Origin of the sequence: Burkholderia sp. WP42, assembly GCF_000745665.1 — a bacterium.
GTDB lineage: Bacteria > Pseudomonadota > Gammaproteobacteria > Burkholderiales > Burkholderiaceae > Burkholderia > Burkholderia vietnamiensis.
Genome location: NZ_JQJT01000015.1, coordinates 57,672 through 168,805, shown reverse-complemented (window position 1 = coordinate 168,805; position 111,134 = coordinate 57,672). Strand labels below are relative to the sequence as shown.

The following is a 111,134-nucleotide window of genomic DNA, read 5'->3' as shown; positions in this document are numbered from 1 at the left end:
TCCGCACATCGGCCTCGCCACCGTCACGTACCTGTTCGAAGGCTCGCTGATGCATCACGACAGCCTCGGCTTCCGGCAAAAGATCGTGCCCGGCGACGTGAACTGGATGACGGCCGGGCGCGGCATCGTCCACTCGGAGCGCTCGCCCGACGAAGACCGACCGCACGAACAGCCGGTGCACGGCATCCAGACCTGGGTTGCGCTGCCGATCGAGCACGAGGACGTCGAGCCCGCGTTCGTGCATCACGCGGCCGACACGCTGCCGTCGTTCACGCGCGACGGCGCGCGCGTGCGCGTGATCGCCGGCACCGCGTTCGGGCTCGCGTCGCCGGTCGCCGTGTTCTCGCCGACGCTTTACGCCTATGCGGAATTCGCGGCCGGCGGAGCGCTCGCGCTCGACGCCGAGCATGAGGAACGCGGCGTGTATCTGGTCGACGGCGAGCTGACGATCGACGGCACGCCGCTCGCCGCGGCGACGATGGCCGTGCTCGAACCCGGCGCGACGGTCGCGCTCGCGAGCGCGTCGGGCGCGCGCGTGATGCTGCTCGGCGGCGCGCATCTGCCCGGCGAGCGATTCATCGAATGGAACTTCGTGTCGAGCGCGCGCGCGAAGATCGACGCCGCACGCGCCGCGTGGGCCGCGCAGACGTTCGGCAAGGTGCCGGGCGAGGAACACGAATGGACGCGCCAGCCCGAGCGCAACGCACACTGAGCGGCGGCATGCGGCAAGGCCGGCATGCACGCCGGCCTCGGTGCACTCATCGCACTCAGCGCGTCAATCCCATCAGCTTCGCGAGCGTCGGCCAGCGTTCGAGCGACTCGATGAACGCGCGTCGCGCCTGCTCGTCCACGTAGCGCGCGGGGTCGAGCGCGGGCAGATGCCGCGCGAGCCCCAGCACGTCGTTCGGTTGCGACAGGCGGTCGTCGTCGCCTTCGCCGATGTTGATCACTGTTCGTCGATCCATACGCCATCCGGAGTCTTGACCGCGTAGCCGCCGGCAGTCTGCAGCGTCACCGTCCCTTCGTTCTCGCCCACCATCCGCGTGCGCGGCAGGTCGGCCGCATATTGCGCGAGCGTCACGCCCGGCTTGAACGGGCTGTTCGACACGAGGTTCGACAGCAGCTGCGCGAGCGCGAGGAAGCTGGTGGGCTGATCGATCACGGTCGTGGTGCCGTGATTGCCCGCGAAGCCGACGAGCCGCACGCCGACCGGCCCGTGAATGATGCGCGGCGTCGGAATCTCGCGCAGGCCGGCGACCTGGTTGTGGTCGCCGCGCAGCGCGGCGCCATGCTCGGGCACGAACACGATCACCGCGCGCCGCCCGGACTGCGCGATCAGGTCGGCCAAGTGGTCGAAGTCGTTCATCAGCTTGGTCGCGCGCTGCGGGTACGAATCGATGCTGGTCAGCGCGCTGCCGACCACGCGGTTGCCGTCGTGCAGGCTGATCGTGTTGTAGTACAGCGCGACCGGCCCCGGCACCGACGCGCGCTGCGCGTACCAGTTCGCGAGCGTGCTGTAGTCGTCCTTGATCGCCGAGCCGTCGAACGCGTGCATCGCGACCGGCGCGGCCGCGTTCGACACCATCGGCGCATCGGGCACGCCGATGTTGTCGTGGACGATCTGCAGGAAGTTGTCGAAATGGCCGTCGTGGTTGAGCAGCGTCTGCACCGTGTAGCCGGCCGACGCGAGCTGCGAGAACAGATGGCACTGCTGCGGCGCGCTCTTGTACAGGTCCGCATGCGCTTCCTGGCCGCAGCTCGCGCGCAGCACGCGGATCGCCGCCGGCCCGCTGTAGCTCGCCGCCGTGCTGAAGTTCGAGAACAGGTAGTCGAAGTGGCTCAGCATCGGATGATTGCGCACCTTCGCGGCGTCGAGATCGTCCCACGACAGCGAGCACACGTGCAGCACGATCACGTCGAACTGCGTGGCCGGATCGTTGGCGGGATGGCCGAACGCGACCTGGCGCTGCGACTCCTGCGCGCGGAACGCCGCGAGCGCCGCGTTGTAATCCTCCGGCTGGTCGGCGCGCGCGACGGCCGCATTCGCCTGCTGCGGCAGCGGCGCGATGCCGCGCGCGACGAGCCCGCTGCCGGCCTCCCACAGCGGCAGCACGATCAGCGCCGCGAGCACGAAGGTGGCGACGCGCACCCAGCGGTTCACGATGAAATAGACGATCAGCACGCCGGCCACGGTCAACGCCAGCAACGGCGGCAGCAGGCGCGGCAGCAGCTCCATCCAGTAATCGGCGCGGAACGTGCTCATTTCGCGCGCGGCTTCGGCGAGCCGCGCGAGCGGCGGCGCATGCATCTCGTGCGCGAGCAGCGGCACCGCGATCGCGATCGCGACGAGTTGCCGGACGATCCGCGACACGCGCCGCCGGACCCGCGCGCTCGCGGCGAGCGCCAGCGCGAACGCGAGGTTGGCCAGCCACAGCGGCTGCAGATGGCCGGTCGCGAACAGCACGAACTTCAGGATGAAATACAGATTCCAGAACGTCATCTAAACCACTCCGTGTGAGCGCCGCGTCAGTCGCGCGCCCGGTCGAGTTTCGGCGCGAGCAGCGCCTGCATGCTGCGCACCGCACCCTTGTACATCCGCACATAGCCGTCGAGGCCGATGCGCAGCACGGCTTTCAGGCCGCGCAGCGGCGTGTCGGCCTGCGTCGACGTATGCCAGTCAAGCCACGCGTCGGCGCGGCCGAACGTGCACTGCACGAGCTGACGCTCCTGCTCGAGCGTCAGCGCGTCGAAGCTCACGCCGACGTGCGTCGGCGTCACGCGGCTCACGCGCACCGGGAACGGGAACGGGCGATCGCCGCGCGTCACGCAGACGGTCAGCATGTCGCCCACCGCGAGCGACAGCCCGGGCACCGCCTCGAGGCCGAGACCGCCGGTCGAGTAGTCGCTCGTGAAGCAGGCGGCGGTCGTGCCGTCGGCGAGCAGCAGCGTGGCCGGCACGCGCATCGCGATGCGGTGCGTGACGCGCACCTGCTTCGTCTCGCGCGCGACGGCCAGCGCGGCGCCGAGCATCGCGAGGTTGTATACGGTCCAGCCGAGGGTGATGAGGATCGTCGTGGCCTCGTCGCCCTGGTCGGCCACGAGCCGCCACAGCCCGGCCGCGATCGCCAGCACGTTGAGCGCGAACAGCACGAGATACGGCTTCGAGGTCGACCAGTCGACGTAGCCTTCGTCGATCTTGCCGCCCTTGTCGGTCACGTTGAACTTGCCGTGCTTCGGGCTGAAGAACGCGACGGTGGTCGGCAGCGCGATGTACCACGCGAGCACCGACTCGTAGACTTCGGCCCAGAACGAATGGCGGAAGCGCCCCTGCATCCGCGAGTTCGCGACGTTCGCCAGCACGAGGTACGGGACCACGTAGCTCGCGAGCGCGACCGACGACGCGTTGATGAAGTACAGATGGAAGAACAGGTACGCGAGCGGGATCGTCAGGAACACCAGCCGCGGAATCCCGTAGAAGAAGTGCAGCATCGCGTTGCCGTAGCAGATGCGCTGGATCAGGCCGAGCCCGCGCCCGACGAACGGGTTGTCGATGCGGAAGATCTGCGCCATCCCGCGCGCCCAGCGCGTGCGCTGCTTCACGTGGCCCGCCAGGCTCTCGGTCGCGAGGCCCGCGGCCTGCACGGTCGGCAGGTACGCGGACGTGTAGCCGCGCCGATGCAGCTTGAGCGCGGTGTGCGCGTCCTCGGTAACGGTCTCGACCGCGACGCCGCCGACCTCCTCCAGCGCGCTGCGCTTGAGCACCGCGCACGAGCCGCAGAAGAACGTCGCGTTCCACAGGTCGTTGCCCGACTGCACGAGCCCGTAGAACAGATTGCCTTCGTTCGGCACCTCGCGGAACGTGCCGAGGTTGCGCTCGAACGGATCGGGCGAGAAGAAGTGATGCGGCGTCTGCACCAGCGCGCATTTCGGGTCGCGCAGGAACACGCCCATCGTGGTCTGCAGGAACGAGCGCGTCGGTACGTGATCGCAATCGAAGATCGCGATGTATTCGCCGTGCGTTCTCGGCAGCGCGCGGTTGATGTTGCCCGCCTTTGCATGCAGGTTGTCGTCGCGCGTGAGGTAGCCGATGCCGGCCTCGCGCGCGAACGCCGCGAACTCCGGGCGCCGGCCGTCGTCGAGCAAGTACACGCGCAACTTCGCCGTCGGCCAGTCGATGCTCTGCGCCGCGAACACGGTCGGCTTCACGACCGACAGCGGCTCGTTGTAGGTCGGGATGTAGATGTCGACGCTCGGCCAGGTGTCGGGATCGGCCGGCAGCGGCACGATCGGCCGGTCGAGCGGCCACGCGGTCTGGATGAAGCCGAGCAGCAGGATCATCCACGTATAGGCTTCGGCGCCGTACAGCAGGTAGCCGGCGACGGCCTCGACGGGGCTGCGGAAATCGAGTGTCTGCGTCGTGCGCCACCACACGTAGCGCAGCGTGGCGAGCAGCGCGAGCGACGCCAGCGCGAGCGTCGGCAGGTGTCCCGGCAGACGGCGCAGCGCGAGCGCGAGCACCGCGACGATCGCGAAGAAGGCGAACTGCGCGCCGGGCATCAGCGGCGACATCCCGGCGGCCGCCCACATCAGCGCCCCGGCGATCAGCAGCAGCGGCGCCATCCAGCGATGCCGGCCGACGCCGTTGGCGCGCGCGTCGAGCCAGCCGCCCCAGCGCGTCCACGGCAGCCGTTCGAACAACGCGTCGATGCGCGCGGCGACCGCACGCAGCGCGACGTAGACCGGCACGACGGTCGCATCGAACCATGCGAGCGGATCGCGCGCGGGCCCCTCGTCGGCTGCACGCGGCGCGCGCACGACGGCGCGCCACAGCCATTCGCGCAGGCTCAGCGGCTGCAGCACGCCCCAGTCGCGCGCGAGCCGCAGGAACGCGGCGCGCGCCCAGCGGCGCACCGGGTCGGGCCGGCCGGGCGGCGGCGCATGGAAGAACAGCCGCACGAGCCAGTCGAGCAGCGTGCGCTGGGCCGGCAGGCCGAGGCCATGCGCGCACCAGTCGGCCGCGCGCCGCGTCGCGGCGCGCCAGCGCGAGGCGAGCGCGGCCTTCATCGCGACGCTCCGGCGCGGCCGGCCGCCGAGGTCGTGGCGGTCGCGGCGGTCGCGAGCCACGCGTCGACCCAGTTCGCGACGCCGTTCAGGTCGTGCGACGCCTGCGAATGCGGCGCGTCGTCGAAGATCCAGCTGCCGCGCGCGTATGGGGTGGTGCTTGTTTTGACACAACGAACAGAAGGCTAAAAAAAACCGAAAAGCCACACTGGATAAGGTTCTCGGCGATTTTCTGGCACGAGCAATCGCGCGAAAGATTTGCACAAAGTGAGCGCGAAATGCGCACATTTCGCGCAGTTTTTGGCCTCAGAATCGGCGCAATCCGAACAGTAAACGGCACGCCAGGCAAGGCTCTGGCTCGATCACGCCATTTTCAAGAAGGGTCGCGAACATGTGCTTGCGGCACATTTCCACAACCCTTTGATTTTCCGCGAGAATCTCAATCCTTTCACCTTCGAAAGTTGAGCGTGGCACTTTTGCGTACTTTCAACTTTCCTAAACCTGGCGGCCAAACCAGACCACTTGGCCAATGATCGCAAAGTCGTCGGGCAGCCGCGTCGTGTCGACTTCAAATGTCTTATAGGCAGGGTTAGCGCTACTGACCTCGATAATGCCGCCAGGCAGGCGCTGGAGCGTCTTCACGATGATCTCGCCGTCAATTCTCAGGACGTACAGTCCTGCAGAGCCACTCGTTTGACTGCGGTCGATCAGAATCACATCCCGGTCGTTCAACACCCCCAACTGAGAGTCGCCCCGGACGGAAAGAACCGACAAATCGGCCGGGTTCGCCCGTAGATAGTGCTCGATCCAGTAGCGGCGGAACGCCATTGTGTGCGTCGGAGCCTCGTTCGTTACAGCCTGCCCGTGGCCCGCCGCAGCCTTCACGCTGTAGCGCGGAATGAACACGAACTCCGAGAGATCAACTGGGTTCCCCAACGTGTCCCGCACACCGGAGTGGCTCCCTTTGTTGGTCACCGAATGCCCATCTTGGTCACATGCTCCTGCGATCCAATCAACGCTTCTGTTCGCGGCGCGGGCAAGGTTCATCGCAACGTCGAGCGGCGGCATGCTTTCGCCACGGATATACCGGCGCAGCATCCCAGCCGAGACGCCGGCAGCCTTTGCAGCCTCCTCCCGACCGCCAATAGCGCGGCAGACCTCATCGATCCGCCTTCCGATTTCTAGGTTGAGTGGCGGAAAGCCGTCCTCAATCCGCCCAGATTGTTCCGTTTCGTCCATAAAGTGTTGATTCATAAGATTGTTTAGGGGCGAGCGGCGTCTGCGCCGTGCAAAAAGAACCGGAAACCAACCGGAAATTAACTGGCACCGTCAATTTCCGGTTGCATGAGCGACACAATCCGACTACCATGCGTTCACATACTCACTACATGAGGTGAACAAATGCACACACCTGTGCTGCAAAAAAAATCCGCCAAAGACTGGGATAAGGCGGATATCAAGTGCGCCCTTGAAAAAAAGGGCTGGAACATTCTTCGGCTAGCAAAGGCAAGCGGCTACACGAACGCGAGCGCTCTGCGCAAAGCCTTCGACAGTTCATATCCGAAAGCCGAGCGCATCATTGCGCACGCAATCGGAGTCGAGCCCGAAACTATCTGGCCGAGCCGTTACGAGAAACGGAATTTTACGCCCGTTTTGTCACCGTCATCACCTGTTTGTGTGCCGCGCCGCGACCTTTCCGTCGCCGTGGCGATGGATTGAATCGTAGGGGACTGAGGTCTACCGCGCTACTGAAGCGATTCTCGAAGCGAGTGACGAAGTGATGAGAAAACACCACCGCAAATCCGCGCCGGCAACGAGCCTGCGCAATGCGTTCGATCGGAATACCGCTGCGGCGGACGCCAACCGGCGTCCGGCTAAGGTGATGGCCGACTTGATGGGCGTTGAGTTGAAGACTTATTACCGGTGGCTTTCGGATATGTCGATGCCAGTGAACCGCGTCCTGCAGTTTGAGGAATTCTGCGGTGCGCATCAAATCAGCGAGTTCCTGTCCGTCGCGGATGGCAGCCGAATTGTCATCGACGTCCCAACGGGTCGTCGGCCGACAATCGCTGACCTGTCAGCCCTTCAAAGTGCCTTCGCAGACGCAGCCGCCGTCCTCTGCCGTTACTACACCACGGGAGAAGAACAAGCTCATGCGATTGGCGCATTGACGCACGCGATGATCCAGGCAGCCTTTCACCGAGCGAACGTTGCAAAGGATCAAGCCCCCGAATTGCCTTTTGATGATGTGGAGGCTGAATGATGCACCGGGAGGCAACTGCGAAAAGCGGTGAGGTCATCATCAAGTCCCACTATCCTGCCCCGGAGTTGGCAGCCCTGAAGCTACCTGGAGTGCCGGCTACCGAGCGCGGTGTCCGCTATAGCGCGACGCGTGAAAACTGGGCTGCGCGCCGCAGACTCAAGGGCAAAGGGATTGAATATGCGTTCGACAGCCTTCCCGCTGAAGCGCAGGCGGAAATTCGCCGGCGCGCAACCACAGCGCTGATTGCTGCTCCGGCGCCGGTGAAAGCCGCTGCGATCGTGCGCCGCGAACAGCAGCTCGACCTCGTCGAAACCGATGCTCAACGTCTGCGCGCAGACGCACGCAAGGGCATCCTGACGACGATCGAGCGCCTGATGGATCAGTGTCACGTGTCCCGCGAAGCTGCGATGACGACTCTGCTCACCCAGGCGAAGGCCGGCACGCTGGACGATCACCTCATCATGATGCTCCGTGCGGCCCGAGACGAACGTGGCCGTAAGGGCGACGGCTTTCCCAGCATCCGCACATTGAAGCGCTATCTCGGGCTGTCGAAATCAGGCTCGCTCGCGCCGAAGAAGGCTCGCGCCGAATTCTCGGTGCCGGCGTGGGCGAAGCCGTTCCTCTCGTTCTACCAGGTGCCGCAGAAGCCGTCCGTTGAGCATGCATACAGCCAGTTCGTCGACGCCTACCGCGCCCGCGATCTCGAATGGAGCTTCCCCTCCATTCACCAGGTGCGCCGATTCCTCGGCAAGGTCGGGAACGTGTCGCGCGAGATCGGCCGCATGGGGCCTCGCGAACTGAAGAATATCCGGCCGTTCGTCCGCCGCACATTCGACCAGCTGCAGCCGAACGACGTTTGGAGCGCGGACGGTCATACGTTCGACGCCGAGGTCCAACATCCGCTGCACGGCCGTCCGTTCCGGCCGGAGATCACCGTGATCGTCGATATCGCGACGCGTCGGGTAGTGGGTTTCTCGATTGGCCTCGCCGAATCGAGCCTGGCCGTGCTCGAAGCAATCTCCAACGGGGTCATGCACAACGGCGTCCTGGCGATTTTCTACGTCGACCACGGCTCGGGTTACGACAACGCAATGATCAAGGCCGAAGGAACCGGCATGCAGGGACTGCTCGGCTTCGAGGTTTCGCACTCACTGCCGTACAACTCGCAGGCGCGGGGTGTCGTTGAGCGACTGCACCAATCGCTGTGGATTCGAGCGGCCAAGGAACTGCCGAGCTTCATCGGCGAGGCGATGGACCGCGAAGCCAAGCACGCTCATTTCAAGATCACGCGTGCCGCGATCAAGAAAGGCGGCGCACTGCCCCTGATGGGATGGGACCTGTTCATGCAGTTCTGCCAGGAGCAAATGGAGAAGTACAACGCACGTCCGCATAGCTCATTGCCGAAGATCGTCGATCCGGTCGACGGCAAGCGTCGCCACATGACGCCGAACGAAATGCTCTCGACGTTCGAGGCGAAGGCATGGGAGCCAGTCAGGCTGACCGATGCCGAAGCGCAGAACGTGTTCCGTCCACGGATCGAGCGCACGGTGCGTCGCGGCGAAGTTCAGCTTTTCAACAACCGCTACTTCAGCGGGCTGCTCGAAGAGTTCCACGACGAGGTCGTGCACGTTGCGTACGACATTCACGATGCGAAGCACGTGTGGGTGCATCACCCGGACGGCCGCTTTATCTGCAAGGCGGAATTTGGCGGCAACGAACGGCACTACTTCCCGATGTCCTTCGTCGAGCAGGCTCGGGAGAAGCGTGCAGACGCACGCCTCAAGCGCAACGACGCTCATCGTGAGGAGATCGAGGCGGAACGACGCGGCTACCGCGCCCTGCCAATGGAAACGCCGGAAGTGCTGGAGATCCCCGGTATCGGCCGGATCTCGCGGGAAGCGCTGCATGCCCGTGCGATCGACGTGCCTGTCATCGAGCCGGCACCGGTCACCGTCGAGGCAGCGTCGCAGCCGTCAGCAACCGTCATCGATATGCCCGAAACGGCGGCGCAGCGATTTGCCCGCTGGCAGGCATTGGATCGACACATTTCTAACGGAGGGGCGATCGATCGCGCTGAAGACCTGAAGTGGTACGGCACGTACCAGCGTAGCAAAGAATTCGCGGCGCAAAAGCGCCGCGAGGAAGAAGCCGGCGAGTTGCAGCTCGCCAACCAACTGTAAGACCACCGTGGGCGAAGAATGACACAAAACGATATGAACAGTAAATCCGTCGGTTCCATCGCGCAGATCGCGAACCTCGGCATGTGCGACATCGCGATCGAACGCGCTGTCTCGCGCAGCGCCAACCTGCCGGGCCTCGTCTGCTTTTATGGCCCTTCCGGTTGGGGCAAGAGCATGGCGGCGAACTTCGTTGCCAACACGCGTCGCGCGCGCTACGTGCAGGCGAAGTCGGTCTGGACGAAGAAGCATTTCCTAAAGGCGGTACTGTTCGAAATGGGAATCAAGCCGGCCGCGACCATTCCCGAGATGGCTGATCAGGTCGCCGAGGAACTGGCCGCGAGCGGCCGGCCGCTGGTGATCGACGAGATGGACCACCTAGTCGACCGCAACGCCGTCGAACTGGTCCGTGATCTGTACGAGTCCAGCCAGGCCCCGATCCTGATGATCGGTGAGGAAGGTCTGCCGAACAAACTGAAGCGTTGGGAACGAATGCACGGTCGCGTGCTTGCCTGGGTGCCGGCGCAGCCCGTCACGCTCGAAGACGCGCACAAGCTGCGTCCGCTTTATTGCCCGAGTGTCGACGTTGCCGAAGACTTGCTCGCGAAGCTGGTGGACCTGTCACACGGCTCGGTACGCCGCGTGTGCGTGAATCTGGAACGCATTCAGGAAGAAGCGATGGTCCAGGGGCTGGACGCGATCGACCTCGCGAAGTGGGGCAAGCGCGAGCTGTACACCGGCGAAGCGCCGAAACGTCGAGTGTGAGGTGATCGTCATGCACAACTACGAAACCACCACGCCTCAGATGGCACGAGCGGCTGAGCACATCCACCTGTTGACCATGATCGCGTCGGGCGTCGCCGTGGTGATCATGATCGTGGGATGCGTCATCGCGCATGATCGGATCGAACTGCTCGCCTGGACCGGCGTCGCTGCCTGGTCTTTGCTGCTCGTCGCCGTTTGCGCGTTTCTCGCCGGCGCAAACGCAGGGAGCGACCATGCCTAGGAAGCCCGCACACCTCGAACTGACTGGCGGCAAAGGGCCGCGCCAGCGCGTATGGGAAGCCATCCGCCGCCAGGCGAACGACTTCACCCCGCACTCGATCGTGCGCGCTGCGGACATCGACAAGGCGACCGTCCATACGTACCTGCAGGCGCTCGAACGCGGTGGCGTCATCGAGCAGCTCGGCGAGCGCCAGGCGATCAACGATCGGAAGCACTATCGGCTCGTGCGCGATACCGGCGTGGAAGCGCCGCGCCTCGACCGCCAGGGCCGCCCCGTCGTGCAGTCGCGCGGCAACGAGAACATGTGGCGCACGATGCGCATCATGGGCGACTTCACGTCGCGCGAGCTGGCGCTGCGTGCGTCGACACCCGATGTCGCGATCACTGACTCAACGGCGCAGTCGTACGTCAAATGTCTCGCGCATGCCGGCTATCTGACGATCGTCGACCCCGGTCACGCATTTATTCGTGGCAAGGGGGCAAAACAGGCGCGCTATCGTCTGCTCGCATCGAAGTACACCGGGCCGCGCCCGCCGATGATCCAGCGCACGAAATCGGTATATGACCCGAACCTCGGGAAGATCGTGTGGCACGAGGAGCCCGACCATGACGCTTGCTGACCGCTGGCTTGTTTTGTTGCGCGAGGCGGTGTTCGTATCGTCGCAGGCCGACGTTGCGCGCAAGCTCGACCTGTCCCGCACGACCATTTCCCTGGTGCTGTCCGGGAAGTATCCGGGCAAGACCGACCGTGTGGCCGCACGCGTTCTGCGCGTCTTCGGCCAAGTGAAATGCACGCATACCGCCGAGCTGGTGACGCCGACGGTATGCCTGGATTTTGCCGCGCGCCGGCCGCCGGTGAATAACCCCCTTGCCTTGTCGCACTGGCGCACGTGCCAGACCTGTACGCATCGCCCCGTTAAAGGAGAGTCCAAATGACGCCGAGTTTTAACGCCACCAGTCCGACCGTGCCGCCGATCAACCAGCTCATGCAACTGACGGCACTGCGCATCGCAGCGGCGATCGAGACGCTGACCGAGCGAGGCTTTGTGGTCATCGGCATCGAGTTCTCGAACCACTCGAAGCCGACGATCCAGGTGCAGAACTGCGAGAGCTGCGCCGAGCTGGTGACGAAGGGCGAAGCGACCTACTACCGCACTGGTGGCTCTGGCGCGACGCGGTACCGCACGGGCCAATTCAAGATTGGCGACGTGCGCGTGCTTTGGACCGAGCGGGGAAACTGATCGGCTAATTGGAAGTGACAAAAGCATCGCGAAATAACCATCTAGATTAGGACTACGGTATGAACAACGAAATTGCTGGCGTGCTTGTCGCGAACCCGGATGCCTTCGAAACCGTCCCCGAACTGCGCCGCGAGCTGGGGCACGCAAACGAGCGGCTGCGCCGGTACGCAGCCGATGCGCAGAGGCGAGACATTGCGGGTAACGAGCTGGCTGGTCTGGTCAATCGAGTGCTGATGCAGCACCTGCGGGGCGATCATCGCGGCGTTGCTGCGATCCTCGACGCGCAGCTCGACGCCAGCCCGCGTCTGCGCGAAATGCTCGAAGAGACGAACGAATCGAATGAGATCCGGCAGACCGGGCAATGGGCGGAAGCTGCTCGTGCCGGGAAACAGGCAGAACCGCTGCCGCCATACAACTGCGAAGGCGACGATCCGTGGTCGAAGAAAACCGTAGCGGAGCTTCGTCAGGCACTCGATACAGCCAATCGGGCCGGCGTGAACGCAGTGTCCGAATTGAAAGCGCTCAATCGCGTGCTGGCTGACGTGACCGCAGAAGTTTCGAAGATCGTCGTTGCGCACCTCAAAGGCGATCGTGATGCTGTATCCCAGGCACTGACCACGTTTTGCAAAAACCGTGTCGTCGTGATGGGTGACGAAAAGCGGAAGGTGCACTGATGCCGCTGCCGCAACTCTGCTGCCCGAACTGCCGCGCGGTGATGAGCCTGGACGTGCTGCTCGCGGACGATGCACCGCGCGAGGCACTCAACGCGATCATCGAAGCCCATCCCGCCGGAGAGTCGTTCGTCAAACCCATGCTGCGCTACATCGGACTCTTCGCGCCGACGAAAAGCCAGATGAGCCACTCCCGCGTCGCTAACCTGATCAATGAGCTGGCACCGATGATTCGCGCCGCGCAAATCGAGCGCAACGGGCGCACGTGGGTTTGTCCGATCGATTACTGGCGACAGGGATTCGAACACATGCTCGCGCAGCGCGATCAGGGGCGCCTCAAGCTGCCGCTCAAGACCCATGGCTACCTGCTCGAAGTACTCGCGGGCTTTTCGGACAAGGCCGAATCGCGCGCCGAGACACATCTGGAACATCAACGCCAGGGACACGCCGGACTGGGTACGCCCGAGGCCCGAACGTCACCGGCCGCTGCCGTGCCCGCTGTTGTTGTGGCAGCCGAATCCGGCAGTCGGCAGATCACACCGACGATCAAAGAGAGCCTGAGCACGCTGCGACGGCTGACGAAAGAAATGAACCAATTTTCCAAGGAAGGAAAAATCCATGACTGAACAGCATATCCCGGCAGGCTACGTGAAGGACGCTCGTGGCCGACTCGTTCCTGAATCACTCGTCGCACCGATCGACCAATTGCGCGATCAAACGATCACGGCGCTGGTTGACGAAGCGAAACGCCTGCAGTCCGCGATGGTCGACTTCAAGGCGCGCGCTTTCGGCGACATCGCGGCTTTCATCGAAACTAGCCACGAAGAGTACGGCGTCAAGGTGGGTGGCGCTAAGGGCAACATTTCCCTCATCACGTTTAACGGGCAGTACAAGATCGTTCGCAAAATCGCAGACCACATCCAGTTCGACGAACGACTGCAGGCTGCGAAGGAGCTGATCGACGAATGCCTGCGTGAGTGGACGGAAGGCAGTAACGACAAGGTAAAGGTGCTGATCAACGAGGCGTTCCAGGTCGACAAGGAAGGCAACGTGAACACCGGGCGAATTCTCGCGCTGCGTCGCCTGGCCATCGACGATGCCAAGTGGACGAAGGCAATGCGCGCGATCGTCGACAGCATCCGAGTCACTGGCAGCAAGCCGTACATCCGTCTGTACGAACGCATCGAGGACACCGAGGAGTATCGCGCCATCAGCCTCGACCTCGCGGCAATCTAAGGAGGCCACGTGTCGAAACTGTCGAAAGACGAAATTCAGCGGATCGATACTGAGCTGTCGTTTCCGTTCGGCTGCGTTGTGCTTCGCTGTGATGGCAATACCATCACGATCCAGGTGCAGAGGACGAAGCCGCGCCGGTACGACCTCATGGTCTATGTGAACGGCTGGTTCAAGGGAGAGTATCTGAAGGAAGCTGCGCCGGAACATCGGTTCTACCGGCCGGTGAAGATCAGCGCATACAAACCGACTGAGCGAGCGAAGATCGAGAAGAACTTCGGAAAGCGGAAGGCACGGAAGTACTTTCCGAACCTGGACCATACCTCCACGTTCTACATGCCGTCATGGAACACGACCAGCACGATGCTTCGTCACTTCGCGCGAGTGTGTCAATCGGTCACCCTCGTATCAGTGGGCGTGGCGGTCAATACGTCTGTCGACCTCACCGCACAGGAGGCCGCTAATGTCTGATGTGATCACCATAGTAGCCGGCATCGTGTTTCTGGTATGCCTCTGCCGTCGCGAGCTGCGGCGCTGGTGGAGGTCGTGATGCTGATCGCAAAGACCACCGTCGCGAAGATCCATATCGCGAAGCAACAGCTCGCAATGACCGACGATGAATATCGCACGGTGCTGCGCAGCATCGCCGGCGTGAGTTCGTCGAAAGACCTGACGCCTGAGGGGGCGCATAAGCTGTTGAAGCACTTCGAGCGCTGCGGCTTCAAACCGAAGCGGGATGCTGGACGCCGCCCCAGCGTTGCGCGGTCGCGCACTGCTCAGATCCGCAAGATCGAGGCACTGCTCGCCAATGCGGGCCGCTCTTGGGATTATCTTGGCGGCATGGTGAAGCGAATCTGCAAGGTCGATGCGATCGAGTTTTGCGACGATGCAATGCTGTCCAAGCTGATCGCCGCGTTGCAGTATGACGCCAACCGTCGAACGAGGCGCGCATGAATCTCGGCGACGTCGAGCATCTGCTGCCGCGCACGGCTCGTACGTTGATCGCGGTCATCGGCTTGCCCGCGACGAACGCCCTTATTCGTGCGATGCCAGGTGTAGTGTTTCCGGTGCCAAAGCGCAAGACCCGATCGGGCGAAGCCCGGTTTGAAGAACTGGCCGAGGTTATCGGCACTGAAGCCGCCGAGCAGCTCTGCAAGCATTTCGGTGGCGAGTCGCTGGATATTCCAACCTGCCGCGATGCAGTGCGCGAAATGTTCCATCGTCAGTTGCGCAGCGACTTCGACCAGATCACGCGGGAACACAGCGCGGTGTTCGCAGTGTCCCGCCTGGCAGCTACGCACCGCATGTCCAGTCGACAAATCTGGCGCATCCTCAAATCGGCCGACAAGATCGTCGCGAAGGTCGATCAGCTCGCGCTGTTCTAACACGCTACACTATCTCTCCCACCGAGCCCCGCCATCGTGCGGGGCTTCTCTTTGGTACTGACACATGACGTCATGTCGTATGTCAGTGCCATTCATAAACTCGCTCTCATCCATTCAGGGCGAGTGCGAATCGTGACCGATCCGACTTCCCCTCAACTCAGACAGGAAGTCAGATGGCACGAATCTCCATTGAAGAAGCCGGCGGCAAGAACGTTGTCGCGCTGCTCGACGCGATCGCCGGCAGCGAGATCGACGCGTGGACGCTCGCCCACAGCGACGACGGCTACAACGTACTCGTCGGCTCGCACGGGCCGCTCATGCGCAACGGTCAGTCGGTCCCGCCGAACTTGCGCACATTTCCGAGCTACGCGACCCATCCGGACATTCTCAATTCCGCGTTGAACTCGACGGCGGCCGGCCGCTATCAGCTTCTGTTCCGGTGGTTTCAGCCCTACGCGAAGCTGCTGAACCTTTCCGACTTCAGCCCGATCTCGCAGGACCGCATCGCCATCCAGCAACTCAAGGAACGTGGCTCGATCCGGCTGATCCAGAACGGCAACCTCGGCGCTGCCCTCGCGCAGGCGAGCAATATTTGGGCGTCGCTGCCCGGCTCGCCGTACGGTCAGCACACGAACACGGTCGCTTACCTCACTTCGCTGTACAAGGCGGCCGGAGGGGTCATTAATGTCGCTGCGTGATCTCATCGCTGGTGTCGACGGGAAGCTGTCGCATACGAAGCTTTGGCCGAATGTTGCGTCGGCCGTTGCAACCGCCGTGTTCGCATTCAAGGGCTACAAGGGCACGCTCGTCGTCGAGGAATGGTACGCGTATCTCGCCTGCGTCGGCGGATATTCGGCCGTGATCACCGGCATCAGCGCATTCGCTCGAAAGCCCGCATCGGGAGGCTCCAATGATCAGTGAATACGCGAAGGCGCTGACCGTCATCGGTATCGCTGTAGCGATTGCCTTCGCTGGTGCAGCTGGCTACGAGCACGGATATCACGTTGCAACGACGCGCGGTGATCTCGCGCTGTCGGAGCAGCGCGAAACGCAGCAGAAAGCTGCGGCCGACGCCGCCCGCATTGCCGACGATCGCTACGCCACCGAGGTCGATCGCGGCAACCAGGCCGCTCAGGCGCTCATCGTCGCCCAGCAACAGATCGACCATCTCACCTCTACCGCCAAAGGAAAGATCGATGTCGTCACGCAGACATACCGCCCGACGCTCGCTGCGAATCCCGAGCCTTTGCCTCGCTGTGTGTTCACTCGCGGCTTTGTCCGCGTGTGGAACGGCGTCGCAGTCGACGCCAGTGCTGATCCCCTGCCGAATAGCGCCGTTACCGGCGGAGCTGGCGCAGAGACCGGAGCCGATGACGCCCTTGATTCCGGGGTATCACAAGCGGACATCCTCGACTGGCTCACCGACTACGCGGCCCGTAACCGGCGTATCGACACCCAACTGAACAAGGTGCTCGACATCGAAGCCGAGCGCCAGAAACCGCAGCAGAACACGCAATAGGCATGGACGATTTTGATCGGGCCTCGATGATCGAGGAACAGACACGCGAGCTGGCGATTGCCGCCGCCCGCGCGAATGCGCCGCACGGAGAATCGGCGTTCGTTTGCCAGAACGAAGAATGCGGCGTGCCGATTCCTGAAGCGCGGCGGGTCGCGGCACCAGGTTGCCGCTACTGCATCGAGTGTCAAAGCCGCCGCGAAGCCGCAGCTCTGAAACGGAGGGGACATGCAATTCACGCTTGACGCCTCCGCTGTCGTAATGGCCGTGCTCGGTGCGTTGTGGTCCGTATGCCTCGCAGCGGTCGGCGTATGGGTGAAACGCGTGCAGAGCGACGCTGAGAGCGATCGTCGGCAGATCGGCCTGCTGCAGAAGAATCTGGCGGACTTCCGCGAGATGGTGGCCCGCGAATGCGCGAGTCGCGACGAAGTAAGAAGCGAGCGTCAGGAGGTGCGGGAACTACTCGCACGGATCGACGCGAAGATCGACAGCCTTTCCAAAACCGTACCTCGTTAAATCACCATGGACCAACTCCAAACGAATACCGCAGCAACCGATACCCCGCTGAACGCTGACTCGACCAATACGGCCGCCTCCGTGTTTGCATCCACTGCCGCCGTCGGCGCATCGGGCAATTCGACGCCCGGCGACGCAGCGACCGATTCGCCGATCAATTCGGCCGCAGCAATCGACGCGACCATCGTGAACGGCATGTCCTCGGCCGACACAGCATCGGTAATGGCGGCGGCGACGGCCCCGTCGCAGCCGCTCGACGAACCGGCACCGACTGCCGGCGGCGCACGCCTCGACTCGACCAGCACCGAGCAGCTGCAACTGCTGCGCAAGATCGACGGCGACATCGGCGCACTGACGGCGACGATTGAAGGCATCGAACAGCGAGCGGTACGCAACGGCGCGATCGCGGGCGGCGTGGCCGGTGGTGTCGCGGGCGGTATCGTCGCGACGGGCATCGCATTCATCCGACACAAGCTCGGCTTCTGACCGGTACATGGCCTATCCGAAGGAAATGCGCGACAAGGTGCGTCGGGCCTACGTGTTCGACCGCCTGTCACTTGAAATCGCCAGCTCGCGGTACGGCGTCGCGTATTCGACCGCACGCCGCTGGAAGGATGACGCGCTCGCAGCCGGCGATGATTGGGACAAGGCCCAGGGTGCGCAGTTGATGGCGGGCGGCGGCGTCGAAAGCGCCGCCCGCCAGATGCTCGCCGGCTTGGTCACGCAGTACCAGGCAACGCTGACCGAGATTGAGCAAGGCGAGCTTCCTGCGCCGAAGAAGGTCGAGATGCTGGCCAGCCTGGCCGATGCGTACAACAAGACGATCAACGCCAGCAAGCGGGTGTTGCCCGAGACGAACGAGCTGGCGGTCGCGATGGGCGTGGTCCAGCGTCTTGCTGCGTTCATCAAGGAACGTCACCCCACCCATATCGCGGCGTTCGCCGAGGTGCTCGGCCCGTTCGGCGATGAGCTGGCCGTCGCATACGGTTAATGGGAGAACCGGTCTTTGTGGCAATCGTAGCTCAGTCAGGTAGAGCACCCTGTTGAGGGGGAGGCTGGAATTCCAGACGGTGGGCGCCCGCCGGCCCCGGTTCAAATCCGGGCGATTGCCACAAAGACGGTCAACGACATGACGCAGAAATTCACCGAAAAGCAGTTTCGCGACGAGCTGGCCGAACTGGCGGCACAGCTGCGCCGCGACATCGACGCACACGCGACCGGTCTCGATCCGTCGCCCGAGGCACGGCGCGAGCGTCGCCGTCGCGTGCTCGTCGACGGCGACTATCAGTTCTTCGCGTACACCTATTTCCCGCACCACATTCGCGGCACACCGTCGCTGTTCCAGGGGCATTTCTGCGGTCGGTTCCCGAAGCTGCTGCGCCAGGCCGGCGGTACGCGCGAATGGTGGGTAGCGCCGCGCGGCGAAGCGAAGTCGTCGCTCACAACCAAAATCGGCCCCGTGTACATCATCGTGCAGGGGCTGCTGCAACGCGACGACGTGCGCCGCGAGATCGGTTGGACCGCCGAGCCGCCGCCGTTCCTCGACTACCTGATCCTGCTCGGCGCGGAAACGTCGCTGCCGACCAAGCTGCTGGAGGTGGTTAAAACCGAGCTAACCGCTAACGCGTCGCTCGCACTCGACTTTCCCGAGGTATGCGGTAAAGGGCCGATGTGGAAGGTCGGCGAGTTCATCTCGAAGACCGGCGTCAAGGTGGAACCGTTCGGTGCTGAGCAGGCAATTCGTGGCACGTTCCACGGCGCGAGCCGGCCGAAGGTGTTGTTCGGCGACGATCTGATCACCGATGCGGAAGCGAAAAGCCCGACCGAGCGCCAGAACCGTTGGACCTGGCTGGAAAAGGCGATCGACTACCTCGGCCCGCCGGATGGCAGCGTCAAGTATGTAGGCGTCGGTACCGTGCTCGACAAGGATGATCCGATCTCGCGCGCGAAGCGCAGCATCGGGCACGTCGTGCACCACTTCCGCGCGATCGAGACGATGCCTGCGCGCATGGACCTGTGGGAACAATGTCAGGAGCTGATGCTCAACGTCGACAAGGACGCGATCGCCGCCGCGTCGGCTCGCGGCGAGGTCGTGCCGGACGACGAGCTGCCGTCGTTCCGCTTCTACGTCGAGCGCCAGGCCGAGATGGACGAAGGCGCGGAGACGTCATGGCCGTCTGTGCGCTCGCTGTTCTGGTTGATGCGTCAGCGGGCGAAGTCTCCGCGCGCATTCTCGACCGAGATGCAGGGTGACCCGCGCACCGAGGAAGACAAGGTGTTCGGTTACATCACCTATTGGGCGCAGCGTTCCCAATATTGGCGCATCTTCGGCGCATGCGATCCGTCGATGGGCCGAGGCGAAACGTCCGATCCGTCTGCGCTCCTGGTGGGCGGATGGGACACCGTAGCGAAGAAGCTGCACGTGATGCACGCGGTGATCAAGCGGCGCGTGCCATCGAAGTTGGAGGCCGACCTGATCACGATGCAGCGCGAGTTCCAGTGTCTGTCTATCGCATTCGAGAACAACAACGCCTACGAGCATTCGCGGCAGACGTTCATCCAGGCCGGCCTCGACGTCGGTGTTGCGCTGCCGCTCGTCGGCGTCACGGCCACGGTGCCGCAGGAAGTGCGCATCGACTCGCTGGAACCGTTCATCACCGATCGGCTGGCTCCCAGCCTCCTGATGCACCCGTCGCTCGTTCAGCTACTCGGCGAGCTGGACAGCTGGCCCGAGCCGCAGAGCGGCCACCACTACGACGGCTTGTGCGCGTTGCACCTGCTGTGGGCGATCGCGGTGTCGCGTGGCGGCATGAAATTCGAGTACACCCCGGTGTCAAAACTGCCGCAAAACGGCGACGCCGGAATTAGCGGCCAGCGCTTCGGCAACGGCGCCTGGTAGGTAAGGAACAGACATGGCACAAATCGTCGACGTCAACGGCAACCCGATGGAACGGCGCGCGCTGTCGGAACAGCAGACCGCCCAGCTCGCGTGGCTTCAATATAGTTACGAGGAACATCCGGCGCGCGGTCTCAACCCGCATCGGCTCGCGCGCATCCTGGAGGATGCCGAGCGCGGCCACCTGATCGCGCAGTCGGATCTGTTCACCGACATGGAAGAAAAAGACCCGCACATCTTCGCGGAGATGAGCAAGCGCAAACGTGTGTTGCTCACGCTGGACTGGGACGTCGTCCCGCCTCGCAACGCGAGCGCGGCCGAGAAGAAGCTCGCGGAACAGGTGCGCGAGTGGATCGTCGATCTGCCCAACTTCGAGGACGTGCAGCTCGATTGCCTCGACGCGATCGGTCACGGTTTCTCCGCACTCGAAATGGACTGGCAGCGCCTGGGAAAGCTCTGGATGCCGAAGTCGCTGGAGCACCGGCCGCAGCGCTGGTTCATGAATCCGTGGGAGAACCGCAACGAGATCCGGCTGCGTGGCATCGACGTCGACGGCACGCCGCTGTGGCCGTTCGGTTGGCTCGTGCACCGCCACAAGGCGAAATCAGGCTACATCGCGCGCGGCGGCTTGCATCGCGTGTTGTCGTGGCCGTACCTGTTTAAAAACTATGGCGTGCGGGATCTGGCTGAGTTCCTGCATATCTACGGTCTGCCGCTGCGCCTGGGCAAATATCCGGCCGGCTCGACCGACGACGAGAAGCGCGCGCTGCTGCAGGCGGTGGCAAGCATTGGGCACAACGCGGCCGGCATCATCCCGGAACAGATGAAGATCGAGTTCGAGGAAGCCGCCAAGGGCACCGATGCCGTTCACCTGTCGCTCATCAACTATATGGAGCGCAGTCAGTCGAAGGCAATCCTCGGCGGCACGTTGACCAGCCAGGCGGACGGCAAGTCGTCGACGCACGCACTCGGCAATGTCCATAACGAGGTCCGGCACGATCTGATGGTGTCGGACGCGCGTCAGCTCGCCGCGACGATCACGAGCGGTCTGATCTGGCCGATGCTGGCGCTGAACGTCGCCAATGTCGACCCGCGCCGCATGCCCCGCTTCGTGTTCGAAACCCGTGAGCCGGCTGACATGGAAATGCTGTCGAAGGCACTTCCGCCACTGGTCGGCATGGGAATGCCGATCCCGGTCGACTGGGCACGCGAGAAGCTGTCGATTCCGGCCGCGAAGGATGGCGACACGCTGCTGTCGATTCCGAATCCGATCATGGCGCTGCCACCCGAGTTCCGTCCGCCGGCCGAGAAGATCCCGGCTGCGCCTGGTGCGCCGATCGCCGGCACGCGCATGACCTATAAGGCGGTGCTCACGAACGACCGCGGCGAAGTGGTCTACCCGGATCAGCATGCGCTCGACGAGACTGTTCTGCCGGCTGACGCGATCGCAGCCGGCGTCGACAAGCTGCTCGCACCAGTCATCACGGCCATCCGTGCCGGCGAGACGCCGGACGACGCGATCGATGCGCTGCTGTCCGCGCAGCCCGGCATGAGCGACGACCAGGTCGCCGAGCTGCTCGCGCGGGCGCTGTTCGTCGCGGACATCTGGGGGCGCGTGAATGGCGGGGGTTGATCTCTCCTACGCGATCGGTCTGGAGCCGGCCGAGGCGGTACGGTACTTCGAGTCGAAGGGGTATCAGCTCGGATTCCGGTGGCAGGACGTCGCGGCAGAAGCGCACGCACGTGCGTTTACCGTCGCGGGCGTGATGAAGGTCGACGTGCTGCAGGACATCCGCGCGGCGCTGACGGACGCCCTCAAGAAAGGCACGACCTTCGAGCAGTTCAAGAATGATCTGATCCCGACGCTGCAGAAGAAGGGCTGGTTCGGGCGTGGCGACGTGGTCGACGGTGACACGGGCGAGATTCAGGGGCGGCGGCTCACACCGCGCCGGCTCGATACGATCTTCCGCACGAACATGCAGTCGTCGTACATGGCCGGGCGTTTCGCGACGCAAATGGCACAGGTCGACACGCGGCCCTGGTGGGAATACGTCGCGATTCTCGACAACCGGACCCGGCCCTCGCATGCGGCGCTGCACGGCTCGGTGTTCCGTTACGACGATCCGTTCTGGTCGGTGTTCTATCCGCCGTGCGGATACCGGTGCCGCTGTCGTGTGCGTACCCGGCCGTTCGGCTATCGCGACGCCGAGAATCCACCGACCAGCGCGGGCCGCCTCGAAACGGTCGAGCAGCCGGTCGGCCGCGATGGGAAAACGCAACCGGCGACGGCGTACCGAAGCCCGATCACGGGCAAGCTGGTGCTGCCCGATCCGGGATTCGGGTTCAATCCGGGACGCGAGTGGCTGCGGCCGTTCACCCCGCCCCCGCTGGACAATCTGCCGCGCACGTTCCCATCGGGCGTCGAACTGCCGGATCTGCCGGTGCCGACGCGCGTGCCGGCATCCAGTCTGTTACCGGCCGGACGCGAGCCGCAGCAGTACGCCAAGGCTTTCCTACAGGAGTTCGATCTCCAGCTCGGCCAGGCGAAGGTGTTTGAAGATGCGACCCGCACCCCCGTCGCGATCTCGGACGATCTGTTCAAGGCGAGCGACGGCACCTGGAAGGCGGACAAGGATGGTCGCGGCGCGTACATGGGGCTGCTCGCCCGTGCGATCCAGTCGCCCGACGAGATCTGGCTGCGGTGGGAGGAAAGCCGCGATCAGCCTGGGAAATGGCTGCTGAAACGCCGTTACATCAAGTCGTGGGAAATCGACGGCCAGGACGGCGCGCAGTACGGCCTGAGCGTGTTCGAGTTCGGCCAGGACGGCTGGTCTGGCTCGACGGCCATGATGGCGAACACTGATCGCAGCGAAGCGGCGCGACGCCGCTATATAGAAAGGCAGCGCGAAGGATTCCTCGCATACCGCAAATAACGAGGCCCGCGACGCCGACTCGTCGCGGGCCACCGTGCAGTTCCTTTGGTCGCGTCAGTCGGAAGCTTGTGCGACTGCAATCGGTATAAACGGAGTATAGCCGATGATCGAAATCGAGATCGACGACCGCCTGTTCGGCGCGACCCTGAACCGCGTGGTCCGCGCAATGGCTGACGCCACGCCCGTCATGAGCGAAATTTCCGGGATCATGGCCGACGCGGTCGACGAGAACTTCGCGCAGGAAGGCCGCCCGAAGTGGCTCGGCCTCGCGCCGTCGACATTGGCCGGCCGCGTTGGCCGCGAGCTGAAGCCGGGGCGCGGTAAGTTCAAGTCGGGGGCCTGGAGCATCCAGCTTGGCCAGCGCGCGGCCAGGTCAATGCGCATCCTGCACCAGACCGGAGCGCTCGTGAACAGCATCACGCAGTCGTTCGACGGAACGAGCGCCCAGGTTGGCACGAACCTCATCTATGCAGCGATCCAGAACTTCGGCGGCCAGACGAAGCCGCACACGATCGTCCCGAAGAATGCGAAGGCATTGCACTTCGGCGGCATCTTCGCGAAAAAGGTCAACCATCCCGGCTCCAAGATCCCGGCGCGGCCGTTCATGACGATGGCGGACGCGGACGGCGTGCAAATCGAATCGGTCGTGGCAAACTATCTGCGCCGGGTTGCCGGCTAATCCGAACAACAAACGAAACAAAGAACAAGATCATGAACTTTTTTGAATCATTCAATGCTTTTGTGAACTACGGCTTCTGGACGCTGGCTGTGTTTGTATGTGCGTACGTTGTAGTGCGGCTGCTCGCGACGGACGTGCTGGATCTTCCTGGTTGGGTCGTCCCGGTCGCGCTAATCGCGATCTTGGCGCTCTGGCTGCTGATTCCCCACGGATGGAACCTGTTGAGCTACGCGTTCAGTGGAAACTGGGACTACGGCGACGACCTGCGTGCACCCTCGGTCCGCCCCGACGACGCATGGTTCATCCTGAAAGTGAAGTTCTGGGCCGCGATCAGCGGGACGGTGGTCGGCTATTTCGGACTCGGCAAGCTGCGTCACGAGTGGTGACGCAAATCATTCTGGCGATCCTGGTCCGGATCGAGAAACACCGCTACCCACGTCGCCAGATTGCAGCTCTGTTTAAAGCCGCCTACAAGCCGCTCACGGGACCGGATGGCTACGCAGGTACCACCCGGCCAGCGCCATGCCCGCCAGCGTGTTTAGAGTACACGTTAGTTTCGATCGTCGGATAGGGAGTCACGGCACATCGGCCCCAATCCCGCCGGAATCGGCATCTTCGACGGTTTCTGCCCTAGCTATATAGTTGCACCGCAGTCCACCGCAACGAGTGGCTGACCTCCTGACATCCCTCCACTGATCGCCAATGCTGCCGCCCGGAAGAATGGCGGCATGGCTACTCACCGCACATCCCCGACCGGCACCGCACTCGCGGCGCTGACCGTCGAAATCACCGACCGTACTGGCAAGGCGATTCAGTTGCTGCCCGCCGGCCGCTTCTCGGCACGCGACGGCCGCCCGGCGACGATCGCCGAGTGCAAGGAATGGGTGTGCGGCCCGCAGGAAGCGGCGACCCTCACCGCGCTGGCCGCCCAGCAAGCTAACCCGATGGTCATCGACTACGAGCACCAGACGCTCAACAGTCAGGCCAACGGCCAGCCAGCGCCTGCGGCTGGTTGGTTCAAGAACCTCGAATGGCGCGATGGCCAGGGCCTGTTCGCGACCGACGTCGACTGGACGCCGGCCGCCGCGAAGGCGATCGCCGATCGCGAATACCGCTACATCTCTCCCGTTTTCGAGTTCGACCCGCAGACCGGAGCTGCCACGCGCCTGCACATGGCGGCGCTCACGAACAACCCCGGCCTCGACGGCATGCAGGCCGTCGCACTGTCGTCCCTTGCTTCCCGACTTTCCCACAACCATCAGGAGCTGCAGATGAACAAGCTGCTGCTGGCGATGCTCACGGCCCTCGGGCTGACCGAGCAGACGCCGGAACCCGAGGCACTCGCCGCGCTGAACGCGCATTTGGCGAAGGCCAAGAGCGACGCCGACCAGGTCGTCGCACTGACCGCCGAGAAGGCGAACAAGGATGCGCAGATCGTCGCGCTCACGGCATCCGCCGGCAACCCGGACCCGGCGAAGTTCGTTCCGGTGTCGGTTGTGACCGGCATGCAGGCGCAGCTCGCCGCACTCACGACGCAGGTCGCCGGCCGCGAGGTCAACGAGATCGTCGACGCAGCGCTCACGGCCGGCCAGTTGCTGCCGGCGCAGGAAGCCTGGGCGCGCGAATTGGGCAAGAGCAATCTCGCCGCGCTGAAGACGTTCGTGTCGACCGCGCCGAAGATCGCCGCGCTCACCGGTACGCAAACGGGCGGCCGGGAACCGGGGGCGAACACGGGTGCTGCCACTGCGGCGGCAGGTCTGTCGCAAACCGAACTGGCTCTGTGCCGCCAGATGGGCGTTGACCCGGCTGCCGTTGCTAAGACCAAGGAGGCCGCGTAATGCCCGCCGCTACCGCTGATCGTAATACCGAAATGCGCGAAGGCCGGATCGTGTCCGTGCCGGTCGCTGGCGGTTCGCTGATCCACGCCGGCGTGCTCGTCGCCGTGAACGCGAACGGTCTGGCCATCGAAGGCAAGACCGAGGCCGACCTGACCTACATCGGCCGCGCCGAGCAGTTCGTCGACAACACGGCCGGCGCTGACGGTGCGGTGTCCGTCCAGGTGCGCCGGGGCGTCACGTTCAAGTGGGCGAACGCGGCCGACGACGCAGTGACGCAGGCGAGCTATGGCAAGCCCTGCTTCATCGAAGACAACCAAACCGTCGCCAAGACCAACGGCAACGGCACCCGCTCGCAGGCCGGCATCGTTCTCGGTGTCGACGCCAGTGGCGTGTGGGTTCTTTAACGGGAGAGCAGCTCGATGCTGATCAACGCAGAAACCCTTCAGGCCATTTTCTGGACGCTGAAGACGACCTACAACAACGCGTTCGACGCGGCACCGTCCGTGTGGGAACGGGTCGCGATGAAGGTGCCGTCCAGCAGCCGCGAGAACATCTACGCGTGGCTGGACCGCTTCCCGCGCATGCGCAAATGGATCGGCGAGAAGGACGTCAAGGCACTCGCAGCACACGGCTATACGGTCGTCAACGACGACTGGGAAGCGACGGTCGAGGTCGATCGCAACGACATCGAGGACGACAACCTCGGCATCTACGCACCGCAGGCGCAGAGCGCGGGCTTTTCGGCCAAGCAACTGCCCGACGAGATCGTGGTCGACCTCCTGAACAACGGGTTCACCAACGCGTGCTACGACGGCCAGGCGTTCTTCAGCCAGGCGCACATCGTGCGTGGCCAGGCAGTCGCGAACCTGAGCCATCTTCCGCTGACGATCGCCGGTCAGGCGGCCGCAATGAAGACCTACGGCGTCATGCGTACTGCGATGCGCAAGATCACCGACGAGGACGGTCGCCCGCTCAACGTGGTGCCCGATGTGTTGATGGTGCCGCCTGCACTCGAAGACATCGCGAATGCACTGATGAAGAACGAGCGCCTGAACGACGGCATGCCGAACCCGTATCGGGGCACCGCCGAGGTCGTGTGCGACGCGCGCCTGACGTCGGATACCGCTTGGTATCTGCTGGATACGACGAAGCCGGTCCGTCCGCTCGTCTACCAGGAGCGGAAAGCCCCGGTGTTCGTGCAGCAGACCGATCCGGAAGCGGACGACGTGTTCATGCGCAAGAAATTCAAGTTCGGTGCTGAAGCGCGCGCGGCCGGTGGCTACGGTTTCTGGCAGCTCGCGGCAGGCTCGGACGGTACGGCTGCCGTCCCGCAGTAACCAGATACCTCCCCCTGAAACTGCCGCGCGATGGTCGTCAAGCGCGGAGGAAGACATCCCGTCACCCTCGACCTGGTGAAAGCCATCGGGTGACGCATCGAATCGCATTGGAGAAATGCTATGTCGGCATCGACACACATCAAGGTACTGCGCGTTTCGGCGAGCGCAGAAGGTTATCGCCGCGAGGGGTTGAAGTTCGGCCACGCCGACGTCGACGTCCCGGAATCCATTCTGACCAGCAACCAGATCCACCGTCTGAAGCGTGATCCGATGCTCAAGTGCCGCGAGGTACTCGTGAGCACCGAAGCAGGTGTGTCCGACGAAGAGGTCGCCGTGCTGCGCGATAAGGCGTTCGTTGCCGATAGCTTCATGGCCATGGTCCCGTCCGGGTTCACGTGGCAGGAATGCCCGAGCGAGTACGTCACGCTCTTGCTCGATCACATCCATGAGCTGGAATTGGCGAAGGCGACCGCGCCGGCGGCGACCAGCGCGACGTCGACCACGAAGCCGCACGGGCGGAAGTAAGCGATGGCCTACGCGACCAGCGATGACATGGTGCGCCGCTTCGGCGAGACCGAAATGATCGAGATCTCCGATCGCGATCAGATCGGTGCCGTCGACGTGGCGGTGGCCGGCAACGCACTCGACGACGCGAGCGCTGAGATCGACACCTATCTCGCCGGTCGCTACACGTTGCCGTTTATGGGCACGCCGCGCTTCATCGCCGGCCTGTGCTGCGACATCGCGCGTTACCGGCTGTGTGTCGGTGGCACGCGCATGACCGACGAGATCCGCGATCGCTATCGCGACGCCGTGCGTTTCCTGGAGCTGGCCGCCGCCGGCAAGGTCACGCTCGGCGAGTTGCCGAGCGGCGCGCCGGTCCAGCCGAGCACGACGATCGCATTTCAGTCCGGCTCGCGAATCTGGGGTGATGACGACCGGGGGGCGTTCTGATGGGCAGCCCCATGCCAGTGCCGATCATCACCGCCGTCGAGCTGGCGATCGTGGATCGACTAACACGCGGTCTCGGGAAGATGGTGACGTCGGTAGCCACCTATGGTGGCGAATTCGATGACGAGAACCTCGCCGACGTCGTGCGCCGCTTTCCGGCCGCCTGGGTCACGTTCGGCGGTATCCGCCGCTCGTCACCGGTCGATACCAGCCGCCAGAAGTGGAAGCGTGAAGCGACCTTCGTCGTGATGGTAGGTGCGCGCAGCGCCCGTAGTGAAGCAGCATCGCGCCACGGTGGCCCGTCTCTCAATGAGGTGGGCACCAACATGCTGATCTACGGCGTGACGCGCCTGCTGATTCAGCAGGATCTGTCGCTGCCGATCCGCGAGTTTGCGCCTGGCTCAGTTCGCACGCTGTTTAACACACGTTTGCAGCGTGACGCGTTCGCTGTTTTCGCACTGGAGTTCCACACGGAGTGGATCGACCAGGCACTGCCGGTTCGCACCTTCCCGCAGCCGGTCGATCCAGCCGACGTGAAGGCGAACGACCCGACATCCGGTCTCGATTCGGCGTTTGCATCCTACGGCGGCCAGCTCGATCCCGCGTCGCCGTACTGGGAGACGACGGCCCTCAACTACTTCCTCGACCCGACCAAGGAAGCCACCAACGCGCCGGACGCGCAGGACATCGTGACGATGCAGCCGGCTGGCGACACAGGAGCAACGCAATGAAAGTGAAAGCGGCACCCGGCGTGCGCGTCCCGATGGACGGTGCGCCTCGCAAGTACATCGAGGACGACAAGGCAATCGACGTCGACGAGACGCCGTACTACCTGCTGCGCGTGAAAGACGGCGATCTGATCCGTACCGACCTTCAGGTCGACGACGGTAAGCCCGCCACGCAGGCGCCGCGCCAGGCCAACGTCCTGCCTGCGCCGGCCGCCGGCGTGGTGTCGGAATAACTGAACGAGGCATTCGATGGCAAGCCCGAACGTTACCTTCAACAGTATCCCGTCGAGCACCCGCAAGCCGGGCAAGTATTTCGAATTCAACACGTCCGGCGCAGTCAGTGCGCTGCCGGGCAACCTGCAAAAGGTGCTGATCATCGGCCAGCGCCTGGCGACGGGCACCACGGCCGCGCTCGTTGCGCTCGGTGTGACATCCGACGAACAGGCCGCCGTCGCGTTCGGCCGTGGATCGATCGCGCACCTGATGGCAAAGGCCGCGATCACGGCGAACGCGTACCTGCAACTGACCGTCATCGCGGTCGATGATGCGGCAGCGGGCGTCGCGGCAACCGGTTCTGTACTGATCGCCGGCCCTGCCACCAGCACCGGTAATGTGACGATCAAGATCGGCAACGATTCGGCCGTCATCGCGGTCGCGAACGGCGACACGGCATCGGCGGTCGCCGCGAACCTCGTTGCGCAGATCGGCCAACAGCCGAATCTGCCGGTCACAGCCGCGATCGATGCGACCAATGCAGCGAACATCAAGATCACGGCGAAGCACAAGGGGCTGTCCGGGAACGGGATCGTGCTGTCGTTCGTCAGCCAGACCAGCGGCGTGACGGGCACGGTGACGGCGATGGCGGGCGGGTTGTCCGATCCGGACATCCAGCCCGCGCTGACCTCGGTTTTTGCCGCCGGTCACGACATCATTGCCGCCCCGTTCTCGACGCAGGCGTCGCTCACGACGCTGCGCACACACCTGGACGCGGTATCCGGTCCGCTCGAGCAGCGCGGCACGATCGCGGCGGCAGGCTGGCCCGGCACGCTGGCGACTGCCACGACACTCGCGGGTCAGCTCAATGCCGGGCGAATCTCGTTCGGCTGGTACAACGGCTCCATCACGCCGGCGTACCAGATCGCAGCAGCGTACGCGGCCGTGATCGCGTCCGAGGAAGATCCCGCGCGTCCGCTCAATACGCTGGCGCTGACCGGACTGGACGTTACCGACATCACGCTGCGTGCCGGCCGCCAGGATCAGGAAGCGGCGCTGCACAACGGCGTGACGCCGTTCGAGGTCGGGCCGGGCGACACGGTGCAGATCGTGCGCGCGATCACGACCTATACGGTCGATCCGCAGGGTATCGAAGATCCCGCGCTGCTCGATCTGACGACGATCCGCATCCTGGACTACATGCGCAAGGCGTGGCGTCAGCGCATCGCGCTTCGCTTCCCGCGCGACAAGCTGACGGAAAAGACGCCAGCGAAGGTGCGCTCGGAGCTGCTCGACGTGGCCTACAAGGCCGAGGAGCTGGAGATCATCGAGAACGTCGACCAGTGGAAGAACAACATGATCGTCGAGAAGGATCTGCAGAGCGCCGGCCAGCTCAACTCGAAGATTCCGTGCGAAGCGGTCCAGGGTCTGCATGTGTTCGCGGCAGTGATCGACCTGATCATTTAACACCACAGGAGGCCAGCAATGGCATTGGAAGAATACGTCGGCGCGATCGTGCTGACGGTCGACGGACAGGACGTCGAGGTGATCGACTTCAACTACCAGGGCAAGACTGGCCGCAAGCTCGTCAAGACGATGAACCGCACCGGTCGCGCGAAGGGATTCTCGAAGGGCATCGCGGAATACGACCTGAGCCTGACGGTCGTGATCCCCGAGACCGGCGACCTGGACTGGGAAGCGATCCAGGGATCGAAGCTCACGACCGAGCCGCTCACGCCAGGCGGCCCGCGCGTGAGCTACCTCGACTGCTTCACGACCGAGGCGAGCGAAAAGTACACGGTGGACAACGAAGCCCGCCGTGACCTCAAGATGGTTTCACTGCGCAGGGTAACGGAATGATCACGCAAACTGGACAACTGACCTACGGCATCGAACACGACGGCGTCGTACATTTCGACTTCGAGATCCGCGTGCCGACGGTCGCGGACAACATCGCGGCACTCGAAGAGGTCGGCGCGGATTCCAATCTGCGCGTGAGCACGGCGATGTATGCCCGCTGTCTCACGAAGCTCGGCACGATTCCGCAGGACGAGCTGACCTACGCGTTTCTGTCGACCGGCATGGTCGACGATGACTTCGACGTGTTGTCGAGCGCGATGACGGCGGTTAAAAAAAAGCTGAAGGAATCGAGGTCGCCCTCGCCGACTACCGGCTCGCCGTCGTCTTCCTCGGCCAGTACGGATTCGACGAGCGCCGCGTCGCCAGCCTGACGCTCGTCGAGCTGGAAGCAACCTTCGCGGCCATCGGCCGCTTTCTCGAAAAACGCACCGAGGCCCTCAACGGGGGTTCCGGTGCGTCCACCCACTCCGGCCAATCCGGCCGCGTCCGGTCCGCCCGGCGCAACAAAAAGCGCAAATAAGCGATGTCACAAAACCTCCTTGTCTCGATGCTGGTGCGGTTACGCGACGAGCTGTCGCGCCCGGCCCAGCGCATGCTGCAGGGCGTGACGCGCGACGCGCAGACGGCGACGCAGTCCGTCCGTGGCGTGGCAGATGCCAGCGCGCGCAGCGCACAGCAGCGTGCAGACCAAGTCAGCCAGGCCGAACATGCAGTCCAGAGCGAAATCGCCCGCACCGGCAACGTGCAGCAGCGCGCAGTTCAAGCGGCGGCGCAGTCGCAGCAGATCGTGCAGCGCGAAGTCGGCCGGACGGCGGCCGCCTACGGACAGGAGGCGCGTGCAGCCCAAGCCGCAGCCGATACCGCGACGCGCGCGACCGACGCAGCACTCGCGAAGCGCTTGCGTGAATACCAGCGATTCAATCGGGCGTGGGAAGCGCTCGGTATCCGATCGGAAGCGGAAATCCAGCGTGAGATCGATCGCACCGAAGCCGCGTACGCGCGCCTCGCCCGCTCGGGCATGATGTCGGCCGACGAGCAGGCTCGTGCGTTCGAACAGACCCGCACGCGCGTAGCCGAGCTGAACGCGGAGATGGGGAAACTGGAACAGCGCGGCTCGAAGCTGCGGTTTGTGCAGGCCGGCACCGGAGCCGTCGTCCGTGGTGGTGAGGCGCTGTTGGGCGGCATCGCGGCCGCACATGCGGTCGCGGAGCCGGTACGCAAGACGATGAGCTTCGATCAGAACGTCGCGCTTGCGGTCAATACCGCATTCAATGAAGAGGATGACGCCGGCCGCACGCGCGGCGAGAAGACGATACGTGATGCCGTCAAGGCATCCGTTCAGGCTGGCGGGGGCGATGCAAACGAAGTGCTGGCCGCGATGACGCAGTTGCTCGGTCAGAACGCGGTGTCGCACGAAACCGCCTTCAAGCTGATGCCAGTGCTGCAGCGTTACGCAACTGGCGAGGGTGCGGACACGACCGAGCTGGGCGACATCGCCATGCGCGGTATCCAGACCTTCAACCTGAAGGAAGACCAGATCCCGCAGGCGCTGGACGCCGCGATCATGGGCGGCCACATGGGCGGCTTCCACTTGCGTCAGATGGCGCATTGGCTGCCGCAGCAGATGGCATCGGCGAAGAACGCCGGTATGAGCGGCATGAAGGGGTTGACCGAGCTGATCGCCCTGAACGAAGTATCGATGACGACGGCCGGCACGGCGGATGCGGCCGGCAACAATGCACTCGACCTGCTGAACAAGCTCAACAGCGCGGACACTGCGCATGCGGTCAAGCGCGAGCTGGGCGGCACGCTTGCGGTGAAGCTCGCGAAGAAGCGCATGCAGGGCAAGAGCGCGCTCGTCGCGTTCGGCGACATCATTGAAGAAGTGATGGCGAAGGACAAGAATTATCAGATCGTCAAAAAGAAGCTCGCGTCGGCAAAGAATGACGGTGAGAAGAAAGAACTGTACGAGAGCATGGAGCAGATCCTGGGCGGTTCGGCGATCAGCAAGATCGTGCGAAACCGGCAGGAGATGCTCGCGCTGATGGGCTACCTCGGCAATCGCGAGAAGTTCACCGAGATCGCAACGAAGACGATGCACGCCCACGAGGAAGGCATCGGCGACAAAGACATCCGGGAAATGCAGCGTCAGGACGGATGGAAGGCCGAGCGCGCGAAGTCGCTCGGCGAAATGGGCGAGATGGATGCCATGCGGGGCCTGGACAAGATCGTCGGCAACGTGTCCGACAAGATCAGCGAGTATGCGACGAAGTATCCGGGCCTGATCTCCGCGATCATGGGCACGAAGGTCGCCTTCGAGGGGTTGACCAGCGTGTTGATGGCCGTGGGCATGATGCGCATGTTGACCGGTCACGGTGGTAGCCGTGCGGCTGCGCGCGAAGCCGGCCACCTGGTCGAGCGTGCCGCGACCCATTCGCCGGCAGCGTCGGCCGCCGCGCAGGCGGCTGGTCGCATGGCGGCACGCACGGTCAACGCCATTCCTGGCGTTCGCGCGATTCGCGCAGCAGCTGGTAGCCGTTTCATGGCGCTCGCGGGCGCGGCCGGCGAAGGCGCCGGTCGGCTCGGTCGATTCCTGAAGCCGGCCGGCTCGTCGGCGCTGTCGCTGCTGTTCGGCGGAATGGAAGCGTACGGAATCAGCCAGGACGCCGGCTTGTCAGCGCAGCAGAAGAAAAGCGAGTACACGCGCGTTGCGGGCGGCACGGCAGGCGGCATTGGCGGTTGGATGGCTGGGGCTGCTGCAGGCGCGGCGGTCGGGTCGGTCGTGCCGGTCATCGGCACGGCGGTCGGTGGTGTGGTCGGTGGTATCGCCGGCGGCTTCGGGGGCGACATGCTCGGCGAGAAGCTCGGCAAGTGGATCGGCGACGCACTCTTCAAGGCCGAGTCGGGAAAGCAACCGCAACCCATCAATATCAAGACGCAGCTGACGCTTGATGGTCACGTGTTGGCGGAAGCCGTCAATCAGGTCAACACTGCTGCTGCACGGAGGTCCTGAGATGAGCTGGGCCGATCTGCTGCATGATGCCTCGTTCCGGGGCGTCACCTTCGAATGCGAGCGCACGCATGATTCCGCCAAGCGGGCGCTCGCCGAGCACGAGTATCCGTATCTCGACGGTGCGAACGTCGAGGATCTCGGCCGCCGTGCGCGGCGCACGTCGCTCACGGCCGTATTCTGGGGCGACGATTACGAGACGCGCCTGCAGGCGTTTCTCCAGGCACTGGACACGCCCGGATCGGGCGAGCTGATCCATCCGGTGTTCGGCAGCATGCCGAACATGCAGCTCGACGATTACGAGCTGTCCCACGATGCCGACAACCCGGACCACTGCCGCATCGAATTGCGTTTTGTCGAATCGACGTCGGGCAATCCGTTTTTCGCGCAGCAATTGCCCGACCAGAAAGCCGAGGCTGTCTCGGCGCTGGCCGACGCCGCGCGCGCCAACGGCATCGCCGCGTTCGGCATGGCGCTCGACGCGTTAAAGTCGGTACGCGGAATACTGTCCCGTTTAAACAATCTGCGGGACGTGATGACCGGCACGCTCGGCGCAATCCGCTCGCAGGTTCAAGGCATCATCGGTACGACGCTCGACATCATTGAGTATCCGCAGGCGTTTGCATCCGACATCGTCAGCTATCTGTCCGGCATGGCGGATCTGCGCTCGTTCGACGTCGGTGTCATTACGTCCGACTGGAAAGGCCTGACGGGACAGCTCGCGAACACGGTGCAGTTGCCTGCCTCGATCAGTGCTGGCACGGCGACGGTCGCCAGCAGCGCCGGCATGGTGCCGACGGGCGTAACGTACACGACCAACGGATCGAGCAGCGTGTCGGCCGGCACGTCGGGAAGCCCGTCCACATCAGGCGGTACATCCGGCTCGGGCGGCTCGTCAACGTCGAGCGGGGCTGCATCGAGCAGCGGCACCAGCGCAACTGTAATGCCGGCCGCCGTCGTTGCAATCAACGCCAATCCGACCGACATCGCGACCGTGCGGGCGATCATCCAGCTCGCCGCTGCTGCTCAGCTCGCCGACGCTGCCTCGTCGATCCTTGCCGACGAGGCAGCCAGCCCAACGCTTTCGCCGGCCGAGATCGAGCGGATCGTCGACGACACGCGCACGTCGATCCAGGCTGCGATTGATCTACACCGACAGGTCTATACGCTGGACACGTCGCGGCCGATCGTCGAGGGCCTGAAGGACATGGCGCTCGCCGTGCAGACGGCGGCAATCGCCGTGATGGACGCGCGGCCACCGCTCATCACGCGCACCATCACGGCCGCGGGCAATCTGCATCTGGTCGCATTCCGCTGGTACGGCGACTACACGCGCGCCTCGGAACTGTTGCTGCTCAATCCGCAGATCATCAACCCGAATTTCCTGCAGCCCGGAGACGTGCTCAATGCCTACAGCCAGTAACACGGCGGCAAGTGCCGACCAGGACAAGGTCAGTCTGCTGATCGGCGGCCGCGCGCACCGTGAATGGACCTCGTACGAGATCGATTCCCACCTGATCACGCCTGGCGATGCTTGGCGCGTTGAGCTGTCGCCGCCTGACGGATCGAAGATCGAGGGTACGCTACCCGATGCAGTTACAGAGGGTGCGCCGATCGAGGTGCGGATTGGACGCGACACCGTGCTTGTCGGCCGCATCGACACGATCGACGAAGATACGGCCAAGGATCGCAACACGCTGACCCTCTCGGGGCGTGATGGCGCAGGCATCCTGCTCGACTGCGGTGCGCCGATCTTCGTCGCCAAGCAGGCAACGCTCGAACAGGTGATTGCCAACGTGGTGCGTCCGCTCGGCATCACGAAGGTCAAGATCAGCGCAGGCAAGACCTATACCAGCGAGAAGATCAACATCGAGCCGGGCGATCGCGCCTGGAACGTGTTGTCGCATGCGGCCGAGGCGAACGGACTCTGGCCGTGGTTCGCACCGGACGGCACGCTCATCGTCGGCGGTCCCGACTACACGACGAAACCGGTCGCGACGCTGATCATGCGACGCAGCGGCAAGGGTAACAACGTGATGAGCCTGAAGCGCTCGCGCTCGATGGCCGAGCGCTACTCCGAGGTAACCGTGCTCGGCCAAACGCACGGCACTGCGCATGAGAACGGCAAGAACGGCATCAAGGGCGTCGCGAAAGATCCAGCGGTGACGTTCTATCGCCCGCATGTCGTCGTCGACCACGAATGCGAGAGCGTCGCGATGGCGATCTCTCGCGCGCGCAAACTCCTGATGGACTCGCGCCTGCACGGCTACACGCTCACCGCACGCGTGCTGGGGCACCGCACGTCGGACGGCGTCCTCTGGACGCCCGGACAGCGTATCCACGTAGTGTCCGAGCCGCACAACATCAATGCGGTGTTCTTCCTGATCGGTCGGCGCTTCAGCAAGGCCCGCTCTGGTGGATCAACCACGACGCTCACGCTGAAGGAAGACGGTGTGTGGACACTCGACGCGCACGCCCACAAACGCAAGCATCGTCGAGGCAAGAACAAGGGACCGGAGGAGATTATCGATGTGGGACAAGGTTGACGGTCGCATCCGCAATGCGCTGTCGAAGATCCGGCTCGCGTTCCGTGCGGTGCTGACCCTGACGGCAAGCGGCGGCAACGTGCAGCTCGTGCAGGCGAATGGTGTCGCAGGCGAAACGTTGCAGGACAACGAGCTATTCCAGCACTACGGCTTTACGTCCAATCCGCCGGCCGGCACGATGGCGATCGTGCTGCCAGTCGGGGGCAAAACGGCACACGGCATCATCATCGCGACCGAGCACGGCAGCTATCGGCTGAAGAACCTCGCACCCGGCGAAATGGCGCTCTACACCGACGAGGGCGACTCCATCGTGTTGAATCGCGGACGGATCATCAACGTCACAACGCAGACGCTAAACATCAACGCAAGCAAGGAAGTCAACATCAACACGCCGCAGCTCAACGCGAGCCAGCAGGTCAACGTGGCTGGCACACTGGCGGCTAACGGCGGCATGACTGCGCAGGCGGGATCGGGTGGTGGCGCTGCCGTACAGATCGCGGGCGACGCGCATATCACAGGGGATGCCACCATCGGCAACAAGAGCTTCCTCGAACACGATCACCGCGATAGCATGGGCGGCATCGTCAGTCCGCCGCTCTGATAGCCACGTACTGACATCGATCCAGATACGCGCACGGTGTCTCTGCCGGGACAATCGTGCGCATGGACCCCGCACTCGACCCGACCACCGGTGGCTACACCGGCAAGCGCACGACCACGTTATCCAACGCGGTCTATCTGCGCCTTCAGACGCCGCTCGGCTCGTACTGGGCCGATCCCACACTTGGTTCGCGCCTTCATGAACTGAAGCGGGAGAAAGACGTTCCCCGTGTCTATACGCTCGCGAAGCAATATGCCGAGCAGGCGTTGCAACCGCTGATCGACGACGATCGTGCGCAGAGCATCACCGTGACGGCGCAATCGCTGCGCACGGGCTGGTTGCTGCTCTCGATTGAAGTCGTCGATGCGAGCGGTAAGCCGCAGCACTTCGAGCATCCGGTGAAGGTGATCTGATGGCGTTCACGATCAAAACCGCCGACACCATCCGCTCGGATATTCTGCGCGACATTTCGAACCAGCTGCCCGACGCGGACACGGGTTCCGACTCCGACTTCGTGATTCGCGCGACTGGTACGGGTAGCGCGATCGAAGGGTTGTACGAGCACCAGCTCTACATCTACCGACAGATATTCGCCGACACGGCCGACACGGACAACCTGCAGCGCCACGCGGCCACGCGCGGTCTGTCGAAGAAGCGCGCCACGGCTGCAGGCGGCAGTATCGTGATCAACGGCCAACCAGGCGCACCGGTGACCGGTGCGATCGTGGCGCAGACGCTCGATGCCCGCCAATACACGACGACGGCCACCGGAGTCATCGGTGCGGACGGCACCCTGACGCTTGCGGCCACCTGCACGGCGGTCGGTAGCGCCGGCAATGCCGATGCGGGCACCACGCTGACGCTGCTTGCACCGCCGAACGGCGTGACGAGCGCAGCTTCGATCGTGAAGATGGTCGGCGGCACCGATGATGAAACGGATGCCGAACTGCTCGCCCGCCTGCTTGATGTGATCCGCCGGCCGCCGGCGGGCGGCAATCAGTGGGACTTCCGCCGTTGGGCGATGAACGTCGACGGCGTGTCGGCTGCATACGTCTATCCGCTGCGTCGCGGCCTCGGCACGTGCGATGTGGTGATCACGGCATCGGGCGGCCTCCCGTCGGCCACGACGATCACGGCCGTGCAGGCGGCGATCGATGGTCAACGGCCCGTCACGGCGAAGAACTGCCTAGTGCTCGCACCGACGATCGTCACGATCGACCACGTGGTACAGGTCGCATTTCCCGGCGGCACGGCCGCTGGCGCGCAAGCGGCAATCGAGCCAGGAATCGCAGCGTATTTCACAACGCTGGAACCCGGTGCGCAATACATCAAGAGTCGCATCGAAGGGATCATTACCGACACCGCTGGCATTACCGATCGAACAGTTGTCACGCCGACCGGTAATTTCACTCCTGAAGTCGACGCAACGGTTGTGCAGTGGTGCCAGATGGGCAATTTGACCGTGAGCCTGATGCAATGAAGCATGCGGACCTGCTCACGCAGCTGCTGCCGCCCGTCAGCTACGTGCCGACCGATCCGATCCTCGCGGCGGAACTGAAGGCCGAAGGCGCGGCGCTCGATGCCGCACTGGAGAATGCAGACCGATTGCTTGCCGGCATCACGCCGGATGGCGCGGGCGAGATGGTCACCGATTGGGAGCGCTTGCTCGGCGTGACGCCCCGGTCGGGTGCGTCGCAGCAGGAGCGCATCGCGACCGTCGTCGCGAAGATCGGCGAGACCGGCGGCCTATCGATTCCATATTTCAAGCAGCTCGCCGCGAAGCTCGGTTACACGGTCGACATTGTCGAGCCGCAGTACGCGCAAGCAGGCGTGAGCCGCGCGGGCGACGCCATGTGGGTGACCGACATCATTTGGGTCTGGCAGGTCGTCGTGTCCGGCTCGCCCATCGTCGCCTATCAGGCCCGCGCCGGCACAGCCGCTGCGGGCGACCCTATCACCTCGTTCGGAGATCCCGTGCTTGAGACCGTGTTCGACGACCTGAAGCCGGCATTTACCTACGTCTACTTTAAATACCTCGGAAGCTGATCATGCAGCGTATCAATTCGACGGACGGTTTCTTTCACGACGGCAATCCGGCCACGGGCGCGCTCGGCACGTTCCTGGCCGCGCTCTGGCACAACGCCGTGCAGGAGGAGCTGATCGCACCCATCACGGCGGCCGGCCTCACGCTCGACCCGAACAACAACGGGCAGTTGCTTGCCGCGATTCTCGCGCTGATCGAATCGAAGACCGGCAATTACGGACTCGATACTGGAGCGGTCAACAGCTACGTGACCGCTCTGACACCCGCCGTTACCGCTTACGTGAACGGCCTGCAGGTGAAGTTTCGTGCAGCACACTCGAACACGGGACAGTCGACGCTGAATGCGGGCGCTGGCGTCGTGCCACTGCTGCGTGACGATGGCACGCCGCTGCAGGCCGGCGACGTGCCGGCGAATGCGATCGTCGGTGCGACTTATGATGCGGCGGCCGCAGCGTTCCTGTTGAACTCGATCGTCGCGTCGCAGTTCGACACGATCATGCAGGCGGGAACGCCGCTCTACAGCGTCGACACTGGCGCGGCGAACGTTTACAAGGCCGCGTATGCACCGACAGTGACGGCCCTGACCGATGGCATGAAGCTGCGCTTCCGGGCGAAGACGGCCAACACCGGCGCATCGACGTTCGCGCCGGACGGCATCGCTGCCGCCCCGATCTGGGGTGCGGATCACGTAGCGTTGGCCGGGGGCGAAATCGTCGTGAATGGCGAGATCGAGGTGCAATGGAACGCTGCACTAAGCAATGGCAATGGCGCGTGGGTGCTGTGCGAAAACACAGGCGGTTACCAACGTGGGCCGACGCCGCCGCAGTTCGACAACAGCACGAAACTCGCGACGACGGCATTCCTGAAAGGCGTGGGGGTTCAGTTTGGGGGCGTTGTCGCGCTTTCGGCTGCCACAACGCTGGATGTCACCTACGCCGGGAAGCTCATCATCCCGTATGCTGCTACCGGCGCCTTCGCGATCACGCTCCCGCTCGCCTCGACTTTTCAGCCCGGAGCAACACTGTCATTTCTGAACGGGACGGTCTATCCGATTACGATCCTCAAGAACGGATCGGATACGGTATCGACCGGCAATACGTCTCTGTCGAGCTTTGTCCTCAACCCCGGCGATACGTTGGATTTGGCTTGCAATGGCACCTCGAACTGGCAGGCTTGGGGCGGATCTGCGGGGTTGCAGTATGCAGGCGTGTTTGGCTCGTCTCTATCGACTTCGGGCTACCAGAAGCTCCCGAGCGGTTTGATCTTTCAATGGACGAACGGCGCCAGCGATGCAAACGGCAATATGGTCGTTACGAATCCGATCGCTTTTCAAACTGCGCCGCTCGGAGGCTTAGCGGGAGAAGGGGCGCCCGGCGGGTGGATGACCGGCACCGCGACCGTGTGGGCCTTTGATATTTCATCGTCGTCTAAGACGGCTTCATTTGCTCGGGTGCGTAATGTTTCATCGAGTGGCCCCGGTGTGTCATCCGGCATCGCAGGACGTGTTTTAGTTTGGGGTTATTAAAAATGGGTCAAAAATACGCAGCATTCGACGCGCAAGGCAACATCACGGCGTTCTACGACAGCGTAGATAGCCCGGTCCCTGCGGAGGTTGTCAATACGATAGAGATAACGCCGGAGCAGTGGCAAACGTGCATCGAGCAGCAGGGACAGTGGCATATCGCGAGCGGCGCCCTCGCGCAAGTTCCACCGCCGACCGGCGCAGAATTGCTGGCGCAATCCCAAACTGCGCAGATTGCAGCAATTGACGCGGCGTGTGCGGCCGAGATCGTCGCAGGCTTCACGTCGTCAGCGCTGGGACAATCCTATGTGTATCCAGCCAAGAGCACCGACCAGCAGAACCTCTCGTCCTGCGTGTTGTCCTCGCTTTTCCCGAATCTTCCATCGGGATGGACAACAGACTTCTGGTGCGCTGATGCGGCCGGAAACTGGTCGCTTCGACCGCACACCGCTGCGCAAATCCAGCAGGTGGGTGTCGATGGCAAGACCGCGATCTCCAACGCGATCATGAAGAAGGTGCAGTTCGAGCAGCAGGTCATGGCCGCGACGACGATCGAGGCCGTGCGCGCGATCGTGTGGAGCTGATGCGATGCTTTTCGCGTTCTACAAAGGGCACGGAGCGATCGTCGACCGCGCGATTCGTTGGTGGCAACGCGGTCCATATAGTCACGTCGAAGCGGTACTGGCCGACCACGGCAACGGCACGTTCGAGTGTGCGTCCTCGTCGCGCGATACGGGCGTGCGCATCGCCACGCTCGCGCTGCCGGCGGCCGAGTGGGATGTGCTGGAGATGCCGGCCGATGTCGACGCCGTGCGTGGCTGGTTCGAGACTCGCACTGGCGCGGGTTACGACTGGTTCGGGATATTCGGCTTCGTGCTGCGACCGGTCATCGGTGAGCCGGGCCGCTACTTCTGCTCGGAGGCGATCGCTTCGGCGCTGGGCATCAATGAGCCGTGGCGGCTCGATCCGAATGGCTTTGCGGACCTCGTAGCGGCCATCGCGCGCTGCGATCGCACCGCTGCGTAACGAGAAACAGGGCGACCAGCTCCGGTGCGCTAACACCCTTGCTGGCCGCCAGAACACTGAATGTGCCAGTGAACCGACCAAGGCCCTGCCACCTTCGCGAAGGCGGGGGCGATTCTAACATTCATTTCGCACCATAAATGGCACAACCCATTATTCCCTGGCTGGGCGGCAAGCGTCGCCTGGCCGACCAGCTCATTCCGCTTTTCCCGCAGCACGAGTGCTACGTTGAGGTCTTCTGCGGCGGAGCCGCGCTGTACTTTCTGCGGCCGATGCCGGCCCCGGTCGAGGTGCTCAACGACATCAACGGTGAGCTGGTGAACCTCTATCGTGTCGTGCAGCACCACCTGGAAGAGTTCGTGCGCCAGTTCAAATGGGCCATCTCCAGCCGCCAGGTGTTCAAATGGCATCAGCAGACGGTCCCGGAAACCCTCACCGATATCCAGCGCGCCGCGCGCTTCTACTATCTGCAACACCATGCGTTTGGGGGCAAAGTTGACGGGCAGACCTTCGGCACCGCGACGACCGCGCCGTCGGTCAATCTGCTGCGGATCGAGGAAAGCCTCTCGGCCGCCCATCTGCGCTTGGCCTGCGCGCACGTCGACAACCTCCCGTGGCACGAATGCATGTCCCGGTACGACCGACCGCACACGTTTTTCTATTGCGATCCGCCGTACTGGAAAACCGAAGGTTACGGCGTGCCGTTCCTGTTCGAGGAGTACGAGCGTATGGCCGCGTTTATGCGGTCGTGCAAGGGCAAGGTGATGGTCAGCATCAACGATCACGAGGACATTCGTCGCGCATTCGACGGATTCCCAATGCTCGGCTTGTCGATCAAGTACAGCGTGAACAACACGAACGGTGGCCCGTCGACGAGTCGTGAGCTGGTAATCACGAACTGGGAGCCTGGCACGCAGACCGGCGGGTTGTTTTAACGTTACCTGACATTCGAAATGTAGCCGGTGGGGTTTGCGCTAGCATGCACCGGGAGAGCGTCTCGAATTGCCGCTCGCAATCCAGTGAACGGGAGGAATATGTCGCAACGAGCTTTGCTCAGAAAGGGCGACGAATCGTCTGCAGGTGACGTGGCGCTGGAAGGTATCGACAACGTCCAGCACTACGGCGTGCCTCGGACCTTCGTCGGCGCGGAGGCTTGGCGCGGCGATCTTGAGTACGCTGTCGAAGTACAAGCCTGAGCTTGCCCCGTGTGTTAGCGTCACACCCGCTGGATAATCGACCGGCCGGCTCTAAGGTCGGGATGCCGCCTTCGGGCGGCTTCCTTTTGCGCTTTGTAGTGACAAATCGACCGCGAACCCGGTTAGTCCCCGAGTGACAAATCTATCGCCAAACGGTGACAAATCGGCCGCGACGTTACAGCCGAGGAACCCTGCGCGGAACTATCGGAGGCTGAAGAAAGACCGTGAGATCAACCGGACTCGTTGATTTTACTGGCCCGCCCTACACGATTCGAACGTGTGACCTACGGCTTAGAAGGCCGTTGCTCTATCCAACTGAGCTAAGGGCGGTCGAGAGAAAAGACACGGCGACACAAACACAACCCAGGCCGCATGCAACGCACAGGTGCTTCGAGCCACACCAGAACCACTCACTCGAAGCCCCGAAACGAAACGGGCCCGGCATGAAGCCGAGCCCGAAATTATACCCGATCATCGCGACACATCACGCCAGACCGGTGCAGCAATCATCAAACCGGTTGCGGATGCAGCATGAACCACCCGAGACAGAACGCCCCGGCGATCACACAGTAAAGCCCGAACGACGCCAACCGCCCGCGCCCTTCGAAATAACGCATCAGGAACCGCACGCTCAGATACGCGGCAATCGCCGTCAACACACCACCGAGCAGTGCATCGGCGAGTTGGTCGCGAGCATGAAACAGCTTCGGCAACTCAAGCACGCCCGCGGCAAAAATGATCGGCGTACCGAGCAGGAACGAAAACTCCGCGGCCTTCTCCGCAGTCAATCCGGCCACATTGCCGGCGATCATCGTCAGCCCGCTGCGCGAGAAGCCCGGGATCAGCGCGCCGATCTGCGCCAGGCCCACGAGGAACGCCTGCTTGAACGTCATCTTCTCCGGCGGCTGATGCGCACGGCTGCGCTGAATCCGATCGCCGATCCACAGCAGCACGCCGTTGACGATCAGTGCGATCGCAACGATCCGCAGGTCGTGGAACACGCGCTCGATGCGCTTCTCGAGCAGCAACCCGACGATGCCGGTCGGGATCGTGCCGATGATCAGCGCCCACATCATGTGCCCGTCATCGTTCTTGCGCCCGCCGAGCTGCGCGAAGAAACCGCCGATCAGCGCAATCCAGCGCTCACGGAAGTACCACAGCAGCGCGAGCGCCGTACCCAGATGCAGCGCAACGAGAAATGGCAGCAACTGCGGCGCGTGCTTGTCGATATGCATGCCGAACAGCGCCGGCACGAGCAGCGTGTGGCCGAGGCTGCTGACGGGGAACAGTTCGGTGACGCCCTGCAGGACGCTCAGGAATACCAGAAACCAGAGACTCACGCGTCGGTCCTTTTAAAGGTGAACAATCGGTAGGAAGACGGACGACGCACCGCGTCATCCGCAAAAACGCGCCCCGATTATGCCGAGCCATGATTACTGCGCCAAGGGCATTTGACCGCTAATTGCGGCGATGCACACAAACGCTTGCAACATGTAAGCGCACAGAAAGCAAAAAGCCCGCCATTTGCATGGCGGGCCTTTCGAATCGGACAGAATCCTGTCGTCAGCGGCCGAGCTGATAAAAGAACAGTACCGTGCTGCCGGTGAACATGCCGAACAGTGCGATTCCCATTGCCATTGCCAGATCCATGGCGCCTCCTCGAAGTGTCATGACCCGGCAACATCACCGGTTTAGATGCATTATCCCGACCGCCGACGGTGTTAAAAAGTCGCGATTTCCCGAGAAGGGTTTTCCCCGACCGCGTCGCTGCCCGATAATGGATCGCGCTCGCGCATCCCCTCACCCGTTCATCCCGACTTGCCATGCCGATCTTCCAGCAGCACGACATCCATGAACTTCACACCGGCCCGTCGCTCGTTCGGGTCGCTCCGCAATTCGGCGGCCGCCTGCTGTCGTGGCACGTCGACGGCGAGCCGATCATCTTCTGGCCGGAAACCGCGGACTGGACCAACCTCGCGCGCGTGCGCGGCGGCAATCCGCTGTTGTTCCCGTTCCTCGGCCGGCATCGCGTCGACGGCGAACTCGGCCGCTGGCGCGACGCCGCCGGCGTGGTCCGCGACCTGCCGATGCACGGTTTCGCGCGCGACCTGCCGTTCGCGGCACACGCGTCGCCGGACGGCGCCGCGCTCGCGATGTCGCTCGATGCAACCGACGCGCTGCACGACAGCTACCCGTTCGATTTCCGCTTCGAAGCGACCTACCGTCTCGTCGATGCCCACACGCTCGACGTCGCGCTGACCACGACGAACCGCGGCGCCACGCCGCTGCCGTACTACGCAGGCCACCACTTCTATTTCGCGCTGCCGCACGGAGAACGCGCCCAGACCACGCTCGAGCTGCCGCCGACGCAACGCCGCATGCAACTGGCCGACGGCTCGATCAGCGCGGCGGAGCCGGGCCAATCGTCCTACAGCCTCGGAGATCCGGAGATCCTCGACCGCTTCCACTGTCTCGACGATGGCGCGCCGTCCGCGCCGGTACGGATCGTGATGCCGGGGCGCGGCCGCACGATCGAGATCGCGCTCGACATCCCGGGCTCGATCCCGTGGTATGCGGTCACGACGTGGACCGAGAAGCCGGAATCCGACTTCTACTGCGTCGAGCCGTGGCTCGGCCTGCCGGACGCAATTCACAACGGTCTCGGGCTGCGCATGCTCGCGCCGGGCGCGACCGAAACGGCCACGCTGCGCATTCGCGTGCTGCCGCACGCCGGCTGACATCGCCGGCGCCGGGCCGGCCATGCCGGCCGACTACGGCCAGAAACTGCGGCGGGCCGATCGAACCCGTTAAAATCGGACGTTTTGGATTGCCTGCCGCGCCGCGCGCGGCAGCGTTTTGCGAGGTTCAATGTTCGGAACAACAACGAAGCGGCTCTTCGCTGCCGCCTGTGCGGCGCTGCTCGTCGCGTGCGGCTCCGCGCCCGTCGGCCCCGGCTACTACCGCGTCGAGCGCGGCGACACGCTCTACAAGATCGCCCGCGACAACCGCACGTCGCTGGCAAACATCGTGCGCTGGAACCAGATCACGAACCCCGATGCGATCGAAGTCGGGCAGGTACTGCGCGTCGCGCCGCCGCCCGGCACGACGACCGCGTCCACCTCCGGCACCAGCACCGGCAGCGCGCCGCGCAGCCGCCCCGCGCCATCCGCGCCGGTCGAATCGAACGTCAAACCGGCTTCCAGCATCGCGCTGATCTGGCCGGCAGCCGGCAATGTGGTGCGCACGTTCGACGGATCGAAATCCAAGGGGATCGACATCGCGAATTCGGCCGGTACGCCGGTGCAGGCGGCCGCCACCGGCACGGTCGTCTATGCGGGCAACGGCTTGCGCGGCTACGGCAATCTGATCATCCTGAAGCACAACGCCGATTACCTGACGGCCTACGCGCACAACCGCGCGCTGCTCGTGAGGGAAGGCCAGTCGGTCACACAGGGGCAGACGATCGCCGAGATGGGCAGCAGCGACAGCGATCGCGTCGCGCTGCATTTCGAGCTGCGTTACGGCGGCCGCTCGATCGACCCCGCACGCTACCTGCCCGCGCGCTGAACGCGCGGGCCGTCAACGGACGACATGAGATGCCGGCATGCATCGCATGTCGTCGCGAGGGCAATCCGAAAGGTTGTGTCAGCGCTTGCGCAGACGACCGATGAAACGGCCGGACAACGGATCGACACGGCTCGCAAACATCACCAGCGCGCCGATTCCGAACAGGCTGAACCCCGTAGCAATCAGAAGCAAATCCATGGTCACATCACTGTTTTGTCGTGATCTTATGCGTCATTGAGAAATCGTGCACTGAACTGCCCCGTCGCACGAGTCCGAACATTCCCTATCCACAGTCGCCATTGTGGTTTCGGTCGCGTGAATCAATGATGTAAGCGCGCCGACGGTTGCTTCGGCAGACCTCGACGCGACCCGCGATACCGCGTGCAGCCGACCGCCCAAAAAGGCCGCTCAGCCGCTTCAGCACGAGGGTTCCAGCCGCGCCGCGATTGCCGCGTGAGCGACGGCGGACGGCTCGCGCCGACTCAACAAACATCCCACGGCAACGTGACACGCACCGCGCTCGGCGAACTGAGGAAGGTTTCTAACCGTCGCGCGAACGGTTACATGCGCGCCGTGCACTTCGTCGGCCGCGACGACGAAGCAATCGCGACCGGCGGTTACCGCATCGGCCCGCGGTCATGGTCGGCGTGCCCCAGGGCGGGACAGCTACCGACATCGTGAAGGCGTTCATCGCGCCGCCGAACCCCGGCGATGTTGGCGACGACACGCTCGCGCATCCCTCGCCATGCAACGCACGCCAGCAGCACGGCCGTGCCGCGACGGCCAGCCGGTCGCCCGATAGCCCGGATGGTTTATAGTGGCGCCACGCAGCCTTTCTCCCGAACACCGATGTCCTCCCAACACGAAACCGCCGCGGGCGCGTCGCATAGCCCGCTCTACGCCAAACTCCTGGGTGAAACCGCCAAGATCGACTGGTGCGATCTCGAGCGCTTCTTCGCACAAGGCAAGCTGCTGTCGGTCGCGCGCGATCTCGATCTCGTCAGCGTCGCGGAAGCGATCGCCAGCGACGACGCCGAGCAAGTCACGCGCTGGCTGTCGGCCGGCCTCGTCGCGCGCATGCCGGCGCCGACCGCTTCCGACTACGCGGCACGCGATCCGGAGCTGTGGGCGGTAGTCGTGTCGCCGTGGGTGTGCGTGCAGGAACGCGCCTGACGCGTTCGCGATGTCCGAATCCGCCTTACCGCACGCGGCCGACACCGCATCGGCCGCCGTCTCGCACCGGCGCGTCCTCGCGCTCGCGTTCCCGATCGTCCTCGCCAACCTGACCCAGCCGCTGCTCGGCGCGGTCGACACGGCCGTGGCCGGCCATCTCGACGGCGCGCAGTATCTCGGCGGCGTCGCGCTCGGCGGCCTCGTCTTCAACTTCGTGTTCTGGGGCTTCGGCTTCCTGCGGATGGGCACGACCGGCCTCGTCGCGCAGGCGCACGGCGCCCGCGACGCAGCCGGCATCCGCCTGAGCGTGCTGCGCGCGCTCATCGTCGCGTTCGCGCTCGGCGCCGCCGTGCTCGCCTTGCAGGTGCCGCTGCTGTCGTTCGCACTGACCGCGCTCGGCGGCAGCGACGCGGTGCGTGCGACGGCACTCGCCTACAGCCGCGCACGCATCTGGAGCGCTCCGTTCGCGCTGGCGAACTACGTCGTGCTCGGCTACCTGCTCGGCGTGCAGCGCGTGCGGCTCGCCCTCGTCGCGCAGGTGTTCATCAACGCGGTGAACATCGGCGCCGTGCTGCTCTACGTGTACGGCTTCGGCTGGGGCATCGCCGGAATCGGCGCCGCAACGGCCACCGCGGACGCGTGCGGCTTCGCGCTCGGCGCGTGGATGCTGTGGCGGCTGCGGCCGCGCGGCCTCGGGCCGCTCGCGGCGCATGCGCTGGTGGATCGCGCAGCGCTCACGCGGCTGATCGCGCTCAATCGCGACATCTTCCTGCGCACGCTGTGCCTGCTGGGCGCGTTCGGCTGGTTCGCGCATCTCGGCGCCCAACAGGGCGACGCGACGCTCGCCGCAAACGCGCTGCTGCTGAATTTCCAAACCTTCATGGCATATGGGCTCGACGGCTTCGCTCACGCGGCCGAAGCGCTCGTCGGCGCCGCAGCCGGCGCACGCGATCGCGCGACGTTCCGGCAGGCCGTGCGCGTCACGCTGCTGTGGTCGGCGCTGGGTGCGCTGCTGTTCGCGCTCGTCTATTGGGCAGCCGGCGGCTGGATCGTCGCGCGGCTGACCGACCAAGCAGACATCCGCGCCGTCGCGCTGCGTTATTTGCCCTGGGCAGCCGTCTCGCCGATCGTTTCCGTGTGGGGCTTTCTGCTCGACGGCGTGTTCATCGGCGCAACCCAGACGCAGTCGCTGATGCGCGCGATGGTGGCATCGCTCGCGGTCTTCATCACTGCGACGCTCGTCGCCGTCGGCCCGTTCGGCAACCACGGACTGTGGTTCGCACTGCTGCTGTTCATGGCCGCGCGTGGCGCGACACTCGCACGCCATCTGCCGGCGCTCGTGCGGCGCATCGGCGCCGACGGGCCGGCGGCCGGCGCCTGAGCGCCTCGGGCAGCGGCTATTGCGCCGCAGCGCCCGCGGGCGCCGGCGACGCATCGAGCATCGACGGCGGCGTCATGTCGGTCGGCACGCCGTGGTAGTCGGCTGGATCCTGCGGCGGGTGGCCGCGGCGTGCCTCGCGAGGATCGCCGGCACAACCGGCAAGAATCGACACGGCCAGCACGAACAGCATCAAACGGGTCATCGGGAAGGCTCCGAAAAACGGCGCGCCCATCGCGCGCCGGAACCGGGCCGAGTCTAGCCGAATTCCGGTTTGGGAGTCGTCGCGCACATGTCCTACCATGCAGACATGGCGCTGTGCCGTTGAAAGGAGGCTGCCATGATGTCTGAAGAGATCGCCGGCCTGATCGGCCTGTTCATCGGTGTGATGGTGCTCGTCGCGCTGTCCTACTTCGAGTCGCGCGAATACAAGCGCACCCACGGTGGCGAAGGGATGATCCATCACTGGATGGCGGAACACCATCTGCTCGACTGGCGGCGCAAGCATTAGCGCACGCCGCTGCGTCGTCGGGTCCGCCGCGTGAGCGGCGCATCCAACGTGCGGACATGCGCACGCTGGAGCGGCCGGTGCGTGCCGCGAAAAGCGAACGGGCCCGATATGACGACTTAGTCCATAAAAGCGAACGCCATCACGCGGCGCATCGGCGCGTGAGGGCGTTCGTTTGCGTTCGCCTGCGCGCGCGCGTCGGGCGCGACGCGCAGGCAAGCGGCAGTGCTCAGCCCAGGAAGTGCCGGGCGTAGCGCGCGTTGATGTCCGACAGGCGGAACAGTGTCAGGAAGTCGGCGCAGTTGAAGTCGGGATCCCAGGCCGGTGCGCCGCAGATCTTCGCGCCGAGGCGCAGATAGCCCTTGATGAGCGGCGGCGGCGCAACGACGGTGCCCGTCTGCAACTCGTCGACCGGCAGCGCGGTGTGCGGGAAGGCACGGTATTCGGGCGCGGTCAGCGAGTGGGCGGGCAGCGACTGATACAGGTTCGCCGCATAGTGGCCGCCGTCGGCCATCGACACGCTCGCGCAGCCCAGCATCGTCTCATAGCCGTTCTGCATCATGTAGGCGCCGAGACCGCCCCACAACGCCATGATCACCGCGCCGCTACGGTAGTCGCTGTGCACGCACGAGCGGCCGACCTCGACCATCTTGCCGCGCAGGTGCGTCAGGCGCGACAGGTCGAATTCGCCCTCGGCGTACAACCGGCCAACGCGGGCCGCCTGGTGCGGCGGCAGCACGCGATACGTGCCGACGACTTTCAGCGTATCGAGATCGCGGACCAGCAGGTGGTCGCAGTAGGCGTCGAAAGGATCGACGTCGAGACCGGACGGGCCACTGACCTGCGCGCCCATCTCTTCGGCGAATACGGTGTAGCGCAGGCGCTGCGCCTCGCGCAGTTCGTCTTCCGTGCGCGCCCAGGCGGCCCGCAAACGGTACTCGGATGTGACGGTTTCAGCGGCGCGCGGCAGGTGGCGCCGCGCTGTATCGAGGGGCAGCGAGGCGAAGGGGAGCGTAGGCGTCGGCAGTTCTCGCATTAGGCTTTCCTGGTCGTAAGGAATAGGACGACATGCCAGCCAATGTAGTAACCGGTCGTTACCGTTCTGTGGCACGACCGTGTCCTTTCAATGACGTGTCGCCGAATTGACTTTAGCAGAAAGCTTACGCAACCGTATGATCAATGGCACGAAAACCGCTTCAGACAAGCTCCGGCGTCAGTACGGCGCGCAGCACGGCCTGATGGTTGCCGTCGCGGGTGCGGCTCGCGAGCCACACGATGCCGCCCTTCTTGACGCTCCAGCTGTCGCCGTTGCGCGCGATCAGTTCGGCGGCGACGCAGCCGAGCGTCGGCTGGTGGCCGACGATCACGACCGTCGGTGCAATGCCGTCGGGCCAGCCTGCGGCGGCCAGCACGTCGTCCACGCTGCCGCCCGGGGCGAGCGCATCGACGGTCCGGTACTGGTCGGTGAGCGCCTCGACCGTCTGCACCGTGCGCGCCGCCGGGCTCGCGAGGATCACGCTGCTCGATTCGAGCCGGCCGCGCAGCCATTTGGCCATCGCCTGCGCTTCCTTGCGGCCGCGGGTGGTCAGTTGTCTCGCCAGATCGTTGGCCGCGTAGTCCTCGGCCTCGGCGTGACGCCACAGGATCAGATTCATCATCGTGTCTCTCCATGTGTCGGCGAACCGTCCGGCCGTACGTGTGCGCGGCGGACGGTCATCGTTGGTATTGTCGCCAATCGGTGGGCGTTCGTGGTCGAACGCGGCATGTGGATAACGGGATTGACCCAGCGACCCATTAGACGCTAGAATCTTTGGCTCGTCGGAGCGTAGCGCAGCCTGGTAGCGCATCTGATTTGGGATCAGAGGGTCGTAGGTTCGAATCCTATCGCTCCGACCAAAGGAATCAAGGGGTTACATGCCAAAAGCGTGTAACCCTTTTTTCTTTATAGAATTCATGTAACTGCGTACAGCCCAGATCAATTTCCATCGACTCACTTGGCCGGACCAAATTCGCCCCTCCCCAGCTTCCAGTGGCGCCGATCCCGCCGAGCCTTCGATGTAGCGTGGATGCGCACGGAGCCCGAGACGACAGTCGCCGGCAGAGCGCATTTCAAAAACTTACTCTTCCCCACGGCCTGACCTGCCGGTCTCAATGACAACGTCATGACGGAATTTTCCGCTTCTTAATGGGATGGTTTTGGGGCTGGCGACAAGGTACGAAATATCCCCGATCGCCCCACTCTGGCGCCGGGGCTGGGATCAGGTGATTCGGTTCGACGCCTTCGCGCCTGACATCCGGGAAATTGTATATGCCGCCAACATGATCGAGTCGCTACACACGCATCGTCAGGGCGCAGCCACTTGCCGCCGGATCAGGAAGTGCTCAAATTGATCTGGTTGACGTTGCGCAACATCGTCCCTAAGTAGATCGGCTCCCCGCACGATGGGAGATGCCATAATACAGTTCGCGCCGCTTTACCCGGAACGATCCACCATTGGAGTCGGAATCTCAAGCCGCCCCACACGTGGAACGCCGGAAACCTTCGCCCCCAGCCGGCAGCTACGACAATGTGCTGGCCGAAACGATCAACGGCCTGTACAACGCGGAACTGATCCGTCGCTCCCTTGGAAACGCAGGAATCCATCGAACTGGCGACGCTGGAATCGATCGCATGGCTGATCGAACTGCTTGGCTGTATTCTGCCTGCTGAAGCTCAGGCAACCACTGCAGGCAACTCAGAGATGCCGCCGACGTGCATTAACTTGAATCAAACGGCCTCCACGAGTCCGGATGCCATTGAATGGAGATCGTGAGCGGTTGCTACACAAGCACCTGATCAATTTCCTGCATTGCGCTTTGGGTCCCTGGGTTACAATTCGCAACATCAAGCATAGCGAATCCAGCGGAAATGAAATTGGCGGACCACCCCCTCCTTGGAGCAAACCTCGATCGCTCCGACATCTCAATGAAGTTGATATGTTGGGCAATTGCCGCATTGGTAATCTTGCCCAATCTCCTCCTGTTTTCGGTCGACGATATCATCATCGTTAGTCTGACCGACCCTCTTAAATCCGTCGCCCTCGATCAAGCATCAAATGGCCGGTATGGACTTTCCGCGTTATGTTGGCTGCTTCGTATTCTTGGAGGGTCGCGTATCGATCTCGAAGCCATCGGCGCGGTTACTATCATAGTGGGATATGCCGCCCTATTTTCAGAGACAATTCGGTTTTCACGAGCGCGCTTCTCGACTGCGGAGTATCTCGCTGGCTTCAGTATCTTCTTGACGTTTGGCCTGTTGATGGACGTCTTTTCGTTCACGAACGTATGGGTCCAGTCCGGTGCAGTTTCATTGGCGCTTGCAGCATCGCTGAATATCACCCAGTCTGAGCGACGGTTCGCATCGAAGATTTCAATTATCGGGCTCGTCGGCTGCGTCGCCATGGGTTTCTATCAAACCTACCCCTACATGGTCGCTTGCAGCCTGATGGCTGCCTTTGTTATCTCATTCGCATTCGGAGATGGTGAGACTCTAAGCACGATTGTGCACCGCTACTTGCCGGCGGCAGTCGGCGCGCTCATCGCTGTCGGCCTCTATCTCGTCACCAACAAGATTCTGCAAGGTGCTGGCGTTCCTGGATTTTCGGCCGGCGGCCGCCCGTTTGGCGCCGAATACCTAAAACCAAATGTATTGCCATATATAAAAACGATCGGTGACGCACTGAACGCCTTTTCAGGTGGGTATGCACATTACGAGAACCGTATAACGATCATCGTCTTCGGTCTGGCAGTTGTCACTGCGGTGTCTGCAGCCAAGTCACTACGCGCGAAAGTTCTCGTGATTTTTGCATTCTTTGCGGTTGCATTGATGCTTCCAAATCCGACGAATCTGCTGATGAAGATATATTGGCCATCGCCGCGAAGTCTCAGCCCAATCTCAATATTCGTTGCACTTATCATCACGGCAGCTTGCGCTCGATGGACAGGCAAGATTGCAGGAGTTTCCATTGGAATGGTGGCATTGCTGATTACCGTCTTATCTCAGGCGGTCATCTATATTGATCAGCAAAAGGGGCGCGCCGATCAAGAAGCGATGGATATCGCAACAGCAAATATGATCATCAATCGCGCCTATCAGGAATTCCCGTATACCAAGCGCCCTGTCGTCAAGATGAATTTCAACTGGGACGACAACGTGATCTACCACGCACGCACGTTCGAATTCGGTGAATCGTTGATGACGACCCCGGAGAACCGCAAAGGATTATTCCTCTACTTATCGAACGGCCGCGTCGATGTATATCCGACATCTCCGAGCGAGTGTTCGGGAATTAGATCGCATCTGACGATCGAAGTAAAGGGCGATGCGTTGCTGGTATGCTCGAACAAATAAGAAAAGGGGCCGATAGGCCCCTCTGTCTTATGCGGTTCTGAAAACGAATGCTCGATCCAATTTGTACTTGACGATGTAGCCAATCGTCAGGCCGATTGCACCACCCAGATAACGCATCGCTTCGGTGCCAAACGCATGATCGAATGCGAACTCAGCTCCCCAGAAGATCGTCGTTGTCGCGACTCCCATCAACGAATAGAGCACGAACAACTTCGCATCATGCACAGCGCCCTCGGTTCGATACGAGAAGATCCACCTCTTGTCGAGCACATATTTCACGATGAGTCCGGCCCCGGTTCCAATGGCTAGCGCGGCGAGTACTTGGTATGGCCCTGAATAAATGCGTATCACCGTCGCCTGGGCACCGAGATTTGCGACCATCGATATTCCCGCGAATAAGCAGTATAGTAACGTGACTTGAATCATGACCTACACCCCATGCTTTACAGTGATATCCGCTTAAACACAAACTGCGGAATCGACCGAATAATCAGCATGATTCCAGACCAGAACCATGGTGTGTACAAGACGTTAATTCGCTTAGCAATCGCTCGATCTATATCAGCTGCAACTTTATCGGCTGTTGCGACGAGTGGGCCTGGCAGCGGAAGTCCGGCCGTCATCGGAGTATCAACGAACCCCGGCTTAACCGTCACAAGATGGACATTGGACTTCGCGAGGCGCGCACGCAAACCTTCGCAGAACGTCGACAACGCTGCCTTAGCACTGCCATACAGGTAGTTCGACGGTCGCCCGCGATCTCCTGCAACCGACGAGATGACAGCGATCACGCCATGCTTATGTGCTTCCATCCGGTTCGCGAGCGGCGTCAGTAATGCAATCAGCGACGTCGCATTCGTGTTGAACTCACGTACCGCGATAACTGCATCATGCTGACACATATCCTGATCCGGAAGTGTGCCTGGTGCGATCAGAGCAATATCAATCGTCGGCATTTCGACCTCTAGCCGGGCAAACAGCGCTTGGTGCCCGGCATAGTCATTCACGTCCAACTGCATACATGTAGCCGACGCGCCACGGCTATTCAAATCGTCGGTGACCTGCTGCAGCCGTGCTGCGTTGCGTCCGACGAGGAAGAGTCGCGTGCCGTTTGTCCAGCGGCGCGCGCAGGCTGTCGCGATCGCAGATGTTGCACCGATGATCAGAATATTTTTCTTCATTGAATTACGTTCTTCCAGAATTGAGACATTATCGCGGGATCACGCAATGTCTCCAGTTCGCTCCAGCGCGAATATGTCGCACGGAAATCTGCGCCGCTCATGTGCGCGTCCTTTGCGGGATAGAGACGTCCACCTGCGTCCCGCACAACAGCATCCAGCGATGCGAACAGACGGCGGTTCGCGTCGTCGTGTTGTGGGAAATCGAGCGCAAGCGATGTTCCTTCGAGCGGGAAGGATATCAAACCAGGCGACGGAACATCACCGCAACGCTTGAGCACTGCGAGGAACGAACCGGTCTTGCTGTGGGCGATAAGACTCAAGATCTCACGCATCGCGTCAATCGCGGTGGCCTTCGGGACGACGCATTGATACTGCTGAAATCCAGCCTTACCGTAAATCCGATTCCATTCGAGGATGCTGTCGAGTGGGTAGAAATACTTATCGTACGACACCAACGTATCAGGTTTGCTGCGTTGCGCGAATCGATAATACGCCTCATTGAACAACGATAGCGTCACCGAATTGATCGGCGAGATAGGCGGTACGAACGGCACCCTCTTTTTCTTCGTCCGATCGATCACCAGCGTGCCATCCACCGCGTGATCGCCGGCCATGAAGATCCCGCGCCCAAGGGATGCGCCACTTGCCAAACAGTCAATCCACGCGACGCTATATTCGTGCTTCGCATCACAATCATCCGCCAGTTCGAAGAATCCTGACAGGCTCGCGAAGCGAATGCTGGTCGACCGTATTTGGCTCGACCGTATTGGCATCAGTGCAATCTCCGCCCAGGCAATGACGCCTGTCAATCCGAGGCCACCGACTGTCGCATCAAATAGCAAGCGATTTTCATCGAAACCGCATTCTATTTCGCCTTCTTGAGACCTGATCAAGCCGAATCGGCGTACATGACAGCCGAACGTGCCACGTACATGATGATTTTTTCCATGAACGTCATTCGCAATGGCTCCCCCGATCGTCACATACTTCGTGCCTGGCGTCACCGGAAGCATCCATCCACGCGGAATCGCGACCTCAAGGATTTCACCCAGCGTTACGCCCGATTCAACACGAATCACTCCCGCGTGCCAATCTGCCGCGATGAAACGATCGAGAGCACGCGCATGCAGCACATGGTTGCTTGCAGCGAGACAACTGGATCCATAACTGCGACCGTTTCCGTATGGGAGGATCGTTCCGTAGGACGCAGCGAGAGCATTGAGTTCAGAACTGATGCCATCGCGCCATGCGACCGGATGCCCTACTTGGGGATGGTATGGGTATCGCCCCCAGGATTGAAGCGATTTTGTCATGCGGCGATCCAGCAAACAGCAGCGAACATTACGGCAACGATTAAACTCGTCCTATCGCGAGCCGCAAAAACAATTGGGTCGTCATGCATCAGGCCACGATGAGCAATAATCCAAGTGCGACTGACCCAATAGAGGATCAATGGACAACCGATCCAGAGCCATTTCGGGTGACTGTAGAGGTACATCGTATTCGTATCTTGGATGTATAGAGCCAGAACAAGTGCAGCGAGATAGCCGGCTGCCGCTCCCAATGACGAGATGAGTGGCAGATCGTCGGCGACGTACCCCCGACCACGTGATTTCTCCACGCCACGCGCCTGCATCGAATAAAGCTCCGCATAGCGTTTGACCAGCGCCAAGCTAAGGAACATGAACATCGAAAATGCGAGCAACCAGAAACTTGGCGCCACACCGGTTGCGGCCGATCCTGCGATGATGCGAATAGTATAGAGCGCGGCGAGGGAGACCACATCCACCATTACGCGGCGCTTGAGGTACATCGAATATGCCAGCGTAAGAGCATAGTAGCCGATCAGTACCAACGTGAATTGCGGCGGCAAAAGCAATAACGATAAGCCGAATGATGTCGCAAGAATAACCGGAAAAAGAGCGATCCCGACCGTCAAAGAAAGTGCTCCCGATGCGAGTGGGCGAAATCTCTTTGTCGGATGATGACGGTCATCCTCCAAGTCGAGCAGGTCGTTCAGCAAATATACACTCGACGCACACAAACTAAATGCTACGAATGCGATCAACGCGTGAACAACATGTGGAATTGACAAGAACTGATGCGCCGCCAGAATCGGCAGAAACACTAGAACGTTCTTCAACCACTGATGCGTCCGCAACGCTTTTGAGAGCACCTTCAGCGATGAGCGTCTTGTATCAATCACTCGCGCAACATTGCCTTCCTTTTCGGCTACGCGCGCAACACCCTTATCCGGATTGACCACAAATGCCTGGTCGGACGCTCGCCACACCCTTATATCATCGTGAGAGTTTCCGGCGTAATCGAAACCTTTTTCACCGTATTCACGTATCAGGGCATCGCGCTTATTGGACGATGAAAGGTTGATTCCATCGCGTGTCGCAAACGTCCGCTCGAATATCCCGATGTGTTCGGCGATCTGCTTTGCGAAGTGTTCATGTGTAGCAGTCGCGAGCACAATTTGACGGCCATTCGCGTGCTCGTCCTGGAGCCACTCCACGATTACGGGGTCGTATGGGAGGGATGACACATCCAGTTGAACTTGCTCCGCAAGCCGCGCTTTCAGGCCTGCCTTGCCATCCTTCATCAGCCACAACAGGGGCTGGTAGAACTTGTGCGGTGACTGTTTGACAAATGCGAAGCCGCTCTCCAGCAGAACATCGGAACGAATTAGTGTCCCGTCGAGATCGACGACAAGTGGTTTATTGGTCATTTTTCAAAATCGGGTATCCCGATGATTCTTCTTCTGGAGGTTCGCACTCGTGCGGTCCCCGCGTGCGATAAGGGTGGTATTGTAGCCGTTCTTATGTCATCAAGGACGTTGGACGATGCCTGAAAAACCGACACATCGTCTCCTAACGCCGGACGAACATTGGCTCATGCGGGTCGCGCGCGGCTCCGTTTCGGAAGATTTTGGACACATCTCCGAATTGACCGCAACCCCACACAGCGAGCTTACACCCATGAGGAAGAAGCGCAATTTCGCCAACGACCTAAGTACATGTTCAGCTCAAGTGGCCACTGACAACGCGGAGGAAGAAGCCATCCCTAGAAAGGAAGATATCCCACGGCATGAACGGGGGAATACGCTCGCCGGGAGCAGGTTTGGCACTGATCACGCACTTCCAACACGGCTAGGTCCGTGTACAAAGTCCTAACCTGGACCCTGCACAGCCTTGCCAATTCACGCTTATTTCTTGGCAAAGCTGTAGACAGCAAAACTACTGAAATACGTGGATCGAGCGCTGTATCTATTGGCGATGGGCTCAGGGGCCAGAGGGTCGGAATCCTGTCACTCCGCCCCAAGGTTGGACAGCCAGAGCTTCATAAGTACGGGCCAGTCAGCGCAGCGCTATCCAATGGGTGACGGGTCATCAGCAAAACCTTGGCGAGGTGCCCACGCACGAATCTTGCGACACCACGCGATAATATCCGTGATCAAACTCGCAACCGCGCATGAACGACCCAATTTTCAAAACCGCCCTCTTCGGCGCGCTGCTCGCGTTCGCCGCATCGTGCAACGCCGCACCCGGCAAATCGATCGACGCCGCGCTCGACTGTCATTCGAACGGCCACAAGTTCGTCGCGCCGCTGCTCGCCGCGGGCGACATCGAGTCGCAGCCGATGCACGTCGAACCGAATTCGGTGAACGCGTTCCGGACGAGCCATCCGTTGACCGCCTATGGCTTCGGCGTCTACGTCGTGCTCGGCTACCAGGCGAACGACCCGATCTTCCGCTCGGGCACCGGCACGCCGATCGGCGAATGGGCCTATGGCGTCGTCGTGCACGGCACGAAGAGCGCCGTCGAGACGGCCGTGCGCAATGCAGGCAGCGACGCCACCGTCAAGCAGGCGTTTCCGTTCCTGACCGCGATCGTGTGCTCTGACTGAGCGAGTCGCGCAGAATCCGGGCGCGCGCAAACGCGCCGCCCGCCCACGCGCGAACGCCGAACGCCGAACGCATCAAGCGCCGGTATAGACGACGCGATACGGAATACCGACCTTCTCCCACTCGGCCGCTTCCTGGCTGAGGCTGTAGTCGGTCAGCGGGTTTTGCTCGACCCATGCGCCCGGCAGGCGCACTTCATACCCGCCCTTCTTCATCTGCGACACGGAAATGTCCGGCAGCCCGGCGTCCGTGCGGCGTCGGCACAGCAGCGCGGCGAGCCGCAGGCAGAACAGCAGCGGCCACTCGACGTCGCGCGCCTGCGACAGCTTGCCGAGCTTGCCCGCATGCCCGAGCACGAGCGCGGCGAGGCGCGCCTGATCGGTACGCGAAAAGCCCGGCATGTCCGCATTGCTCGCGATATAGGCCGAATGCTTGTGATACGAACTGTGCGAGATCGACAGCCCGATCTCGTGCAGCGCAGCGGCCCAGCCCAGAAACGTCCGGCCTTCCTCGCGCGCCTCGTCGTCGCCTTCCTCGAGTTCGTCGTAGAACCGCACGGCCAGCGCGGCGATCCGCCCGGCCTGCGCACGATCGACGCCGTAGCGGCGCGTGAAGCCCTCGACGGTCACCGCGCGCATGTCCTCGTGCTGCGTGCGGCCGAGCAGGTCGTACAGCACGCCGAGACGCAGCGCGCCGTCGGTCGTATCGACATAGTCGACGCCAAGCTCCTCGAACACGGCCAGCATGATCGCGAGGCCGCCGGCGAGCACCGGCACGCGATCGGGCTTCAGCGCGATCAGCTTCAACCGGTTCACGTTCTCCGACTTGATCAGCGCGCGCTTCAGGCGCTCGAGCCCGCCGCGCGAAATGCCGTGCGTGATGCCCGCATCGTTGAAGCCGTTCGCCTCGACGAGCTCGGCGAGCGCACGCGCGGTACCGGACGACCCGATCGCCTGGTCCCATCCGGCCTTCTTGTACTCGCTGGAAATGATCTGGATCTCGCGCTTGGCGGCGAGCTCGGCCTGTCGCATCGTGTATTCGTCGACGTTGCCGGCCGGAAAGAACGTGCGGCTGTGGCTCACGCAGCCGATATAAAGGCTCTCCATCACGAGCGGCGTGTAGTGCGAGCCGATGATGAACTCGGTCGAGCCGCCGCCGATGTCGACCACGAGCCGCTTGCCCGCGCTCGCCGGCACCGAATGCGCAGCGCCTGCGTAGATCAGCCGCGCCTCTTCGCGACCGGCGATCACTTCGATCGGAAATCCGAGCGCCGCCTCGGCCTCGCCGAGGAATTCGCCCGCGTTCTTCGCGACCCGCAACGTATTGGTCGCCACCGCGCGCACATGATCGGGATGGAAATCGCGCAGGCGCTCGCCGAACCGTTTGAGCGCGTCCCAGCCACGCTCCTGCGACGCACGGTCGAGCATCTTGTCGCTCGACAGCCCCGCGGCCAGTCGAACGGGCTCGCGCAACGCATCGACAGGATAGATCTGGCTGCCCGCCGACGTTTCCTCGACGCGCCCGACGATGAGCCGGAAGCTGTTCGAGCCGAGATCGACGGCCGCCAGCAAGTGGGGGGATGTAACCATCAGAAGGGGCTCCGTGCGCGTACGCCCGCGGCAACCGCAACCGGTCAGGCCCGCTGGACGACTGTCAAAGGCGTCATTTTAAGCGTGGAACCCTTGCCATTGCCACGCTTCACGGGCATGTAAACAGGTAGATTCCATATATCCGAAACATTTATGAGACGAAACGGGTTCCGGCGTAGAATTTCCCGATACCAATAAACCAACGTCATCAGCACGTCATCCTACCGTGAGAGTTTCCGAGCGTCCTTTCGAATCATCGCCCGAATCATCCGTTACTCTGCCGATGTCCGCTCGCTACCCGCTACTCAATCGTGAACTCGGCATCCTCGGTTTCAACGAGCGTGTGCTGGCCCAGGCCGCCGACCCGCAAGTGCCGCTGCTCGAGCGCCTGCGCTTCATCTGCATCACCAGCAGCAACCTCGACGAATTCTTCGAGGTGCGGATGGCGGGCCTGCAGGAACAGATCCGCGACAATCCCGGTGCGCTGACGCCCGACGGCATGTCGCTGCAGCACGCTTACGATCTCGTCGTCGAGCGCGCGCAGCGGCTCGTGCATCGCCAGTACACGATGCTGCACGAAACCGTGCTGCCCGCGCTCGAACAGGAAGGCATCTACTTCCACGCGAGCGACACCTGGAACGACGCGCAGCTCGAATGGGCGCGCGGCTACTTTCTCGACGAACTGCTGCCGGTGCTCACGCCGATCGGCCTCGACCCCGCGCATCCGTTCCCGCGCGTGCTGAACAAGAGCCTGAACTTCGTGGTCGAGCTCGAAGGCCGCGACGCGTTCGGCCGGCAGGCGGTGATGGGCATCGTGCAGGCGCCGCGCGCGCTGCCGCGCGTGGTGCGCATGCCGCAGTCGCTGTCGGGCTTCGAGCACGGCTTCGTGCTGCTCAGCTCGTTCATGCAACGCTTCGTCGGCGAACTGTTCCCGCAGCTCGTCGTGAAGAGCTGCAACCAGTTCCGCATCACCCGCAACAGCGAGCTGTTCGTCGACGAAGACGAAATCACCAACCTGCGCGTCGCGCTGCAAGGCGAACTGCCCGCGCGCCACCTCGGCAACGCGGTGCGCCTCGAAGTCTCGGCCGACACGCCGGCGCACATCGTGCGCCGCCTGCTCGACGAAAGCAGCCTCGGCGACAAGGACTGCTACCGCGTGGCAGGCTCGGTGAACCTCGTGCGGCTGATGCAGATTCCCGATCTCGTCGACCGTCCCGACCTGAAATTCGCGCCGTTCGTCGCGTCGATCCCGCCTGCAATCGCGAACGCGCCGACGATGTTCGACGCGATCGACGCCGGCGACATTCTGCTGCACCATCCGTACGAGAGCTTCCAGCCGGTGCTCGAGCTGCTGCAGCAGGCCGCGAAGGATCCGAGCGTGGTCGCGATCAAGCAGACGATCTATCGCACCGGCACCGATTCGCCGCTGATGGACGCACTGATGGAAGCCGCGCGCAACGGCAAGGAAGTGACGGTCGTCGTCGAGCTGCTCGCGCGCTTCGACGAGGAGACCAACATCAACTGGGCGTCGCAGCTCGAAGCGGTCGGCGCGCACGTCGTGTACGGCGTGGTCGGCCACAAGTGCCACGCGAAGATGATGCTGATCGTGCGGCGCGTGGTCGAAGGCGGCAAGGCGACGCTGCGCCGCTACGTCCACCTCGGCACCGGCAACTATCATCCGCGCACCGCGCGCCTCTACACCGACTTCGGGCTGATGACGGCCGACCAGAAGATCTGCGAGGACGTGCACCACGTGTTCCAGCAGCTGACCGGCATCGGCGGCGAGCTGACGCTGCACGAGCTGTGGCAGTCGCCGTTCACGCTGCATCCGCGCATCATCGATTCGATCCGCGCGGAGATCGACAACGCGCGCGCCGGCAAGCGCGCCCGCATCGTCGCGAAGATGAACGCGCTGCTCGAGCCGTCGGTGATCGCCGCGCTGTACGAAGCGTCGCAGGCCGGCGTCAAGGTCGACCTGATCGTGCGCGGCGTGTGCGCACTGAAGCCGGGCGTGCCGGGGCTGTCGGAGAACATCACGGTGCGCTCGATCGTCGGCCGCTTCCTCGAACATCACCGCATCTACTATTTCCATGCGGGCGGCGCCGAGGAAGTCTATCTGTCGAGCGCCGACTGGATGGACCGCAACCTGTTCCGCCGCGTCGAAGTCGCGTTCCCGATCCGCGCGCGCAAGCTCAAGCGCCGCGTGATCGCCGAAGGGCTGTCGGTCTGCCTCGGCGACAACCAGTCGGCCTGGCTGATGCAGAGCGACGGCCACTACCGCCGCCGGCGCGCGGGCAAGACGGTCCGCAACGCGCAGCTCGGGCTGCTCGCGAAGTTCTGTTCGTAGCGACGCCGTGCGCGCGCTCGCGCGCCGTGCAGCAAACGAAAAAGCACAACCCGCGGGTTGTGCTTTTTTCATTCCGGGCCGCGCGCCGATGCAGCGCCCAGCGCGCGCGTTACACGCTCACGCCTCGAACGCCGCGGGCCGGATCGCGATCACGCGCGACGCCGGGAACCGCGCGGTGAACGTGCTGCCGCGCCCTTCCTCGCTCTGCACGTACAGGTGCGAGTCGTGCCGCTGCAGCACGTGCTTGACGATCGCGAGGCCGAGCCCCGTGCCGCCCGTGTCGCGCGAGCGGCTGCGATCGACGCGGTAGAAGCGCTCGGTCAGTCGCGGCAGGTCGGCCGCCGGAATGCCGAAGCCGCTGTCGGTGACCGAAAACACGCCTTGTGCGCCCTCGCGCCGCCACGACACGGCGATCTTGCCGCCGTCCGGCGTATAGCGGATCGCATTGGTGACGAGATTCGCGAACGCGCTGAACACTTCGGTCTGCGCGCCGGTCACGCCGAGCGTCTCGTCGATCGAGAACGTGATGTCGTGGTGCCCGTTCGACAGCGTCTGCGCGTCCTCCTTCAGATGATCGAACAGCGCGCGCATGTCGACCGCGTGATCCGTCGGCGGCCGGCTTTCGCCCTCGAGCTTCGCGAGCACCAGCAGATCGGTCACGATATGCCGCATCCGCGACGCCTGCTGCTCCATCAAGTCGAGATAGCGCGCGCGATCGTCTTCGTTCAGCGGCAGCTCGCGCATCGTCTCGAGGAAGCCCGACAGCACCGTCAGCGGCGTCTTCAGCTCATGTGACACGTTGGCGACGAAGTCGCGCCGCATCGCATCGGTGCGCTCGAGCTCGGTGATGTCCTGCGTGAGCAGCAGCTTGCGGTTCTCGCCGTACGGAAACACCTGCACTTCGAGCACGTTCTGCCGCGATTCGCCCATGCCGCGCATCACGAGCGTCTCGTCGTAATGCTGCCCGTTCAGGTAGCGGACGAACTCGGGATGGCGCACGAGGTTCGTGATGTGCTGGCGCAGGTCGCGTTTCGCATCGACGCCGAAGTGCACCTCGGCGATCGCGTTGCACCATTCGATCTGGTCGTGATCGTCGAGCATCGCGACGCCGTTCGGCGACGCCTGGATCGCCTGGATGAAGCGCGAATGCTGCTGCTCGACCTGGCGCACCTGCGCATGCCACTGCTTCGCGAGCTTGTGCAGCCGGTAATAGATTTCGCCCCAGATGCCCGGCGCGCTCGGCACCTCGCCATAGACGGGCGCATCGAGCAGACGCCACAGGCGTTGCGTGTGGAACGTACTGAAGAAGCCCTGCGCAACCAGCATCACGACCGCGAACGCGAGGCCCGCAATCGGGCCGGCGAACACGCCGACCAATACGCTGATCAGCACGAGCAGCATGAGCGACACGAGAAAGCGCGCCCAGATGATGTTCATGTTTCAGCGCCCGAATGAATGAACGGCATGCCGTGGCACACGGCACGTGCGGATACGTTACGCGTGCTTCGCGAGCCGGTAGCCGCTGCCGCGAACGGTCTCGATCATCGCATCGCAGCCGGCCGGTTTCAAGGCCGCGCGCAAGCGCTTGATGTGCACGTCGACGGTGCGCTCCTCGACGAACACGTGATCGCCCCACACCTGGTCGAGCAGTTGCGTGCGGCTGTGCACGCGCTCCGGATGCGTCATGAAGAAATGCAGCAGGCGGAATTCGGTCGGGCCGAGGTCGAGCTTGATCTCGCTGCCGTCGCCGTGCGCGGCGACCCGGTGCGTGGCCGGATCGAGCCGCAGCCCGTTGATCGACACGACGTCCTCGGTCAGCTGCGGCGCACGGCGGCGCAGCACGGCCTTGATGCGCGCCATCAGCTCCTTCGGCGAGAACGGCTTCGTCACGTAGTCGTCCGCGCCGATCTCGAGGCCGAGCACCTTGTCCTGCTCGTCGCCGCGCGCGGTCAGCATGATGATCGGGATGTGCTTGGTCCGCTCGTTGTTGCGCAGGTCGCGCGCGAACGCGATGCCCGATTTGCCCGGCAGCATCCAGTCGAGCAGCACGAGGTCGGGCAGCACGTCGCTGATCAGGTTCTGCGCCTGCTCCGCGTTGTAGGCGCGGATCGGGCAGTGACCGGCATGCTGGAGATTCACCGAGATCAGTTCGGAAATCGCGGGCTCATCTTCGACGACGAGAATGTTGCTGGGCATCGGCACCTCTGTTCTTCCTATACGGAGTCGATTAACTGTTGGCTTCGCGATCGAGCGTGTCGCGCGGCTGATGCCGCACGTCGGTGCCCTTCACGATGTAGATGATGAACTCGGCGATGTTCTTCGCGTGATCGCCGATGCGCTCGATGGCCTTCGCGATGAACAGGTACTCGAGGCCGACCGAGATCGTGCGCGGATCTTCCTGCATGTACGACACGAGCTTGCGCACGAACGCACGGAATTCCAGGTCGATCTCCTTGTCGTCCTTGACGATCTGCGCGGCGGCCACCGTGTCGAGGCGCGCGAACGCGTCGAGCGCCCGGCGCAGGATCGTCACGGCCATCTCGCCCGACACCTTGATCTCGGCGATGTTGACCGCGCGCGCGGCCGGCTCGTCGATCAGGCGGCGCACGCGCTTCGCGATCTTCTCGGCTTCGTCGCCGGCGCGCTCGAGGTTCGTAATCGTTTTCGAAATCGACATCAGAAGACGCAGATCGCGCGCGGCAGGCTGCCTCCGCGCGATGATGTTGCCGCACTCCTGGTCGATCTCGACTTCCATCGCGTTCAGCGTTTCCTCGGCCGTGACGACCTTCTCCGCCGCCTCGCGGTCGAATTCGTTCAGCGCGTACATCGCGCCGACGATCTGCGACTCGACGAGTCCGCCCATTTCCAGCACCTTCGACGACACGGCGTTCAGGTCCGCGTCGAACTGGCTCGACAGATGTTTATCCGACATGGCTGTTGTTCTCCGTCATCAGCCGAAACGGCCGGTGATGTAGTCTTCCGTTTCCTTGCGTACCGGCTTGATGAAGATCTTCTCGGTCTCGCCGAATTCGATCAGCTCGCCCAGGTACATGTACGCGGTGAAGTCCGAGCAGCGTGCGGCCTGCTGCATGTTGTGCGTGACGATCACGACCGTGTAGTCGCTCTTGAGCTCGGCGATCAGCTCCTCGATGCGGCCCGTCGAGATCGGGTCGAGCGCGGAGCACGGCTCGTCGAGCAGCAGCACTTCCGGACGGATCGCGATGCCGCGCGCGATGCACAGCCGCTGCTGCTGGCCGCCGGACAGCCCATAGCCGCTCTGGTTCAGCTTGTCCTTCACCTCGCTCCACAGCGCGGCTTTGGTCAGCGCCCATTCGACGCGGTCGTCCATCTCCGAGCGCGTGAGCTTCTCGAACATCTTCACGCCGAACGCGATGTTGTCGTAGATCGACATCGGGAACGGCGTCGGCTTCTGGAACACCATGCCGATGCGCGCACGCAGCAGCGAAATGTCGCGCTTGGTGGTCAGCAGGTTCTCGCCGTCCATCAGGATCTCGCCTTCGGCGCGCTGCTCCGGATAGAGCGCGAACATCTTGTTGAAGGTGCGCAGCAGCGTCGACTTGCCGCAACCCGACGGGCCGATGAACGCCGTGACCTTCCCTTCGGGAATGCGCAGGTTGATGTTCTTCAGCGCGTGGAACTTGTTGTAGAAGAAATTGAGGTTGTTGACCTCGATCTTCGCGTTCAACGGCTCGAGCGGGCGGTCGTTTGCCGTGTCTTGCGTGCCGGCGGGCGCAACCGTGCGCTCGACGGGATTCAGGTGGCTTTCTGCCATATTCATCGGATTGCTCCGCCGTTACTTTTTCGAGAAGATCGAGCGCGCCAGGATGTTGAGTCCGAGCACACCGAGCGTAATCAGGAACACGCCCGCCCACGCGAGCGATTGCCATTCCGCGAACGGGCTCATCGCGAACTTGTAGATCGTGACGGGCAGGTTGGCCATCGGCTGGCTCATGTCCCACGAGAAGAACTGGTTCGACAGGGCGGTGAACAGCAGCGGCGCGGTCTCGCCGGCGATCCGCGCGACCGCGAGCAGCACGCCGGTCACGATCCCGCCCACCGAGGCGCGCAGCGTGATCTTCATCACCATGCGCCACTTCGGCGTGCCGAGCGCGACCGCTGCTTCGCGCAGCGCGTTCGGCACCAGCTTCAGCATGTTCTCGGTCGTGCGGATCACGATCGGAATCTGCAGCAGCGCGAGCGCGATCACGCCGGCCCAGCCCGAGAAGCGCCCGGACTTCGCGACGACGATCGCATACACGAACAGGCCGATCACGATCGACGGCGCCGACAGCAGGATGTCATTGATGAAGCGGATCGTGCTCGCGAGCAGGTTCTTCTGGCCGTATTCGGCGAGATAGACGCCCGCGAGGATGCCGATCGGCGTGCCGACCAGCGTACCGAAGCCGCACAGCAGCAGGCTGCCGACGATCGCGTTGGCGAGACCGCCGCCGGTCGTGTTCGGCGCCGGCGTCGATTCGGTGAACAGTTGCAGCGACAGGCCACCGATACCGAGGTGCACCGTCGTGTACAGAATCCACACGAGCCACAGCAGGCCGAACGCCATCGCGCCGAGCGACGCGGTCAGCGCGATCGCGTTGATCGCCTTGCGCTTGCGCTGCAGGCGGCTGCGCATCGCTTCGAGCACGGCGCCGTCCGGGCCGGGGAAATTCATGATGGGCTGACTCATTTCTTGCCCTCTCCCTTCTCGAGACGAAGCAGCAGCAGTTTGGAGATGGACAGCACGATGAACGTGATCACGAACAGGATCAGCCCGAGTTCCATCAGCGCGGACGTATGCAGGCCCGGTTGCGCTTCCGCGAATTCGTTCGCGAGCGCCGACGTGATGCTGTTGCCCGGCGCGAACAGCGACACGCTGTCGAGCAGGTTCGTGTTGCCGATCACGAAGGTCACGGCCATCGTTTCGCCGAGCGCGCGGCCGAGGCCCAGCATCACGCCGCCGATCACGCCGGTCTTCGTATAGGGCAGCACGACCTTCCACATCACTTCCCAGGTCGTGCAGCCGATCCCGTAGGCCGATTCCTTCAGCAGCACGGGCGTGACTTCGAACACGTCGCGCATCACCGACGCGATGTACGGGATGATCATGATCGCGAGGATCACGCCGGCCGCGAGGATGCCGATCCCGATCGGCGGGCCGGACGTCAGCGGGCCGAGCACCCACACGTCCTTGAACAGGCGGCCGATCGGCTTCTGGAAGTATTCCGCGAAGATCGGCGCGAATATGAGCAGGCCCCACATCCCGTAGACGATCGACGGGATCGCGGCGAGCAGCTCGATCGCGATGCCGAGCGGGCGGCGCAGCCACACGGGCGACAGCTCGGTGAGGAACAGCGCGATGCCGAAGCTGACCGGCACCGCGATGACGAGGGCGATGATCGACGTCACGATCGTGCCGTAGATGGGCACGAGGGCGCCGAACACATCCGAGTTCGGATCCCACTCGGATTGCCACAAAAAGCCGAAGCCGAACTTCTCGATGGTCGGCAGCGACGCAAAGATCAGGGAAACGATGATCCCGCCCAGCAGCAGCAGGGTCACGATCGCGGCAAGCCATGCGAGGCCGCCGAACAGAACGTCTCCGAGGCGGCCGGGCGCGCGTTGCTGCGCGGCATCGGGGGACCGGAAGGACGTATAGGAAGTGTCAGACATTGGGTGCCTGTTGTGGATCGCCGGGCGCCGTGACGCCCGGCCTTACCGCACGCACTGCCCGGCCGGCACGGCCGGGCAGCGAACCGCTCTGCTGCTTACTCGGTGGCGACCGGCTTGCCCGCTGCGTCCGTCACCTTGGTCTTCCACTGCTTGCGGATTTCCGCTTCGACTGCCGGCGGCAGCGAGATGTAGTCGAGGCTGTCCGCTGCCTTCTCGCCGTTCTTGAACGCCCAGCTGAAGAACTTCAGCGTTTCGGCGCCCTGCTCCGGCTTGTCCTGCTTCGCGTGCAGCAGCACGAACGTCGCGCCGACGACCGGCCATGCTTCCTTGCCCGGCTGGTTCGTCAGGATCTGGTAGAACGACTTCGACCAGTTCGCGCCGGCTGCAGCGGCTTTGAACGTTTCCGTCTTCGGCTCGACCACCGTGCCCGTCGAGTTCTTCAGGGCGGTGTAGATCATGTTGTTCTTCTTCGCGTACGCCCATTCGACGTAGCCGATCGCGCCCGGCAGGCGCTGCACGAACGCCGCGACGCCGTCGTTACCCTTGCCGCCCGTGCCCGTCGGCCAGTTGACCGTCGTGCCTTCGCCGATCTTCGACTTCCACTCGTCGTTGACCTTCGACAGGTAGTTCGTCCAGATGAAGCTCGTGCCCGAGCCGTCGGCGCGGCGCACGACCGCGATGTCCGTATCCGGCAGCTTGACCTTCGGGTTCAGCGCGGCGATCGCCGGGTCGTTCCACTTCTTGATCTTGCCGAGGTAGATGTCGCCGAGCACCGGGCCCGACAGCGTCAGTTCGCCGGCCTTCACGCCCGGCACGTTGACGACCGGCACCACGCCGCCGACCACCGTCGGGAACTGGAACAGGCCGTCCTTCGCGAGGTCTTCATCCTTCAGCGGAGCGTCCGAGCCGGCAAAATCGACCGTCTTCGCGATGATCTGCTTCAGGCCGCCCGACGAGCCGATACCTTGGTAGTTCACCTTCGCGCCGCCCGACTGCTGGTAGTCGGCAGCCCATTTCGTATAGATCGGCATAGCGAACGTGCTGCCTGCGCCCGTGATGTCGGCAGCGTGCGCAGCAACTGCGAAAAGTGCGCCAGCCAGGCCAGCAATCGCGGTTTGCATCAATTTCATGAGACCTCCAGTGTGTGAGCGGATGACTACGGCACCGCGAAGGTTAGGGGCTCCTCATGACGGTAATGTGACAATGAATGAAACTGGCGTGACAGTAACATGACTGCTTGAAAGGTGATATTCGGTGAAGCGCGAGCCCGTGTACGCGCGCGGCGCGCTGGGAAAAGCGGCAAGAATTGCCCGTTGCGCGGAGTGGCCGCGCCCCGTTTCGGGCAGTGTGCGGCGCAGGGCGCGCCGCTTCCCGCATCGCGCACCGCCCGGTGCGCGCTCGTCTTCCGGTTGGGCGCAGAAGACTTCATCGAGTACGAAGGACGCCATCGAGAGCGTCCTCTATTTATTAGCGCAAACCTTTGCGTCTGACGAATTGACGACGCTCACGGTAGCTCGGCCATCGTTCAGCCGGCATGCGCGATCGAATCGTCACGCGTGCCGGCCGCCCGCCTCGCTCAGCTCGTCGCTTCGCGCACGGCGTCCGCGATCGCTTCCGCGTGGCGCGTCGCGTCGGCCGCCTGCTGCGCCTCGACCATCACGCGCAGCACCGGCTCGGTACCCGAGGCGCGGATCAGCACGCGGCCATGGCCCGCCAGTGCGCTCTCGGCCGCGTCGATCGCGGCGCGGATCGATGCGCTGCCCTTCCAGTCGGCGCCCGGCTTCATCCGCACGTTGATCAGCTTCTGCGGGAACAGCGTGACGCCGTCGAGCATCTGCGCGAGCGTGCGGCCGCTGCGCTTGAGCGCGGCCAGCACCAGCAGCGCCGACACGATGCCGTCGCCGGTCGAATGACGGTCGAGCGACAGGATGTGGCCCGAGCCTTCAGCGCCGAGCTGCCAGCCGCGCTCGCGCAGCTGTTCGAGCACATAGCGGTCGCCGACCGCCGCCCGCACGAATTCGACGCCTTCGCGCTGCAGCGCGACCTCGACCGCGAGGTTCGTCATCAGCGTGCCGACCGCGCCCTCGACCTTGCCGGCCGTCGCGATGCGGTCCTTAACGAGCACGTAGAGCAGCTCGTCGCCGTTGAACAGCCGGCCGCTCGAATCGACGACCTGCAGGCGGTCCGCATCGCCGTCGAGCGCGATGCCGAGATCGGCATGGTTCGCGCGCACCGCGCGCACCAGCGCGTCGGGCGCCGTCGCGCCGACGCCGTCGTTGATGTTGAAGCCGTTCGGCGCGACGCCGATCGGGATCACGTCCGCGCCGAGTTCGTGGAACACGTGCGGCGCGATCTGGTAGGCGGCGCCGTGCGCGCAGTCGATCACGAGCTTCAGCCCGCGCAGATCGTAGGCGGCCGGGAACGTGCTCTTGCAGAACTCGATGTAGCGGCCGGCCGCGTCGTCGAGCCGGCGCGCCTTGCCGAGCCGGTCCGACGATGCGCATTCGAGCGGCTTGTCGAGCCAGGCTTCGATCTCGGCCTCGGTTTCGTCGGGCAGCTTGTTGCCGTCGGCCGAGAAGAACTTGATGCCGTTGTCCTGATACGGGTTGTGCGAAGCGCTGATCACGACGCCGGCCGACAGCCGCAGCGCGCGCGTCAGATATGCGACACCCGGCGTCGGCATCGGGCCGGCCAGCATCACGTCGACGCCCGCCGCCGAGAAGCCGGCCTCGAGCGCCGCCTCGAGCATGTAGCCCGACACGCGCGTGTCCTTGCCGATCAGCACCGTCGGTCGCGCGCCCGTCGCGCCGTCCGCGGCACCGGCCAGCACCTTGCCCGCGGCATAGCCGAGACGCAACACGAAATCGGGCGTGATCGGCGTATCGCCGACCGTCCCACGAATGCCGTCCGTGCCGAAATATCGACGTCCCATGCGAACCTTCCTCCTTCGTCTTTCCTGAACACTGACTTATCGTTGCCGCGCGGCTTCGCGCACGGCGTTCCAAACTTTCAATGCATCGACCGTCGCGGCCACGTCGTGCACGCGCACGATCGCGGCGCCGCGTGCGACCGCGCACACGGCCGCCGCCACGCTCGCCGCGACGCGCTCGAGCGGCGGCTTGCCGCCGATCACCGCGCCGAGCATCGACTTGCGCGACATGCCCGCGAGGATCGGATAGGCGCGCCCGTCGGGCCGCAGCGGCGCCGTGTCGGGCAACGCGGCCAGCAGCGCGTAGTTGTCGTCGATCACCGCCTTGCCGAAGCCGAAGCCCGGGTCGACGCAGATCCGCTGCGGCGCGATGCCCGCATCGCGCAGCGCCTGCGCGCGCGCGGCGAGAAAGTCGTGCACGTCGACGACGACGTCGTCGTAGTCCGGCTCGCCCACCTGCATGGTCTGCGGCTCGCCGAGCATGTGCATCGCGCACAACCCGCAATTGCCGTCGCGCACCGCGTCGATCGCGCCCGGCTGTCGGAACCCCCAGATGTCGTTGATCAGGTCGGCGCCGGCCTCGAGCGCCGCGCGCATCACCGCCGGTTTGTACGTGTCGATCGACAGCGGCACGTCGAGCGGGCGCAACGCTTCGACGAGCGGGATCACGCGCGCGAGCTCCTCGTCGAGCGGCACGGGCGGCGCGCCGGGGCGCGTCGATTCGCCGCCGATGTCGATCAGATCGACACCGTCGGCCATCATCCGCTCGGCCTGGCGCAACGCATCGTCGCGCGCGAGGAAGCGGCCGCCGTCGGAGAACGAATCGGGTGTGGCGTTGAGGATGCCCATCACGAGCGGGCGCTCGAAGGTGAGCGAGAAGCGGCCGCACTGGAGCGGCGCGGGAGCGGATACGCTGACTGCGGATTCGGACACGGGAGGGATGCGTTGATGAATGCAAAACGGGCCGGTGTGAAGCCACACCAGCCCGTGAACGGAACTACTACGAAGGTCAGGCCGGGGAAGCCGGCGCCGGCGCGTTGCCGGTCTTCACCTCGGCGGTCGTGCCGCCGCCCGACGAGTCGCCGCCGACCGCCGGCGAACTCTTCGGCGAGCGCGGCGGGCGCCCTTCCATGATGTCGTTGATCTGATCGGCGTCGATCGTTTCCCACTCCATCAGCGCGGCCGTCATTGCCTCGACCTTGTCGCGGTTCTCTTCGAGCAGGCGCCGCGCGAGGTTGTACTGCTCGTCGAGCACGCGGCGGATTTCGCCGTCGACCTTCTGTTGCGTCGCTTCCGAGATCGTGCGCGTGAAGCCGCGCCCGAACGGGCCGTTGTCGCTCTCGTCGTCGACGTAGACCATCGGCCCGAGCGCATCGGTCATCCCGAACCGGGCGACCATCGCGCGCGCCGTCTGCGTCGCCTTGTTGAAGTCGTCCGACGCGCCGGTGCTGATCAGGTTCAAGAACAGCTCCTCGGCCACGCGGCCGCCGAACAGGATCGCCAGACGGTCGAGCAGATAATCCTTCGAGTACGTTTCGTTGTCATGCTCCGGCAGCTGCCACGTGACGCCCAGCGCGCGACCGCGCGGGATGATCGTGACCTTGTGCACCGGGTCGGCCTTCGGCAGCAGCTTGGCGATGACCGCATGGCCCGACTCGTGATAAGCCGTCGCCCGCTTCGCTTCCTCGCGAATGACGGCCGACTTGCGCTCCGGACCCATGAAGATCTTGTCCTTCGCGTCCTCGAAATCCTGCATTTCGACGATCCGCTTGCCGCGGCGTGCGGCGAACAGCGCCGCTTCGTTGACGAGGTTCGCGAGGTCGGCGCCCGAGAAGCCCGGCGTGCCGCGTGCGATGACGGCTGCGTCGACGTCGTTGGCGATCGGCACCTTGCGCAGGTGCACGCGCATGATCTGCTCGCGGCCGCGGATGTCCGGCAGCCCGACATAGACCTGACGGTCGAAACGGCCCGGGCGCAGCAGCGCCTTGTCGAGCACGTCGGAGCGGTTCGTCGCGGCGATCACGATCACGCCCGAGTTCGCCTCGAAGCCGTCCATCTCGACCAGCATCTGGTTCAGCGTCTGCTCGCGTTCGTCGTTGCCGCCGCCCATGCCGGCGCCGCGATGGCGACCGACCGCGTCGATTTCGTCGATGAACACGATGCACGGTGCGTGCTTCTTCGCCTGCTCGAACATGTCGCGCACGCGGGCCGCGCCCACGCCGACGAACATTTCGACGAAGTCGGAACCGGAGATGCTGAAGAACGGCACCTTCGCTTCACCGGCGATCGCGCGGGCGAGCAGCGTCTTGCCGGTACCCGGAGGGCCGACCAGCAGCACGCCGCGCGGAATGCGGCCGCCCAGCTTCTGGAATTTCTGCGGGTCGCGCAGGAAGTCGACGAGCTCGGACACCTCTTCCTTCGCTTCGTCGCAGCCCGCGACGTCGGAGAAGTTGACTGCGTTGTTGTTCTCGTCGATCAGACGCGCGCGCGATTTCCCGAACGAGAATGCGCCGCCTTTGCCGCCTCCCTGCATCTGTCTCATCATGTAGAACCAGAACACGATGATGAGGATCGTCGGCCCGAGGTAATACAGCGCGGACATCAGCGCATTGGGCTCGTCGTCGGCCTTGCCGCTGACCTGCACGCCGTACTTCATCAGATCGCCGACCATCCAGATGTCGCCGGGCGACACGATCTGGTATTTCTGGCCATCAGCCGGAGTGACGGTGAGGTTGCGCCCCTGCACGACGACGTTCTTGACCTTGCCGTTCTTGGCGTCGTCCATGAACTGCGAATAGGACACACCTTCCTGGACGCGGGGCTTGTCGAACTGCTTGAACACTGTAAACAGCACCAGTGCAATCACCAGCCACACTGCTGCCTTCGAAAACATATTGTTGTTCAAAGCACCACTCCTTCACTCGTAGACGAGCGCCTACATTTTCCTTGCGGCGCTCCTCGGTCATTCTAATCCAGTCCGACCACCCCTGCCATAAGCATTGACAAACGCCACGATAGCGCTGCGCTTGTCTGGCAAGGGCCGGAGCCCGTTTGCGGCATCCCGCTCCGCGTCACCGCGGATGCTTGAGCTGCCGACCCAAAATGAACGTTTCGGACGATTTGTCGCGAGACGCCTTGGGTTTGCGTGGTGCGACGACCTTAAACTGCTGTTTGAACTTTTCGACGATCTGGCTGTAGCCGCTGCCGTGGAAACACTTCACGAGCAGCGCGCCCTCCGGCTTCAGGTGATTCTGCGCGAACTCGAGCGCCAGATCGCAGATGTGCTCGATGCGCGCGGCGTCTGCCGACGCCACTCCGGACAGGTTGGGGGCCATGTCGGAAATAACAAGATCCACCGGCCGACCTTCGAGCACGCCTTCGAGCTGATGCAGCACGTCGTCCTCGCGGAAGTCGCCCTGCAGGAAGTGCACGTCGGCGATGGGCTCCATCGGCAGGAGGTCGAGCGCGATGATCGTGCCGTCGATGCCGCCTTCGCGCTGCGCGTCGCGCTGCTTGCCCTGCGCGAGCTTGTTGCGCGCGTACTGGCTCCAGCTGCCGGGCGCGGCGCCGAGATCGACGATCACCTGACCCGGACGGATCAGCTTGTCCTGCTCGTCGATTTCCTTGAGCTTGTACGCCGCGCGCGCGCGATAGCCCTCCCGCTGCGCCATTTTGACGTACGGGTCGTTGATGTGATCGTGCAGCCAGTGCTGGTTAAAGCGGTTTTTTGCCATTCGAGAGAGTGATTGCTGCTATTTGCTTCGTGAAGCCGGGCTTTTGGCGGATAATACGCGTCTTATTCGCGCGGCTGCGGCCCCTTTCGGGGCCCAAGCCGCGATTTTACGTGGTTTCGGCGCGCGGCTGACGCGGTAACTTACCGCGTTCGCATCTGATGCAGCGCGCCCTTATTTAGATTTCGACATTTCCATGCCCGCCCTTTCGCTTTCCCCCGCCGAGCGCTCCGCGCTGCGCTCCCAGGCCCATGCGCTCAAGCCCGTCGTGCTGATCGGCGCCGAGGGGCTCACCGACGCCGTGCTGAAGGAAATCAAGGTCCACCTTGCCGCCCACCAGCTGATCAAGATCCGCGTGTTCGGCGACGAGCGCGACGAGCGCGTCGCGATTTACGACGAGATCTGCGATCGCCTGAACGCGGCGCCGATCCAGCACATCGGCAAGCTGCTGGTGATCTGGAAGCCCGAGGCGCCCGTCGCCGCTCCGTCCCGCCGCCGCGCCGGCGCGCTGCCGAGCGCAGCCGAAGCCGCCGAGGATCGCAAAGGCCGTGCGCCGCGCACCGTGAAGGTCGTCAAGGTGTCGCCGAACGCGAGCCCCGTACGTCGCCCGAAGCCGGTCAAGGTCCTCGTGCGCGGCAACGAGCGCGTGACCGCGGGCGGCACCGTGAAGCGTGCGAAAAAGCGTCAGGCCAGCACGAAGCGGCCGCACCAGGGCAAGTAACACGGGCGCGCGGCACGGGGCGTCCCGTGTCGCGCCGGCCGTTTGGTCATTTGGTCGCTTACGCGTCGCGCGCCGGCAAACGCCAGATCAGCATCAGCCCCAGCACGCTCTCGACCAGATAGAACAGGCTCGAGACGCCGTGCAGCATCCCGAAGCGGCTCGCGTACGGCGAGTTCGCGATATCGGTGCCCGCATCCATCGCGGCCACCCGCAGCGCATTCATGAACGGCTGCAGCGCAAAATAGCCGATCAGCACGCACGCGATCATCGCGGCGACGATCCAGCGCACGCGCCGATAATCGCCGCTGCCGCGCCGCACCTGCTGGTTCGACAGCGCGAGCAGCAACACGCCGCACACGACACCGAGAATCGCCTCGATACGAAACAGCTGGGCGGCGACCGAACCGGCCGTCATCCGCTCCAGCGTCCTGAACAGCACGGGTGCGACCGCATACCCGATCGTCAGCAGGCTGCCGACCCATACGGCCGACAACAGACGGAACACGCGATGCGGCATCACGTTGCCCCGCTTCAGATGTAACTGACCGAGATGATCTCGTATTCGCGCACGCCGCCCGGCGCCTGCACGGCCGCGACGTCGCCTTCGCTCTTGCCGATCAGCGCACGTGCGATCGGCGAGCTGACCGAAATCAGGCCGTGATCGATGTCGGCTTCGTCGTCGCCAACGATCTGGTACTTGACGGTGTCGCCCGACTCGAGATCCTCGAGTTCGACGGTCGACGCGAACACCACGCGGCCTTCGGCGTCGAGCACGGTGGGATCGATGACCTGCGCGGCGGACAGCTTCGATTCGATTTCCGCGATGCGGCCCTCGATGAAGCCCTGCTTTTCCTTCGCGGCGTCGTATTCGGCGTTTTCGGACAGATCGCCCTGTGCGCGGGCCTCGGCGATCGCATTGATCACGGCCGGCCGCTCGACGGACTTGAGGCGCTGCAATTCATCGCGCAGTTGCTCTGCGCCACGCTTTGTCAACGGAATGGTGCTCATAAACGGGTCAATCGCTAAAAACGGCTATAAAAAAAATCACCGCGATTAAGCGCGTTTCCGGCGAACCGGAAACACCGCTTAACCGCGGCACGTGTTGCTTCGACAGGTAACTGAACGCTTAGTTTAGGCGAGCGTGAAGACCTTGTAAATCATAGACTTCCAGATCCTTCAGGTAGCGCAGGCCTTCCACCGCCGCGCGCGCGCCCGACATCGTCGTGTAGTACGTGACCTTGTGCGCCTGCGCGCTCATGCGGATCGAGCGCGAATCGGCGATCGCCTGACGCGTCTCGTCGACCGTCGTGAAGACGAGTGCGATCTCGCCGTTCTTGATCATGTCGACGATGTGCGGACGACCGTCCTTCACCTTGTTCACGACCTTCACCGGCACGCCGGCCGCTTCGATCGCGGCGGCAGTGCCCTTGGTCGCGACGATCAGGTAGCCGAGGTCGTGCAGCATGCGTGCGACTTCGACGGCCTTCGGCTTGTCCGCATCCATCACGGTCAGCAGCACCGTGCCCGACTCCGGCAGGCGCGAGCCGGCCGCGAGCTGCGACTTGAACAGCGCCTCGCCGAACGTGCGGCCGACGCCCATCACTTCGCCGGTCGAACGCATTTCCGGCCCGAGGACCGGGTCGACGGTCGGGAACTTGACGAACGGGAACACCGCTTCCTTCACGCTGAAGTACGGCGGCTCGACTTCCTTCGTCACGCCCTGCTGCGCGAGCTTCTGGCCGACCATCGCGCGCGCCGCGATCTTCGCGAGCGGCAGGCTGGTCGCCTTCGACACGTACGGCACCGTGCGCGACGCGCGCGGGTTCACTTCGAGCACGTAGATGACGTCCTGCTTCGAACCGTCCGCCTGCGGCACCTGCTGGATCGCGAACTGCACGTTCATCAGGCCGACCACGTTCAGCGCCTTGGCCATCGCGCCGGTCTGGCGCTTCAGCTCGGCCACGGTTTCCTTCGACAGCGAGTACGGCGGCAGCGAGCATGCCGAGTCGCCCGAGTGGACGCCCGCCTGCTCGATGTGCTCCATCACGCCGCCGATGAACACCGCTTCGCCGTCGCAGATGCAGTCGACGTCGCATTCGATCGCGTCGTTCAGGAAGCGGTCGAGCAGCACCGGCGAATCGTTCGACACCTTCACGGCCTCGCGCATGTAGCGCTCGAGGTCGCGCGGCTCGTGCACGATTTCCATCGCGCGGCCGCCCAGCACGTACGACGGGCGCACGACCAGCGGATAGCCGATTTCGGCCGCCAGCGCGAGCGCCTCTTCTTCGGCGCGGGCCGTGCGGTTCGGCGGCTGGCGCAGGCCGAGGTCCTGCAGCAGCTTCTGGAAGCGCTCGCGGTCTTCGGCCGCGTCGATCATGTCCGGCGACGTGCCGACGATCGGCACGCCGTGCGCCTCGAGGTCGAGCGCGAGCTTCAGCGGCGTCTGGCCGCCGTACTGCACGATCACGCCGACCGGCTTTTCCTTGTCGACGATCTCGAGCACGTCTTCCAGCGTCAGCGGCTCGAAGTACAGGCGGTCGGACGTGTCGTAGTCGGTCGACACCGTTTCCGGGTTGCAGTTGACCATGATCGTTTCGTAACCGTCCTCGCGCATCGCGAGCGCCGCGTGCACGCAGCAGTAGTCGAACTCGATGCCCTGGCCGATCCGGTTCGGGCCGCCGCCCAGCACCATGATCTTCTTGTTGGTGGTCGGCTGCGCCTCGCACTCTTCCTCGTAGGTCGAGTACATGTAGGCCGTCTTGGTCGCGAACTCGGCCGCGCAGGTGTCGACGCGCTTGTAGACCGGGCGCACGTTCAGCTCCACGCGGCGGCGGCGCACGTCTTCCGGCGTCGCGCCGAGCAGCTTCGCGAGGCGGCGGTCCGAGAAGCCGCTCTGCTTCAGGAAGCGCAGCTCGTCGAACGTCAGCGACGCGAGCGTGCGGCCCGACAGCGCCTTTTCCTTCAGGATGATCTGCTCGATCTGCGCGAGGAACCACGGATCGATCGACGTTTCAGCGAAGATCTCTTCGGCCGTCATGCCGATGCGGAACGCGTCGCCGACGTACCAGATCCGATCCGGGCCCGGCTCGTGGATCTGGATCGCGATCTCGTCGCGGTCGGTCGACTTCTCGTCGAGCCCGTCGACGCCGACTTCGAGGCCGCGCAGCGCCTTCTGGAACGACTCCTGGAACGTGCGACCGATCGCCATCACTTCGCCGACCGACTTCATCTGCGTGGTCAGGCGCGAATCGGCCTCACGGAACTTCTCGAACGCGAAACGCGGGATCTTCGTGACGACGTAGTCGATCGTCGGCTCGAACGACGCCGGCGTCTGGCCGCCGGTGATTTCGTTCTTCAGCTCGTCGAGCGTGTAGCCGACCGCCAGCTTCGCCGCGACCTTCGCGATCGGGAAGCCGGTCGCCTTCGACGCGAGCGCCGACGAACGCGACACGCGCGGGTTCATCTCGATGACGACCATGCGGCCGTCCTTCGGGTTGATCGAGAACTGCACGTTCGAGCCGCCCGTATCGACGCCGATCTCGCGCAGCACCGCGAGCGATGCGTTACGCAGGATCTGGTATTCCTTGTCGGTCAGCGTCTGCGCCGGCGCGACCGTGATCGAGTCGCCGGTATGCACGCCCATCGGGTCGAGGTTTTCGATCGAGCACACGATGATGCAGTTGTCGGCGCGGTCGCGCACGACTTCCATCTCGTATTCCTTCCAGCCGAGCAGCGACTCTTCGATCAGCAGCTCGCGCGTCGGCGACAGGTCGAGGCCGCGCTTGCAGATCTCCTCGAATTCCTCGCGGTTGTACGCGATGCCGCCGCCCGAGCCGCCGAGCGTGAACGACGGACGGATCACGACCGGGTAGCCGCTGCCGCCCGTCTCCGCCATGATCTCGGCGTGCACCTTCGTCGCTTCTTCCATCGAGTGCGCGATGCCCGACTTCGCGGAGCCGAGCCCGATCTTGGTCATCGCTTCCTTGAACTTCTGGCGGTCTTCGGCCTTGTCGATCGCTTCCGGCGACGCGCCGATCAGCTCGACGCCGAACTTCTCGAGCACGCCGTGGTGATGCAGGTCGAGCGCGCAGTTCAGCGCGGTCTGGCCGCCCATCGTCGGCAGGATCGCGTCGGGGCGCTCCTTCTCGATGATGCGGGCGACGACTTCCCACGTGATCGGCTCGATGTACGTGACGTCGGCCGTGTTCGGGTCGGTCATGATCGTCGCCGGGTTGCTGTTGACGAGAACGACCTTGTAGCCCTCCTCACGCAGCGCCTTGCATGCCTGTGCGCCCGAGTAGTCGAACTCGCACGCCTGGCCGATGATGATCGGGCCGGCGCCGATGATGAGGATGCTTTTGATGTCTGTGCGTTTTGGCATGGCTTGTGAATTCAGTAAGTAATCTTTGTCGTGGGTCGGCGGGCCGCGCTCAGCTCATGGTGGCAAGCGCGAGCTTGACCGAGAAACCGATGAACAGGCCGCCCACGCTGCTCGCCGCGCCGGCCGCGAGCTTGCGGCGACGACGGAAATGCTCGGCGAGCCGTGCGCCCGCGAAGATCAGCGTGCTCAGGTACAGGAAGCTCGCGCTTTGCGCGATCGCCCCGAGCACGACGAACGACAGCGCGGGATGCGGGAATGCCGGGTCGACGAACTGGATGAAGAACGAGATGAAGAACAGGATCGCCTTCGGGTTCAGCAGGCTCACGACCAGCGCCTTGCGAAACGGCGTGTCGAACGAGCGCTCGCCGGCGGGCGGCTGCGGCGCGTCGGTCGTGTCGGCCGCGCCCGCACGCAGCTTGCGCCACGCGCTGCGCAGCATCCCGGCGCCGATGTACAGCAGATACGCGGCGCCGCCGTACTTGACGACCGAGAACAGCAGCGGGTTCGCCTTCAGCAGCGACGCGACGCCGGCGGCCGACAGCACCATCAGCACCGTGTCGCCGACGAACACGCCGCAGGCCGCGCGATAGCCGGCCTTCACGCCGCGCTGCGCGGCGAGCGACAGCACGTACATCGAGTTCGGCCCCGGCAGCAGGATGATGAACACCACGCCGAACACGTAGGTCCAGATATCGGTGATGCCGAGTGCGTGGCCGAACATGATGCGACTCTCCCGTTCTTCGTTTGCTTCGGTTGCTTCTATCGCGTCAGGCGCTGCGCTGCTTCGCCGCGTCCATCAGTGCGGTGAAACGGTCGAACAGGTACGCGATGTCGTGCGGGCCGGGCGACGCTTCCGGGTGGCCCTGGAAGCAGAACGCCGGCTTGTCGGTCAGCTCGAAGCCCTGCAGCGTGCCGTCGAACAGCGACACGTGGGTCACGCGCGCGTTCGCGGGCAGCGAATCCGCATCGACCGCGAAGCCGTGGTTCTGCGACGTGATCACCACGCGACCGTCGCCGAGATCCTTCACCGGGTGGTTCGCGCCGTGGTGGCCCGTCTTCATCTTCAGCGTCTTCGCGCCGACCGCGAGGCCCATGATCTGATGGCCGAGGCAGATGCCGAAGGTCGGCACGCCGCGCTCGATGAATTCCCTGGCCGCCGCGATCGCGTAGTCGCACGGCTCCGGATCGCCGGGGCCGTTCGACAGGAAGATGCCGTCCGGATTCAGCGCGAGTGCGTCGGCGGCGCTCGCCTGGGCCGGCAGCACCGTCACGTGGCAGCCGCGCTCGGCGAGCATGCGCAGGATGTTGTACTTGACGCCGAAGTCATAGGCGACCACGCGGTACTTCGGCGCCTGCTGCATGCCGTAGCCGCTGCCGAGACGCCATTCGGTCTGCTTCCATTCGAACGGCTTGGCGGTCGACACGACCTTCGCGAGGTCCATGCCGGCCAGGCCGGGGAACGAGCGCGCGAGTTCGACGGCCTTTGCTTCGTCGTCCGAGCCGGCGAGGATGCAGCCGTTCTGCGCGCCCTTGTCGCGCAGGATGCGCGTCAGCTTGCGCGTATCGATGCCGGCGATTGCGACGACGCCTTCGTCGCGCAGGTAATCGCCGAGCGTGCGCTCCTTGCGGAAGTTCGAGGCGCGCGTCGGCAGATCGCGGATGATCAGTCCGGCGGCATGGACTTTCGTGGCTTCGACGTCTTCGGCGTTGACACCGACGTTGCCGATATGCGGGTAGGTGAGCGTGACGATCTGGCGCGCGTAACTCGGATCAGTCAGGATTTCCTGATAGCCGGTAATCGCGGTGTTGAACACGACTTCACCGATCGTATGGCCTTCGGCCCCGATCGAATAACCACGAAAGACCGTGCCGTCGGCGAGTGCAAGCAAGGCGGGGGAAAAAGACGGCAACACGGGAGGCTCCTTGGGGAACACCCTGCTGCCGACCTGTCTACCCGGCCGCGCGAGCGCCGCGCTGCGTGGACGCGCGTCGGTCGCTGGCTTGACGCCCCTGGGTGGTCGACACGCGAAGCCGGCGCAGCGCGCACGAGGCTTCGCGGCATCGCCCGACAGGCGGCGTGCGGCGGATGAACGGGGTGAATGAGGTAGGCGCTAGGGTGCGAGGTTGATCAGCACAAACTTTCAAATTATAGTCCGAAAATGGCCTAATTTTCAATCGGCATGGGCGCCCGATCGTGCGCGCCGCGTGCCGCATCCATCGCCGGCCCGTGGCCTCCGCTGCTGCGGCCCCGTTTGCGCCGCCGCATCACCCTTCAGCGTACTGCCGGATCGGCCCGCTTGCCAGCACTGCGCGCGGGCCATGCGGACCACGCCGCGCTCGCGAGCTGCAGCGCGAGCAGCACGCCCCACGCCGTCGCATGCGCGCTCGCCGGATAATGGCCGTCGGTTGCCGGCCAGCGCGACAGCACGACACCGATCCCGATCTGGAACGCAAAGATCAGCACGAAGATGGCGAGCGTGAGCGTCGTATTCGCGCGGCCGATCAGATGCGCGGGGAAATGGGCGGCGAGCACCGCATAGGTCAGGATGCCGACGCCGCCGAACATCCCGTAGGCGGCCCACAACAGCGCGGGCGGCAGCGGTGCACGCGCGACGATCGCGACCTGCGTCGCCACGAACAGCGCCATCCCGACACTGCAGAACGCATGGACCGACACGCCGCGTCGCTCGAGCGCGCGCGCCGCCGCGCCGAAGCCGACACACCCCGCCATCATCGCGAAGCCCAGCACCGACACCAGCCGCGCCGCGTGCTGCGCGTCGAATCCCCCGACATCGCGCAGATACGGGCCGACCCACAGCGACTGCATCGCGTAGAACACGCCCTGCGTGACGATCGAGAACGACGAGATCTTCCAGAACGCTCGACTGGCGAGGATGTGCCACGTGCCCTTGAACTGGCTGACGAGCCCGCCCTGGTGGCGCGGCTGCGCGGTCTCGGGTGCGCCGCAGCCGATCGCGGCCGCGACGACGATCGTCAGCGCCGCGAGCCCGCCGCAGATCGCGCGCCAGCTCGTCAGACCGAGCAGCCAGGTGAGCGGCGAACCCACCGCGACGCCGCCGAGGCCGCCGACGGCCATCACGAGCCCGTTGACGAGCGGCAGCCGGCTGACCGGGAAATGCTGCGCGAGCGCCTTGAAGGCCGCACCGAGACACACCGACACGCCGACGCCGATCAGCAGCCGGCCGACCATCATCGTACCCAGACCATGCGCTGTGCCGAACACGGCCGCGCCGGCGGCCGCGAACAGCAACATCCCGGCCGCCACGCGGCGCGGGCCGAAATGGTCGAGCAGCACGCCGGCCGGAACCTGCGCGCCGGCGAAGCCGAGAAAATAGAGACTGGTGAGCAGCCCGAGATCGGCCGCCGACAGCCCGAGCTCGTGCGTGACGAACGGCGCGAAGCCGAGATTGACGCCGCGAAACACGTACGACACGAAATAGCCGAGCGCAAACAGCGCGAGCACCCTGATCTGCACCGCCGACATCGCCCTCTCCTCGCAACCGGTTGCCGCGGGTTGCCGCGCGAAGCGCCCGCCCGCCGCCGCGCACAAACGAAAACGCCGTCACCTCGGTGACGGCGTCGCTTCGTGTCGGATCGTCGCGCAATCGCGCCGCCCGACCCGGCCAGCGCGCTGCGCGCGCGGCCGCGTGGGTTACTTCTTCTTGCCCTTGTGCGCGGCGGCCTTCGGCGCTGCCTTCGCGGGCGCCGCCTTCGCCGCATGCGCAGCTGGTTTCGCCGCGGCATGCTTGCCGCCGCGCGACTTGCCGCCCACCGACAGGCTCGCGCGCTCGATGTGCGCGCCCGCCGCCGACGTCGCGATCCGCTCCGGGCCCGGCTCGGCCGGCACCGCGCGGCCGACCGGCACGTGCAGCACCAGCGCCTGACCCGGCATCGCGATGTCGCGATGCGTGCGATTCCACGCCTTCAGCTGGCCGACCGACACGCCGTAGCGGCCGGCGAGCGCGGCCATCGACTGCTTGCGGCGCACGCGGATCAGCATCTTGCGCGTGTCGGGCACGTCGGGTTCCATCGCCAGCACGCCGTTCTCGGCGACGTCGGCGCTGATGTCCTCGTCATCGTCGTCGCCGCGCGGCACGACGATCGTCGAGCCCGGCTTCAGGCGCATGCCGGCCGGAATCTTGTTTACCGACATCAGCGTATCGGGGTCGACGCCGATCTTCTCGGCGATCGCAGCCGGCCGCGCGCGTTCGCTGACCGTGTAGGTGGTCCACGACGACAGCTGACCGTTGTACGCCTTCAGGCTCTTCTCGAACGCCGCCGCGTTGTCGAACGGCAGCAGGATCTGCGGCTCGGTCGCGCCGAGAATGACCGGCTTCGAGAACGACGGGTTCAGCGAGCGGAATTCGTCGAGCGACAGATTGGCGAGCTTGGCGGCCACCGCCACGTCGATGTCGCGCGACGTGGTGACGGTCACGAAGTACGGGTGGTTCGGAATGTCCGGCAGCGCGAGACCGAATTGCTGCGGATTGGCGATGATGTTCTTCACCGCCTGCAGCTTCGGCACGTAGTTGCGCGTCTCGTTCGGCATCCGCAGGTTCTGGTAGTCGGTCGGCAGGCCGGCCGCCTGGTTGCGCGCGATCGCGCGCTGCACGTTGCCCTCGCCCCAGTTGTACGCGGCCAGCGCCAGATACCAGTCGCCGAACATGTCGTGCAGGCGCGACAGGTAATCGAGCGCGGCGCTCGTCGACGCCAGCACGTCGCGGCGCTCGTCCTGCCACATGTTGCGCTTCAGGTTGTACGTGCGGCCCGTGCCCGGCATGAACTGCCACATGCCGGCCGCCTTCGCGACCGACAGCGCCTGCGGGTTGTAGGCGGATTCGATGAACGGCAGCAGCGCGAGCTCGGTCGGCATGTGGCGCGCCTCGAGCTCCTCGACGATGTGATACAGATATTTCTGCGAGCGCTCGGTCATGCGCTGCACATAATCGGGACGCTGCGTGTACCAGGTCGTCTGCATGTCGACGAGGTCGCTCTGCAGGTCCGGCATCTGGAAGCCGCGGCGAATGCGCGCCCACAGGTCGGAATCCGCACTGGTCAGATCGCCGACGGACTGCTTGTCGACGTCGACGGTTTCTTTCGCGGTGGCTGATTTACGGAGGTAGTTGGACGCCGCCTGCGAATCGGCGGCGTTGTTGGCGACAGGACCCTGGCTCGCGCATGCGGCGAGCAGCAGGACCACCATCGCACTCAATATAAGTCGCATGAAAATCTCGGCTTCCGACGGCTGGAAATTGCAGGCGATACTACGGAAGTGCGTGCTTCACGTCAATAAAAACACCGAAAACTCAGCGAAATCCTACGTTTGGGGCAATTTTTACAGGTAGCGCCTGAGGTACGGAGTCCTCCCGATTGCGTCATCGGAAGCGGTTTTTCCATTCGCGCATCAGCGTGAATGCCGCCAACCGGTCGGGCACCGTTTCGTGCAACTCGGCCTCGAGCGTCGCGTGGATCGCCGCGCTGTCCGCGCGCAGGAACGGGTTCACCGCGCGCTCGTGCGCGATCGTGGTCGGCAGCGTCGGCATCCCGCGCGCGCGCAGCGCCTGCGCGTCGTCGCGCCACGCGGCGAGCGCCGCATTGCCGGGCTCGCACGCGAGCGCGAAGCGGATGTTCGACAGCGTGTATTCGTGTGTGCAATGCACGCGCGTGTCGCCGGGCAGCGCCGCGAGCGCATCCAGCGACGCGAGCATCTGCGCGGGCGTGCCTTCGAACAGGCGACCGCAGCCGCACGAGAACAGCGTGTCGCCGCAAAACACGTGAGGGATGGCGGCGCCGTGGCCGGCCGCCTGGAAATACGCGATGTGGCCGCGCGTGTGACCCGGCACGTCGAGCACGTCGAACGCGAGCGCCGGCGCGTCGAGCGTCACGCGAGCGCCGCCGGCCAGCGGCCGCGTCACGACGCCGATCGCCTCGGCGGCCGGGCCGTATACGACGAGCGGCGCATCGTCCGGCTGGCTATCGCGCAGGGCGGCGACACCGCCGACATGGTCGGCGTGATGGTGGGTGAGTAGAATAGCGGTCAACCGCCAGCCGCGTTCCGCCAGAACGCGGCGTACCGGCGCGGCTTCACCCGGATCGACGGCGATCGCATCGCGGCCGTCCGACACGAGCCAGATGTAGTTGTCTTCGAATGCCGGCACCGGCACGTATTCCAGCTCGTTCATGGGCGCGCAATCATCGTTATGTCCGATCCTCAAATTATAGACTGGCCCGCCTGGACCGACTCGCCGCCCGGCCGCTACGTGCTGGGCTGGGAGCAGGCGCAGCTCGACCGGATCGTGTCCGACGTGTTCGGGTTTCACGCGCTGCAGCTCGGGCTGCCGCAGCTCGATGCCTTGCGCGAGAACCGCATGCCGTATCGCGGCCTCGTGCTCGATCCCGCCAGCGGCGCGAGCGCGCCCTACCAGTATCCGTGGGCGCGCGAGGCATCCGCCCCCGAGCATGCGCCGGCCGAGCGCAGCACCACGTGGTGCGACCTGCTCGACCTGCCGTTCGAGTCGCAGAGCGTCGACCTGATCGTGATGCCGCACACGCTCGAGTTCACGTCCGACCCGCACCGGCTGCTGCGCGAGGCCGAACGCGTGCTGATGCCCGAAGGGCAGCTGGTGATCACCGGCTTCAACTCACTGAGCCTGTGGGGCATGCGGCAATCGTTCGGGCGCATGGCGAACCGCCCGTTCGTGCCGGCCGCGCGCGACCAGATCGCGTTCATTCGGCTCAAGGACTGGATCAAGCTGCTCGGCTTCGATCTCGAGCGCGGCCGCTTCGGCTGCTACCGGCCGCCGCTCGTCACCGACAAGTGGCTGGCCCGCTACGGCTTCATGGAAGCCGCCGGCGACCGCTGGTGGCCGATCTTCGGCGCCGTCTACATGGTCACGGCCGTCAAGCGCGTGCGCGGCATGCGCCTGATCGGCCCGATCAAGATGAAAAAGCCGGTGCTCGCGCCGGGCCTCACGCCGGCGGCCACCCCGACCACCCATCAAGAACATTCATGACCATCGACACCATCGACATCTATACCGACGGCGCCTGCAAGGGCAACCCCGGCCCCGGCGGCTGGGGCGCACTGCTGCGCTACGGCGACCGCGAAAAGGAGCTGTTCGGCGGCGAGCCGAACACGACCAACAACCGGATGGAGCTGATGGGCGTGATCGCCGCGCTCGAGGCGCTGAAGCGCCCGTGCCGCGTGATCGTCCATACCGACTCGCAGTACGTGCAGAAAGGCATCAGCGAGTGGATCCACGGCTGGAAGAAAAAAGGTTGGGTCACCGCGGCCAAGACCCCGGTGAAGAACGCCGATCTCTGGAAGCGGCTCGACGCGCTCGTCGCGCAGCACGAGATCGAGTGGCGCTGGGTGAAAGGCCACGCGGGCCATCCCGAAAACGAACGCGCTGACGCGCTCGCGAATCGCGGCGTCGAATCCCTCGCGGCCTGAACGCCGGCCGCCCTACCGTCTTTCCCGATTTATCCGACATGCGCCAGATCATTCTCGATACCGAAACCACCGGCCTCAATCCCCGCTCGGGCGATCGCCTGATCGAAATCGGCTGCGTGGAGCTGCTGAACCGGCGGCTCACCGGCAACAACCTGCACATCTACGTGAACCCCGAGCGCGACAGCGATCCGGGCGCGCTGGCCGTGCACGGGCTGACCACCGAGTTTCTGAGCGACAAGCCGAAGTTCGCGGAAGTCGCCGACCAGATCCGCGACTTCGTGAAGGGCGCGGAACTGATCATCCACAACGCACCGTTCGACCTCGGGTTCCTCGATGCCGAATTCGCGCGGCTCGGCCTGCCGCCGTTCATCGAGCATTGCGACGGCGTGATCGACACGCTGGCAGAGGCCAAGCAGATGTTCCCAGGCAAGCGCAACTCGCTCGACGCACTGTGCGACCGGTTCGGCATCAGCAACGCGCACCGCACGCTGCACGGCGCACTGCTCGACTCGGAGCTGCTCGCCGAGGTCTATCTCGCGATGACGCGCGGCCAGGACAGCCTCGTGATCGACATGCTCGACGACGCAGGCGCCGATGGCGGCGCGGCGAACGGCCAGCGCATCTCGCTCGCGTCGCTCGACCTGCCGGTCGTCGCGGCCGGCGACGACGAGCTCGCCGCGCACCAGGCGCAGCTCGACGAGTTGGACAAGTCGGTCAAGGGCACCTGCGTCTGGCGCACGTCCGCCGAAGTGGACGCCGCCGAAGCGGCCTGACGCATCCGGCCGCTTCCGCTGCAGCCGCGCCCGCGCCTACGCGCGCGGCTGCAGCGCGATCATCGCCATCCCGCCGAGCGCGAGCGCCGCGCCCGCCGCATCCCAGCGGGTCAGCGCGACGCCGTCGACGACCCGCAGCCACAGCAGCGCCACGCCGATGTACACGCCGCCATACGCCGCGTAGGTGCGCCCCGCCGCGCTCGGATGCAGCGTCAAGAGCCACGCGAACAGCGCCAGCGACAGCGCTGCCGGCACCAGCAGCCACACGGGCCGCCCGCCTTTCAGCACGAGCCACGGCAGGTAGCAGCCCACGATTTCGGCCACCGCGGTAACGGCGAACAATGCCGCGATCCTGATCAGTTCGGTCATCCGGTTCCTCTTGGAATGAGCGTCCGTCGCGCAGGGTCCGCGAGGGTCCCGCGACGGCATGCCCGGCGCGGCCCATCATACCCGCGCGAGCCGCGCCGGAACCGCCGCGGGACGGGCGATTCCGAGCAATTTGCACGATCGTCTGTCATCGTGCTATCATGTCGCCTGTTTCAACCTCTAATCTCTTTCTTTTTCGATCTCGATCGAATGCCGCCCGCGCCTGCAGGCCGGCGCTTCGATCGACATTGCATCCACAGGAAAGCCCGCCCGACAGGCCCGCTTTTCTCGTTTCGTTGCCCTTCCGGGGCACTTGCCGGAGCGCCGGACTTTCGTCCGCACCGGTATCCGCCGCCTGCATCACGCGGCCCATTCTTCATGAGCGCACCGTCGCGGCGGCCCATCGGGCCCGCGTCGAAGCAGTCCCTTGCGGCTCTTTACCGCCATTCGCGCAGTAAGTGCTTAAAGGCCTGCCCCGACGCGCAGCACACGACCTCGCGCTTGCCGGCAAACCGTGTCGGACGGCCCTCCGTTCCGGCGCAGTCAAAGGAGTGCATGACCTTGACCGCAACACACGTCAGCCCGATCGCTGTTTCCCCTTCCCCGTCGTCCGGCGAGGCCCCGCTCGCCGCGGACGACATCACCGTCGTCGACCAGAGCCTGCTCAAGCGCGCCGTCAGCGCAATGGCCATCGGCAATGCGATGGAATGGTTCGACTTCGGCGTCTACAGCTACATCGCCGTCACGCTCGGCAAGGTGTTCTTCCCGTCGAGCAGCCCGTCCGCGCAGCTGCTCGCCACCTTCGGCACGTTCGCGGCCGCGTTCGTCGTGCGTCCGCTCGGCGGCATGGTGTTCGGCCCGCTCGGCGACCGCATCGGCCGCCAGCGCGTGCTCGCCGCCACCATGATCATGATGGCCGTCGGCACCTTCGCGATCGGCCTGATCCCCAGCTACGCGTCAATCGGCATCATGGCGCCCGTGCTGCTGCTCGTCGCCCGCCTCGTGCAGGGCTTCTCGACCGGCGGCGAATACGGCGGCGCCGCCACCTTCATCGCCGAGTTCTCGACCGACAAGCGCCGCGGCTTCATGGGCAGCTTCCTCGAGTTCGGCACGCTGATCGGCTATGTGATGGGCGCCGGCGTCGTCGCGCTGCTGACCGCGTCGCTGTCGGAGGACGCGCTGCTGTCGTGGGGCTGGCGCGTGCCGTTCCTGATCGCAGGGCCGCTCGGCCTGATCGGGCTGTACATCCGGATGAAGCTCGAGGAGACGCCGGCGTTCAAGCGTCAGGCCGAAGCGCGCGAAGCGCAGGACAAGGCCGTGCCGAAGACGCGCTTTCGCGAAACGCTGTTCGCCAACTGGCGCGCGCTCCTGCTCTGCGTCGGCCTCGTGCTGATCTTCAACGTGACCGATTACATGGTGCTGTCGTACCTGCCGAGCTTCATGTCGTCCACGCTGCACTTCGACGAATCGCACAGCCTCGTGCTGGTGCTGATCGTGATGGTGCTGATGATGCCGCTCACGCTCGCGGCCGGCCGCCTGTCGGACCGCATCGGCCGCAAGCCGGTCATGCTGGCCGGCTGCGTGGGCCTGCTCGCGCTGTCGATCCCGTCGATGATGCTGATCCATGCGGGCACCACCGCGTCGGTGTTCGGCGGCCTGCTGATCCTCGGCGTGCTGCTGTCGTGCTTCACCGGCGTGATGCCGTCGGCGCTGCCCGCGCTGTTCCCGACGGAGATCCGCTACGGCGCGCTCGCGATCGGCTTCAACGTGTCGGTGTCGCTGTTCGGCGGCACGACGCCGCTGGTGACGGCCTGGCTCGTCGACGTGACGCAAAACCTGATGATGCCCGCCTATTACATGATGGGCGCCGCCGTGATCGGCATCGTGTCGGTCGTCGCGCTCGCCGAGACCGCGCGCCAGCCGCTCAAGGGCTCGCCGCCGGCCGTCGCGACGCACCGCGAAGCACACCAGCTGGTGCGCCAGCTGCGCGACGAGGACGAAGCCGAAATCTACGGCGTCGTGTCGGCCGCACGCGCCTGAGTGCTCAACAAGCGCCCAATGAGCGCCCAATAAAAACCCCGGCAATAGCCGGGGCCAGATCTACTCCGATTCGCCCGACCGGCGCCTGCCGGCCGGGCGTTCCTTTATTCGTTCGCCGAAGCGGCGTTCAGGCGTGCGCTTCGCATTCGCGGCAGAAGATCAGCGCACGCGAGCGCGACACGGCAGCCTGGGCACCGCGCGCCGCGACGATCAGGCCGACCTGGCCGAGATTGAAATCGCGCTCGACCATCAGCTGCGTCAGCGCGGCGAGCGGCAACACGACGGACGGGTGGTACAGGCTCGATTCGATCAGGGCTCTCATCTTCGGCTCCATCAGACAACGCATATTCGATGGAGTGAATTCTAGGGATCACCCTGATCCCGATAAACGGCACATTTGCGAAGTCACTTGTTGCCGCCGGTGAACAATCGGCCACGCCCTTGGCTGGTGCGGCTGACGGCGTCGTCCGGGGGCCTGTGGGGGCGGCTGTGTCGGGGTTGCGCGAACGCGCCGGGTAGCCGCGCCGTGGGTCGGATCAACGTGCGTGGGGCTATCGCACGGCCGTCGGCGAACCGCGCGGTCGGGCCGTGCGGGACGCCCGCACCGCACCGCACCGCACCGCGCGAAGCGGTGCGGCGCAAGCGGATCGCGGAGCCTCCCCGCGCTCGCTCGCGTACCGGCGCGATGCGCCGCCGCGCTCAATCGAGCGGCGTTTCGACGAAGGCGGGAAGCTGCTCGGCCCGCGCCGAATGCGCGGCGAGCGCCGGATAACGGGCCGGCTCGATCCGCGCGAGCGGCGCATATTCGGCGATCATGAACTGCGTGAAGCGCCACGCGACGGCCACCGTCACGTCGGACTGCAGCAGCCGCGCGCCGCCGAGCCAGCCGTTGGCGGCCGCCACCAGCGGCTCGAGTTCGCCGTACGCGGCCTCGAGCTGGCCCAGCACGCGCTCGAGCCACGGCGCGTGCTGCTTGTCGGCCGGCCGCAGCGCCTGTTCGTAGATGACCTGCACCGTCTTCTCGGCCGCGGCCAGCGCGAAGCCGACCGGCACGAGCGCGCGCAACCGCGCGTCAACGGCCTCGGGCAACAGGCGCCGCTCCGGCGCGACGAGATGGTCGAGGTAGTCGACGATCAGCGAGGAATCGATCAGCGTGACTCCATCGGCGGTCACGAGCGTCGGCGCCTTCACGACCGGATTGATCTCGCGGAACCGGTCGAAATGGCGAAACACCGAAACCGACTCGTGCTCGAACGGCAGGTCCAGCAGCTTCGCCGAAATGGCGACACGGCGCACGAACGGGGAATCCAGCATACCGATCAGCTTCATTGCAAACGCTCCGAGTGACAAACCAGGGCCATCGACTGTAGCAGCGACGCAGGCGGCCGCCTAGCGACGCGCGGCCCCCCGCGCGATTGATGCGCATCACCCGGTCACGCATCGGACACCCGCGGCGCGTCCGGAATGACCATAATGCAGATTCACGCCCCTTCCGCGTCAAGGTCTCCCATGTGGTACGCCGTCGTCGAACAGCAGCGGGAATGGATGCGCGCCTGGCGCGCGGCGACGCGTCACGCGTTCGACGTGTGGCCGGCCGCGACGCTGCCGCACAGCGCGTCCACGTGTTACGACGACCTGTTCGAGCCGCTGCTCGGCCCGGCCGCCGGCCCGCCGCGCTTCGAGCTGCGCGAGCCGGGCATCGACGAGCGGATCGTCGCGCACACGCCGTTCTGCCAGTTGCGACGCTTCGCGCAAGCCGGCACGCGCCGCACCGTGCTGTTGTGCGCGCCGCTCGCCGGGCACGCGGCCGTGATGATGCGCGAAACCGTCGAGGCGCTGCTCGCGGACGGCGACGTCTGCGTGACCGACTGGGTCAATGCGCGCGACGTCCCGCTCGCCGCGGGCCGCTTCGGACTCGACGAGTACGTGGCGACGCTCGACGGCTTCGTCGACGCGCTCGCGAGCGACGCTCGGCCGCTGCACGTCGTCGCCGTATGCCAGGCGACGGTGCCCGCGCTCGGCGCGCTCGCGCTGCGCGCCGCGCGCGGCCTGCCGCCGCCCGCGAGCATCACGCTGATCGGCGGCCCAATCGACGCGCGCGTCAATCCCAGCGCGCTCGGCACGACGGCCGCGTCGCATTCGCTCGCGTGGTGCCGCCGTCATCTGATCGATATCGTGCCGCCATGCTTCCCCGGCCACGGCCGTCACGTGTTCCCGACCTATCTTCAGCAGGGCGAAATCGCGCTGCTGTATCCGCAGCGTTTCATGTCGTTGATCGAAAACTACGCGCGCGCCGCATCGCGCGTCGACATGGCGGCGCTGGCCGACGCACGGCGCGCCCTGCGCGAGTACACGGCGCTGCTCGACATGCCGGCCGAGTATTTTCTGGATACCGTCGACATCGTGTTCCAGCGGATGTGCCTCGCCAACGGCACGTGGGACGTGGGCGGCCGGCGCGTCGAGCCGGCCGCGCTGCGCGGCGTCATGCTGCTGACCGTCGAAGGCCGCTGCGACGCGGTCACCGGCGCCGGGCAGACCCATGCGGCGCTCGACATGTGCGGCGGGCTGACGGCCGGCGAGCGTCATCGCGTCGATGTCGACGAGTGCGATCACTACGGCCTCTTCACTGGCGACCATTGGCACGCCGACGTCCACCCGGCGCTGCAGCGGATGTTCGCGCAGGCCGAAGCCGAACGCCCGCGGCCGCGCCGGCGCCGCATCAGGCGGGGCTGATCCCGTCGTGCCGGACGCGTGCCGCGTCGAGCAGCGCGCGCACCTCGTCGTCGCCGACCTGGTCGAAATCCGCATAGAACTGGCCGATGCCGAAGAACCGCGCGGGCTGCAACACCGTGACGAACGCGTCGGCCACGTCGTCGAACATATGCGCGGCACCGGTCGGCGCGACGGGCACGGCAGCCACGATGCGCGCGGGACGGCGCGCGCGCAGTGCCTGCAGCGCGACGCGCATCGAGGCGCCGGTCGCGACACCGTCGTCGACGACGATCACGACGCGCCCTTCGACCGGCAGCGGCGGCCGCGCGCCGCGATACAGCGCGTCGCGGCGCTGCAGCTCGGCGGCTTCACGCGCGATCACGTCGGCCAGTTGGTCGCGCGTCACGCCCATCGCGCGAATCGCCGCATGCCGCAGATGAATCGCGCCGCCCGTCGCGAGCGCGCCGATCGCGAGTTCCGGATCGGACGGCATGCCGAGCTTGCGCACGATCAGCAGGTCGAGCGGCGCGCGCAGCGCCTGCGCGACGGGGAACGCAACCGGCACACCGCCGCGCGGCAGCGCGAGGACGACGACGTCGCGACGGTCCGCATAGCCGTGGAGCGCATGCGCGAGCCGGCGCCCGGCGTCGGCGCGATCGGTGAAACATTCGGGCAGGTTCGGGGCCATGCTGTCGCGACGCGGTTGTGGGGCTTCGGGGCTTCGGGGCGGGATGCGTGATGAAAGATGCGGGACATGCGGTACGCGCTACCGCGATCGATGCCGAGCCGCACCTGCGCCCGTTCAACGAGCATGGTTCATCGCTGACGCCGATGCAAGCGGGGTCATACCGGCGTATCGGGCACCGCCCGCAGGGAACGCGACGAAGAGCGTCGCGCGAAAGTTGGGCGGTAGACCAACGCGGCCCAGAACCCGAGCCGGCCCGCTGCGCGCGGAGCTCGCAACGCGGAGCGCGCCGACACGCGGCTCATAAGCCGCGCAGCCCGCCCCGCCCGCTCACCGCCCGGCGGCCTGCCGGTACAGACGCCAGAACGACTGCGCGTAAGACTGCGCGAGCTCCGGCGCGCGCTGGAATACGTTGACCGTCTCCGCGTGCGCGGCAGCGCCTTCGGACAGCGTCGGCAGCGCGACGTTGTCGTCGACGATCGCGAAACGCGGCGCGGGATCGTCGTGCCGCGAGTCGATCGCGACGTCGATGCCGGCCGCTTTCAGGTAACCGGCGCCGCTATACCTGCCTGCACGCGCCGAGCGCACCAGCACGACGCGCACGTCGACGCCGCGCGCGCGCGCCGCCCGCAGCGCGGCCGCGACCGCGGGCGGCACATGCGCATAGCCGGCCAGCAGCACGCGCCGCTGCGCGTTGTCGATCAGGTCGACGGTCGCGTCGGCGGCCAAATTGTCATAGGAGAAGTATGTGCCGACCGACGCGGCGTCGGACGGAATGGGGCTGGCGTGGGCGCTCGCCGCGCAGCCGAGCGCGGCGAGAAGAATGGCGGCTGGTCTCATGGCGCGCGCCATTTTAGCGATGCCAATTCGCGTGGCAAGCGCTGGCCGACACGGTGCTGCGCCGGCGCAACACCCGTTGCGCCACGGCGATCGCGCGGGCCGGATACGGGCCGCATTACGTGCCGAGTTACACGCCGAATTGCATCCGATTGCGCCGCGCGGTGCCGTTCAGTCGCCCGCGACCCGCGCGAGCCAGCTCTCGACGCCGTCGACCGAGCGAAAATCGGCGACGCTGCGCGCCGGCAGCGCCGGATACGCGGCCGCCGCCATCTCGGCGAGCGCGCGGCCCGGCCCGAGTTCGAGGAACGCGCTTGCGCCGGCCTCGACACAGGCGGCCAGACACGCCGCCCATTCGACCGGCTCCGCGATCTGCCGCGCCAGCTTGTCGCGCCCCACGTCGACATCGAGCACCGACCCGCCATCGATCCCGGCAAACACGCGCGTGCCGGGTAGCGGCCGGCGCACGTTCGCCGCGGCGAGCGACGCGCGAAACGGCGGCACCGCTGCCGCCAGCCGGCGCGTGTGCGATGCGATCCGCACGCACACGGGCGCGACGCGCAATGCGCCCGCGCCCGCCGCAGCGTCGGCCACCGCGGCGACGTCGGGCTGGGCGCCGGCCACCACGAACGCATCGCCCGGATTCGCGATCGCGATCGCCGCGTCGCGGCCGTCACACAGGCCCGCGAGCTGCGCGCGCGCAAGCCCGCGCACGAACACCATCCGCTCATCGCCGCCGCTGGCCGCATCCATCGCACGCGCGCGCGCATCGGCGAGCTCCAGCGCGTCGTGCGGATCGATCATCCCGGCCACGCTCCACGACGCGACTTCGCCGACGCTGTAACCGGCCACGCAGCGGCGGCGCGGCCACGCGGCCGCGAGCAGTGCGGTCGCGGCGAGCGCCTGCAACGTGCAGAGGATCTGCGCTGCGCGGTTCTCGCCGAGCGCGTCCGGCCCGGCGCGCCGCACCCAGTCGCGCGGATCGTCACCGAGCAGCCGGCCCGCGTGTGCGAACAGCGGTTCGGCCTGCGGCGCCGCACCGGTCAGCTCGAACATGTCGGCGCGCTGCGCGCCCTGCCCCGAACACAGGATCGCGAGCGTCATGGCTGCGCCTCGTCGGCGTCGAGCGCGTCGACGAATACGCTCATCGCGAGCAGGTCGGCCGCGCCGCCGGGGCTGAGCCGGCGCACGACGAACGCGCGGTGCGCGGCAACGGCGCGCAGCCGCCAGTCGCGCGCGCGGATGCCGCCGCGTGCGACGAATGCGCGTGCGCTCGCGCGGGCGAAGTCGAGCCCGTCGCGCCCGCCGCGATGCAGCAGGTTCGTATCGTCGAGCGCGGCGATCAGCGCGAAGCAGGCTTCGACGCGCGCGGCTTCCGCGTCGCCCGGCATCCAGCGCGCGGCGCGCCGCAACGCCGGCAAGCCGACGCGATATACCGTCGCGAAGCCGCCGGCCGCCTCGCCGCGCGCGCCGCCGACGCCGTAGCGACGGCTCGCGCGCTCGCCGTGGCTGTCCGGCAGCCGCGGGCCGCCGAGGATCTCAGCGCCCCACCGCCGTGCGACGAATGCGCCGAGCGTCATCGTGCGGGCGGCCGCACCGGCTGCATCGGCCGTGGCGCGCCGGCCGGCCGCCGCGCACAGCAGCCCGAGCCCGAAGATCGCGCCGCGATGCGTGTTCACGCCACCCGTCGCCGCAAGCATCGCATGTTCCGCGCGCAGCCCGATCTTGCGCAGCGCGCCCATGTCCGCGTCGCGCGCGCCGGCCTCGGCGAGTTCCGCGAAGTACGGCCGCAGCACGGCCGCGCTGCGTGCGAACGTCGCCGCGTCCATGTCCGCATGGCTGCCGGTGTCGACGTGGCTGACGAGCCCCGGTTTCGGATAAGTCCGGATTTCGAGCACGAGGCTGCGCTCGGCGAGTTCGGCGATGCGCTCGGCGCCGGACGGCGCGAGCGTGCGCCACGCAGCCCACGCATTCATCGCACACCTCGCGCGAAGGCTTCCACCGACATCAATTCGACGGCGAGCGCCGTCTTCACCGCGACTTCCGGCAGCCGCGCGTACAGTTCGCGCCAGTTCACGCCGGCGCCGTCGTCGCGCAGCAATTCGCCGTCGATGCGCATCGGCGCGCGCGCGTCGAGCGCCGCGAGGCCGTCGAGCAGCGCGTCGCGCAGCGCCGCGGCCGGCAGCGGAAACACGACGTCGAGATCGGATCCGTCGCTCAGATAGCGTTCGCCGGTCAGCGTCTGCCATGCGAGGCTGCCGAACACGCGCCCCTCGACGCCGCAGCGCGCACCCAGCGCAGCCAGTTCGCGCAGCGTTGGCTGCCATGCGGCGGGCGCGGCGGCGAGCACGTCGGCCAGCGCCGGCAACGCGCGACGCGCTGCGACGGCATCGGCCGCGGCGTTCAGCGCGACGCGCCGCTTGCCGGCGGCAGGCGGCAACGGGATGCCGAGCGGCACGCGCGCCGCGTCGGCTTCGTCGGGCGTGGCGCGGCGCACGATCAGCGGCCGGCCGTCGGCAGCCCACGCATGCACGACCGGATCGGCCGCGAGCGCGGGATCGCGCGCGAACGCGGCGGACCACCCGGCCGCCGTCAGCGTGACGAGCGTGTGGCGGCGCAGCGGTGCGTCAGCGCGCGGCACGCGCGAGCGCCTCGACGCGACGCGCGACGTCGGCCGCGACCGGGCGGCCGCGCGCGGCGCGCGTGTCGCTGCGATCGACTGGCCTGGCGAGCCACTCGCCGACCTGCGCGTCGAGCGCGCAGGCCGGATCGAGCACCGCGTCGACCGCGCCCATCTTCACGAGATTGTCGAGCCCCGGCGCGAACACCGGCGTCGAGCGCGCCATCGCCTCGAGCACGTCGATCGGCAGCTTCGTCACGCGCGACATCGACGGCAGGTCCATCACCTCCGGCTCGGCGCCCGGCAGCGCGAGCAGCGTGCGCGTCGCGAGCGCGGTCGCGATGAACGCGCCGGCGGCCGTATGGCCGTACAGCAAGCCGATCGTCCGGTGCCCGGCGAGCTCCGCGTGCATCAGGCATTTGGCGAGATGCGACAGCCCTTCGTTCAGCCCGAGCAGCTCGTCGCGCTTGCTCATCCGCTGGCTGTCGCTGTCGACGAGCACGAGGATCGGCGTGGCGCCGCCGCGCTCGATCGTGGCGAGCACCTGCGACGCGAGCGCCAGCGCTTCGTCGATGCCGAACGGCAGACGCTCGGCGACGCCGATCACGTCGACGCGCGTGCCGCCCAGTTGCGCCGAGCCCGTCAGCAGGCCGCCATCGCGCGCAATCGAATGGCCCGCGGGAAACAGCGAGGTCAGTACTTCATCGAGCGTCATGCTGCGGCTCCTGTAACTGGTCGGCGAGCTTGGCGAATGCGTCGTCGGGCATGCCGGGAATCGCTTCCGGCCGATCCGCGCCGAGCGCGCGCCACACGTCGAGCGCATCCGCACATCGGCCGAAGCGGGCGACGCGCGCTTCGAGACGCGCCTGCTCCGCGCGCAGCATCGCCGTATCGAACGCCGGCGCGCAGCCGAGCAGTTCGAGCGCCGCCGCACGGAACGCGGCCGGCGTATCGGCGACGTAGCGGTCCGCGCCGCCGATCAGCCGCCGGTGCTTGCCGCCCATCGTGCGCCAGATCAGCGCGCGATCCTTCGCGTCGAATTCCTCCACGCCGCGATTGGTCTCGATCACCTCGGGCCCCGACACGCTGATGCGTCCCTGCTCGGACACCGCCAACGCCGAACAGCAGGCCGCGAGCAGACCGCCGCCGCCGTAGCAGCCGGCGCGCCCGCCGATCAGCCCGAGCACCGCCACGCCGGTCGCGCGCGCCTCGACCAGCGCCCGCATGATCTCGGCGATCGCGAGCTCGCCCGCGTTCGCTTCCTGCAGCCGCACGCCGCCGGTATCGAACAGGATCAACACCGGCTTGCCGACCTCGCGCGCCGCGCGCAGCAGCCCCGTGAGCTTCGCGCCGTGCACTTCGCCGAAGGCGCCGCCCATGAAGCGGCCTTCCTGCGCGGCGATCAGCACGGGCCTGCCGTCGAGCCGGCCGTGGCCGACCACCATCCCGTCGTCGAACTGCTGCGGCAGCCCGAACAGCGGCAGATGCGGGCTCGCCACGCGTTCGGCCGGCCCTAGGAATTCGTCGAAGCTGCCCGCATCGAGCAGCGCGTCGATGCGCTGCCGCGCGGACGCCTCGTACCAGCTCGCGTCGTTCGCGACGAACGCGGGCGCGTCGTGGTCGTGAATCGTCGGGTTCGTCATGCGTCCCCCTCGATCGCGCGCACGGCCTGCGCGAGCCGCAGCGACACCATGTCGGGCCGCGCGCCGCCGTCGTTGATCGACAGCTTCAGCCCGCCCGGCGCGCGCCGTTCGACGAAGTCCGCCACGACAGCCCGCCACACCGCGCCGAAACCGACCGCCGCGGTGCGGATGTCGATCTCGCATTGATCGTCGGGCAGGACGCGCTCGACGAGCACCTCCAGGTTGCCCGACGCGACCACGCCGACGAGCGCCGCGGCCAGCTGGCCCTTCGCACGCGCACGCGCGGCGAACCGATAGTTCAACTGTTCCATCCCGTCTTCCTCACCAGTTGCGGAACCGGGCAGGCGGCGCATAGAGGCCGCCCGACCAGTGCACGAGGTCCTTGATCGAGCGCGCGGCGAGCCAGCGGCGGTCGGCGTCGAGCGGATCGATGCCGAGATCCTCCGGGCGGCGGATCACGCCGCGCTCGCGCAGGCGCTCGACCATCCGGCGGTCGCGGCCGCGGCCGACCTCCGTGTAGCCTGCCACGCCGCGGATCGCCTGCTCGCGCTCGTCGAGGTCGCGGCACATCAGCAGGTTCGCGATCCCTTCCTCGGTGACGATGTGCGTGACGTCGTCGCCGTAGACCATGATCGGCGCGAGATCGAGCTGCAGCTTGTCGGCGAGCTTCAGCGCGTCGAGCTTCTCGACGAACATCGGCACGTTCTTGTCGCCGAACGTCTCGCCGATCTGCACCACCAGCTTGCGGCCGCGCCTGAGCGCCGCGGGCGTGTCGGGGTCGGCCTGCGCGCCGGCCTTCAGCCACGGCTCGCTCGGATGGCGCCGGCCGCGCGCGTCGCTGCCCATGTTCGGCGCGCCGCCGAAACCGGCGATGCGCTCGGCCGTGACCGTCGACGAATGGCCGGCCAGGTCGATCTGCAGCGTCGAGCCGATGAACATGTCGCACGCGTAGAGGCCCGCCGTCTGGCAAAACGCGCGGTTCGAGCGTAGCGAGCCGTCGGGGCCGGTGAACCAGACGTCGGAGCGCGCGCGGATGTAGTCGTCCATCCCGACTTCGGAGCCGAAGCAGTGAATCTGTTCGACCCAGCCCGATTCGATCGCGGGGATCAGCGTCGGGTGCGGATTGAGCGCCCAGTGCGTGCAGACCTTGCCCTTCAGCCCGAGCTTCGCGCCGTAGGTCGGCAGCAGCAGCTCGATCGCGGCCGTGTTGAAGCCGATGCCGTGGTTCAGCCGCTTGATCCCGTACGGCTCGTAGATGCCCTTGATCGCGAGCATCGCGGTCAGGATCTGCGTTTCGGTGATCGCGGCCGGGTCGCGCGTGAACAGCGGCTCGACGTAGAACGGCCGCCCCGCCTCGACGACGAAATGCACGCGGTCGCCCGGAATGTCGACGCGCGGCACCTTGTCGACGATGCGGTCGACCTGCGCGATCACGATGCCGTCCTTGAACGCGGTGGCTTCGACGACGGTCGGCGTGTCCTCGGTGTTCGGGCCGGTGTACAGGTTGCCGTCGGCGTCGGCGCTGACGGCGGCGATCAGCGCGACCTGCGGCGTCAGATCGATGAAGTAGCGCGCGAACAGCTCGAGATACGTGTGCACCGCGCCGAGCGCGATCTTGCCGCCGAACAGCAGCTTCGCGATGCGCTGCGACTGCGGGCCCGAATAGGCGAAGTCGAGCCGCTTCGCGATGCCGCGCTCGAACACGTCGAGATGCTCGGGCAGCACGACGCCCGACTGCACCATGTGCAGGTCGTGGATCTTCGCGTTGTCGACGTCGGCGAGCGCGACGGCGAGCAGGTCGGCCTGCTTCTGGTTGTCGCCTTCGAGGCACACGCGATCGCCCGGCCGCAGCACTGCTTCGAGCAGCGCGACGGCGTCGCGCGCATCGACGCGCTTGCCGCGCGCGAACGCCGCGCCGGCCGCGATGCGTGCGTCGCGCGCCTGCCGCGCGTGATTCCATCCGGTCATGAAGAGTTCTCCCGCTTCGGTGGTTCAGCGGCATTCTAAGCCGCGGGCTGCCGCCGATTGATGATGATGACGAATGCGACTCAGAGGGCGCCGCGATGGATGCGGCCGGTCGCCGCACGCGCGTGCCGGCCGCACGCACGAGCCGCGCGGGCCGCCGGCGCACGCTACGCGCCGACCAGCGCGCGCGTCGCGAAGAACAGCAGCGACGGCCCGAGCAGGCAGCCGACGCCGGTGTGGAACGTGGCGATCAGCGCGCCGTACGGCACGAGCCGGCGATCGGTCGCGGCGAGCCCCGCGCTCACGCCGCTCACCGTGCCGGCCAGCCCGCCGAAGATCATCGCGGAGCGCGGCGTCTTCAGCCCCATGAAGTTGGCGGCAACCGGCGTGCCGACCATCACGATGATCGCCTTCACGAGGCCGGTCGCGATGCTCAGCGCGATCACGTCGGAGCTCGCGCCGATCGCCGCGCCGGTGACCGGCCCGACGATGTAGGTGACGGCGCCCGCGCCGATCGTCGTCATGCTGACCGCATCGGTGTAGCCGAATGCGCGCGCGATGCTCGCGCCGACGATGAACGGCAGCACGGTGCCGAGCAACAGCGACACGACGCCGACGAGGCCGGCCTTGCGCGCCTCGGCCGGCTGCACTTCGAACGCGGTCGCGACGATCGCGAAATCGCGCAGCATCGCACCGCCCATCAGGCCGATGCCGGCGAACAGCCGCACGTCGGCGAGGCCCTTGTCGCCGCCGGTGAACGCGCCGCCGACGTACGCGAGCGCAAGACCGATGACGATCGCGATCGCGGAGCCGTGCACGCGGCCGAACGTGAGCCGGCGCGACGCGATCGACGACAGCCACATGATCAGGCCGACCAGCGCGAACGACGCGACGAGCCCGTTGTGGGCGACGGTTTTTTCGAGCATCTGCAGCATGGCGGCCTCCGTCACTGTTCTTCGAATTGCGGCACGCCGGCGAAGGCCGTGTCGTCGCGTCCGGTGCGCACCAGCACCGCGATGCAGCATGCGCAGATCGCGACCGCGCCGAGCGCGGCCAGCAGCGCGACCGGGCCGCCCTTCAGCGCGGCGACGACGTTCTGGTTCGCCGCCATCGCGACGACGACCGGGATGTACATCGCGCCCCAGAACCCGACGCCCGCTTCCGTCTCCTTCGGCAGCCAGCCGCGCCGGTGCAGCCACAGCCGCAGGCAGATCAGCAGCAGCATCGCGATGCCGACGCCGCCGACGTTGGTCTTCACGCCGATCGCGGCGCCCAGCAGGTCGCCGAGGAACAGCCCGGCCAGATGGCAGAACGCCAGCAGCGCGGTTCCGTAGATGATCATGAGTCGTCTCCAGTCTCTTGGTGCGGCGCCTGACGCGTGCGGGAGGGAGGCCCGGCCGCCGATACCCGGGCGGACTGTCCGTCTCCTGCGGCGCGGCGCCGCGGCCCGGCGGCTCGTCGTGCGAGCGCGTTCTCGGGGTCGATGGGATGATGCGGGTTCGGGCCGAACGCCGGATGGCTTAGACTGACCGAAGCAGCCGCCGGCGCGACACGGGCTACGCCGCCGGTGCGGCCGGCCTTGAAGGGCCGCACTGGCGCGTGATCCGATACTAGCGCCGCAAAATCCGGCGATTTATGAAGTTGTCGAAACCGATTCAGTGGATTTAGCAATGCGTCCGTTACCGCCCGAACTGCTGCGCAGCTTCGTCGCCGTCGCGCAGTCCGGCAGCTTCACCGCCGCGTCCGAGCGCGTGAGCCTGTCGCAGTCGACCGTCAGCCAGCACATCCGCCGCCTCGAGGAGCTGCTCGACCGGCCGCTGTTCGAGCGCGACACGCGCAACGTGCGCCTGTCGCAGCACGGCGACGCGCTGTTGCGCTACGCGGTACGCATTCTCGAGCTGATGGACGAAGCCGTCACGTCGGTGTGCGGGCCGCCGCTGTCGGGCAAGGTGCGGCTCGCGATGTCGGAGGATTTCGCGTCCGCGCATCTGACGGCCGCGCTCGCGAGCTTCGTGCAGCGCAATCCGGACGTCGAGCTGGCGATCTCGACCGGGCTGTCGGGCGATCTGTTCGACGCGCTCGACGAAGGCCGCCACGATCTGGTGTTCGCCAAGCGCGTCGCCGGCAGCCGGCGCGGCCGCGTGATCCGCAGCGAGCCGCTGTACTGGTGCACCGGCCCCGATTCGGCGATCACCGGCCACGAGGCCGTGCTGCCGCTCGCGATGCATCCGGAGCCGAGCGTGTCGCGGCGCCGCGTGCTCGAATCGCTCGAAGCGGTCGGCCGCCCTTACCGGATCGCCGTCGTGAGCAGCAGCATCGCGGTGCTGCGGGCGGCCGCGAGCGCCGGGCTCGGCGTGAGCGCGTTCGCCGGCTACGTGATCCCGGCCGGGCTCGCGCGGCTCGACGCCGGGCTGCCGGAACTCGGCGAGCTCGAATACGTGATCGACCGGCCGGCCGCGGCGTCACGCTCGACGCTTGCGCTCGAGGCGACGCTGATCGCGGCGGCGGCGGGGTTGTAGCGGGATGCGTCGCGGTCGCGACGGTGGCGGCGGTCGAGGGTGGCGTCGAACGTGAGCCACGGCGACGCGTCGCGACACGCCGCCGCCACCGCTGCAATCCACCCTCTTGAAATGCCGCTCGCCGGCCACTAACTAAGCGTCATCAGGCAATGCCCACCACGCGCACCGTGCGCGTCGACGGGGCTGCGTCGGCGCGTATTCCGCGCTTCACGTTCAGGAGGACCATCATGAGCGGTATGTATTTCGGCAACGATCTGTTCGACGAATTCACGCGCCTGCAGCGGCAGATGGCGAGCCTGTTCGGCGAACTGCCGACCGGCATCCGAGCGGTGCGGCCCACCGCGTTCCCGGCGCTGAACATCGGCGCGACCGACGACGCGATTGAAATCGTCGCGTTCGCCCCCGGCATGGCCGCCGCCGACTTCGACGTGTCGATCGACAAGGACCTGCTGACCATCAGCGGCGAGCGCAAGCCGGTGCCGCAGGACGGCGGCGACGACGTGCGCACCTATGCGCAGGAGCGCTTTCACGGCGCATTCCGGCGCGTGGTCGAGTTGCCGCAGAACGCCGATCCCGACAAGGTCAGCGCGCGCTACGAAAACGGCTGCCTGCTGATCCGCGTCGGCCGCCGCGAGGAATCGAAGCCGCGTGCCATCACCGTTCAGTGAACTTCAGGAGACCGACATGAACACGAGCCAGACCCTGACCGAACGTCCAACCGACGCCGCACAGCCGGCCGCCGCCGCTGCCGAAGGCGCGCGCCGGCCCGCGATCACGCCGGCCGTCGACATCGTCGAGGACGCACAGCGCGTCACGCTGCGCGCCGACCTGCCCGGCGTGCCGCGCGAGAACCTCGACGTCAAGGTGCACGACAACACGCTCACGATCGACGCGCAAGCGCGCATCGACACGCCGGCCGACCTGCGCGTGCGGCATGCGGAAGTGCGCGTGCCGCGCTTCGTGCGCTCGTTCGTGCTGAGCGCCGATCTCGACACGACGCGCATCGACGCGAACCTGCGCGACGGCGTGCTGACCTTGACGATCCCGCGCCGCGAAGAAGCGCGTCCGCGCCGTATCGACGTGACGGTCGGCGGCGCGTAAGCGCGCGAGAACCGGCCGCCGACGACACGCGATGGAATCCCCGCCGGGCATGATCCCGGACGGGGATTTTTCACATGCGGCGGCCCGCGCCCGCGCGGCCGCGTTCAATCGAAATCGAACAGGTCGAACACCGACCGCTTGCGCCGCTGGCCGCCGTGCCGATGGCGGTCGTCGTCGGCGCGCGCGTCGCGCGGCCAGCCCCCGTCTCGGCCGCGCGGCGCGTGGCGATCGGGCCGCCCGTCAGCCGGTGCGTTAGCCCGTGCGTCGTGCCGTACATCGGGCCGTACCTCGCCGGTTTCGCGCGCGATCAGCTTGTCGAGTTCGCCGCGATCGAGCCACACGCCGCGGCACGTCGGGCAATAGTCGATCTCGATCGACTGGCGCTCGGCCATCAGCAGGTCCGGCGTCTTGCAGACAGGGCATTTCATCAGGCGGCTCCTTCGGGACTGGATTGCGCATCGGCGGCGGGCGTCGCCCGCCCGCCGGCTCGTTCGGTGACGCTCGGCGAAGCTCAGTGATGCTCGGCCCGCGCCGCGCGCTTCGCCTTCGCGCGCCGCGCCAGCATGTTCATGCCTTCGACGAACGCCGAGAACGCCATGGCCGCGTAGATATAGCCCTTCGGCACATGCGAGCCGAAGCCTTCGGCGATCAGCGTCATGCCGATCACGACCAGGAACGACAGCGCCAGCATCACGATGGTCGGGTTGCGGTCGATGAAGCGCGCGAGCGGCTGTGCCGCGAACAGCATCACGCTCACCGCGACGATCACCGCGACGAACATGATCGGCACGTGCTCGGTCATCCCGATCGCGGTCACGATGCTGTCGATCGAGAACACGATGTCGAGCATCACGATCTGGCCGACCGCGGCCCACATCGTCAGGCCGGCCGCGCCGCTGCGCGCGCCGTCGTCGTCGCCGTCGTGCGACACGTGGTGATGGATCTCCGTGGTCGCCTTCCAGACGAGGAACAGGCCGCCCGACAGCAGGATGACGTCGCGCCACGAGAACGCGTGGCCGAACAGTGTGAACACCGGTTCGGTGAGGCTGGCGATCCACGCGACGCTGGCCAGCAACGCGAGGCGCATCACGAGCGCGAGCGCGATGCCGATGCGCTGCGTACGCGCGCGCTGCGCTTCGGGCAGCTTGTTGCTGAGGATCGAGATGAAGATCAGGTTGTCGATGCCGAGCACGACCTCCATCACCACGAGGGTCAGAAGCGCGGCCCAGACGGCGGGGTCGGCGGCAAGCGTCAGCAGGTAGTCCATGGAAGGCCCGGTTCGCGAGAGGAAAACCTGATGATAGGCAATCCACGACTTCGGAAAAATCAGCGAGAATCTGAGCTTTGGTGCGGTTTTTTCGATATATCGTCGCGATGCTGAATTTTCGCCATCTGTACTACTTCTGGGTCGTCGTGAAGGAAGGCGGTTTCGCGCGCGCCGCGCAGCGGCTCGACATGGCCGTGCAGACGATCAGCGCGCAGGTCCGGGAGCTGGAAAAGTCGCTCGGTCATCAGTTGCTGCGTCCGGCCGGCCGGGGCGTCGCGCTGACCGACGCCGGCCGCGCCGCGTATGCGCGCGCCGAGGTGATCTTCGAGATGGGCCGGCTGATCCCCGACGACGTGCGCGCGGCCGCCGGCCGGCCGACCGTGCGGCTCGCGGTGGGCCTCGCGGACGGCATCTCGAAGCTCGCCGCGCATGCGATCCTCGCGCCGGTGCTCGAGACGCCCGCGCTGCGGCTGCTGTGCCACGAGGGCGAGCACGATGCGCTGCTGGCCGAGCTCGCGCTGCATCATCTCGACCTCGTGCTGGCCGGCCAGGGCGCGCCGGCCGGCTCGAACCTGCGCGTGACGAGCGAGCGGCTCGTCGCATCGCCGGTCGACTGGTACGGCCCCGCGGCGCTCGTCACACCGGCCGCGCGGCAGCGTTTTCCGCAGTGTCTCGCCGAGCTGCCGGTGCTGCTGCCGACCGCGCATTCGGCGCTGCGCGCGCGCCTGGACCTGTGGCTCGAACGCGAACGGATCGTGCCGCGCGTGACCGGCGAATTCGAGGACAGCGCGCTGATGGCCGTGTTCGGCGCGCGCGGCCTCGGCGTGTTTCCGCTCAGCGAACTCGGCGCGAACGACGCGGCGCTGCTGCGCGGCCTGCGCCGGCTCGGGCGGGCGGGCGACGTGACCGAGGAAATCCACGCGATCCGCTCGCGCCGCGGCGAGCACCATCCGCTGGCGTCGCAACTGCTCGCGGCGGCACGCGCGACGCCGGCCGACTGAAGCGAGCGCGACATCAAACGAAACTATAATGACGCCCCGGCCATACGAGATTGCCGCGCACGCCGTGCGCGCATCGACGGCGGGCGACCTCGCGCTCGCCCGCCGTCGCGGCAACTCGCCGAGCCCTCTGAAAGACGCCATGCACAACCGATTTCGCCTGTCCTCCGTTTCGTGCGCGCTCGCGGCCGCCACCGTGCTGGCCGCGTGCTCGTCGCCGCCCAAGCCGATCTATCAGCAGGAACAGTTCGACGCGACGAGCAGCCCGTATGCGCATACGTTCCATGCGAAGTCCGAGGCGGCCTGCGAGGCCGCACGGCGCTCGCTGCTGAGCCAGGGTTACGTGGTGTCGTCGTCGCGCAACGATGCGGTCGACGGCAGCAAGAACTTCCAGCCGAACAACGACATGCACGTCGTGATCGAGTTTCACGTCGTGTGCGCGGACGCGAACGCCGACGGCTCGTCGAGCATCGCGTACGTGAATGCGGTGCAGGACCGCTATACGCTGAAGAAGTCGAATACGTCGGCGAGCGTCGGCCTGAGCGTGTTCGGCTCGCTGTCGCTGCCGATCGGCTCGAGCGACGACGCGCTCGTGAAAACGGCGAGCGAGACGATTCCGGCGGGCGTCTTCTATGAACGCTTTTTCAATCTGGTCGACCATTTCCTGAAGATCGATCCGGCCCGCCGCGATCGCGCGACCGTGAAAGCGGCCGAGAAGGAGCATGTCGCGCCGCTGCCCGAGCCGGCGCCGACGCCGCAAGGCGAACCGATGAAGATGACGACGCCGGTCGTACCGACGCCGCCTGCCGCGCCGGTGCCGCTGTCGGGGACGGGGGTCGCGCCGGGTTCGGGGGGGCCGGTGGGGGCGGCGGCTGGGTCGGCCGTGGTCGCGCCGAGTGCGATGCGCGGGGCGACGCCGGGTGGAGGAGCGGGTTCGGCGACTGGTTCGGCTGCGGCTCGGGCTTCGGCCGCTGGTGCCGCTTCGGCGCCTGCCCCGGCCTCCGGACCTGCTTCGGCTCCGGCACCCGCTTCGGCACCCGCAGCGGCCTCCGCGCCAGCAGCCTCTTCGACATCCGCTCCGGTTTCGGCCCACGGTCCAGTTTCGACACACGCTCCGGCCTCGGCACCTGCTTCGCCTTCACCTGCTTCGGGGTCGACAGCTGCTCCTGCTCCCGCTTCGGCACCCGCACCGGCTTCGGCGTCCGGTCCTGTTTCAGCCCTCGGCCCGGCTTCAGCTACTGCGTCGCTGCCAGCCGCTGTTTCGACCGCTGCACCTGCTTCGGCTTCGGCGTCCGCTCCGGCCGCGACGCTCTCTCCGGCTTCACCGCAAGCACTCGAGACTGCTTCGATTTCGGCAGCCGGTTCAGCTGCTTCGGCTGCGGCCCATGCTGCGGCTTCTGCATCGGCTACGGCCGCATCACTCGCTTCGGCTCCCGTCCTCGCTTCCACGGCTTCGTCTGCGCCGCCTCATGCCGCTGCGTCGGAAGCGGTTTCCGCGTCGGCACCCACCGGCACGCGCGGCACGCCGGTCGCTTCGAGCGCAGCTTTGGCAATGTCCGGTCCCACGGCAACGGCAACCACGCACGCCGCTGCGGCCTCCGCAAGCAATACGTCGGCGTCCGCACCCACCGCCGATCCCATAGCATCGTTCGCGCCGACCGCGGTCAGCGCAGCGCCGGCCAACTGACCACGCGCCCCTCGTCCACGCGTGCCATGCGCACGTAGCGACGGAACGGTGGACGTTTCGCGCGACACAGTGCTTCGATGCGTCGGCGCTTCGCCCGCCGTGTGCGGAACCGATCGCGAGCGCGCCGCTCGTGCATGCGGCCGACGGCGGGTACGACACGCCCTCGTCCTCGTCGTCGCATAGCGATCTGCGCCGCTGCGGCCGACCACCTCACGCGCCGCGCTCGCATCCGCTCACGGCAACGCGAATCGCGAGCCAGCCCCGCCGAGCACCGCGCGACAGACACCGCGAAGTCACACCGACAAGCCATCGCCGTCCGTTCGCACCGCCGTCACGCATCCGGCTCGATCGCCGCCAGTCACCGGCCGAGCGTCACGGACGGCCACACCTCACCGCAACGTAGCGCTCCACGACTGCAGTTGCTCGATGGTCGCCGTCACGCCGCCGCAGACGATCACCGCGATGTTCGACGCCGCGGCCAGCACCGGCACCGGCCGTTCGAGCGCAGCCAGCGCGGCGCCGCACGCGGGCTCGACGACGAGCCGGTGCTCGTCCACCAGCCGCAACGAGGCGGCCACCGCCTGCGCATCCGATACGACGACCGGATGAATCGGATGCCGGCTCGCCCACTCGAGCGCCGCGTCGCACGGCCGCTTCGCGCCGAGCGACGTCGCGATGCTCTCGATCGCCGGCAGTTCCACCGGACGCCGCTGCGCGACCGAGCGCGCATAGCAGTCGGCGCCCGCCGTCTCCACCGCGACGACCGGCACGTCGTGCCAGCCGTTGCGCGCGAGCCCCTCCAGCACGCCGCACAGCAGCCCGCCGCCACCGACCGCGAGCACGATCGCGTCGGGTTTCGGGCCGGCGACCGCGATCTCGTCGACGATCGTCGCGTGGCCGCCCCACAACACCGGATCGTCGAACGGGTGCACGAACGCGTCGTGCTCGCCGACGGCCGCCAGCGCGAACGCGTTGGCCTCGACCCAGCTCGCGCCATGCACGACGACCTCGGCCCCTTCGCCGCGAATCAGTTCGCGTGCGCGCACGGACGCGGTTTCAGGCACCACCACCAGCACCGGCACGCCGAGTTCGCGCCCGCAATACGCGACCGCGATGCCCGCATTGCCGCCCGACGACGACACGAAGCGACGCGCGCCGGCCGCCTGTCGCGCCGCGCACACCGCGCCGATCCCGCGCAATTTGAACGAACCGGATGGCTGAAGCGCATCGAGCTTCAACCAGACGTCGGCGCCGAGCCGGCGGGAGGCGGTGTGCGAGCGGAGGTACGGCGTCTGAATATGGAGCGGCATGGTGCGGATCACGATGGAACACGAGGGACGGGCGCAGCCGTCGATCAAGCAACGGCAACGGCAACGGCAACGGCAACGGCAACGGCAACGGCAACGGCAACGGCAACGGCAACCATCGTACGGCACGCGGGCCATGCTTTTCCAATACCATCGAAGCGTATTCGCCATGCTTGCCAGGCATATCATTCTCACCAACCGAAACCGGAAACCGGAGTCCCCACCCGCATGCGCCAGATCGAACTGCGTCACCTGCGTTATTTCGTGGCCGTCGCGCAAGCCGGCAGCGTGATGGGCGGCGCCCGCGCGGCGGGCATTGTGCAGCCGGCGCTGTCGCGGCAGATCCGCGAGCTCGAGGACGCGATCGGCACGCCGCTGCTGATCCGCCGCGCGACGGGCGTCACGCTGACGGCGGCCGGCGCGAGCTTCCTGCGCGATGCGACCGCCGTGCTCGCCACGGTGCGGGACAGCCGCGAACGCGCATTGCGCAGCGCGGCCGGCCAGCTCGGCGAACTGCGGCTCGGCGCGCTGCCGAACTGCCTGCCGCTGCCGGTGTTCGCGAACGTGCTGAAGGCGTTTCGCGCCGCATGCCCGGACGTGAAGCTGTCGATCGCGCCGATGCTGTCGGCCGAACAGGCCGACGCGCTGGTGCGCGGCCAGCTCGACGGCGGGATCATGGCGTGGCGTCGCGACGAGGCGCCGCACCTGTCCGGCGTGCGGCTGCTGAGCGACCGCTTCGTGCTCGCGATGCCCGCGCCGCCCGGCGAGCCCTTCGATGCGCCGCGCTCGCTCGCGGACGTCGCGGACCAACCGTTCGTGTGGTTCGACGCGCAGCGCTCGGCCGCGCACCACCGCTTCCTGATCGCGCAATGCGAGCGCGCGGGCTTCACGCCGCGCATCGCGCAGGTCGGCAGCGACATCCCGACGCTGATCGGCCTCGTCGCGGCCGGCATGGGCTGCGCGTTCGTGCCGCACAGCGCGGCGCCGACGTGTCCGCACACGGTCCGGCTCGTCGCGCTCGACGAGCTGGCGAGCCGCTTCGACATCGAGTTCGTGTTCGACGGCGCGGCCGTGCCGGCGTCTCCCGTCGTCGCGCGGTTTCTCGAAGCCGTGCACGCAGTGGTCGACCAGGCGGACTGAGCGCAAGCGCGCACGGCAGCCGCGCTCGTCGGCGCTCGTTCGGCCGGCAGGCCGCCAGC

The 111,134-nt window shown here is 65.4% G+C and carries 117 protein-coding genes, 3 tRNA genes and 5 pseudogenes (1 of these 125 only partly in view); 74 read left to right on the top strand and 51 right to left on the bottom strand.

Translation table 11 applies throughout. The features are described from left to right. Window positions 1-712, top strand: the 3' portion of a protein-coding gene (locus EX20_RS08765) for a pirin family protein (protein ID WP_014722848.1). Its footprint begins 173 nt before the window's first position; the window shows 712 of its 885 coding nt (coding positions 174-885); its start codon lies off the left edge, out of view; its stop codon occupies window positions 710-712. Between the two features lie 55 nt (window positions 713-767). Here the strand turns inward: EX20_RS08765 and EX20_RS08760 are convergent, their stop codons facing one another. The 5 genes and pseudogenes from EX20_RS08760 to EX20_RS08745 form a co-directional block, all read right to left on the bottom strand. Beyond that, window positions 768-965 (bottom strand): hypothetical protein, encoded by a 198-nt coding sequence (locus EX20_RS08760; RefSeq protein WP_011884396.1) that lies wholly within the window; start codon window positions 963-965, stop codon window positions 768-770. Further along, window positions 947-2,500 (bottom strand): cellulose biosynthesis protein BcsG, encoded by a 1,554-nt coding sequence (bcsG, locus tag EX20_RS08755; protein WP_014722846.1) that lies wholly within the window; start codon window positions 2,498-2,500, stop codon window positions 947-949. The genes EX20_RS08760 and bcsG overlap by 19 nt, the downstream gene beginning before the upstream one ends. A 26-nt stretch (window positions 2,501-2,526) precedes the next feature. Then, entirely contained in the window at window positions 2,527-5,064 is a 2,538-nt protein-coding gene (bcsA, locus tag EX20_RS08750) for a UDP-forming cellulose synthase catalytic subunit (protein ID WP_034193336.1), read from the bottom strand. After that, window positions 5,061-5,207, bottom strand: a pseudogene (locus EX20_RS32810) (cellulose synthase operon protein YhjQ); the annotation flags it as partial. The pseudogene EX20_RS32810 and the gene bcsA, both read right to left, overlap by 4 nt. A 349-nt stretch (window positions 5,208-5,556) precedes the next feature. After that, window positions 5,557-6,300 (bottom strand): LexA family transcriptional regulator, encoded by a 744-nt coding sequence (locus tag EX20_RS08745; RefSeq protein WP_034193294.1) that lies wholly within the window; start codon window positions 6,298-6,300, stop codon window positions 5,557-5,559. A gap of 162 nt (window positions 6,301-6,462) precedes the next feature. On the opposite strand from EX20_RS08745, the gene EX20_RS30490 reads away from it, so the two are divergent. The 50 genes and pseudogenes from EX20_RS30490 to EX20_RS31800 all read left to right on the top strand — a co-directional run bounded on the left by EX20_RS30490 (window position 6,463) and on the right by EX20_RS31800 (window position 42,445). Continuing rightward, window positions 6,463-6,780 (top strand): helix-turn-helix domain-containing protein, encoded by a 318-nt coding sequence (locus tag EX20_RS30490; protein WP_072465388.1) that lies wholly within the window; start codon window positions 6,463-6,465, stop codon window positions 6,778-6,780. Between the two features lie 61 nt (window positions 6,781-6,841). Then, window positions 6,842-7,324, top strand: coding sequence for a hypothetical protein (locus EX20_RS08740; RefSeq protein WP_034193293.1), 483 nt, complete (start codon window positions 6,842-6,844; stop codon window positions 7,322-7,324). Continuing rightward, window positions 7,321-9,504 carry a Mu transposase C-terminal domain-containing protein gene (locus EX20_RS08735; protein WP_196773625.1) on the top strand — a complete coding sequence of 728 codons (2,184 nt, stop codon included), beginning with the start codon at window positions 7,321-7,323 and terminating at the stop codon, window positions 9,502-9,504. Before EX20_RS08740 ends, EX20_RS08735 begins: the two co-directional genes overlap by 4 nt. 18 nt (window positions 9,505-9,522) lie before the next feature. Beyond that, a complete protein-coding gene (locus EX20_RS08730; protein WP_034193292.1) occupies window positions 9,523-10,266 on the top strand; it encodes an AAA family ATPase in 744 nt (247 codons plus the stop codon). A gap of 10 nt (window positions 10,267-10,276) precedes the next feature. After that, a complete protein-coding gene (locus EX20_RS08725) occupies window positions 10,277-10,507 on the top strand; it encodes a hypothetical protein (protein WP_131929046.1) in 231 nt (76 codons plus the stop codon). Continuing rightward, entirely contained in the window at window positions 10,500-11,126 is a 627-nt protein-coding gene (locus EX20_RS08720) for a helix-turn-helix domain-containing protein (RefSeq protein ID WP_034193290.1), read from the top strand. Before EX20_RS08725 ends, EX20_RS08720 begins: the two co-directional genes overlap by 8 nt. Beyond that, entirely contained in the window at window positions 11,113-11,442 is a 330-nt protein-coding gene (locus EX20_RS08715) for a helix-turn-helix domain-containing protein (RefSeq protein ID WP_034193289.1), read from the top strand. Before EX20_RS08720 ends, EX20_RS08715 begins: the two co-directional genes overlap by 14 nt. After that, a complete protein-coding gene (locus EX20_RS08710; RefSeq protein WP_034193288.1) occupies window positions 11,439-11,747 on the top strand; it encodes a hypothetical protein in 309 nt (102 codons plus the stop codon). Before EX20_RS08715 ends, EX20_RS08710 begins: the two co-directional genes overlap by 4 nt. 59 nt (window positions 11,748-11,806) lie before the next feature. After that, on the top strand, window positions 11,807-12,421 hold the full coding sequence (locus tag EX20_RS08705) for a hypothetical protein (protein ID WP_034193287.1): 615 nt from the start codon (window positions 11,807-11,809) through the stop codon (window positions 12,419-12,421). Further along, window positions 12,421-13,044 carry a hypothetical protein gene (locus EX20_RS08700; RefSeq protein ID WP_051974415.1) on the top strand — a complete coding sequence of 208 codons (624 nt, stop codon included), beginning with the start codon at window positions 12,421-12,423 and terminating at the stop codon, window positions 13,042-13,044. The genes EX20_RS08705 and EX20_RS08700 overlap by 1 nt, the downstream gene beginning before the upstream one ends. Further along, the gene (locus EX20_RS08695; RefSeq protein WP_034193286.1) at window positions 13,037-13,654 is read left to right on the top strand and encodes a DUF3164 family protein; all 618 of its coding nucleotides are present in this window, start codon (window positions 13,037-13,039) and stop codon (window positions 13,652-13,654) included. The genes EX20_RS08700 and EX20_RS08695 overlap by 8 nt, the downstream gene beginning before the upstream one ends. A gap of 9 nt (window positions 13,655-13,663) precedes the next feature. Continuing rightward, the gene (locus EX20_RS08690) at window positions 13,664-14,122 is read left to right on the top strand and encodes a beta galactosidase jelly roll domain-containing protein (protein WP_034193285.1); all 459 of its coding nucleotides are present in this window, start codon (window positions 13,664-13,666) and stop codon (window positions 14,120-14,122) included. 78 nt (window positions 14,123-14,200) lie between these two features. Next, window positions 14,201-14,605 (top strand): gp16 family protein, encoded by a 405-nt coding sequence (locus tag EX20_RS08685; RefSeq protein WP_034193284.1) that lies wholly within the window; start codon window positions 14,201-14,203, stop codon window positions 14,603-14,605. Beyond that, window positions 14,602-15,036, top strand: coding sequence for a Mor transcription activator family protein (locus EX20_RS08680; RefSeq protein ID WP_034193283.1), 435 nt, complete (start codon window positions 14,602-14,604; stop codon window positions 15,034-15,036). The genes EX20_RS08685 and EX20_RS08680 overlap by 4 nt, the downstream gene beginning before the upstream one ends. A gap of 173 nt (window positions 15,037-15,209) precedes the next feature. After that, window positions 15,210-15,734: a glycoside hydrolase family 24 protein gene (locus EX20_RS08675; RefSeq protein ID WP_034193282.1), complete on the top strand. Its 525-nt coding sequence runs from the start codon at window positions 15,210-15,212 to the stop codon at window positions 15,732-15,734. Then, window positions 15,721-15,957, top strand: a complete 237-nt coding sequence (locus tag EX20_RS08670; protein ID WP_034193281.1) for a hypothetical protein — start codon at window positions 15,721-15,723, stop codon at window positions 15,955-15,957. Before EX20_RS08675 ends, EX20_RS08670 begins: the two co-directional genes overlap by 14 nt. After that, the gene (locus EX20_RS31810; protein WP_034193280.1) at window positions 15,947-16,555 is read left to right on the top strand and encodes a hypothetical protein; all 609 of its coding nucleotides are present in this window, start codon (window positions 15,947-15,949) and stop codon (window positions 16,553-16,555) included. The genes EX20_RS08670 and EX20_RS31810 overlap by 11 nt, the downstream gene beginning before the upstream one ends. A gap of 2 nt (window positions 16,556-16,557) precedes the next feature. Further along, window positions 16,558-16,797 (top strand): TraR/DksA C4-type zinc finger protein, encoded by a 240-nt coding sequence (locus EX20_RS30475; protein WP_034193279.1) that lies wholly within the window; start codon window positions 16,558-16,560, stop codon window positions 16,795-16,797. After that, window positions 16,781-17,068: a hypothetical protein gene (locus tag EX20_RS08655; RefSeq protein WP_034193278.1), complete on the top strand. Its 288-nt coding sequence runs from the start codon at window positions 16,781-16,783 to the stop codon at window positions 17,066-17,068. Before EX20_RS30475 ends, EX20_RS08655 begins: the two co-directional genes overlap by 17 nt. A 6-nt stretch (window positions 17,069-17,074) precedes the next feature. Next, entirely contained in the window at window positions 17,075-17,554 is a 480-nt protein-coding gene (locus EX20_RS08650; RefSeq protein ID WP_034193277.1) for a hypothetical protein, read from the top strand. Window positions 17,555-17,561: 7 nt separating this feature from the next. Continuing rightward, window positions 17,562-18,059, top strand: a complete 498-nt coding sequence (locus EX20_RS08645) for a DUF1804 family protein (RefSeq protein WP_034193276.1) — start codon at window positions 17,562-17,564, stop codon at window positions 18,057-18,059. A 20-nt stretch (window positions 18,060-18,079) separates the two neighbouring features. Continuing rightward, window positions 18,080-18,179, top strand: a tRNA-OTHER gene (locus EX20_RS31805). Window positions 18,180-18,197: 18 nt separating this feature from the next. After that, entirely contained in the window at window positions 18,198-19,967 is a 1,770-nt protein-coding gene (locus EX20_RS08640) for a hypothetical protein (protein WP_034193275.1), read from the top strand. Between the two features lie 13 nt (window positions 19,968-19,980). Continuing rightward, window positions 19,981-21,597 (top strand): DUF935 domain-containing protein, encoded by a 1,617-nt coding sequence (locus tag EX20_RS08635; RefSeq protein WP_034193274.1) that lies wholly within the window; start codon window positions 19,981-19,983, stop codon window positions 21,595-21,597. A gap of 133 nt (window positions 21,598-21,730) precedes the next feature. Next, on the top strand, window positions 21,731-22,897 hold the full coding sequence (locus EX20_RS08630) for a PBECR2 nuclease fold domain-containing protein (protein WP_231572250.1): 1,167 nt from the start codon (window positions 21,731-21,733) through the stop codon (window positions 22,895-22,897). 103 nt (window positions 22,898-23,000) lie between these two features. Continuing rightward, window positions 23,001-23,576, top strand: a complete 576-nt coding sequence (locus EX20_RS08625; protein WP_034193272.1) for a phage virion morphogenesis protein — start codon at window positions 23,001-23,003, stop codon at window positions 23,574-23,576. A 32-nt stretch (window positions 23,577-23,608) separates the two neighbouring features. Continuing rightward, a complete protein-coding gene (locus EX20_RS08620) occupies window positions 23,609-23,962 on the top strand; it encodes a hypothetical protein (protein WP_034193271.1) in 354 nt (117 codons plus the stop codon). Between the two features lie 342 nt (window positions 23,963-24,304). Continuing rightward, window positions 24,305-25,414: a phage protease gene (locus EX20_RS08615; protein WP_034193270.1), complete on the top strand. Its 1,110-nt coding sequence runs from the start codon at window positions 24,305-24,307 to the stop codon at window positions 25,412-25,414. After that, a complete protein-coding gene (locus EX20_RS08610; RefSeq protein WP_034193269.1) occupies window positions 25,414-25,818 on the top strand; it encodes a hypothetical protein in 405 nt (134 codons plus the stop codon). The genes EX20_RS08615 and EX20_RS08610 overlap by 1 nt, the downstream gene beginning before the upstream one ends. Before the next feature lie 15 nt (window positions 25,819-25,833). Beyond that, complete coding sequence (locus EX20_RS08605; RefSeq protein WP_034193268.1) at window positions 25,834-26,751, top strand: Mu-like prophage major head subunit gpT family protein; 918 nt, start codon at window positions 25,834-25,836, stop codon at window positions 26,749-26,751. Window positions 26,752-26,871: 120 nt separating this feature from the next. Continuing rightward, window positions 26,872-27,276, top strand: a complete 405-nt coding sequence (locus EX20_RS08600) for an HI1506-related protein (protein WP_034193267.1) — start codon at window positions 26,872-26,874, stop codon at window positions 27,274-27,276. A gap of 3 nt (window positions 27,277-27,279) precedes the next feature. Then, a complete protein-coding gene (locus EX20_RS08595; RefSeq protein ID WP_034193266.1) occupies window positions 27,280-27,705 on the top strand; it encodes a gp436 family protein in 426 nt (141 codons plus the stop codon). Between the two features lie 11 nt (window positions 27,706-27,716). Further along, the gene (locus EX20_RS08590) at window positions 27,717-28,433 is read left to right on the top strand and encodes a DUF1834 family protein (protein ID WP_034193333.1); all 717 of its coding nucleotides are present in this window, start codon (window positions 27,717-27,719) and stop codon (window positions 28,431-28,433) included. After that, window positions 28,430-28,663 carry a hypothetical protein gene (locus tag EX20_RS08585; protein WP_034193265.1) on the top strand — a complete coding sequence of 78 codons (234 nt, stop codon included), beginning with the start codon at window positions 28,430-28,432 and terminating at the stop codon, window positions 28,661-28,663. The genes EX20_RS08590 and EX20_RS08585 overlap by 4 nt, the downstream gene beginning before the upstream one ends. A 16-nt stretch (window positions 28,664-28,679) precedes the next feature. Further along, complete coding sequence (locus EX20_RS08580) at window positions 28,680-30,110, top strand: phage tail sheath subtilisin-like domain-containing protein (protein ID WP_034193264.1); 1,431 nt, start codon at window positions 28,680-28,682, stop codon at window positions 30,108-30,110. Window positions 30,111-30,128: 18 nt separating this feature from the next. Then, a complete protein-coding gene (locus tag EX20_RS08575) occupies window positions 30,129-30,503 on the top strand; it encodes a hypothetical protein (RefSeq protein ID WP_034193263.1) in 375 nt (124 codons plus the stop codon). Beyond that, window positions 30,500-30,874 (top strand): phage tail assembly protein, encoded by a 375-nt coding sequence (locus tag EX20_RS08570; protein ID WP_034193262.1) that lies wholly within the window; start codon window positions 30,500-30,502, stop codon window positions 30,872-30,874. The genes EX20_RS08575 and EX20_RS08570 overlap by 4 nt, the downstream gene beginning before the upstream one ends. A 152-nt stretch (window positions 30,875-31,026) precedes the next feature. Then, window positions 31,027-33,516, top strand: a complete 2,490-nt coding sequence (locus EX20_RS29870; RefSeq protein ID WP_081336088.1) for a phage tail tape measure protein — start codon at window positions 31,027-31,029, stop codon at window positions 33,514-33,516. Continuing rightward, window positions 33,455-33,730, top strand: a pseudogene (locus EX20_RS33325) (DNA circularization N-terminal domain-containing protein); the annotation flags it as partial. The gene EX20_RS29870 and the pseudogene EX20_RS33325, both read left to right, overlap by 62 nt. Before the next feature lie 66 nt (window positions 33,731-33,796). Beyond that, complete coding sequence (locus EX20_RS08560) at window positions 33,797-34,936, top strand: multidrug DMT transporter permease (protein ID WP_231572249.1); 1,140 nt, start codon at window positions 33,797-33,799, stop codon at window positions 34,934-34,936. Further along, window positions 34,920-36,059: a phage baseplate assembly protein gene (locus EX20_RS08555; RefSeq protein ID WP_034193260.1), complete on the top strand. Its 1,140-nt coding sequence runs from the start codon at window positions 34,920-34,922 to the stop codon at window positions 36,057-36,059. The genes EX20_RS08560 and EX20_RS08555 overlap by 17 nt, the downstream gene beginning before the upstream one ends. Further along, complete coding sequence (locus EX20_RS08550; protein ID WP_034193259.1) at window positions 36,043-36,660, top strand: phage baseplate assembly protein V; 618 nt, start codon at window positions 36,043-36,045, stop codon at window positions 36,658-36,660. The genes EX20_RS08555 and EX20_RS08550 overlap by 17 nt, the downstream gene beginning before the upstream one ends. Window positions 36,661-36,722: 62 nt before the next feature. After that, window positions 36,723-37,073, top strand: coding sequence for a phage GP46 family protein (locus EX20_RS08545; protein ID WP_034193258.1), 351 nt, complete (start codon window positions 36,723-36,725; stop codon window positions 37,071-37,073). After that, window positions 37,073-38,140, top strand: coding sequence for a baseplate J/gp47 family protein (locus EX20_RS08540; RefSeq protein WP_034193257.1), 1,068 nt, complete (start codon window positions 37,073-37,075; stop codon window positions 38,138-38,140). Before EX20_RS08545 ends, EX20_RS08540 begins: the two co-directional genes overlap by 1 nt. After that, entirely contained in the window at window positions 38,137-38,706 is a 570-nt protein-coding gene (locus EX20_RS08535) for a YmfQ family protein (protein ID WP_034193256.1), read from the top strand. The genes EX20_RS08540 and EX20_RS08535 overlap by 4 nt, the downstream gene beginning before the upstream one ends. 2 nt (window positions 38,707-38,708) lie before the next feature. After that, window positions 38,709-40,229: a gp53-like domain-containing protein gene (locus EX20_RS29865; RefSeq protein WP_051974412.1), complete on the top strand. Its 1,521-nt coding sequence runs from the start codon at window positions 38,709-38,711 to the stop codon at window positions 40,227-40,229. Window positions 40,230-40,231: 2 nt separating this feature from the next. Continuing rightward, on the top strand, window positions 40,232-40,810 hold the full coding sequence (locus EX20_RS08525; protein WP_034193255.1) for a DUF4376 domain-containing protein: 579 nt from the start codon (window positions 40,232-40,234) through the stop codon (window positions 40,808-40,810). A gap of 4 nt (window positions 40,811-40,814) precedes the next feature. Beyond that, complete coding sequence (locus EX20_RS08520) at window positions 40,815-41,252, top strand: hypothetical protein (RefSeq protein WP_034193254.1); 438 nt, start codon at window positions 40,815-40,817, stop codon at window positions 41,250-41,252. A gap of 137 nt (window positions 41,253-41,389) precedes the next feature. After that, a complete protein-coding gene (locus EX20_RS08515; RefSeq protein WP_034193253.1) occupies window positions 41,390-42,184 on the top strand; it encodes a DNA adenine methylase in 795 nt (264 codons plus the stop codon). A 99-nt stretch (window positions 42,185-42,283) separates the two neighbouring features. Beyond that, window positions 42,284-42,445, top strand: coding sequence for a hypothetical protein (locus tag EX20_RS31800; protein WP_156126943.1), 162 nt, complete (start codon window positions 42,284-42,286; stop codon window positions 42,443-42,445). 253 nt (window positions 42,446-42,698) lie between these two features. On the opposite strand, the gene EX20_RS08510 is transcribed toward EX20_RS31800, so the two are convergent. Both EX20_RS08510 and EX20_RS08505 read right to left on the bottom strand, forming a co-directional pair. Further along, window positions 42,699-42,775: transfer RNA gene (locus EX20_RS08510), tRNA-Arg, on the bottom strand. Between the two features lie 179 nt (window positions 42,776-42,954). Further along, window positions 42,955-43,785, bottom strand: a complete 831-nt coding sequence (locus EX20_RS08505) for an undecaprenyl-diphosphate phosphatase (RefSeq protein WP_011884310.1) — start codon at window positions 43,783-43,785, stop codon at window positions 42,955-42,957. 483 nt (window positions 43,786-44,268) lie between these two features. Between EX20_RS08505 and EX20_RS08500 the strand changes: the two genes are divergently transcribed. The 4 genes from EX20_RS08500 to EX20_RS08485 all read left to right on the top strand — a co-directional run bounded on the left by EX20_RS08500 (window position 44,269) and on the right by EX20_RS08485 (window position 48,566). Beyond that, window positions 44,269-45,183: an aldose epimerase family protein gene (locus EX20_RS08500; RefSeq protein ID WP_011884309.1), complete on the top strand. Its 915-nt coding sequence runs from the start codon at window positions 44,269-44,271 to the stop codon at window positions 45,181-45,183. 130 nt (window positions 45,184-45,313) lie between these two features. Next, entirely contained in the window at window positions 45,314-46,012 is a 699-nt protein-coding gene (locus EX20_RS08495; RefSeq protein WP_011884308.1) for a peptidoglycan DD-metalloendopeptidase family protein, read from the top strand. A gap of 849 nt (window positions 46,013-46,861) precedes the next feature. Then, complete coding sequence (locus tag EX20_RS08490; RefSeq protein WP_034193252.1) at window positions 46,862-47,185, top strand: DUF2288 domain-containing protein; 324 nt, start codon at window positions 46,862-46,864, stop codon at window positions 47,183-47,185. 10 nt (window positions 47,186-47,195) lie between these two features. Then, window positions 47,196-48,566: an MATE family efflux transporter gene (locus tag EX20_RS08485; RefSeq protein ID WP_034193251.1), complete on the top strand. Its 1,371-nt coding sequence runs from the start codon at window positions 47,196-47,198 to the stop codon at window positions 48,564-48,566. A 16-nt stretch (window positions 48,567-48,582) separates the two neighbouring features. On the opposite strand, the gene EX20_RS08480 is transcribed toward EX20_RS08485, so the two are convergent. Beyond that, window positions 48,583-48,768 (bottom strand): hypothetical protein, encoded by a 186-nt coding sequence (locus tag EX20_RS08480; RefSeq protein ID WP_034193330.1) that lies wholly within the window; start codon window positions 48,766-48,768, stop codon window positions 48,583-48,585. A 135-nt stretch (window positions 48,769-48,903) separates the two neighbouring features. On the opposite strand from EX20_RS08480, the gene EX20_RS32480 reads away from it, so the two are divergent. After that, complete coding sequence (locus tag EX20_RS32480) at window positions 48,904-49,074, top strand: hypothetical protein (protein WP_014722818.1); 171 nt, start codon at window positions 48,904-48,906, stop codon at window positions 49,072-49,074. A gap of 226 nt (window positions 49,075-49,300) precedes the next feature. Here EX20_RS32480 and EX20_RS08475 read toward each other — a convergent pair whose 3' ends face one another. Together EX20_RS08475 and sixA are read right to left on the bottom strand one after the other, a co-directional pair. Further along, window positions 49,301-50,107 (bottom strand): GNAT family N-acetyltransferase, encoded by an 807-nt coding sequence (locus EX20_RS08475; RefSeq protein WP_011884303.1) that lies wholly within the window; start codon window positions 50,105-50,107, stop codon window positions 49,301-49,303. A 160-nt stretch (window positions 50,108-50,267) separates the two neighbouring features. Then, the gene (gene sixA / locus EX20_RS08470) at window positions 50,268-50,729 is read right to left on the bottom strand and encodes a phosphohistidine phosphatase SixA (protein WP_011884302.1); all 462 of its coding nucleotides are present in this window, start codon (window positions 50,727-50,729) and stop codon (window positions 50,268-50,270) included. A 161-nt stretch (window positions 50,730-50,890) separates the two neighbouring features. On the opposite strand from sixA, the gene EX20_RS08465 reads away from it, so the two are divergent. The 4 genes and pseudogenes from EX20_RS08465 (at window position 50,891) to EX20_RS08460 (ending at window position 53,461) form a co-directional block, all read left to right on the top strand. Beyond that, window positions 50,891-50,967 (top strand) — tRNA-Pro (locus EX20_RS08465). Window positions 50,968-51,297: 330 nt separating this feature from the next. Then, window positions 51,298-51,573 (top strand): annotated as a pseudogene (locus EX20_RS32800) (transposase); the annotation flags it as partial. Window positions 51,574-51,628: 55 nt separating this feature from the next. Then, window positions 51,629-51,884 (top strand): annotated as a pseudogene (locus EX20_RS32475) (hypothetical protein); the annotation flags it as partial. Between the two features lie 101 nt (window positions 51,885-51,985). Further along, window positions 51,986-53,461 (top strand): hypothetical protein, encoded by a 1,476-nt coding sequence (locus EX20_RS08460; RefSeq protein ID WP_131929048.1) that lies wholly within the window; start codon window positions 51,986-51,988, stop codon window positions 53,459-53,461. Window positions 53,462-53,488: 27 nt separating this feature from the next. Here the strand turns inward: EX20_RS08460 and EX20_RS08455 are convergent, their stop codons facing one another. From EX20_RS08455 to EX20_RS08445, 4 genes are read right to left on the bottom strand one after another with little or no spacing between them, the layout of a single operon-like run. After that, complete coding sequence (locus EX20_RS08455) at window positions 53,489-53,887, bottom strand: GtrA family protein (protein ID WP_034193249.1); 399 nt, start codon at window positions 53,885-53,887, stop codon at window positions 53,489-53,491. A 17-nt stretch (window positions 53,888-53,904) separates the two neighbouring features. Further along, window positions 53,905-54,642 carry an SDR family oxidoreductase gene (locus tag EX20_RS30470; protein ID WP_072465387.1) on the bottom strand — a complete coding sequence of 246 codons (738 nt, stop codon included), beginning with the start codon at window positions 54,640-54,642 and terminating at the stop codon, window positions 53,905-53,907. After that, on the bottom strand, window positions 54,639-55,955 hold the full coding sequence (locus EX20_RS08450) for an FAD-binding oxidoreductase (RefSeq protein ID WP_034193248.1): 1,317 nt from the start codon (window positions 55,953-55,955) through the stop codon (window positions 54,639-54,641). The genes EX20_RS30470 and EX20_RS08450 overlap by 4 nt, the downstream gene beginning before the upstream one ends. After that, window positions 55,952-57,376 (bottom strand): UbiA family prenyltransferase, encoded by a 1,425-nt coding sequence (locus EX20_RS08445; RefSeq protein WP_034193247.1) that lies wholly within the window; start codon window positions 57,374-57,376, stop codon window positions 55,952-55,954. Before EX20_RS08445 ends, EX20_RS08450 begins: the two co-directional genes overlap by 4 nt. A 743-nt stretch (window positions 57,377-58,119) precedes the next feature. Here EX20_RS08445 and EX20_RS08440 point away from each other — a divergent pair. Further along, entirely contained in the window at window positions 58,120-58,554 is a 435-nt protein-coding gene (locus EX20_RS08440; protein WP_011884291.1) for a hypothetical protein, read from the top strand. A gap of 72 nt (window positions 58,555-58,626) precedes the next feature. On the opposite strand, the gene ppx is transcribed toward EX20_RS08440, so the two are convergent. Next, a complete protein-coding gene (gene ppx / locus EX20_RS08435; RefSeq protein ID WP_011884290.1) occupies window positions 58,627-60,141 on the bottom strand; it encodes an exopolyphosphatase in 1,515 nt (504 codons plus the stop codon). Between the two features lie 283 nt (window positions 60,142-60,424). On the opposite strand from ppx, the gene ppk1 reads away from it, so the two are divergent. Beyond that, window positions 60,425-62,488: a polyphosphate kinase 1 gene (gene ppk1, locus EX20_RS08430; protein ID WP_011884289.1), complete on the top strand. Its 2,064-nt coding sequence runs from the start codon at window positions 60,425-60,427 to the stop codon at window positions 62,486-62,488. Between the two features lie 117 nt (window positions 62,489-62,605). On the opposite strand, the gene phoR is transcribed toward ppk1, so the two are convergent. From phoR to EX20_RS08375, 11 genes are all read right to left on the bottom strand, one after another. Continuing rightward, entirely contained in the window at window positions 62,606-63,925 is a 1,320-nt protein-coding gene (gene phoR, locus EX20_RS08425; RefSeq protein WP_011884288.1) for a phosphate regulon sensor histidine kinase PhoR, read from the bottom strand. Window positions 63,926-63,982: 57 nt separating this feature from the next. Continuing rightward, the gene (gene phoB, locus EX20_RS08420; RefSeq protein WP_006750313.1) at window positions 63,983-64,684 is read right to left on the bottom strand and encodes a phosphate regulon transcriptional regulator PhoB; all 702 of its coding nucleotides are present in this window, start codon (window positions 64,682-64,684) and stop codon (window positions 63,983-63,985) included. A gap of 31 nt (window positions 64,685-64,715) precedes the next feature. After that, on the bottom strand, window positions 64,716-65,420 hold the full coding sequence (gene phoU / locus EX20_RS08415; protein WP_011884287.1) for a phosphate signaling complex protein PhoU: 705 nt from the start codon (window positions 65,418-65,420) through the stop codon (window positions 64,716-64,718). Between the two features lie 18 nt (window positions 65,421-65,438). Further along, window positions 65,439-66,287, bottom strand: coding sequence for a phosphate ABC transporter ATP-binding protein PstB (gene pstB, locus EX20_RS08410; RefSeq protein ID WP_011884286.1), 849 nt, complete (start codon window positions 66,285-66,287; stop codon window positions 65,439-65,441). Between the two features lie 15 nt (window positions 66,288-66,302). After that, window positions 66,303-67,196 carry a phosphate ABC transporter permease PstA gene (pstA, locus tag EX20_RS08405; RefSeq protein WP_011884285.1) on the bottom strand — a complete coding sequence of 298 codons (894 nt, stop codon included), beginning with the start codon at window positions 67,194-67,196 and terminating at the stop codon, window positions 66,303-66,305. Beyond that, on the bottom strand, window positions 67,193-68,179 hold the full coding sequence (pstC, locus tag EX20_RS08400; RefSeq protein ID WP_011884284.1) for a phosphate ABC transporter permease PstC: 987 nt from the start codon (window positions 68,177-68,179) through the stop codon (window positions 67,193-67,195). Before pstC ends, pstA begins: the two co-directional genes overlap by 4 nt. Before the next feature lie 95 nt (window positions 68,180-68,274). Next, window positions 68,275-69,309 carry a phosphate ABC transporter substrate-binding protein PstS gene (gene pstS, locus EX20_RS08395; RefSeq protein ID WP_014722815.1) on the bottom strand — a complete coding sequence of 345 codons (1,035 nt, stop codon included), beginning with the start codon at window positions 69,307-69,309 and terminating at the stop codon, window positions 68,275-68,277. Between the two features lie 446 nt (window positions 69,310-69,755). Further along, window positions 69,756-71,111 carry a phosphoglucosamine mutase gene (glmM, locus tag EX20_RS08390; protein ID WP_011884282.1) on the bottom strand — a complete coding sequence of 452 codons (1,356 nt, stop codon included), beginning with the start codon at window positions 71,109-71,111 and terminating at the stop codon, window positions 69,756-69,758. 36 nt (window positions 71,112-71,147) lie between these two features. Then, window positions 71,148-72,089 (bottom strand): dihydropteroate synthase, encoded by a 942-nt coding sequence (gene folP, locus EX20_RS08385; protein WP_051974411.1) that lies wholly within the window; start codon window positions 72,087-72,089, stop codon window positions 71,148-71,150. Between the two features lie 28 nt (window positions 72,090-72,117). Beyond that, the gene (gene ftsH, locus EX20_RS08380; protein ID WP_011884280.1) at window positions 72,118-74,013 is read right to left on the bottom strand and encodes an ATP-dependent zinc metalloprotease FtsH; all 1,896 of its coding nucleotides are present in this window, start codon (window positions 74,011-74,013) and stop codon (window positions 72,118-72,120) included. Window positions 74,014-74,179: 166 nt separating this feature from the next. Beyond that, window positions 74,180-74,842 carry an RlmE family RNA methyltransferase gene (locus EX20_RS08375; protein WP_011884279.1) on the bottom strand — a complete coding sequence of 221 codons (663 nt, stop codon included), beginning with the start codon at window positions 74,840-74,842 and terminating at the stop codon, window positions 74,180-74,182. Window positions 74,843-75,035: 193 nt separating this feature from the next. On the opposite strand from EX20_RS08375, the gene EX20_RS08370 reads away from it, so the two are divergent. Continuing rightward, window positions 75,036-75,560 (top strand): YhbY family RNA-binding protein, encoded by a 525-nt coding sequence (locus EX20_RS08370; RefSeq protein ID WP_011884278.1) that lies wholly within the window; start codon window positions 75,036-75,038, stop codon window positions 75,558-75,560. A gap of 58 nt (window positions 75,561-75,618) precedes the next feature. Here EX20_RS08370 and EX20_RS08365 read toward each other — a convergent pair whose 3' ends face one another. The 8 genes from EX20_RS08365 to gloB form a co-directional block, all read right to left on the bottom strand. Then, window positions 75,619-76,077, bottom strand: coding sequence for a DUF4149 domain-containing protein (locus EX20_RS08365; protein ID WP_011884277.1), 459 nt, complete (start codon window positions 76,075-76,077; stop codon window positions 75,619-75,621). A 14-nt stretch (window positions 76,078-76,091) separates the two neighbouring features. Beyond that, entirely contained in the window at window positions 76,092-76,568 is a 477-nt protein-coding gene (greA, locus tag EX20_RS08360) for a transcription elongation factor GreA (protein ID WP_011884276.1), read from the bottom strand. Between the two features lie 118 nt (window positions 76,569-76,686). Next, entirely contained in the window at window positions 76,687-79,941 is a 3,255-nt protein-coding gene (gene carB / locus EX20_RS08355) for a carbamoyl-phosphate synthase large subunit (protein ID WP_034193245.1), read from the bottom strand. Window positions 79,942-79,990: 49 nt separating this feature from the next. Then, window positions 79,991-80,662: a leucine efflux protein LeuE gene (gene leuE, locus EX20_RS08350; RefSeq protein ID WP_034193244.1), complete on the bottom strand. Its 672-nt coding sequence runs from the start codon at window positions 80,660-80,662 to the stop codon at window positions 79,991-79,993. Between the two features lie 46 nt (window positions 80,663-80,708). After that, window positions 80,709-81,854, bottom strand: a complete 1,146-nt coding sequence (gene carA, locus EX20_RS08345; RefSeq protein ID WP_034193243.1) for a glutamine-hydrolyzing carbamoyl-phosphate synthase small subunit — start codon at window positions 81,852-81,854, stop codon at window positions 80,709-80,711. 359 nt (window positions 81,855-82,213) lie between these two features. Next, entirely contained in the window at window positions 82,214-83,446 is a 1,233-nt protein-coding gene (locus EX20_RS08340) for an MFS transporter (protein WP_034193242.1), read from the bottom strand. Between the two features lie 168 nt (window positions 83,447-83,614). Then, on the bottom strand, window positions 83,615-85,186 hold the full coding sequence (locus EX20_RS08335; RefSeq protein ID WP_011884271.1) for a transglycosylase SLT domain-containing protein: 1,572 nt from the start codon (window positions 85,184-85,186) through the stop codon (window positions 83,615-83,617). A gap of 151 nt (window positions 85,187-85,337) precedes the next feature. Then, on the bottom strand, window positions 85,338-86,144 hold the full coding sequence (gene gloB / locus EX20_RS08330; RefSeq protein ID WP_034193241.1) for a hydroxyacylglutathione hydrolase: 807 nt from the start codon (window positions 86,142-86,144) through the stop codon (window positions 85,338-85,340). Between the two features lie 18 nt (window positions 86,145-86,162). On the opposite strand from gloB, the gene EX20_RS08325 reads away from it, so the two are divergent. The 3 genes from EX20_RS08325 to dnaQ are packed head-to-tail and all read left to right on the top strand — an operon-like array spanning window position 86,163 to window position 88,188. Continuing rightward, window positions 86,163-86,975 carry a class I SAM-dependent methyltransferase gene (locus EX20_RS08325; protein WP_011884269.1) on the top strand — a complete coding sequence of 271 codons (813 nt, stop codon included), beginning with the start codon at window positions 86,163-86,165 and terminating at the stop codon, window positions 86,973-86,975. Continuing rightward, window positions 86,972-87,415 carry a ribonuclease HI gene (gene rnhA / locus EX20_RS08320; protein WP_011884268.1) on the top strand — a complete coding sequence of 148 codons (444 nt, stop codon included), beginning with the start codon at window positions 86,972-86,974 and terminating at the stop codon, window positions 87,413-87,415. The genes EX20_RS08325 and rnhA overlap by 4 nt, the downstream gene beginning before the upstream one ends. A 38-nt stretch (window positions 87,416-87,453) precedes the next feature. After that, the gene (gene dnaQ / locus EX20_RS08315) at window positions 87,454-88,188 is read left to right on the top strand and encodes a DNA polymerase III subunit epsilon (RefSeq protein ID WP_034193240.1); all 735 of its coding nucleotides are present in this window, start codon (window positions 87,454-87,456) and stop codon (window positions 88,186-88,188) included. A gap of 36 nt (window positions 88,189-88,224) precedes the next feature. Here the strand turns inward: dnaQ and EX20_RS08310 are convergent, their stop codons facing one another. After that, window positions 88,225-88,557 (bottom strand): YnfA family protein, encoded by a 333-nt coding sequence (locus tag EX20_RS08310; protein WP_011884266.1) that lies wholly within the window; start codon window positions 88,555-88,557, stop codon window positions 88,225-88,227. A gap of 552 nt (window positions 88,558-89,109) precedes the next feature. On the opposite strand from EX20_RS08310, the gene proP reads away from it, so the two are divergent. Further along, window positions 89,110-90,594 carry a glycine betaine/L-proline transporter ProP gene (gene proP, locus EX20_RS08305; RefSeq protein ID WP_034193239.1) on the top strand — a complete coding sequence of 495 codons (1,485 nt, stop codon included), beginning with the start codon at window positions 89,110-89,112 and terminating at the stop codon, window positions 90,592-90,594. Window positions 90,595-90,721: 127 nt separating this feature from the next. Here the strand turns inward: proP and EX20_RS08300 are convergent, their stop codons facing one another. Together EX20_RS08300 and EX20_RS08295 are read right to left on the bottom strand one after the other, a co-directional pair. Next, window positions 90,722-90,928, bottom strand: a complete 207-nt coding sequence (locus EX20_RS08300; RefSeq protein ID WP_014722807.1) for a hypothetical protein — start codon at window positions 90,926-90,928, stop codon at window positions 90,722-90,724. A gap of 365 nt (window positions 90,929-91,293) precedes the next feature. Then, entirely contained in the window at window positions 91,294-91,923 is a 630-nt protein-coding gene (locus EX20_RS08295; protein ID WP_034193238.1) for a glutathione S-transferase family protein, read from the bottom strand. A 180-nt stretch (window positions 91,924-92,103) separates the two neighbouring features. On the opposite strand from EX20_RS08295, the gene phaZ reads away from it, so the two are divergent. Beyond that, window positions 92,104-93,327, top strand: coding sequence for a polyhydroxyalkanoate depolymerase (gene phaZ / locus EX20_RS08290; RefSeq protein WP_014722806.1), 1,224 nt, complete (start codon window positions 92,104-92,106; stop codon window positions 93,325-93,327). Here phaZ and EX20_RS08285 read toward each other — a convergent pair. The 11 genes from EX20_RS08285 to madL all read right to left on the bottom strand — a co-directional run bounded on the left by EX20_RS08285 (window position 93,314) and on the right by madL (window position 102,398). Further along, a complete protein-coding gene (locus tag EX20_RS08285) occupies window positions 93,314-93,994 on the bottom strand; it encodes a phosphoribosyltransferase (RefSeq protein ID WP_081350625.1) in 681 nt (226 codons plus the stop codon). The genes phaZ and EX20_RS08285 overlap by 14 nt on opposite strands. 327 nt (window positions 93,995-94,321) lie before the next feature. Continuing rightward, window positions 94,322-94,843 carry a phospholipase D-like domain-containing protein gene (locus EX20_RS08280; RefSeq protein ID WP_011884259.1) on the bottom strand — a complete coding sequence of 174 codons (522 nt, stop codon included), beginning with the start codon at window positions 94,841-94,843 and terminating at the stop codon, window positions 94,322-94,324. A 156-nt stretch (window positions 94,844-94,999) separates the two neighbouring features. Further along, the gene (locus EX20_RS08275; RefSeq protein ID WP_034193237.1) at window positions 95,000-95,932 is read right to left on the bottom strand and encodes an acyltransferase domain-containing protein; all 933 of its coding nucleotides are present in this window, start codon (window positions 95,930-95,932) and stop codon (window positions 95,000-95,002) included. Next, a complete protein-coding gene (mdcB, locus tag EX20_RS08270; RefSeq protein WP_034193236.1) occupies window positions 95,929-96,804 on the bottom strand; it encodes a triphosphoribosyl-dephospho-CoA synthase MdcB in 876 nt (291 codons plus the stop codon). Before mdcB ends, EX20_RS08275 begins: the two co-directional genes overlap by 4 nt. Further along, window positions 96,801-97,469 (bottom strand): malonate decarboxylase holo-[acyl-carrier-protein] synthase, encoded by a 669-nt coding sequence (gene mdcG / locus EX20_RS08265; protein ID WP_011884255.1) that lies wholly within the window; start codon window positions 97,467-97,469, stop codon window positions 96,801-96,803. The genes mdcB and mdcG overlap by 4 nt, the downstream gene beginning before the upstream one ends. Continuing rightward, window positions 97,456-98,163: a biotin-independent malonate decarboxylase subunit gamma gene (mdcE, locus tag EX20_RS08260; RefSeq protein WP_034193235.1), complete on the bottom strand. Its 708-nt coding sequence runs from the start codon at window positions 98,161-98,163 to the stop codon at window positions 97,456-97,458. Before mdcE ends, mdcG begins: the two co-directional genes overlap by 14 nt. After that, window positions 98,150-99,091, bottom strand: a complete 942-nt coding sequence (locus EX20_RS08255; protein ID WP_034193234.1) for a biotin-independent malonate decarboxylase subunit beta — start codon at window positions 99,089-99,091, stop codon at window positions 98,150-98,152. The genes mdcE and EX20_RS08255 overlap by 14 nt, the downstream gene beginning before the upstream one ends. Next, complete coding sequence (gene mdcC, locus EX20_RS08250) at window positions 99,088-99,402, bottom strand: malonate decarboxylase acyl carrier protein (protein ID WP_034193233.1); 315 nt, start codon at window positions 99,400-99,402, stop codon at window positions 99,088-99,090. Before mdcC ends, EX20_RS08255 begins: the two co-directional genes overlap by 4 nt. 10 nt (window positions 99,403-99,412) lie before the next feature. Continuing rightward, window positions 99,413-101,059 (bottom strand): malonate decarboxylase subunit alpha, encoded by a 1,647-nt coding sequence (gene mdcA, locus EX20_RS08245; RefSeq protein ID WP_011884251.1) that lies wholly within the window; start codon window positions 101,057-101,059, stop codon window positions 99,413-99,415. A 164-nt stretch (window positions 101,060-101,223) separates the two neighbouring features. Further along, window positions 101,224-101,991: a malonate transporter subunit MadM gene (madM, locus tag EX20_RS08240; protein ID WP_011884249.1), complete on the bottom strand. Its 768-nt coding sequence runs from the start codon at window positions 101,989-101,991 to the stop codon at window positions 101,224-101,226. An 11-nt stretch (window positions 101,992-102,002) separates the two neighbouring features. Next, window positions 102,003-102,398, bottom strand: a complete 396-nt coding sequence (gene madL, locus EX20_RS08235) for a malonate transporter subunit MadL (protein WP_011884246.1) — start codon at window positions 102,396-102,398, stop codon at window positions 102,003-102,005. A 328-nt stretch (window positions 102,399-102,726) separates the two neighbouring features. Here madL and EX20_RS08230 point away from each other — a divergent pair, with 328 nt between their 5' ends. The 3 genes from EX20_RS08230 (at window position 102,727) to EX20_RS08220 (ending at window position 104,676) form a co-directional block, all read left to right on the top strand. Then, window positions 102,727-103,575, top strand: coding sequence for a LysR substrate-binding domain-containing protein (locus tag EX20_RS08230; protein ID WP_011884244.1), 849 nt, complete (start codon window positions 102,727-102,729; stop codon window positions 103,573-103,575). Window positions 103,576-103,802: 227 nt separating this feature from the next. Further along, the gene (locus EX20_RS08225) at window positions 103,803-104,243 is read left to right on the top strand and encodes an Hsp20/alpha crystallin family protein (protein WP_011884243.1); all 441 of its coding nucleotides are present in this window, start codon (window positions 103,803-103,805) and stop codon (window positions 104,241-104,243) included. A 16-nt stretch (window positions 104,244-104,259) separates the two neighbouring features. Beyond that, on the top strand, window positions 104,260-104,676 hold the full coding sequence (locus tag EX20_RS08220) for an Hsp20/alpha crystallin family protein (protein ID WP_011884241.1): 417 nt from the start codon (window positions 104,260-104,262) through the stop codon (window positions 104,674-104,676). 104 nt (window positions 104,677-104,780) lie between these two features. On the opposite strand, the gene EX20_RS08215 is transcribed toward EX20_RS08220, so the two are convergent. Beyond that, window positions 104,781-105,104, bottom strand: a complete 324-nt coding sequence (locus EX20_RS08215) for a TFIIB-type zinc ribbon-containing protein (protein WP_034193232.1) — start codon at window positions 105,102-105,104, stop codon at window positions 104,781-104,783. A gap of 83 nt (window positions 105,105-105,187) precedes the next feature. Next, window positions 105,188-105,943: a TerC family protein gene (locus EX20_RS08210; protein WP_034193231.1), complete on the bottom strand. Its 756-nt coding sequence runs from the start codon at window positions 105,941-105,943 to the stop codon at window positions 105,188-105,190. A 107-nt stretch (window positions 105,944-106,050) separates the two neighbouring features. Between EX20_RS08210 and EX20_RS08205 the strand changes: the two genes are divergently transcribed. Together EX20_RS08205 and EX20_RS30455 are read left to right on the top strand one after the other, a co-directional pair. Further along, window positions 106,051-106,944 carry a LysR family transcriptional regulator gene (locus tag EX20_RS08205; RefSeq protein ID WP_034193230.1) on the top strand — a complete coding sequence of 298 codons (894 nt, stop codon included), beginning with the start codon at window positions 106,051-106,053 and terminating at the stop codon, window positions 106,942-106,944. A 139-nt stretch (window positions 106,945-107,083) separates the two neighbouring features. Further along, window positions 107,084-108,250 (top strand): annotated as a pseudogene (locus EX20_RS30455) (DUF2242 domain-containing protein); the annotation flags it as partial. Between the two features lie 767 nt (window positions 108,251-109,017). Here EX20_RS30455 and EX20_RS08195 read toward each other — a convergent pair. After that, the gene (locus EX20_RS08195) at window positions 109,018-109,938 is read right to left on the bottom strand and encodes a pyridoxal-phosphate dependent enzyme (RefSeq protein ID WP_034193328.1); all 921 of its coding nucleotides are present in this window, start codon (window positions 109,936-109,938) and stop codon (window positions 109,018-109,020) included. Between the two features lie 225 nt (window positions 109,939-110,163). Here EX20_RS08195 and EX20_RS08190 point away from each other — a divergent pair, with 225 nt between their 5' ends. After that, window positions 110,164-111,075 (top strand): LysR family transcriptional regulator, encoded by a 912-nt coding sequence (locus tag EX20_RS08190; protein ID WP_014722794.1) that lies wholly within the window; start codon window positions 110,164-110,166, stop codon window positions 111,073-111,075. Window positions 111,076-111,134: the final 59 nt, after the last annotated feature.

Coding starts and splice junctions, on each gene's coding strand:
- EX20_RS08760 (WP_011884396.1), bottom strand. CDS start 965: ATGGATCGACGAACAGTGATCAACATCGGCGAAGGCGACGACGACCGC.
- bcsG (WP_014722846.1), bottom strand. CDS start 2,500: ATGACGTTCTGGAATCTGTATTTCATCCTGAAGTTCGTGCTGTTCGCG.
- bcsA (WP_034193336.1), bottom strand. CDS start 5,064: ATGAAGGCCGCGCTCGCCTCGCGCTGGCGCGCCGCGACGCGGCGCGCG.
- EX20_RS08745 (WP_034193294.1), bottom strand. CDS start 6,300: ATGGACGAAACGGAACAATCTGGGCGGATTGAGGACGGCTTTCCGCCA.
- EX20_RS30490 (WP_072465388.1), top strand. CDS start 6,463: ATGCACACACCTGTGCTGCAAAAAAAATCCGCCAAAGACTGGGATAAG.
- EX20_RS08740 (WP_034193293.1), top strand. CDS start 6,842: ATGAGAAAACACCACCGCAAATCCGCGCCGGCAACGAGCCTGCGCAAT.
- EX20_RS08735 (WP_196773625.1), top strand. CDS start 7,321: ATGATGCACCGGGAGGCAACTGCGAAAAGCGGTGAGGTCATCATCAAG.
- EX20_RS08730 (WP_034193292.1), top strand. CDS start 9,523: ATGACACAAAACGATATGAACAGTAAATCCGTCGGTTCCATCGCGCAG.
- EX20_RS08725 (WP_131929046.1), top strand. CDS start 10,277: ATGCACAACTACGAAACCACCACGCCTCAGATGGCACGAGCGGCTGAG.
- EX20_RS08720 (WP_034193290.1), top strand. CDS start 10,500: ATGCCTAGGAAGCCCGCACACCTCGAACTGACTGGCGGCAAAGGGCCG.
- EX20_RS08715 (WP_034193289.1), top strand. CDS start 11,113: ATGACGCTTGCTGACCGCTGGCTTGTTTTGTTGCGCGAGGCGGTGTTC.
- EX20_RS08710 (WP_034193288.1), top strand. CDS start 11,439: ATGACGCCGAGTTTTAACGCCACCAGTCCGACCGTGCCGCCGATCAAC.
- EX20_RS08705 (WP_034193287.1), top strand. CDS start 11,807: ATGAACAACGAAATTGCTGGCGTGCTTGTCGCGAACCCGGATGCCTTC.
- EX20_RS08700 (WP_051974415.1), top strand. CDS start 12,421: ATGCCGCTGCCGCAACTCTGCTGCCCGAACTGCCGCGCGGTGATGAGC.
- EX20_RS08695 (WP_034193286.1), top strand. CDS start 13,037: ATGACTGAACAGCATATCCCGGCAGGCTACGTGAAGGACGCTCGTGGC.
- EX20_RS08685 (WP_034193284.1), top strand. CDS start 14,201: ATGCTGATCGCAAAGACCACCGTCGCGAAGATCCATATCGCGAAGCAA.
- EX20_RS08680 (WP_034193283.1), top strand. CDS start 14,602: ATGAATCTCGGCGACGTCGAGCATCTGCTGCCGCGCACGGCTCGTACG.
- EX20_RS08675 (WP_034193282.1), top strand. CDS start 15,210: ATGGCACGAATCTCCATTGAAGAAGCCGGCGGCAAGAACGTTGTCGCG.
- EX20_RS08670 (WP_034193281.1), top strand. CDS start 15,721: ATGTCGCTGCGTGATCTCATCGCTGGTGTCGACGGGAAGCTGTCGCAT.
- EX20_RS31810 (WP_034193280.1), top strand. CDS start 15,947: ATGATCAGTGAATACGCGAAGGCGCTGACCGTCATCGGTATCGCTGTA.
- EX20_RS30475 (WP_034193279.1), top strand. CDS start 16,558: ATGGACGATTTTGATCGGGCCTCGATGATCGAGGAACAGACACGCGAG.
- EX20_RS08655 (WP_034193278.1), top strand. CDS start 16,781: ATGCAATTCACGCTTGACGCCTCCGCTGTCGTAATGGCCGTGCTCGGT.
- EX20_RS08650 (WP_034193277.1), top strand. CDS start 17,075: ATGGACCAACTCCAAACGAATACCGCAGCAACCGATACCCCGCTGAAC.
- EX20_RS08645 (WP_034193276.1), top strand. CDS start 17,562: ATGGCCTATCCGAAGGAAATGCGCGACAAGGTGCGTCGGGCCTACGTG.
- EX20_RS08640 (WP_034193275.1), top strand. CDS start 18,198: ATGACGCAGAAATTCACCGAAAAGCAGTTTCGCGACGAGCTGGCCGAA.
- EX20_RS08635 (WP_034193274.1), top strand. CDS start 19,981: ATGGCACAAATCGTCGACGTCAACGGCAACCCGATGGAACGGCGCGCG.
- EX20_RS08630 (WP_231572250.1), top strand. CDS start 21,731: ATGAAGGTCGACGTGCTGCAGGACATCCGCGCGGCGCTGACGGACGCC.
- EX20_RS08625 (WP_034193272.1), top strand. CDS start 23,001: ATGATCGAAATCGAGATCGACGACCGCCTGTTCGGCGCGACCCTGAAC.
- EX20_RS08620 (WP_034193271.1), top strand. CDS start 23,609: ATGAACTTTTTTGAATCATTCAATGCTTTTGTGAACTACGGCTTCTGG.
- EX20_RS08615 (WP_034193270.1), top strand. CDS start 24,305: ATGGCTACTCACCGCACATCCCCGACCGGCACCGCACTCGCGGCGCTG.
- EX20_RS08610 (WP_034193269.1), top strand. CDS start 25,414: ATGCCCGCCGCTACCGCTGATCGTAATACCGAAATGCGCGAAGGCCGG.
- EX20_RS08605 (WP_034193268.1), top strand. CDS start 25,834: ATGCTGATCAACGCAGAAACCCTTCAGGCCATTTTCTGGACGCTGAAG.
- EX20_RS08600 (WP_034193267.1), top strand. CDS start 26,872: ATGTCGGCATCGACACACATCAAGGTACTGCGCGTTTCGGCGAGCGCA.
- EX20_RS08595 (WP_034193266.1), top strand. CDS start 27,280: ATGGCCTACGCGACCAGCGATGACATGGTGCGCCGCTTCGGCGAGACC.
- EX20_RS08590 (WP_034193333.1), top strand. CDS start 27,717: ATGCCAGTGCCGATCATCACCGCCGTCGAGCTGGCGATCGTGGATCGA.
- EX20_RS08585 (WP_034193265.1), top strand. CDS start 28,430: ATGAAAGTGAAAGCGGCACCCGGCGTGCGCGTCCCGATGGACGGTGCG.
- EX20_RS08580 (WP_034193264.1), top strand. CDS start 28,680: ATGGCAAGCCCGAACGTTACCTTCAACAGTATCCCGTCGAGCACCCGC.
- EX20_RS08575 (WP_034193263.1), top strand. CDS start 30,129: ATGGCATTGGAAGAATACGTCGGCGCGATCGTGCTGACGGTCGACGGA.
- EX20_RS08570 (WP_034193262.1), top strand. CDS start 30,500: ATGATCACGCAAACTGGACAACTGACCTACGGCATCGAACACGACGGC.
- EX20_RS29870 (WP_081336088.1), top strand. CDS start 31,027: ATGTCACAAAACCTCCTTGTCTCGATGCTGGTGCGGTTACGCGACGAG.
- EX20_RS08560 (WP_231572249.1), top strand. CDS start 33,797: ATGCAGCTCGACGATTACGAGCTGTCCCACGATGCCGACAACCCGGAC.
- EX20_RS08555 (WP_034193260.1), top strand. CDS start 34,920: ATGCCTACAGCCAGTAACACGGCGGCAAGTGCCGACCAGGACAAGGTC.
- EX20_RS08550 (WP_034193259.1), top strand. CDS start 36,043: ATGTGGGACAAGGTTGACGGTCGCATCCGCAATGCGCTGTCGAAGATC.
- EX20_RS08545 (WP_034193258.1), top strand. CDS start 36,723: ATGGACCCCGCACTCGACCCGACCACCGGTGGCTACACCGGCAAGCGC.
- EX20_RS08540 (WP_034193257.1), top strand. CDS start 37,073: ATGGCGTTCACGATCAAAACCGCCGACACCATCCGCTCGGATATTCTG.
- EX20_RS08535 (WP_034193256.1), top strand. CDS start 38,137: ATGAAGCATGCGGACCTGCTCACGCAGCTGCTGCCGCCCGTCAGCTAC.
- EX20_RS29865 (WP_051974412.1), top strand. CDS start 38,709: ATGCAGCGTATCAATTCGACGGACGGTTTCTTTCACGACGGCAATCCG.
- EX20_RS08525 (WP_034193255.1), top strand. CDS start 40,232: ATGGGTCAAAAATACGCAGCATTCGACGCGCAAGGCAACATCACGGCG.
- EX20_RS08520 (WP_034193254.1), top strand. CDS start 40,815: ATGCTTTTCGCGTTCTACAAAGGGCACGGAGCGATCGTCGACCGCGCG.
- EX20_RS08515 (WP_034193253.1), top strand. CDS start 41,390: ATGGCACAACCCATTATTCCCTGGCTGGGCGGCAAGCGTCGCCTGGCC.
- EX20_RS31800 (WP_156126943.1), top strand. CDS start 42,284: ATGTCGCAACGAGCTTTGCTCAGAAAGGGCGACGAATCGTCTGCAGGT.
- EX20_RS08500 (WP_011884309.1), top strand. CDS start 44,269: ATGCCGATCTTCCAGCAGCACGACATCCATGAACTTCACACCGGCCCG.
- EX20_RS08495 (WP_011884308.1), top strand. CDS start 45,314: ATGTTCGGAACAACAACGAAGCGGCTCTTCGCTGCCGCCTGTGCGGCG.
- EX20_RS08490 (WP_034193252.1), top strand. CDS start 46,862: ATGTCCTCCCAACACGAAACCGCCGCGGGCGCGTCGCATAGCCCGCTC.
- EX20_RS08485 (WP_034193251.1), top strand. CDS start 47,196: ATGTCCGAATCCGCCTTACCGCACGCGGCCGACACCGCATCGGCCGCC.
- EX20_RS08480 (WP_034193330.1), bottom strand. CDS start 48,768: ATGACCCGTTTGATGCTGTTCGTGCTGGCCGTGTCGATTCTTGCCGGT.
- EX20_RS32480 (WP_014722818.1), top strand. CDS start 48,904: ATGATGTCTGAAGAGATCGCCGGCCTGATCGGCCTGTTCATCGGTGTG.
- EX20_RS08475 (WP_011884303.1), bottom strand. CDS start 50,107: ATGCGAGAACTGCCGACGCCTACGCTCCCCTTCGCCTCGCTGCCCCTC.
- sixA (WP_011884302.1), bottom strand. CDS start 50,729: ATGATGAATCTGATCCTGTGGCGTCACGCCGAGGCCGAGGACTACGCG.
- EX20_RS08455 (WP_034193249.1), bottom strand. CDS start 53,887: ATGATTCAAGTCACGTTACTATACTGCTTATTCGCGGGAATATCGATG.
- EX20_RS30470 (WP_072465387.1), bottom strand. CDS start 54,642: ATGAAGAAAAATATTCTGATCATCGGTGCAACATCTGCGATCGCGACA.
- EX20_RS08450 (WP_034193248.1), bottom strand. CDS start 55,955: ATGACAAAATCGCTTCAATCCTGGGGGCGATACCCATACCATCCCCAA.
- EX20_RS08445 (WP_034193247.1), bottom strand. CDS start 57,376: ATGACCAATAAACCACTTGTCGTCGATCTCGACGGGACACTAATTCGT.
- EX20_RS08440 (WP_011884291.1), top strand. CDS start 58,120: ATGAACGACCCAATTTTCAAAACCGCCCTCTTCGGCGCGCTGCTCGCG.
- ppx (WP_011884290.1), bottom strand. CDS start 60,141: ATGGTTACATCCCCCCACTTGCTGGCGGCCGTCGATCTCGGCTCGAAC.
- ppk1 (WP_011884289.1), top strand. CDS start 60,425: ATGTCCGCTCGCTACCCGCTACTCAATCGTGAACTCGGCATCCTCGGT.
- phoR (WP_011884288.1), bottom strand. CDS start 63,925: ATGAACATCATCTGGGCGCGCTTTCTCGTGTCGCTCATGCTGCTCGTG.
- phoB (WP_006750313.1), bottom strand. CDS start 64,684: ATGCCCAGCAACATTCTCGTCGTCGAAGATGAGCCCGCGATTTCCGAA.
- phoU (WP_011884287.1), bottom strand. CDS start 65,420: ATGTCGGATAAACATCTGTCGAGCCAGTTCGACGCGGACCTGAACGCC.
- pstB (WP_011884286.1), bottom strand. CDS start 66,287: ATGAATATGGCAGAAAGCCACCTGAATCCCGTCGAGCGCACGGTTGCG.
- pstA (WP_011884285.1), bottom strand. CDS start 67,196: ATGAGTCAGCCCATCATGAATTTCCCCGGCCCGGACGGCGCCGTGCTC.
- pstC (WP_011884284.1), bottom strand. CDS start 68,179: ATGTCTGACACTTCCTATACGTCCTTCCGGTCCCCCGATGCCGCGCAG.
- pstS (WP_014722815.1), bottom strand. CDS start 69,309: ATGAAATTGATGCAAACCGCGATTGCTGGCCTGGCTGGCGCACTTTTC.
- glmM (WP_011884282.1), bottom strand. CDS start 71,111: ATGGGACGTCGATATTTCGGCACGGACGGCATTCGTGGGACGGTCGGC.
- EX20_RS08375 (WP_011884279.1), bottom strand. CDS start 74,842: ATGGCAAAAAACCGCTTTAACCAGCACTGGCTGCACGATCACATCAAC.
- EX20_RS08370 (WP_011884278.1), top strand. CDS start 75,036: ATGCCCGCCCTTTCGCTTTCCCCCGCCGAGCGCTCCGCGCTGCGCTCC.
- EX20_RS08365 (WP_011884277.1), bottom strand. CDS start 76,077: ATGCCGCATCGCGTGTTCCGTCTGTTGTCGGCCGTATGGGTCGGCAGC.
- greA (WP_011884276.1), bottom strand. CDS start 76,568: ATGAGCACCATTCCGTTGACAAAGCGTGGCGCAGAGCAACTGCGCGAT.
- carB (WP_034193245.1), bottom strand. CDS start 79,941: ATGCCAAAACGCACAGACATCAAAAGCATCCTCATCATCGGCGCCGGC.
- leuE (WP_034193244.1), bottom strand. CDS start 80,662: ATGTTCGGCCACGCACTCGGCATCACCGATATCTGGACCTACGTGTTC.
- EX20_RS08340 (WP_034193242.1), bottom strand. CDS start 83,446: ATGTCGGCGGTGCAGATCAGGGTGCTCGCGCTGTTTGCGCTCGGCTAT.
- EX20_RS08335 (WP_011884271.1), bottom strand. CDS start 85,186: ATGCGACTTATATTGAGTGCGATGGTGGTCCTGCTGCTCGCCGCATGC.
- gloB (WP_034193241.1), bottom strand. CDS start 86,144: ATGAACGAGCTGGAATACGTGCCGGTGCCGGCATTCGAAGACAACTAC.
- EX20_RS08325 (WP_011884269.1), top strand. CDS start 86,163: ATGTCCGATCCTCAAATTATAGACTGGCCCGCCTGGACCGACTCGCCG.
- rnhA (WP_011884268.1), top strand. CDS start 86,972: ATGACCATCGACACCATCGACATCTATACCGACGGCGCCTGCAAGGGC.
- dnaQ (WP_034193240.1), top strand. CDS start 87,454: ATGCGCCAGATCATTCTCGATACCGAAACCACCGGCCTCAATCCCCGC.
- EX20_RS08310 (WP_011884266.1), bottom strand. CDS start 88,557: ATGACCGAACTGATCAGGATCGCGGCATTGTTCGCCGTTACCGCGGTG.
- proP (WP_034193239.1), top strand. CDS start 89,110: ATGACCTTGACCGCAACACACGTCAGCCCGATCGCTGTTTCCCCTTCC.
- EX20_RS08300 (WP_014722807.1), bottom strand. CDS start 90,928: ATGGAGCCGAAGATGAGAGCCCTGATCGAATCGAGCCTGTACCACCCG.
- EX20_RS08295 (WP_034193238.1), bottom strand. CDS start 91,923: ATGAAGCTGATCGGTATGCTGGATTCCCCGTTCGTGCGCCGTGTCGCC.
- phaZ (WP_014722806.1), top strand. CDS start 92,104: ATGTGGTACGCCGTCGTCGAACAGCAGCGGGAATGGATGCGCGCCTGG.
- EX20_RS08285 (WP_081350625.1), bottom strand. CDS start 93,994: ATGGCCCCGAACCTGCCCGAATGTTTCACCGATCGCGCCGACGCCGGG.
- EX20_RS08280 (WP_011884259.1), bottom strand. CDS start 94,843: ATGGCGCGCGCCATGAGACCAGCCGCCATTCTTCTCGCCGCGCTCGGC.
- EX20_RS08275 (WP_034193237.1), bottom strand. CDS start 95,932: ATGACGCTCGCGATCCTGTGTTCGGGGCAGGGCGCGCAGCGCGCCGAC.
- mdcB (WP_034193236.1), bottom strand. CDS start 96,804: ATGAATGCGTGGGCTGCGTGGCGCACGCTCGCGCCGTCCGGCGCCGAG.
- mdcE (WP_034193235.1), bottom strand. CDS start 98,163: ATGACGCTCGATGAAGTACTGACCTCGCTGTTTCCCGCGGGCCATTCG.
- EX20_RS08255 (WP_034193234.1), bottom strand. CDS start 99,091: ATGACGAACCCGACGATTCACGACCACGACGCGCCCGCGTTCGTCGCG.
- mdcC (WP_034193233.1), bottom strand. CDS start 99,402: ATGGAACAGTTGAACTATCGGTTCGCCGCGCGTGCGCGTGCGAAGGGC.
- mdcA (WP_011884251.1), bottom strand. CDS start 101,059: ATGACCGGATGGAATCACGCGCGGCAGGCGCGCGACGCACGCATCGCG.
- madM (WP_011884249.1), bottom strand. CDS start 101,991: ATGCTGCAGATGCTCGAAAAAACCGTCGCCCACAACGGGCTCGTCGCG.
- madL (WP_011884246.1), bottom strand. CDS start 102,398: ATGATCATCTACGGAACCGCGCTGCTGGCGTTCTGCCATCTGGCCGGG.
- EX20_RS08230 (WP_011884244.1), top strand. CDS start 102,727: ATGCGTCCGTTACCGCCCGAACTGCTGCGCAGCTTCGTCGCCGTCGCG.
- EX20_RS08225 (WP_011884243.1), top strand. CDS start 103,803: ATGAGCGGTATGTATTTCGGCAACGATCTGTTCGACGAATTCACGCGC.
- EX20_RS08220 (WP_011884241.1), top strand. CDS start 104,260: ATGAACACGAGCCAGACCCTGACCGAACGTCCAACCGACGCCGCACAG.
- EX20_RS08215 (WP_034193232.1), bottom strand. CDS start 105,104: ATGAAATGCCCTGTCTGCAAGACGCCGGACCTGCTGATGGCCGAGCGC.
- EX20_RS08210 (WP_034193231.1), bottom strand. CDS start 105,943: ATGGACTACCTGCTGACGCTTGCCGCCGACCCCGCCGTCTGGGCCGCG.
- EX20_RS08205 (WP_034193230.1), top strand. CDS start 106,051: ATGCTGAATTTTCGCCATCTGTACTACTTCTGGGTCGTCGTGAAGGAA.
- EX20_RS08195 (WP_034193328.1), bottom strand. CDS start 109,938: ATGCCGCTCCATATTCAGACGCCGTACCTCCGCTCGCACACCGCCTCC.
- EX20_RS08190 (WP_014722794.1), top strand. CDS start 110,164: ATGCGCCAGATCGAACTGCGTCACCTGCGTTATTTCGTGGCCGTCGCG.